The sequence below is a fragment of the Shewanella insulae genome (assembly GCF_009831655.1).
Classification (GTDB): Bacteria; Pseudomonadota; Gammaproteobacteria; order Enterobacterales; family Shewanellaceae; genus Shewanella; species Shewanella insulae.
The window spans coordinates 1-115,343 of sequence record NZ_WRPA01000012.1; the positions used below are offsets into that span (position 1 = coordinate 1).

The following is a 115,343-nucleotide window of genomic DNA, read 5'->3' on the forward strand; positions in this document are numbered from 1 at the left end:
AGTGCCAGTGCCAGTGACAGTGCCAGTGCCAGTGCCAGTGCCAGTGCCAGTGCCAGTGCCAGTGCCAGTGCCAGTGCCAGTGCCAGTGCCAGTGCCAGTGCCAGTGCCAGTGCCAGTGCCAGTGCCAGTACTAGTTCCTGTCAGCGAGACCTGAGGGTCGGTAGTGGGGCGGTCAGTTGTTGGGTGCTGAGTACTCGGCTGTGGTGGCTTGTGAGTGGGTGTCTCGCTGGTGGTCAGGGTCACCTGAAAGGCGGGCGGCTTGCCGCCTGAGATGAGGGCGTGGGCAAGAGGCGTCAGGTTTGGGGTCTGGGTTGTGCCTTTATCGAAGCCGCTAAATTCCTCTATGCCCGTGGTCTGTGGCGCGCGATGGGCTAACTTGTTTTGCACCTGTGCCGCATTTCCTTGTGCTTCTGGCGTTTGAGTTTCTTGTGCGAGGGTTTCTTGTGGCTGAGTCTCTTGAGACTGGCTTTCCTGAGACTGCGCCGATGACGCTATCTTATCGTCTAATTCTGTTGAGTCTGGTGTTAAGTCGCCCTGAGCCGTGGGGTCGAGATCTGCACTACTTGCCAGATCTGTGGTTAGCTCCTCTGGTACCTCGTCCGCGCTAGTTGCCGTGTGCCAAGGCTTATCTGCCACCAGATCTTGATTGAAGCGGCTCGCCGTCTTGCCATCGCGATACTCTTCGGCCTTGAGCTGCTCGACCGCCTTGTCCTGCGCTCTGGCGAGACGTTTCGCCTCGCGCTCACGTCGCTGAGCCTCTGTTAACTGCTCCGGCTCGCTCGCCAGCTGCGAATTGGTTTGCGGCTTAGCCTGCTGATTCCTAACCTGACTAGATTCGTCCTGAGGCTGCGTGTTGGGGCGCTTATCTTGGCTCATGGCGTTCTCCTAACGTTCACCAAAGGCTTCGGTCACATTGGTAAATACAGGCTTCCACAGGTATTGGAAGACTGTCTTGTCACCTGTCACTATGTCGGCTTCTCCCGTCATGCCAGGGATCAGCGCCAGCTTATCGGGTTGATCGCCGAAGTAGGGTTTGTCGATGGCTATCTGTACCTTGTAGAAGACGCCGCCTTTCTCGTCAGCATCCGTGCTGGGAGAGATCTTCTTCACCAGACCATCGATGGCGCCATAGCGGCTGTAGTCGAAGGCATCTATCTTGATGCGTGCCTTCTGCCCGACGGTGACGAAGCCTATGTCTCTGGGGGACAGCTTAGCCTCGAGCAGCGCCGTGGGCGTGGTGGGGACGATCACCGCCACTGTACCGCCGGGCTGGATCACGCTACCCGCCGAGTTGTTGGGGATAGATTGAATGATGCCATCCACCGGTGAGGTGACCCGGTTCTGCTGCACTAGGGAGTCAGAGGATTTGAGTCGGGCAAGAATGCCCAGCAGCTCGGCCTGGGCGTCGGTGCGTTTCTCACCCACCTCGTTGAAGAGGCTCGCCTCTTTCTGTGCCAGCTGTTTCTCTTGATTATCTATGTTGCGTTGCAGCACGCTGCGACGCCCCTCCAAGACTTTGAGTTCACGAATATAGGAATCAAGTTTTTGTTGCGATTCCAGCATCCTGAGCTTAGAAACCGCCTGCTGCTCCTTAACCGAGTTCATCATCTTGAGGGTTTGTTCTACCGAGCGTATCTGATCCTTGAGTGGGGTGATCTCCTGCTCGATGCTGGCCAGCTCAGCCTCAGACTTGGCCACGTCAGATTCGGACAGGGCGATGATCGCCTGCTTCTCCTGATTCATTCGTGCCAGTGCGTTGACGTGCTGAGCCACCAGGGCGGGGAAGCCTAGCTGATAGGCGTTGAAGTCGGGCTCGCGTTCTTCGAGGAAGGCGTTATATCTCTCTATCTTCAGCTCAAGGTTGGCCTGCTTGCTCTGTAGCTCCTCTTTCAGGGCCTGGCTGTCGGTGGCGACAAAGTTAGCTATCAGGTCACCCTTCTGGACTAGGTCTCCCTCGGCGACGGCGATCGATGCCAGGGTGCCGCCGGTCTGGCTCTGGATCACTTGCCTGTGGCCGAGTGGCACCACCTGGCCCTTGGCCTTGGCGATCTCCTCTATGTTGGTAAAGATAGACCAGATCAGCAGAATGAAGACGGCCGCGGCGATAAAGAAGGTGATGCGGCGAATGGCGCGCTTCTCGGCGGGCGCCTCGATGGCCTCGGTAAATTCGTGTTCAGGCCAGGAATGCTGAGTGAGTTGGCTGTCATTCATTTTGTGAGGCCTCCATGGTGGGGGTTGAGTCCTGGTTGGTTTCACTTTGTGTCACCACGCTGTCTTGGTTTGGCAGAGGGCCGGCGTAGACCACTGTGCCCTTGTCGAGGATCACCACCTTGTCCGCCTGCTGAATGAGCGAATGGTCATGTGTGGTGAATAGGATTGTGGTTTTGCCCTTGAGGTTTCTCAGGGTCTTGATAAAGGCCTGTCTGGCAAAAGGGTTTCGATTGGCTATCGGTTCATCCATCACCAGCAGGGGGGAGCCTTTCAACAGGGCTCTTGCCAGGCTGATATAGCTGCTCTCTACCGCAGAGAACATGCTGGTGCCGCGGGAGAAGAGGTTGGCATCTATGTTCTGTTTCAGCGCCTGCAGCAGCGAGGCGCCGCCGGCATCGGTAATAGCCTGCTTAAGCTCTTCGTCGCTGGCCTCTGGCTTGGCCAGGCGCAGGTTGTCCGCCAGGGTGCCGGGTAAGAGCTCGCTGTTGGTGGGGCTGTAGGCGGCCCACTGACGGAAGATCTCAGGGTCGAACTGCTTCAGGTTCTTGCCATTGACGGTGACGAAACCGGCCTGGGGCTCGATAACCCCTATGGTGGTGAGTAGCAGCGAGGTCTTGCCGCTACCGTTAGGGCCTATGATGGCCACCGTTTCGCCTGCTTCTATATCGAGTGTGACGCCTGAAAGTGCTGGCTCACTGTCGCCGCTGTATCTAAGGGTGACGTGTTTGAAGGAGAGCGTTGGTGCTTTGTTAAGGTCCGGTGAGTCGAGTCTGAGTTCATTGAACTCTGTTGTGACCGCCATGAAACGATCGAATTGGTCGATCGCTCCCTTGAGTAGTGTAAATTTTTGTCGCGAGGCGAAAGCCAGTTGCGCTGGCCCTGTGATCCGCCAGATCAACATGACGCAAGCGATCAGGGCCCCCGGGGTGATGCTCTGGTTGAGCACCAGGAAGATGCCGGTAAATACTGTGGCGAGGGCGGTAAACAGCCCCATGGCATGAGCCACCGCTGCGTTGAGTCCCGTGCGCTTGCTGTAGAGAAAGTTCTGCCGGCAATTTTCCCGGGCGCGGCGCATAAATTGCTCGTACCAGGCGCCGCTCTCGCCTGCACTCTTTAGTGGTAGCAGATGAGTCGAGAGTTCGTTGAGGCTGTTCTGATACTCGCCGCTGATGGTGGGTGCGGCGGCCTGGGTAAACCTGTCCAGCGCCTTCATCACCAGGTAGAAGATCAGCAACATGGCCAGCGGCACCAACACCAGAAAACCACTCAATAGAGTGATGGCGACCAGAGCGATGAGGGTAAAGGGCAGATCGATGAGGCCAGCGCCGCCAGGGCCAGCCACTAGACTGCGCACCTTCTCGGCGTTGCGCATCCGAGCTAGATGACTGGAGAGTCCTACACGCGAGAGTAGGCCAAGGGGCATACTCAGCAGACGATTGAAGGTGATGCCAGAAAGATCCCTGGCGAAACGATTGCTGACATTGGCCAAAGCCTGTGCTCTAAGCAGCCTACTGGCGACAAATATCCCCAGGGCTAGTGCAGCCCCTAGGGCGATGCTTGGCAGGATCTGCGGCGCCTGACCACCGATGACTCTGTCGTACACCGCCATGGTAAAGAGGGGGATGGCCAATCCGCCGAGACTGGAGAGCAGGCTCAGCCAGAAGATGGGGTGATACCAAGGCCTGAGCTTAGCGAGATGGGAGGCAAAGACGCTGCTGTTTCGGCTCTGGGCCGGTAGACTTTCCACCAGAAACACATGGCCGACGCTCGGCAGTTTGTCGAGTGCGAGCCATTGATTATCTTGGCTTAAGTATTGAAAACTGTGATTACTGCGCCGCGCTACCATAGGCTCGCCATCCTGTGGCAGCAAGATGAAGGGGTAGACGCTGTGGACCAGGAGGTTGGCGTCCAGGGCCTGCACCTTGATACCCACATGATGCTTCTTCAGCAGAATATAGGCTTCGAGGTGGGTGAGCCTGTCGTGGAGATCGCTCTTGCCGATGTTGCTGGCCTGCACGCTGAGGCCCAGCTGATGGAACAGGGCGATCAGTAGTGACTTGGGTAGGTGTATAGGATCCAGGGGCTGATTCATTAGCGCGCTCCTCCTTGATCTTGGCTGGCCAGCTCGCCGTGCTCGCCGAGTGCGATCTGCATATCGCTTAGCGTAGCGACCTCGTCAAAATAGGAGGCAATAACAACTGTCATCTGCCCGCGCCGCTCGGCTAACACCTGCAGCAGACGGCTCTGAGAGTCGGCATCTAGTGAAACCATGGGCTCGTCCAGCAACAGGATAGATGGGGATTGTGCCAGGGCTCGCACCAAGGCGATCAGCTTGATAGCCCCCTTGTTGAGCACCTGGTTTTCATTGCTGCCAACCTGGGTCTGATAACCTGCCGGCAGCTGCGCCAGGGTGGCCGATAGGCCGAGTTGGTCGGCGATCACCATGGCACTCGCCTCACGCTCGCGACGAAACAGCGTCATATTCTCTAAGATGGTACCGCTGAAGAGGCTGGCCCAGGGAGGGACGTAGCAGATAGACTGACGGTACTCGAAGCCGTCGTGATCCTGCTGCGGCACACCCGCGATGGCTATCTGCCCGCTATCTAGCTGGTGAAAGGCGCCTATGGTGCTCAGTAGCAGGCTGGCATGTGTCATGGGGTTGGAGGTAACGGTAGCGATGCTGCCTGCGGGTATGGTGAGGCTGATGTTGTCGAGCTGGGCGCTGGTCTTTTCGGCGCAGATACTCTCCAAACGGATAGGGCCTAGGGGCAGCTTTTCTTGATAGCGGGTCTGGCCGTTAAAGGTTTCCTGAGGCGTTGCGATCAAAGCATTGACCTGATCCATCGCCTCCTTGGCACTGACATATTTGGCCCTCAGGCTGCCGATGGCGCTTAAGGGAGCGACGGCGCGACCAGCCAGGATGGAACAGGCCGCCAAGCCACCTGTGGTCAGGTTACCGTTAAGTACCTCAAAACAGCCAATCATTACCAGGCACAGGGTGGTGGCCTGGGCGGTGCCCTGGATCAGTTCCTGAAGTTTCGCCGACAACCAGTCGACCTCCTCTTGCTGAGCCAGACGTTGATGATTGATCTTCTTATAGGCGTAGGTCATGCGGGACTCAAGCGCCATTGCCTTGGTGGTGGTGAGACCGGAGAGCACCAGCATCAACAGACGGGTACGTTCATCCTGACTCAGACTCAGTTCCTTGGTGGCGAGAGAGAGCTTCTGTCCGAGTTGCCATACTCTTATGCCAGCGATTAGCCAGACCAGTAGGGGGATAAATACCAGAGGTCCACCTATGTAGGCGACTAAAGCAAGGAAGATAACCACGAAAGGAAAATCCATCAGTGCGACGGCGGCTTGTCCAGAATAGATGTCGCGCATCGCCGCTATGCTGTGAATGCCGTGGGAGATCTTGCCTGTCCCTAAGTTTTCTATGTGATGATAATCGGCATTGAGCAGGCGTTTAACCACCCGGGTGATGGTGTGCAGTTCATAGTTGGCCGCCGAGGCGCCGAGTAGCCAGCTGCGGGCGTATCTGAGTATCAGCTCCAGCAGGATGGCGATGGCAACTCCAATTACAAGAACCGTTGCTGTACCATGCGCCTCGTTGGGCAGGATACGATCGTAGATCTGTAACATGGTGAAAGGCAGGGCGAGTGAAAGCAGATTGATAAACACAGAGGCCAGGAGCAGTTCGTTGAACGATTGATTCTGTGCGAGCAAACGAAAGGTTTTAACCATCTATGTTGTCCCTTGGAATAATTAGTGATTAAACAAGAGTGTAGTTCAAAGTTGCTATAACCAAAGCTAGCAGCTTGTTTTCATTTTAGATATAAGACAAATTTCTACTCTTGTTACTGTTTTTCTCTCAACTCAAGCCAACTTTTACCTTTGCTTAACAGGTGTACGTCGCGTTGATGCATTTAGGTTCACTTGGATGTAAATAAACTAACCCATCTAATACTTGGTTCCATTTTAGTTACCCGTGATTGAGTAAGGGTTCTACTTGCGTTGAAGTGGATTAGGAGATCTTATTCTCTATGGATAAGGTGAAATTAAGGTGAGGGCTAAAAAAAGAGGTCTGGCGAACCAGACCTCTTTGCTGCAGGGAGATGACGATGGGAAAACTATTTAGCGTGTTTAGGGCCTTTCTTGTTCTTCATTGGGTCGCCTTCGTAGCCTAAGGCTTGCCAATCTAAACGTTTGCCCTTGTTGTGGCAGTCGTTACACTTGAGCGCCTGATCTTTTGGCGAAACCATGTGGTTGATGCGCCACCACATCTCGGTTTCGGCAAAGCCATGCTCACCACTGTACTTGATGCCCTGTTTCGCTAAGCTTGCGTTGGCCTCCATGCCGAGTTTGGCGGCCTTATCCCAGTCGAATTCACTCCAGTAGCCACCCTTGCCATAGGTTTTGGCAGTGATAATGATGTTCTGTTTAGCATCATAGATCTGCTTGCCTCTATGCACCTTGAAGGGATAGATCTTGGCGGTCTTGTCTGTGATATCGCCCAGTGGCGCGGTGAGTTTTGTGACCTTAGTAGGATCCATCTTGTCACCTGCCATGTAGGCATCGGCCTTGCCGTTGTACCAGGCGTATTCTGGCTTAACCATCTTGCCCCACACGAAGCTGCCTTTCTTCTTCTGGAAGGTCTTCTTGCCGTTTTCATCCTTGGTTTCTGGTAGATCTTGTCCTGCGGTTGACCAGTCCCAACTCATCTTGGTGGGCTCGTTGCGGGCGAAGAAAGGTATGTGGCATGTCTGACAGGCGACGCTGGCCGTATGGGTGTTGAGGCGCTTGTTGGTGTGTGGCGCACCATCGTGGCAGTTTTCACAGCCGATATCGTTCTGTCCACCGGGCGAAACGCCCATGGCATTGCCGGTGATCTGGTGTTGCTCTGTGGTGTGACAGGTCTGGCACTGGAAGTCGTTACCGTCTGTGTCCATGTGTACGTCGGTGACCTTGTCGGGATAGGCCATGGAGGAATCGAGGTCCCCGTGCTTGACCGCGTCGCCGCCACCACCGTAGAAGTGGCAAGAGCCGCAGTTGTCACGCACCGGCATGCCAACATTTTGCGCCACGCGCTCCAGGTTGACCTTAGCCAGGGCCTCACCGGCGCCGGCAGGGTCTTTGATATAGGTGCCTGTGGTGTCGTGGCACACCAGGCAGTCGACCTTAGTCATGTCGCTGAAGTCGAAGTTGTTGTCTTTCCAGCCGTAGCCGGCGTGACAACTGGTACATCTGGGTTCGTTGCCTGAAATCGAGGTACAGAAGTTGTTGATAGCGTTCTTCTTACCGCGTTTTACCGTGCGGCCGGGGAGTTCCTGTTCCAGCTCCCAGGTCCAGTGGGACGACTTCATAAAGTCTTTGGCGTGATCTTCATGGCATTCGATGCACTGCTCGGTCACCTGAGAGCCTTGGGTAAAGGGGCCTTGAATGGCTTCCTTATGGGGGTTATCGGCGACGGCATTGAGGCTGGCCAGGCCGAAAACTCCGGCGGCAAACATCGCCGTGAGAGAAAGTGAGTGTTTCATGGTGCATTCCCTACCCCCGGCCGCAGCCGGGGGAGATATTTTAATTAGAAGTTGACGACGAGTGAGGCGTTGAGGTCATAGGCGGTATCGACCACAGGCAACATGGAGAAAGCAGAACCATTGATCACGTCATCCACTTTTTGCGGTGCGCCCACTGGAGTGCCACTGCCGGTATATTCGTAGTCGTAATAGAGACCGGCGAGCTTGATAAACATCCTAGGGTTGATATCAAACATATAGTAGGCTTCGGCGACATGACCGCGTGTGGCCAGCTTGCTGCCGACAGGGTCGTCCTGGGCCTGAGTAAATGGGGTCCAGTACTTGGAACCATAGTTGTATTCCAGACCGAACTTGCCGTATGGCGCGGGAACCTGAATACCCACATAGATACCGTAACCATCTTTGGTGTCGGCTTCGTCGGCGGCGCTAGGCATCATGATGATCTCGCTGCCGTCGGCGTTGAGTTGTGCCTCGAAGACCGCATCACTGAGCATGCCACCAAACATACCGGCGTTACCGTTGCCTTCGGCGCGGGTCCAGCCGAATGAGGCGAAGGCCTTGAAGTCTTCATCGCTCTCGTAGGCGTAGCCTATGCCACCCAGGTACATGTCGCCGATCACGCCGCTAGGCTGTACTCGGGTCTGGAAGTTGAAGTTGCTGAACTTCTGCATGTCTTGGTACATGGTCGGTGCGAAGATGCCGGCCAGCTGTGTCGGGAAGGCCATGGTGCCCTTGAAGCCGTCGTTGATATCTTTGGCGCCAAACAGGGTGATTTGCAGGAAGTGGTTGCCGTCGTTGATGGCATCTATGTTAAAGCCGCCCAGGTGGGTGTCTTTGGTGACGATATCGCCAAACATCTCACCGTTGCCCCACTGTGACTCGAAGCCCTGGCCATAACAGAAACGCACCACTTGACCGTCGATACCAGTGATCTCGCCCAGTTTGTAGCCCAGTGTCAGACCATCGAAGTTGAAGTTAACCAGATGGCCCGATGGCGTGCCGCCACGCATCTCATTTTCACGGTATTGGGTTGGTGGGCCATAGGTTGAAGGACGGCGACCGATAGATAGGTAGGTTTTTGAACCACCAATGTTTTTCCAGTCGAAGTAGGCGCGTTCTACGCGGAGCCAGTCACCGCTGGTGTTACCACTGTTGGTGCCATCCATGGTGAATGAACGCCAGGAATCGAACACCTGCACGCCGGTAGAGTCTCCCCAGTTTTTATACATACTGAGACGACCGGCGAAGTTGACGTTATCCCATACCTTGGCCTTGAGGTTTAGTCTCAGGCGTGTGGTGTAGAAGATGTCGTTGTTGATGTCCTGAGTGGTCTTGGGCGCCAAGACGTAGGGCATCACGCCTTGCAGCATACCACTCTGGAAGGCGGCGGCCAGATCCGGGTTGGCCTGCATCATCTGTCCCAAGGGGGAGGCGGGATCGTTGGGCATACCAAAGGCACCAGACATGGCTTTTGCACCAAAATCATTGAAGTCTACCTTGATTGCAGGGTTCCAGGTGACATTTTGGTAATGCAATGAATGGGCCTTGGTACGGAAATCGCCGGTGATTTGTATGCGGTCGAGGGCGGTGTGGCGCTCGTTCTTGTCGACGCGGCTGTTAATGTCATCGATCTCTTCGGTGAGATCGGCGAGTTGTTGTTTTAGTTCGGCAATTTTTTGCGCATCGCTATCACCGGCATAGGCGGAGCCTGAGATAGCCAGGGCGTTAGCGATCAGAATAGACAGTAGAGTACGCATGTGAATCTCTCCTTAGGCGCTCATCGGGAGCGGTGAATGAGCGCTTCGAATATGAAAGCTGTGGTTAACCGCATGTCTGTGGCTGATCTGAGTCGGCCGCATGGTCATAGAGGAACTGTTGGATGTCTAAACGATCCTTTTCAGAGAGATTCTCGAAGACTTCCGGTTTTACCTTATGCATGTCACGTTTGAAGTAACGATCCCATTGGCTCATGGTCTTGCTCATAGGCGTGAGTTCACCGGCGGTGTCGCCCTTGCTGTGGCAGGCTTTACACTCTTTTTTATAAAGGTGTTTCCCTTTCTTTGGGTTGCCACCGTCGACGGCGTAAACTTGTCCGCCTACTGAGAGGGTGAGGAGTAAGCATGTAGCTATTTTGGCGAGGTTTTTCATCATCATTTTCCTTAATCGCTACTCTGAGCGATTTATTAACATGAAACAAAATGCTTGTTTCTTGTTGGAAAATTTACCAAAAGGAGGTAGTTGTAAACTTGATGTTGATCACTTTCATGAAAAAAATCTAATTGATAAAAATATCATGGATAAAAATCTAATGAATGGTGCTCAATTTATTGAAATATAAGTGTTTAATTTTTTGTTTTTGTCATATTGTGATCTTGTTCTCGGGGTAAAAGTGCCTGAGTAGATCACATTTTATTATTTCAGGTCTATCTAAATAGGTATTTATGCTTGTTTTTGTATTGCAAAAAGGTCTGTTGTGCCAGGGAAGGCTGCTAACGAAATTGGCAGGTTTTTGTGTGAGTGGGAAGGGCGGCAAAATAATTTGAAAAAAAGTGGTTGATGGATATGCTTCGAACGCACTTTTTTGCCTACTTAGTCTATCTTTAAAGACGACTCGGGTAGATTCCTGAGTGAGAACAAAAATAATGAACGGGGTGAATGAGATGAAATACCTTAGCTTGGTCATCGCAGTATTCTTGTCTGGCAGTGCCTCTCTGGCGTCTGCCGCTTCTCTCTACAACGAGGCCCGCAGTGACGCCATGGGCGGAACCGGAGTCGCAGCCTCTAACCGTGAAGGGGCCGCCTTTATTAACCCCGCTCTGTTAGCCATTCATGCCCCTAAATATTCAGGCGGTGCCGTAATGCTGCCTGTATTGGGCGCCGAGGCATCGAATATCAATGAGCTTACCGATAAGTTTGACGCCCTGCAGGCCTCCTACGATGGCCTGGAGGCGGCCATTAATGCCAGTGATGTGGCGGGTATTAGCAGCTATCGTGACATGTTGGTTGCCGATCTTAAGTCCCTCGATGGCGAGAATGCCTATGGCAGCGTGGGACTAGGTTTTTCCGTCGTTTTACCCACAAAGCGTATGCCTATGTCGATTTTTTACAAGACCTATATCGATGCGGTGAGCGTGGCGGTGATCGAAGACAGTGACATAGACACCCTGACCAACCTTGATCCCAATAATCCGCCTCAGGTCACCGACCTGGATTCTCAGGGGGCCGTGGTTGCCGGTGCCATCTCAGATCTGGGGGTGGCCCTGAGCTTCCCCTTGTCGATAGTTAACATGCCTGTGGCCATAGGTATCTCGCCCAAGCTGCAGCGCATCGACACCTATAACTATGTGGTAAGTGCCAATAACTTCGATGCCGATGACTTCGACGATAGCAAGTATCGCAACGACGATACCGTAGTGAATCTGGATATCGGCGTGGCTATGCAGCCAATCGATGGCATGACTCTGGGGTTATCGGGGCGTAATCTGGTGAGTCAGAAGATAGATACGGTAGAGGCCCTGGGGCGGAAGTTTACCTATCGCGTCGAGGCCCTCTATACCTTAGGGGTGGCCTATGACTGGGATAACTTCAGTGTAACGACTGATGTGGATCTCAATAGCCATCAGCGTTTCGATGAGATAGGTGATACCCAGTATTGGCGTCTGGGTGGCGAGATGCGGGCGACCGATTGGCTGGCCCTACGTGTGGGATATCGTCACGATATGAAAGACACCAGCAGTAATCTCTATACCTTAGGTACAGGCTTTACCATAGGGCGCTCCTTTAATCTGGACCTGACGGGCCTAGTGGGCACAGATGACGCCGTAGGTGGCGTGATCCAGACCTCTTATCATTTCTAAGGGCATGTTTCTTGATGAATGCAAAGGCCGGCAGTGATGCCGGCCTTCTCTTTTTAGAACCTGTATTAGAGCAGGGAGCTTAAGGACTTGGCTGCCAGTAGGATGGCACTCAGGCTACAGAGCACCAGTGTCATGATACGGGTCTTGTTCTTGTCTATGCGTCCCACCAGACGGTTAGCCGTCAGGTAACCCAGCAGCACAGAGGGGAGCAGCAGCGCCGAGCAGTAGAAGTGGTGCAGGGTAAGCAGGCCGGTAAGCCCCAAGATCACCATGGCGATGGTGGAGCTGAAGATGAAGAAGGCCGACAGGGCGGCGCGAAACTGTTTGGCATCTTTGCCCGAAAGCAGTATGGCTAGCGGCGGCCCGCCGATGGCGGCGATGTTGCCGAAGATGCCCGAGATCACCCCGGCGATAAACAGGCTGCGACGGTTAACCACCAGGTTGAGCCTGAGCAGGCTCAGCAGTACGGCGATGGCAACGATAATGGCGATTGTCATGCCGAGTACGGCCTGGGGGGCGACCAGAAGCAGGCTGGCGCCGATTAAGCCGCCAGGGATGCGTCCCAGCAAGGCATATTGCAGTCCGTTGAACTCCAGGGCGCCACGCTCGCGTAACAGGGTCAGCAGGGCGATAGAGAAGCCCATCAGGATCACGGGTGCAGGCACCAGTGATGGCTCGATAAGGTAAAGCAGGGGCGCGGCGACTACCGCCATGCCAAAGCCGATCAGGCTCTGGGTGAGGGCGCCGATGAAGACGACAAGCGAGGCTAGCGCCAGGATTTGGGGATCGAGCACAAGTGCAGGCACTGCAATGTTCCAGGCTAAGGTTGAAAACTAAAGAGGGATCGCCAAGCGATCCCTCCGTCAATTCGTGTGTGAGTGGCTTACTCCATCTCTTCCCACTCTATGCCCATCTCTGTCATCAGGCGTTTGACTTCGGCGGGGATGCTATCAGGCTTGTCTTTAGACAGGTCATCGTCTTGGGGGAGTGGCTGGCCGGTATAGGCGTGCAGGAAGGCCTCGCACAACAGTTCGCTGTTCGTGGCGTGACGCAAGTTGTTGACCTGGCGTCGGGTGCGTTCATCGGTTAACACCTTAAGCACCTTAAGAGGAATAGAGACAGTGATCTTCTTTACCTGCTCATTCTTCTTACCATGTTCAGCATAGGGGCTGATATAATCGCCATTCCACTCAGTCATTGACTCACCTGTAAATTCTAAAATTCGGTGCAGATTTTAAACCCTTACAAATTACAGTCAAATTATTGCCTCGAATTTTTGCCAAATGCAAATAGATTTCTAAATGTTTGGACGTCTAAACGTCCAAAAGTTGTTGACGCTCACCAGCGGCTTAGGTACATTTAGACGTCCAGACATCTCTTTTGTCCGAGGTGCCTGCCCAGATTCGTATTGAGGAGTTGAAGATGACAGCGCGTAAACTAGCCACCGCCGCCGTAAGACGAGGCATAGAGTCAGACACCCAGCACGGTGCCGTGGTGCCGCCAATCTATCTGTCGACAAACTACTCGTTTGAAGGGCATCAGCAGCCGCGGGCATTCGATTACAGCCGCTCCGGCAACCCGACCCGCTCCATTCTCGGTGACGCGATTGCCGAGCTGGAACAAGGTGCTACCGGCGTGGTGACCTGTACCGGCATGGCGGCCATTACCCTGGTAACCAACCTGCTAGGGCCAGAGGATCTGCTGGTGGTGCCTCACGATTGCTATGGTGGCAGCTATCGACTCTTTACCAACCTGGCCAAGAAGGGCGCCTTCAAGCTCTTGGTGGTGGATCAAACCGATGAGGTCGCGTTGCAGCAGGCCCTGGCCCAGTCGCCTAAGATGGTGTGGCTGGAGACCCCCTCTAACCCACTGCTGCGTGTGGTCGATATTGAGGCCATAGCCCAGGTGAGCCACGAGGTGGGCGCCCAGGTGGTGGTGGATAACACCTTCCTCTCCCCGGTTTTACAACAGCCGCTACTGCTCGGCGCCGATATCGTGGTGCACTCGACCACCAAATATATCAACGGCCACAGCGATGTGGTGGGGGGCGCCGTGGTGGCTAAAGATCCAGAGGTGGGCGAGCTGCTGCACTGGTGGTCTAACACCCTCGGGCTGACGGGGTCGGCCTTCGACAGCTACCTGACCCTGAGAGGCCTGAGAACCCTGGCGGTGCGCATTCGTGAACACCAAGCCAACGCCCAGAAAGTATTGACACTGCTTTGTGACCACAAGGCGGTGGAAAAAGTGTATTATCCGGGGCTTGCCGAGCATCCTGGCCATGAAATTGCGGCCAGGCAGCAGAAGGGCTTCGGCGCTATGCTGAGTTTTGAATTAAAAGGTGGCGAATCGGCACTCGTTGCCTTCTTAGATGCGTTACAATACTTCTCGGTAGCCGAGAGTCTGGGCGGCGTAGAGAGTCTGGTGGCGGTGCCCGCGACCATGACTCACAGAGCCATGGACCCAGAGGCCCGTCGCGAGGCGGGCGTTAAAGATACCCTGATCCGTTTGTCAGTGGGCATAGAAGATGGCGAGGATCTGGTGGCAGATATTCTTGCGGGTTTAGAAGCGGCTATCGCGGTAAGTAGTTAAAGGGTTTGAGGAGCAGATAATGACACGATGTCATTTGCATAAGTTTGGTGGTTCTAGTTTAGCGGATGCAGATTGTTACCGCCGTGTCGCCCACATTTTACTGACCCATGGCCACAGCGATGATCTTATCGTGGTGTCGGCCGCGGGCAAGAGTACCAATTTCTTATATCGCCTGCTGGAGCTGTGCGACACAGATCAGCTGTGGCAGGAAGAGTTACAGGTGCTGGTGAGTTATCAGCAGAATCTGATCGAGCAGCTGCTCTCCAACGAGCAGGCCCGCAGCCTGAGAGAGCGGCTGGCCACCGACAAGTCGCAGCTGACCAGCCTACTGTCACTCGATGAACTTAACGATTATCAACGCAACCAGGTAGTAAGTTTCGGCGAGCGCTGGTCCTCCCGTCTGCTGGCGGCGCTGCTGCGCGAGTCTGGGGTGGCAGCTTTGGATGTGGATGCCCGCACCCTGTTAGTGGCCGACGAAGGTGCCGTGCCACAGATCCGCCTTAGCGAGTCGCGCCAGAAGGTAAAGGCCTTGCTTGAGGCACATCCCCAGGAGCGTCTGGTGATCACCGGCTTTATTTGCGCCAACGAGCAGGGCGACACCCTGCTGCTGGGTCGTAACGGCTCAGATTTTAGCGCCACTCTGCTGGCCAGCCTGGCGGATATCGAACGTGTTACCATCTGGACAGATGTGGAAGGGGTGTTTAACGCCGACCCAAACCGGATCAACGACGCTAAGTTGCTCAAGAGCATGTCGCTCACTGAGGCGAATCGCCTGGCGCATCTTGGCTCTCCCGTGCTGCATAACCGCACTCTGCAGCCACTTTTCGATACCGAAGTCAGCCTGGCGGTGCGTTCAAGCTACGCGCCCCACACAGATTTCACCCTTATCGCTCCTAAGAGCTCATCTGCCAGTGCCCCTGTGGTCACCAGCCTCTCCAGCGTCAGCCTGTTTAGCCTGACCGTCGAGGTCGAACTACCTCAGCTGCTGGCCTGTTTTGCCCAGGCGGGCCTGACGCCACTGGCCTACTGGTCACTGGCCCATGGCCGCGCCGAATTGGCCTTTACCCATGAGAATCAGAAGCAGGCTCAGGCCATCTTCGAGGCCAAGGGAAGTGAGCTGGGAATAGATGAGTTACAGCTTCGCGACGATCTCGGCCTGGTGGCTCTGGTGAGCGCCGATGCCAGCCTCTATCGTCGTGGCTTCTCGCGTCTTCTGAGCCGTGAGGCGCATCCTCTGTGTAACGATGGCCTGAGCCTGGTGACTCTGGTGCCTAAGGCCCAGGTGAACCTATTGACTCAGAAGGTACACAGACGTTGCGCCGGCCCGCGTAAGCGTATCGGTGTCCTGCTGCTGGGCATAGGCAACATAGGCGAAGCCTGGATCGATCTGTTCAAGCGTGCTCGCCCAGTGCTCAATAAGGAGCTGGAGGTCAGCGTCGAGTTGGTGGGACTGCTGAGTTCGAAGAAGGCGCTGCTGAGTGAGACAGATATCGATCTGAGTAGCTGGCAGCAGGCTTTCGAGGAGCGCGGCACCGGTTGGCAGTACACCCATTTGTTTGAGCAGTTGCAGGCGCTAAATTGTGATGAGTTGATCGCCCTGGATATCAGCGCCAGCGCCGATCTCACCCTGCAATACCCAGAGTTTTTTGCCCGCGGTATTCATATTGTCAGCGCCAACAAGCTGGCGGGTTCTGGGCCGCTGGCCTTCTATCAAGAATTGAAACAGCAGTTGGGCAATCGCCGTCTGTTCTGGCGTTATAACGCCAGCTGCGGCGCGGGTCTGCCGGTGCAACATGCATTGAACGATCTGCATAACAGCGGCGACAGCATAGAGGCGGTCGGCGGTATCTTTTCCGGCACTCTGTGTTGGCTGTTCGAGCACTATGATGCCAAGAAATCCTTTTCCCAGCTGGTACTTGAAGCTAAGGGGCTGGGGATCACCGAGCCGGATCCCCGCGACGATCTCTCCGGTCGGGACATGCAGCGCAAACTATTGATCTTGGCCCGTGAGATAGGTTACGACATAGAGCTGGACGATATCGAGCTGGAGTCTCTGGTGCCGACGCACCTGGCCGATATCCCGCTGGATGATTTTCTCACCCGCATGGCGGAGCTTGACGGCGAGATGTTACAGCAGTATCAGGCGGCGGCCGAGCAGAACAAGGTGCTCAGGTATGTGGCCTCGCTGGACTCAGAGCTGGGGCAACTCAAGGCCAAGGTGGGGATCCAGTGGGTGGATAGCAGCCATCCTTATGCCAACCTGACGCCGGGGGATAATGTCTTCGTGATCCGCAGCGATTTCTATCAGGACAATCCGCTGATCATCCGTGGTCCGGGTGCCGGGCGTGAGGTGACGGCTGCGGCGGTACAGTCGGATCTAGCGCAGATCTGCCGGGATCTCCTGCAAGAGTGATCTTATGGGCCGATGCGGCAGCTGCGTATCGGCCCAGCTTTTATCCCTTCCTCTCCTCTTTTTTTATTACCTTTTAGGGTGTTTCGACGGGTCAACTCGGTGAGATCGACTTCCCTGTACCTGCCGCTCGGCTTTGGGTCTATCTTATAAACAAATTGTTTTTTAATGAGTCAATTTTTGGGCTTGACATCACTCTGAGTTTCTCTAGTATATGGACATATAGACGTCCAAACGTCTAAAATGATTTTTGCTCTAGGTCTGAGGGAATTAAGATGGCTTTTCATCACGCACAACACGCCAATTCATTGAATCAAAGCTTGTCTGAGCTTAATGGTGATATCAATGTGTCATTTGAGTTTTTCCCACCGGCCACTCCCGAGATGGAAAACATTCTCTGGAATTCGATCAGACGCCTGGAGCCGCTGAATCCTAAGTTTGTCTCGGTAACCTATGGGGCCAACTCGGGCGTTCGCGATCGTACCCATGGGGTGATCGAGCGCATCCAGAAGGAGACAGATCTGGTGGCGGCGCCCCATCTGACCCTAGTCGATGCCAGCGATGAAGAGCTGGTAGAGCTGGCGAAGCACTACTGGAACTCGGGTATACGCGACATCGTCGCTCTGCGAGGCGATCTGCCTGCGGGAAGCCCTAAGCCGACCCGATTCGCCAACGACCTGGTGCGTCTGCTCAAGTCTGTGGCCGATTTCGATATCTCGGTGGCGGCCTATCCCGAGGTACACCCTGACGCGCCTAACGCTCAGGCGGATCTGATTAACCTTAAGAAGAAGATAGATGCTGGGGCTAACCGCGCCATCACCCAGTTCTTCTTCGATGTGGAGTCTTACCTGAGATTCAGAGACCGCTGCGTAGCCGCAGGGATCGATGTGGAGATAGTACCGGGCATCCTGCCTGTGACTAACTTTACTCAGCTCAAACGCTTCGCCGGCATGACCAATGTGTCTATCCCCAGCTGGCTGCATAAGCAGTTTGAGGGGCTTGACGATGATCCCTCGACTCGTCAGATGGTGGGGGCCAACGTGGCCATCGACATGGTCAAGGTGCTGTCTCGCGAAGGGGTGAAAGACTTCCACTTCTATACCCTGAACCGCGCCGAATTGACCTATGCCATCTGCCACACCCTTGGGGTAAGGCCCGGCAAGTAGTGTCCAGGCTATAGCCATAAATTCAAAGCCTCGCCCTAATCGGTGAGGCTTTTTGCTGCGATGGCCCTGAAGACGGTTTGGTTAGCCTGTTGACTCTTTTTAAACTTAATTCCTGTGCTAAGTTCTGACAACTGGCTGCATTATGCCTTCTCCTATTGTTCCACCCGAGACTGAGTGTTAACGTTACTAACTAATGTTCAGTTTCTATGGTTCTTATGCATACTAATGCGAGTCTTTGTCCCTTGTGCCAACAGCCTAATGACTGCGCCCTGGCGGCTCGGCGAGAGGGCGACACCTGTTGGTGTCATCACCAGGAATTTGTGCCCAAGGCGAAAATCCCCCAAGCCATAGCCCCAGACTCATGTATTTGTCAGGCCTGCGCCGAGGCCCTTAGGAAGGAGGCTGAACAGGGTATGAAGAGACTCGATTAATGATTTATTTAATGTTTAAGGATGAATATCAATGAAAAGTACCGGCATCATATTCTTGGGATTGATCACACTGGCGGGATGTAGCAATTTTAGTGTGCGAACGAATATTTCACCCGAGGAAGCGTTAAAGACCTCCAAGGTGGAAGAGTATAGTGTGGCCGAAATTAGTCGTTATAAGGCGGATTCTTTGGGGCGGGTGTCAACCTCTATGTGTCGCACTCGCTCCACTCAGCCCAAGCCGACCGAGTCATTACTGATTGGCAACCTCAAATATAAGGCACAGAAGCTGGGGGCCAACGGCATTGTTGTTATGGAGTGTGTCGATCATAAGATCAATAACGATTGTGCCGAATTTTTACGTTGTGATGCGTTGGCCTATCGCGTCGATTTCGACGCCCTATAAAGTAGAAAGAGGCGAAATCGCCTCTTTTTTTCTTAACGAGAACTCGGGTAGTAGTTAGGTCCCTCGAGTCTGAATGGAATAGTTTCTCTTCCCCAGTCAGATAACAATACGTCTCTCACACGTTCACCATCCCCCTCACTGCTACAAGCCCACATTTCGGCGCAGGTACGCCCTGCAATATTAGATCCTGTGCCCGATTTGGTGTCGGGACGGCTGTTGTTGAGACGAGCAATCTCGTCGTCGAAGTAACGGTTATAGTCGGGGGCGGTGACGGTAATAGTTTCCATCTCGCCCACGGGGGCATTGCTGCCCGGTTTTGTGTTTTTGTCCGCCTCAACCATGGCATATAACTTAGGCAAAGGTAAGGTTTTGGCCAACTCGGATTTTTTTAAGTTGGTTGCAAAGCTCTTGGCAGAGGTATTGTTTAGTTCGTAGGCCTTTGAAAGCCACTTGTCGGCTTCGGCTAAGTCTTGCTCTACTAAAGTTTCATTAAGGTAAACCTTGCCCAGTATCAAGGCGCTTGGCGAGAAATCAACCTTCATACTGCGCTTCAATAACGAGATGGCCTTGTCCACATCCTGATAGTCGGTATCTTGCAGGTACATCACAGCGGCTTTGTATTGCGCAGTAGTGTTGCCAAATTTGGCGGCGCGTCTAAACCACTTCAGAGCCTTCTTGGGGTTTTTCTCTGTGCCATAGCCAGCATAGTAGAGCTCACCCAGTGTTGCCATTGCCTCCGAATGACCTCGTTTGGTCAGTATGGTATAGGCCTTGAAGTACTCTTTGCATTCGGCAGAGCCACACTCGGGTAATCCCGATGCATAACTTGTCGATGTGATAGCCCAAAAGGCTAAGCCTACAGAGAGTGTTTTGATTATCCTTTTCATTATATAGTCCTATTTTGGGTGGTTGATGTGCTTCAACCCTTTAAGCATCAATTGGCTTAAAGTACAGCTTGTTGAGGCTGATATTATCTCAAATATTATCGAAAGCTGAGTGCTACCTTCCCCCAGTCAGACAGGAGGAAATCTCGTATGCGCTCGCCGTCCCCTTCGCTGCTGCAAGCCCACATTTCGGCGCAGGTTCGACCTGCTATGTTAGAGCCTGTGCCTTTTTCCGTATCGGGGCGAGAATTGTTTAGGCGCATGATTTCGTCGTTAAAAAATGCAGTAAAGTCCGGTGCCGTGACCGTGATGGTCTCCATCTCGCCGACGGGCGCATTGCTGCCGGGATTGCGCTTGGTATCTGCTTCGATAAGACCGTAAAGCTTTGGTAAGGTCAGTGTTTCTCCTTGGGGGGAGGTTTTTAGCTGTTTGGCAAATTTTTGTGCCTCCTGGTTGTTTAGTTCATAAGCCTTTGACAGCCAGTGATCGGCTTCGGCGAGATCCTGTTTGACGAGTTCATTGCCGAGATAGATTTTGCCTAATACGAAGGTGCTTGGAGAGAAGTTTATCTTGCTACTGCGTTTGAGCAGGGTGATACCTTTGTCAATATCTTGGTGTTCGCCATCTTGAAGGTACATGATCCCTGCCTTGTATTGCGCCGTGGTATTGCCAAATTTAGCCGCGCGCCTGAACCACTTGAATGCCTTGTCTTGATTTTTCTTAGTGCCATAACCTGCATAGTAGAGTTCCCCCAGAGTTGCCATGGCGTCAGAATGGCCTCGCTTGGTTAAAATAGTATAGGCCTTGAAATATTCCTGGCATTCTGCGGTATCGCATTCGGGTAATCCGGCTGCATAGCCTTGAGAGGTGATCGCTAGTAGACTCAGTCCAACTGAGAGTGCTTTGAGTGTCTTATTCATCATCTTGTCCTTTGATGGTGGTGATAAAGTTCAACTCTTTTAGCCTCAGAGAGGCTATAAGTATGACTCGTTGAAATGAAAATTACCTAACATTTAACGCCAATGCGATATTGCCCCAGTCTGATAGCTGTAGGTCACGAATGCGCTCACTGTCTCCCTCGCTGCTGCAGGCCCAAATATCTAGGCAGGTTCGCCCGGCGATGCTGGAGCCTGTCCCTTTTGCCGTGTCGGGACGACTCTGATTAAGTAGTGCGATCTCTTCGTCGAAGTAGGCGGCATAATCTGGCGCTTCAACCAGAATAACCTCCATCTCTTCCATCGTAGATTTACTGTCTTTGGCGACGGGTTTTTCGGCATCGACAAGCGCAAAGAGCTGAGGCAGGGGAAGGGAGTGTGTGTCGGGGGAGATTCTAAGGCTCTTGGCAAGCTTCATTGCCTCTAAGTTATTGAGCTTATAAGCTTGGGAAAGCCACTTGTCTGATTCGGCGAGATCGCTCGGGACTAATTTGTCTTGCAGGTAGATTTTACCTAATGCCAGAGCGCTGGGAGAGAAAGCAGCCTTAGCACTGCGTTTTAGTAAGGTAATTCCCTTGTCGATATCTTGGTGCGCAGATGCTTGCAGGTACATGATACCCGCCTTGTATTGCGCCGTGGTGTGACCAAACTTAGCGGCGCGTCTAAACCACTTAAAAGCCTTGTCTTGATCTTTTTGCGTGCCGTATCCAGAGTAGTAGAGTTCACCAAGTGTCGCCATGGCACTGGAATGACCGCGATTAGTCAGGATAGTATAGGCGTCAAAATAGGCCTCACACTCTGTTGATTTACACGGGGCTAACTGAGTTGCATAACTAAGAGGGGCTATCGCGACCAAAGCTGCTGCTAACAAAAGCTTATTCACGATTCGCTGCATGCCAATGTCCTTTTGTTAAATGTTAATAACTATTACTATCAGTAACTAACAGAGAGTGCCATAGTACTAAAGTGCTAATATTAGGCGGTGTTAAATATCGTGCTGGTTTGAATATGAGTCGAATTGTTTGCGACTATTTTAGTGTGCGCATTTAAGGTATAGGCCACTAGATTTGTTAGGAGTCATTGATCGAGTCAGGAGTCAGCAAAAGGGGCTAGTGGAAGCAAATGATGGATAAGCTAGATGTGGTCGTTATTGGCGCCGGTGTGGTCGGGCTTGCGGTGGCAGCTAGACTGAGTCGGCGCCTGGGGCAAGTGTTGCTAATCGATCGCGCCGAGACCATAGGCACGGGGATCAGCGGCCGTAATAGCGAGGTGATCCACGCCGGGATCTACTATCCGACGGGGAGCCTCAAGGCGCGACTGTGCGTAGAAGGCAAGCAGCAACTTTATGCCTATTGTCGCCGCAGGGGAGTCGCAATGAACCCGCTGGGTAAGCTGATTGTGGCGACTCAAGCCGAGCAACAGGCGCAGCTCGATGCCTTGCTTATTAAGGGCAGGGCTAATGGAGTAGATGATCTTGCTCCGCTCAGCAGTCGGCAGCTGCAGACGCTCGAACCGGAACTGTCAGCGGCAGCCGGGCTACTTTCACCCTCTACCGGTATCATCGACAGTCATGGCCTGATGTTGAGCCTGCTTGCCGAGGCGGAGGAGCAAGGCGTCATATTCTGCCCCCTTACCGAGTTCATCTCCGCTCACGGCCACGGCGATGGCTTTAGATTGGAGCTCAATCAGCAGGGTGAGCGGATGACAATCGATACGCACTATCTGATCAACAGTGCCGGCTTATATGCCAGTCAGGTAGCCGGTCGCATCGAGGGACTGGCCAAATCTATCATCCCTAGTCTTCATTGGTGTAAGGGACATTACTTTGCCTATCAGGGCAAGAGTCCATTTACACATCTCATCTATCCCGTACCCGAACCAGGACTGAAAGGCTTAGGGATCCATGCCACCCTAGATCTCGGCGGCCAGCTTAAGTTTGGCCCGGATACTCAATACCTGGCGCCTGATTCCCAGGAAAGCTATGAGGTTAACGATACGCTGCGCCAGGGCTTCTTCGAGGCTATATCTCGTTATTATCCCAACCTTGATATCGACCGTTTGGTTCCGGCCTACGCTGGGATTCGTCCTAAGCTGCAGGGGCCCGATGACAACGAGGTGGCTGACTTTTTGATTCAAGGGGAGGCGGAGCATGGCATGCATGGCTTGGTGAATCTGCTTGGTATCGAATCCCCCGGACTAACGGCGAGCCTGGCCATCGCCAAGGAGGTTTCTAGGCGGTTGGAAACACTATGAAGCTATAAAAAAAGGAGCCAATGGGCTCCTTTTTATAAGATTGCGCGCTTATTGCGCGAGAGACAGGGTGTTAGCCGTTGTCTCTGTTGCCCTTGCGGTGAGACTTGCGCTCACCTGCAGGCTTGCGACGACGTGGTGCACGGTTGTCATCGCTGGCGTTGACCATTTCACTGCCCGCTTCGCGAATGTTTAACGGCTTGCCACATACGCGCACCTTCTTCAGGTGCTGCAGGACATCCTTTGGCATGCCGTCAGGCAGATCGATTGAGGTGAGCTGATCGAACAGCTGGATCTGACCTATGTAACGGCTGTCGATGTTGGCCTCGTTGGCGACGGCGCCGACGATATTACCTACACCCACACCATGGTCACGGCCCACGTCTAGCACGTAACGGCACATCTTAACGTCTGGATGATCCTTCAGGCTATCGGCCTTACCCAGGTTGGTTGGGGTCGGGCGGGAATCACGACGTCCACGAGGGCTACGCTCGCCACGATCACGCGAGTTGCGCTCGTCACGATTGTCGCGCTGGCGTTCTTGAATCGGCGGCAGCTGCAGTGGACGCTCCTTCTGCACCATGTTCAATAGCGCAGCGGCGAGGGCCTCGGTATCCACTTCCAGCTGCTGACACAGCTGGGCAACGGCGCCATGCATGAAGTCTAGCGACTCATTGTTGATGGTGTTAGACACCTGCTCACCCAGACGAGACAGACGACGCTCGGTCACGGTCTCTGGGCTAGGTACGTTCATCGGCGAGATACGGCTCTTGGTGGCACGCTCGATGGTACGCAGCATGCGCATCTCTCTGTGGGTGACGAACAAGATTGCCATACCGGTACGACCGGCGCGGCCAGTACGACCGATACGGTGTACATAGGCTTCTGTGTCGTAGGGAATATCGAAGTTGATCACGTGACCGATACGCTCTACGTCCAGACCACGGGCGGCAACGTCCGTGGCGATCAGGATATCCAGCTTGCCACGCTTGAGTTGATCGACGGCGCGTTCACGGGCCTGTTGGTTCATGTCGCCATGCAGTGGCGAAGAGGCATAGCCGCGGGCTTCCAGCTTCTCGGCCAGTTCGACACAGGAGTTACGGGTACGTACGAAGATGATGATACCTTCGGTGTTTTCTACCTCTAGTACGCGCACCAATGCCTCGAGTTTGTTGTGCTGAGACACCTGCACGAAACGCTGCTCGATAGACTCAACCGTGGTATGGCTGGCGGCGATGCTGATGTGTACCGGCGTTTGCAGGTACTTGTTGGCGACGCGCTTGATCTGTTCAGGCATGGTGGCAGAGAACAGGGCCAGTTGACGTTCCTGTGGGGTGTGCTCCAGGATCCACTCGATGTCGTCAATGAAGCCCATCTTGAGCATTTCATCGGCCTCATCGAGCACCATGGCATTGAGTGTCTCTAGCTTCAGGGTGCCACGACGCATGTGGTCCATCACACGACCCGGTGTACCCACGACAATCTGAGGGCCACGACGCAGGGCGTTAAGCTGTTGATGCATGCTCTGACCGCCATAGATAGGCAGTACGTGCAGGCCTTTCATAAATTTAGAATAACTACCGAAGGCTTCGGCAACCTGTACCGCCAGTTCGCGGGTAGGTGCCAGCACCAGAATTTGTGGCACGTTGCGGTTAGGATCGATAGCGTTGAGCAGGGGCAGGGCGAAGGCACCGGTTTTACCCGTACCGGTTTGCGCCTGGCCAAGAATATCTTTACCCTCCATTAGGGGGTCGATACTGGCGGCCTGGATCGGCGTAGGTTTTTCATAACCTAGCTCGTCGAGAGCACGCAACAAAGGCTCGGACAGGCCGAGTTCGCGGAAAGTTTTTTCACTGGATGACATGGGTTGTAGCCTTGTGGTGTAACTAAAGTGCAGAGACTGCACCAAAAGATGTAAAAGACAGAAAATCAACCCCGTGTCGACTTCCCGCACCGAAAACGAATCAGTAAGCCGATTATTATAACAGTAAGTCAGATATCTTTCCACCACCTGGCATAATTTTCGCAGTAAACTCGGGTGTCGTTAATTTAACCATTTGGTTAACAGTGAGTTACATTTTTCAAAAATACAAAAATCCCTGTGTTTTGTATTAGTTATTCAAGAGATAAGTGTCCATTATTAACAGTTTATAGGCGGTTTCCGTAACAGCGGCCAGAAAGTTAACATCTATCTTACTCGCCTCGTCACTGGGCTGGTGGTAATCCTTGTGGGGCGGTACGCCGAAGTAGAGCCAGGGGATGCCTGCCTGATGAAAAGGATAATGATCTGAGGCTCTTAACCAATCGACCCTCTGTATCGTCTTGCCTGCCTCCGGGGGATGATTGGCGCGAATGCAGAGGTTGACACTTTGTTCCAGCTGGGCCTTGATCTGCTCGAATTGGTCGAAACCACGGCGTCCCTCCAGGTAAATGCGGCTGTTACGCGGCGGGCGCCCTATCATGTCTAGGTTGATCATAAGTGTTATTTGACTGGACTTGAGTGCGGCATCTGGCGCCATCAGGCCGTCGACGAAGGCCTTGGAACCATAGAGACCAGGTTCTTCGGCGTCGGTGGCGATAAACATCAGGTTGGCGTCTCTCGCCTGATTCGCGCTATGGGCGGCGATCTCAAGCAGGCCGGCGATGCCCGAGGCGTTGTCGTCGGCGCCGTGATAGAGCTTGTAGCCCCGCTTGCCCAGGTGATCATAGTGGGCGACTACCAGACGCCAGCGATCGATGGGTTTGCTTGCCGGTAATATGCCGATGACATTGGTGCCCTGGCGGGTGCCGAACTGATAGTCGTACTCAAAGTCGTGATCGAAACGGCCCAGCCAGGGGCTGAGGCCCGCTTGCTGCATTTGGCCGGCGATGTAATCTCGGGCCTGGGCGGCGCCTTCTGTGCCAGTCTTGCGCCCGGCGAACTGGTCGCTGCTGAGGGTCTCTACGTGATTGAGGAGTCGTGATTTATCGCTCCAGGTGAGGCGGAAATCTTCGCTGCAACGCCTATCATTCGGCCCCTGGGCACAGCCCAATAGTCCTAGTACGAGCAGGCCCAGGGCGAACAGGCCCAGCTTAAGTAGACTTAGCAGTGGTGCGAGGCCTAGATAGCGCTTATGGGTTGGGGCGAAGGGCGTTCTCAATGACGGCAATCCTTGGGGGAAAACTCCTAAGCTACCCCTGTTTGTCCGGGAAGGAAACAAAAAAGCCAGCCTGTCGAGGCTGGCTTATTAAGGCCCTTAGCTTGAGTTAGCCTTTTAATCGCGGTTTGAGCTAGCTCTTTAGCAGCGGCTTGAGGAAGCGCGCCGTGTGGGAGCCTGGATGCTTGGCAACCTGCTCAGGTGTGCCACTGACCAGTATGGTGCCGCCGCCTGAGCCGCCCTCTGGGCCGAGGTCGACGATCCAGTCAGCCGTCTTGATCACATCCAGGTTGTGCTCGATGACCACTATGGTGTTGCCATGTGCCTTGAGGCGATGCAGCACATCCAGCAGCAGCTGAATATCGGCGAAATGCAGACCCGTAGTCGGTTCATCCAGAATATAGAGGGTCTTGCCGGTATCGCGCTTCGACAGCTCCTTGGCCAACTTGACCCGCTGGGCCTCACCGCCCGATAGGGTGGTAGCGCTCTGACCCAGGCCGATATAGGAGAGACCGACCTCCATCAGGGTCTGCAGCTTGCGGGCGATGGCCGGTACGGCATCGAAGAACTCACGTGCCTCCTCGACCGTCATCTCGAGCACCTCGTGGATGTTCTTACCCTTGTAGCGCACTTCCAGGGTCTCGCGGTTATAGCGCTTGCTCTTACAGCTGTCACAAGGCACGTACACATCCGGCAGGAAGTGCATCTCTACCTTGATCAGGCCGTCGCCCTGACAGGCCTCACAGCGTCCACCCTTGACGTTGAAGGAGAAACGCCCCGGCTTATAGCCACGGGTCCTCGCCTCCTGGGTGGCGGCAAACAGCTCGCGGATAGGGGTAAAGATCCCCGTATAGGTAGCCGGGTTGGAACGCGGCGTGCGGCCGATGGGGCTCTGGTCGATATCCACCACCTTGTCGCAATGTTCCATGCCGGTGACTTTCTGGTAAGGCGCGGGTTCATCGACCGTGGCGCCGTTGAGCTGGCGATGGGCGATCTTGTAGAAGGTGTCGTTGATTAGGGTCGACTTGCCAGAGCCTGATACCCCGGTGACACAGGTAAACAGGCCGACGGGAATGGTGAGATCGACATGCTTCAGGTTGTTGCCCGAGGCACCATAAAGTTCAATCACCTTGTTGGCATCGTACTGCGCGCGCTTCTCGCTGATCTGGATCTGCTTCTTACCCGAGATATATTGGCCTGTGACCGACTCGTCGCAGGCGACGATATCCTTAAGCGGGCCATCGCAGATCACCTGACCGCCATGCACTCCGGCGCCCGGACCGATATCGATAATATGATCCGCCATGCGGATGGCATCTTCGTCGTGTTCGACCACGATAACCGTGTTTCCGAGATCCCTCAGGTGGATCAGAGTGTTAAGCAGGCGTTCGTTGTCTCTCTGGTGTAGGCCGATGGAGGGCTCATCCAGCACATACATGACGCCGACTAGGCCGGCGCCTATCTGGCTGGCCAGACGGATGCGCTGGGCCTCGCCGCCGGACAGGGTATCGGCCGAGCGCGACAGGCTCAGGTAGTTGAGGCCGACGTTCACCAGGAAGCCGAGGCGATCGCGTACCTCCTTGAGGATCTTCTCGGCGATCTGTGCCCGTTGGCCGCTGAGATGCAGCTGCTCGAAGTACTCCATCGCCTCGCCGATAGACCACTCTGTGAGTTTCGGCAGGTTGAGATCTTCGATAAACACATGGCGGGCCTCTTCGCGCAGGCGCGAGCCGCCGCAGCTACTACAGGCCTGGGTGTTGATATATTTGGCCAGTTCTTCGCGCACGGCGTTGGATTCGGTCTCGCGGTAGCGTCTGTCCATGTTGTTGAGGATCCCTTCGAAGGGGTGGTTGCGTACCACCACGTCGCCGCGATCGTTGATGTATTTGAACGCTATGCTCTCTTTGCCCGAGCCGTGCAGGACTATGTTACGGATCTTGGCGCTCAGCTTCTCAAACGGCGCCTCGACGTCGAACTTATAGTGCTCCGCCAGCGAGGTGAGCATCTGGAAATAGTAGAAGTTGCGTCTGTCCCAGCCGCGGATGGCACCGCCGGCCAGCGAGAGTTCTGTGTTGGTGATCACCCTGTCGGCATCGAAAAACTGCTGCACGCCCAGGCCATCACAGGTGGGGCAGGCGCCGGCGGGATTGTTGAAGGAGAAGATGCGCGGCTCCAGCTCAGCCATGGAGTAGCCACAGTGAGTACAGGCAAAGTTAGCCGAGAACAACAGCTCTTCGCTGTCGCCATCCATGGAGGCGACGGTGGCGATACCGCCAGAGAGTTCCAGCGCGGTCTCGAAGGATTCCGCCAGACGCTGCTGCAGATCGTCACGCACCTTGAAGCGATCCACCACCACCTCAATGGTGTGTTTCACATGCAGCTCAAGGGCCGGGGGATCGGACAGGTCGCACACCTCACCGTCGATACGGGCGCGGATAAAGCCCTGGGCCGCCAAGCTATCCAGCAACTTGACGTGCTCGCCCTTACGGTCGTTGATCACAGGCGCCAGCAGCATCTGTCGGCTGCCCTCTGGCAGGGTGAGCACCTTGTCGACCATCTGGCTGACGGTCTGCGCCGCCAGCGGTTGGTTGTGGGTCGGGCATCTCGGCTCACCGACACGGGCAAATAGCAGACGCAGGTAATCGTAGATCTCTGTGATGGTGCCCACGGTCGAGCGCGGGTTGTGAGAGGTCGATTTCTGTTCGATCGAGATCGCCGGACTCAGGCCCTCGATATGATCCACATCTGGCTTCTCCATCAGGCTGAGGAACTGGCGCGCATAAGCCGACAAGGATTCGACATAACGACGCTGACCCTCGGCGTAGAGGGTGTCGAAGGCGAGTGAGGATTTTCCTGAACCCGACAGGCCAGTGATCACGATAAGCTTATCTCTGGGGATCGTCAGGTTGATGTTTTTGAGATTGTGGGTGCGGGCGCCACGAACTTCAATCTTGTCCATCTGTCTCTCTGGTTGTGCCGAAAAAGAGACTGATTATCGCATAAAAATTGAGTCAGGTCATAGAAAAGCCCGGCGTGTGATCTGGCCATAGGGGGAGGTTAATTACGCATTTTGCTCGCATCTTCAACTTTTCTTTTTGAGCTATTTCCGCGCTTCGTGATAAACTGCGCGACTTATTTATGAATACAGATCAGGGCGAACAATGGCCAATAATGGACTGTCTAAGACTGAGAAAAGAGTCGCGTTTTCACTAGCCAGTGTATTTGGGCTACGCATGATGGGCTTGTTTATGATCATGCCTGTCTTTGCGTTGTACGGACAACACCTGGAGGGGTTCTCTCCCCTGTGGGTGGGGATAGCCATCGGGGCCTACGGCCTAACCCAGGCCATCTTGCAGATCCCTATGGGGATCCTATCGGACAGATATGGCCGCAAGCCTATCATTCTTATCGGCCTGGCCCTGTTTGCGCTAGGTAGCCTGCTGGCCGCCTCGGCCGACTCTATCTATGGGGTCGTCGCCGGACGTGCCCTACAGGGGATGGGGGCGATTGCCGCCGCCGTACTGGCCCTGGCCGCCGACCTGACCCGGGACGAGCAGCGCACTAAGGTGATGGCCATCATAGGCATGTGCATCGGCTTCTCCTTCGCACTCTCTCTGCTGGTGGGCCCAATTGTGGCCGAGTATCTCGGTCTGTCTGGCCTGTTTGCCATGACCGCGGGCCTCGCACTGCTGGGGATGGTGATAGTGCAGCTTTTGGTACCAAACCCTATAGGTCAGGCACCCAAGGGTGATACCGTTGCCGCGCCTGCTAAGCTCAAGGCGATGCTCACCGATCCACAGCTGTTTCGCCTGGATGCGGGTATCTTCATCCTGCATCTGGTGTTAACCGCCGTGTTTGTTGCGCTGCCGCTGGATCTGGTAGATGCGGGTCTGGCGAAAGAGAAACACTGGATGCTCTATTTCCCGGCCTTTGTGGGGGCCTTCTTCCTCATGGTGCCGCTGATCATTATAGGGGTGAAGAAGAAAAACACTAAGGCGACTTTTCAGATTGCGCTGCTTATCATGATCGCCGCTCTGGGCGCCATGGCGTTGTTTGCCAATAGCCTGATAGTGCTGAGTGTCGCCGTGGTGCTCTTCTTTACCGGTTTCAACTATCTCGAGGCATCCCTGCCAAGTCTGATCGCTAAGTTCTGCCCCGTGGGCGACAAGGGCTCGGCCATGGGGGTCTATTCCACCAGTCAGTTCCTCGGCGCCTTCTGTGGCGGTCTGCTGGGTGGTGGTGCTTATCAGCTGCTGGGTGCGGCGGGTGTCTTTACGGTGGCGCTCGGTCTGATGTGTCTCTGGCTATTGCTGACATTCGGTATGCAAAATCCGGTTTTATTAAAGAGTTATACCCTGGAAGCCGAAGTCGAAGGCAAGGAACAGGCCCGCGCCATGGCGACAGAGCTGTCGCAGCTGCCCGGCGTGGCCGAGGCGATCGTGGTGCTCGAGGAGAAGGTCGCTTATTTGAAAGTTGATGAGCATTTCGATTTGAGACAGGCGCGAGCTGTGTTAGGCTCTTCCAATTAACAGATCCACGGCCGAGTGTGGCCGGGTATCTGTACCTAATTTAGATTTATAAGATTATCGCAGGAGATTTCAATGGCCAGTCGTGGTGTCAATAAGGTAATTTTGGTCGGTAACTTGGGGAGAGATCCCGAGGTTCGTTACATGCCAAACGGCAACGCCGTAGCCAACTTTACAGTGGCGACCAGTGAGTCTTGGAAAGACCAGCAAGGTCAGATGCAAGAACGTACAGAATGGCACAACATTGTAATGTACCGTCGTCTTGCGGAGATCGCCGGTGAGTACCTGAAGAAGGGCTCGAAGGTGTATCTGGAAGGTAAGTTGCAGACCAGCAAGTGGCAGGATCAGCAGACGGGACAAGATCGCTACAAGACAGAGATCAACGTCAACGAGATGCAGATGCTAGACAGCCGTGGCCAAGGCGGTCAGGGTGGTCAGCAGGGTTATGGTGCGCAGCAGCAAAACCAGAACCAGTACACACCTCAGCAATCTGCTCCAGCACAGCGTCAGCAACAGCCTCAGCAATCTGGCGTAGCCCCACAGGGTGGTTATGGTGCCCAGCAACAGGCTGCACCACAGCAGCAAGGTTATGGCGCTCAGCCGCAGCAGGCCCCAGCCTATGCGCCTAAGCCACAGGCGGCGCCGCAACAGCCAGCGCCACAGCAGTCGCCGCAGCAGCGTCCAGCACCTCAGCCACAGCAGAACTTCACACCGGATCTGGATGACGGTTGGGACGACGATATCCCCTTCTAGGCGGATCGCGAACCCCAGAAACGCTAACCTTAGTGTTAAAACCCTGCCTTGGCAGGGTTTTTCTTTTCTTAGGCTCTATTACGCCTTCACTCTGCTTCTCGAGAGTCAGTCGAACCTCCTAGGGGAGTGTTCATTTGTTGCCATGCGGTGTAAAATGCGCGCCCAGCCCGTCAAAGGGCGACTGCTAAACTTGGGTTACCCTTTTTATGTCATCTGCCACTATGCCAACTGCTATTAATCGCACCTTCTCCATTGCCCCCATGCTCGATTGGACCGACAGGCACTATCGTTATTTCGCACGCCTGATGTCTTCCGAGTTGCTGCTCTATACCGAGATGGTAACGACCGGGGCGATCATCCATGGTAAGGGCGATTATCTGGCTTATAACCAGGAGGAGCATCCGCTGGCGCTGCAGCTAGGGGGTTCCAATCCAGAGGACCTGGCTAAGTGTGCCAAGTTGGCGGAGGAGCGTGGCTATGATGAGGTTAACCTCAATGTGGGCTGCCCGTCGGATCGCGTGCAGAATGGCCGTTTCGGTGCCTGTTTGATGGCCGAGCCTGATCTGGTAGCCCAGTGTGTGGCGGCGATGAATCGGGTGGTGGATATCCCGGTAACGGTGAAGACCCGTATCGGCATCGATGAGCAGGACAGCTACGAGTTTCTCACCGAGTTTGTCGACAAGGTGAGTGCGGCTGGCTGCGACACCTTTATTATTCATGCCCGTAAGGCCTGGTTGCAGGGGCTGAGTCCCAAGGAGAACCGCGAGATCCCCGAGCTCGACTATGACAGAGTATATCGACTCAAGCGGGACTACCCTCAGCTGAGCATCTCCATCAATGGTGGGGTCAAGACACTAGAAGAATGCGGCGAACATCTTAAACAGCTAGACGGCGTCATGGTGGGCCGCGAGGCCTATCAGAATCCTTACTTGTTGGCTCAGGTGGATCAGCAGCTGTGCGGTCAGGATAAGTCTGTGCTGAGTAGAGATGCCGTTTTGGAGAATATGATTCCCTATATAGAGAAACATCTAGTGTCCGGTGGCCGCCTGAATCATATTACCCGTCACATAACAGGTTTGTACCAGGGAGAGGCGGGGTCGCGTGCCTGGCGTCGTTATCTGAGTGAGAATGCTCACAAGCCCGGCGCCGGTATCGAGGTGGTGCATGAGGCTAGAGCCAGCATGGAGCTCAAATAAAAACCTCGTATAAACAAAGTATTGAATAAGCTTCTTGCTGAGAGCCGCTGATATCACAGCGGCTTTTTTTGTCTAAATTTTAAACTTTTTACTAAAGGTGGTGAAAATTACCAGCCTGTAGTGAAACTCACTATCTTCTTATCCTGCCGCCTCAGCCCTAATGAGTGTCTTAACGGTATGAAATTTTATAAATTCATATTTATCATGTAGTTACATTGTTTTTATAAAGTTGGCACACCCCTTGTATTGTCATAGATGTCATAAACGAAATGGAAAGGAAGACATCATGAACAAGTTAACTAAAGTATCGCTAATCGCCTCTCTACTGGTCGGTGCCAGCTTCTCTGCCTCGGCAGATGATTTTATCCCAACGGACATCACGGCCAAGCTGGAGCGCAACCTGGCGACTCAGATGCAGGAGATGATGGTGACGGCTCAGCAAGAACTGACACTTTCACTGCAGACACAGCTGTCTGAGTCACTGTTTGATACTAACCTTAAGCTGGCAGAAACGGCGGTAAAAACCGAAGAAGCGCCGATGAAGAGCGCAATGGTTAAGGAATAAGTTCTGGTTAAGTAATCACTCTGGTTAAGGAATACCATTGGTTAGGGAATCATTATGACTTATCTGTTTGAGTTGGCAGCACTGTTACTGCTCCCTGTTTTGAGCTTCGCGCTCTGCGCAACCTTAGTCTGTACCCTGAAATGGCATAAGGTGTTATAGCCGGGGCTCACGATTTTGTTGATAGTGAAGGACAAGTATTATGAATATCGATGATCTGGTAAGAAGGTTAAAAAATCCCCGCAGCATGGTGTGTGGCGTGGCGGCGATGACGGCAGATAAATTTGCCTGGTCTTGCCTATGGACTCGTGTCGTATGGGCGGTAGCAGCCTTTATGAATCCGGCCTTCGTCTTGTTAGTTTACTTTGTGTTGGCACTGGTTCTGCCGAAATGGAAACCTGGTTACTAGCCGATAGGGAATAAGAGCGTGAAGGGACGTACGACTTTAAAAAAAGCGCTGGATATCTTGCTAGCCCTAGGGGTCATCCTCTTAGTTTCGGCAGTCCTGTTGACCCTAGGTCATTATTTTGAAGCGCGTTGGTTTTATATCAGCCTGGAGTCTCCCCAGTGGATAGACATCGGGTTGTGGAGTACGGCGCTGGTCAGTGCCCTACTATTGATTTTGTTGCTCTGGCTTACCCTGGCCTTTAGTTTTATCGCTTTGGTCACCGCTTTTTGCGTGTTGAGCGCCATCGCCATGTTGTTCGCCGGCTTTTCGTTGTTTTGGCCGTTAATTCTGTTATTGCTGGCAGCCTGGGGCGTAGGCCAAGCTAGCCGGGTCGACTAGCCGGGCCCAACGGTTATCTGCTCAGAAAGGCGTTAAATTGTGCCTTGGCCTCGTCGCTTTGCAGGCGATCTGCAAATTCTTCTAATTCTCTTAGCATCTGTTCCCTAATGAGTGCGTTATCGCCGCGTATCAAGCGGCGGCTGGCCCTGAGTGCCTGAGGTGGCTTCTTCGCCAGCTTGATGCTTTGGGTCAGGGCATGACTCATCAACTCATCGCCTGGCAGCAGATCATTGATAAGCCCAATAGCGAGGGCACTTTGAGCATCGAAGGCCTCACCGAGCAGCAGCAGTTCGCTGGCCTTGGCCTGGCCTACCAGTCGGGGAAGCAGTAGGCTGGCACCGGCCTCAGGCACCAGTGCCAGATTGACGAAGGGGAGTTGAAACTTGGCCGTGTTGTCGGCGTATACCAGGTCGCAATGTAGTAGTAGGGTAGTGCCTATGCCGACGGCCGGGCCGCTGACCGCAGCAACCAAAGGTTTAGTCAGATCCAGCAGGCTGAACAGAAACTTGAATGCCGGATGATCTGGCCCTAAGTCACTATTTTTTAAAAAGTCAGCAACATCGTTGCCCGAGGTGAAACAATCGCCTTCACCTTTGAGGAGAAAGGCGTTAATTCCGTTGTCTGACTCCCCTTGGATAAGGTATTCTGTGAGCTGAGTATACATCTCAAGGTTAAGCGCATTACGTTTTTCGGGGCGATTGATCGTGATGATGCGTACGCCCTGCTCATCCTGAAATTGAATGTTACTCATGGGTCAATAATCCTTATATGGCAAATGGGGTTAAAAAGGAGTTTAAGGCATTGAAACAGATTTTCAAACACGCGTTTAATTTTGTCCTGCTATCATGCACTTCATTTTCCGTATTGGCAAACGTCATGTTTGTCGATGGCTATGTCAGGGCCATGCCGCCGAGCGTGCCCAATAGTGCCGCCTATTTCACCCTGATGAACCACGGGCCTGAGGTCGAGCTTGTCGGCGTCGAGACCGAGGTAGCCGCCGAGGCGCAGCTGCATACCCTGGTGGAAGAAGAGGGCGTAGTGAAGATGCGCCAATTACCCAAATTTACCCTGGCCAGCCACGCGAACCTCGAGCTCATGCCCTCGGGTAAGCATGTGATGCTGCTGGGATTAAAAAAACCGCTGACGGAAGGACAGGAAGTGGTGTTAAGGCTAAAGTTTAGCGATGGCAGCGAGCAACAGGTGACGCTGCCAGTCAGCAAGCAAGCGATAGCGACACAAGATGATGGCGAGCACCATCATCACCATTAATGGAGTAAGAGTATGCAGGTAACATGGAAACGGGTCAGCCTGGCGGCCGCCGTCTTATTTTTGATTGGCTACATCATCAGCGTATGGTGGAGCATAGAGCCAGACAGCATAGAGCCCTATCAGCTCAATAACGAGACGGGCCATAAGATAGTGGGCTACGCGACCACAACCTCTTTGATTTTGACCATGGAAACCCTTCTCGACAAGAATGGTGGCTGGTTGTCGAACGATGTGATGCCGCCTTCGTTGTTTATGGACAACATGCCGGCCTTCGAGTTTGGTGCCATCGAACAGGCGCGGGATCTGGCGCTGATCATGCGCAAGGAATTTAGCCGTTCCCAATCGCAGTCGACTGCCGACAAAGATCTGCTGGCGGCCCACTCTAAGTTGAATATCGAACATACCAGCTGGTTAGTACCGAGCGCCGAGGGCGAGTATCGTGACGCCATCAAGCTGCTGAAGCTCTATCGTGCTCGCATCGCCGATACCAATAACCCTGATGCCCAGTTCTATGCCCGCGCCGACAACCTTAACGAGTGGTTGAAAGAGGTGCAGAAGCGCTTAGGCAGCATGTCTCAGCGCCTGTCTGCCAGTGTCGGTCAGGAGCGCATCAACACAGATCTGGCCGGTGACACCGAGGCCAGCCAGTCCACACCTAACTTAGCCAGCCAGGAGATCAAGACCAGCTGGTGGCAGATCGACGATGTCTTCTATGAAACCCGTGGCGCCACCTGGGCACTGCTGAACTTCATGAAGGCTATTGAGGTAGATTTTGCCGACGTATTGAAGAAGAAAAATGCTGAGGTCAGCTTGCAGCAGATCATTCGTGAACTGGAAGAGACGCAGCAGCCTGTGTGGAGCCCAATCGTGTTGAACGGTTCTGGGTTTGGCATAGTGGCCAACCACTCGCTGGTGATGGCCAATTATATTTCCCGCGCCAATGCCGCGGTGATCGATTTAACTAACTTATTGACTCAAGGCTAATTAGATGAAAAAAACACTACTTGCATGTGCTCTGCTCGGGTCTTTGGCAGCGACGTCTGCACAGGCGGCTACCGTAGTTGGCTTTAAGGTGGGCGGCGACTACTGGAACGCCGACACCGAGGGCACCTTTGCTCAGAAGGGCCAGGCTCAACAGGAGTTTGATTACAGCTCTTCATCTCAGGGGAGTATCTGGGTCGCCATCGAGCATCCGATTCCTTTAGTGCCTAACTTGAAGATCCGCGAAAACCGTCTGGATGCCGACGGCAAGGCGACCCTGACCGGTGACTGGGCATTCGGCGATCGTGTATTTAACGACGACGTGACCACGGCAAGCAACCTGAGCAATACCGATTTCGTGCTCTATTACGAGCTGCTGGACAACGACATCGTTGCACTGGATCTTGGCGCCGCCTATAAGAAGATGCATGGATCTTTCCGCGTACATCAGATCTCGCCATCTGGTGTGGTAGGAGCCTACGCACAGAAAGATCTTAGCGACGGTGTCGTCATGGCTTATGCCAATGCCGAGGTGGGTATTCCTGGCCTGGGGCTATACGGCTTTGCCGATGTGATGCAGGGCATAGACGAGAGCAGCGTCTATGATTACCAGTTGGGTCTGGGTTGGCAGTTTGATGGCGTGGCGTTAGATACCAAACTACGTGTCGGCTACCGTGACTTTAATTTCGACGTCAACAATTTCGATGGTGTGACCGCCAACATGCAGTTCAAAGGCTACTTTGCCGGCGTTGAGCTGGTCTTCTAAGGTTAGCCTTCTAACTCGCTAATTGCAGATAAAAAAACCGCCAAGTTGGCGGTTTTTTTATGGTTGAAGACTGACGTCTTACTGACTGACTTCAGGTGCCTTCAGGCCATTGTTGATGGCGATAACATCATCTTCACTCAGTGTGCCTGTAGCCTGTTTCAACGCCAGAATAGAGTTGATATAGCCGTAACGGGCATTAGAGAGCTGACGCTTAGAGTCATACAGGTCACGGGTACGGTTGAGTACGTCAACGATAGTACGGGTACCCACTTCGAAACCTGCCTGGGTTGCTTTCAGTGCGCTCTCAGAAGAGACCACAGATTGCTCATAGGCGCGGATAGAGCTGATTGAGGCACCAACGTTGTTGAAGTTGTTGCGCACATCTTTAACTACCTTGCGGTAGGTCTGTTCCATCTTCTCGCTTGCTTCAACGTATTGATACTGAGCCTGGTTAACCTTAGAGCTGACCTTAAAGCCTTCGAAGATAGGCACACTCAGTTTCAGGCCCACGTTGGCGTTGTCGTAATCGTTCAGATCACCTGCCTGATTCTTCTGTTCCAAGTTGGTGGTGTAACCTGCGTTCAGGCTCAGAGATGGCATGTGACCCGCTTTATAGAGCGAGATAGTCTGCTGCGCTATATCTTTACCGATACGCGTGGTTAGCAGATCCACACTGCTGTTTTCGGCCATCTTCAACCAATCCGTTGGCTTGGCTGGGCTTGGCGGTACCGCGGTGAAACGTGTGGTATCCAGTATGTCGATAGACTTGTGGTCTATGCCGGTGATCTCTCTTAGGGCTTCGTAGCTGTTTATCAGCTGATTTTCCGCCAAAATTTCCGATGCACGGGCCAAGTCGTATTGGGCTTGGGCTTCGTGTACGTCGGTGATGGCGGTCAGGCCCACGGCAAAACGCTGCTTGGTCTGCTCGAGCTGACGCTCGATGGCGCGTTTTTCCGCACCCTTGAATTCGTAGTTATCTTTCGCGGCTAAGACGTCAAAGTAGGCGCCTGTTACGCGAATGATGAGTGACTGAAGTGTCGAGGCATAGGCTGCATCGGCCTGTGAAGCCGCCAGCTCAGCAAGGTCGAGTCCAACCCAGGCGCTGTGATCATAGATCACCTGATTGAGTGACACTCCCGCGTCGAGTCCGCTGTTGTACACGCTATCATCAACATTCGTCCAGCGCTTTCCATAGCCGACGCTAGCGCTGATGGTAGGTAGCAAGGGAGCGCGGTTCTCTTCGATCTGCTCGTAGAGGCGGTCGCGCTGCGCTTGTGCCTGGAGCGCAATTGGATCATTGGTAAGGGCCTGCTGATATATCTGCAGTAGATCGTCGGCATGCACGGCAGAAGTCGTTGCCGCGAGAGTCAACGCTGCACATAAGGTGCGGATCTTAAATTTCATTAGCTGTCCTTTTTTAGACATAAATACTCCGAGGTGGAGCCATTTACTTAATAAAGTTAAGTGATGCTTCAGCGCAATTCATTTGCGCGAAGCGGTTTGCGCTTCCCGACGCTTCCCGATACATCTAAACTTATTAAGGTTAAGATATTAAGAAATTAACCATTTTTAAGTCAACAAGGAAGTGTAACAGTTTTTAACGGTAAATCTGCATTTTTTAGTGGTCTACATGATATATTGAGAGCCCTTGGGGATAAGCAACTACTAACTGAGTCGCGGGATGGGTAATGAGTCAGAAATTCACCAAAGATGATGTACAGATGCTGGGAAAAAGAACCCTGTTTCAGGGTTTTTTTCGTATGGAAGAGTACAGATTCAAACATAGGCTGTTTGCCGGTGGCTGGAGTCCGGAGGTGGTGCGTGAGGTGTTCGAGCGCGGCCACGCCGTGGTCGTGCTGCCCTATGATCCCGTGAGTGACAAGGTGGTGCTGATTGAGCAGATACGCATTCCCGTCGTGGAGTCTGCATCCACTCCCTGGTTGCTGGAGCTGGTGGCCGGCATGATAGAAGAGGGGGAGAGCGCCGAACAGGTGGCTCACCGCGAACTGCTTGAGGAGTCGGGCTTGGTGGCCAGCGAGATGCACTACATTAGTCAGTATTTTTCCAGTCCTGGCGGTACCAGCGAACGATTCGACTTCTACTGGGCCAGGGTCGATGCCAGTCAGGCCGATGGCTTGCATGGGTTAGATGATGAGCATGAGGATATCAAGGTGCACGTGATGCCGCGTGAGGCCGCCTATCAGTTGCTGCAAGACGGTACCATCAACAACGCCTCGACCGTGATCGGCCTACAGTGGTTGCAGCTTAATTATCAGAGCCTGAGGTCGGTCAAGTGAGCCTGTCGTTAAACAAGAGAAAGCCCGACTACCAGGCGAACGTGAGTCGTTTTCTCGCTTTGTGTAGTCGTAACTACTTCAATATTCTACGTTGGCTGCCCGCCGGTTATACGCAGGGAAAGTCCTGGCAGGTCGAGGGCGACTTCGGTTGTCTTAAGGTCAAGTTGCTGGAAAACACCCAATATACTCAATTAATTGAGATCTCCCGCCCGCTGAAAATTGCGCAATACGTTGATACACCTAAGGTTGTGGTGCGTGTTTACCATGACGCTAAATTAGCAGAAGTGTTAACTAGTCGACAGATTTATCGATTAAGACCGGTATATGATTATCCAAATATACGTATGTACCATAGAGACGAAAAGTATCAGGTAAATGCTTTTCTTGAAGAGTTACTCAAGATTGACAACCATGCCCGCATCATTTGTCAGTCCGAATCTTAGGGTTTTAATGTGCTAAAAGAGGCTATCTCTTATTCCATCGATCCAGATGAGAGCGTTAAGCTGGTCCAGGTGACGGATCCTCATCTTTTTGCCGATCCCGAGGCGCAACTGCTGGGTGTAAATACCGCACATAGCTTGGATGCTGTGTTGAACACCATTAAGGCCGTTGAGTATCCGGCGCATCTCTTGTTGGCAACCGGTGACATTAGCCAAGATTATTCCAATCAGTCTTATCATAACTTCGTCGCCGCCATTGAGAAGCTAAAGCTTCCCTGTCATTACCTGCCGGGCAATCATGACGATCCGCGTATCATGCACCTGCACATGCAGGGCCCCAGGGTCTATGGCGATAGGCGTATCTTGGCTGGCAAGTGGCAGATCATCATGTTGGACTCCACCGTCAGGGGCAAACCTGGCGGGCATATGGCCGACGGCGAGATGGAGCTCATCGAGGCTGCGGTGGCGGCTCATCCCGAGCTGCATACCCTGTTGGTGATGCATCACAATCCGATCCTGGTGGATTGCAAATGGTTGGATCAACACTGCATGGACAATGGCGAGGCGTTTCTCGATAGAGTCACTGCCATGCCTCAGATTAAGGGCCTGTTGTGGGGCCATGTGCACCAGAGCCTAGATCAGATGTATCAAGGCAAGACTGGCCTGGTAAAGTTGATGGCGACGCCCTCTACCTGCATCCAGTTTAAGCCCAAGTCTCCCTATTTTGCCCTCGATGCGCAGCAGCCAGGTTATCGTCTGCTGGAGCTAAAGCCAGACGGTAGCATCCTAGCCAACGTCTATCGGGTGCCCGGCAACAAGTTCTCGCCGGATCACGAATCGAGCGGCTACTAAGCGGCAAAACCCTTTTTAGAGTTGAGTCGATGCGTGTAAGACGTTGGGGTTAATATTTGGTTAATCGCCGCGCCGGTGTTAGCATCTTGATGCCCGATACTCGGCCCTAGATGTGTGGCGCAAAGCCAATCTGCCCGGTAAGCCGCTGTTTAGGGAGCAAATCGCCGTTTTATCAATCGCTGCCGAGGAAATATGCTGCTCTATATTCATGGATTTAATAGCTCACCGCACTCAGATAAAGGTGTGGTCACAGCCCGATATATTGCCAAGCATTTTCCCGATATCAATTTCGTTCAACCTCAACTCCCCGCCACGCCCAAGGCGGCCATGGTGCTGCTGACGGACCTTGTCGAACAGGCGCTGGCTCGCGGCGAAAGCCTCAGCTTTATCGGCTCTTCCCTTGGCGGCTATTTTGCGAGTTATCTGGTGGAGCGCTATGGCGGTCGGGCAGTGCCGGTCAATCCGGCGGTGAAACCCTTCGAGCTGTTTGATGAGTTTCTCGGTCCCCAGTACAATCCCTACACAGAAGAAGACTATCAGATTTTACCCGAGCACAAGCTGGAGGTGGCTAAGTACGATACGCCCGCCATCTCACATCCCGATCGATTCTTGGTGTTGCTGCAGTCTGGGGATGAGGTGCTTGATTATCGCCAAGCCGTGAATAAATACCAGTGTTGTCAGATGCTCATTGAGGCGGGGGGCGATCACAGCTTCGTCGGCTATGAGCAGCAGATGCAAGGGATCTGCGAATTTCTGTTTCTTGACAAATAGACATGTAGGGCCGCAACATGGCCTGAATAACAATATATTGTGTGTGCTATGACTAACCAATACACTTCAGATGCAATTGAAGTCCTCAATGGACTCGACCCGGTAAAACGTCGCCCCGGTATGTATACCGATACCACACGTCCAAACCACTTGGGACAAGAGGTGATCGATAACAGTGTCGACGAGGCCCTCGCGGGACACGCGACCAAGATAGACGTGGTGTTGCACAAGGACAATTCGCTCGAGGTGATCGACGATGGCCGTGGCATGCCGGTGGACATTCACCCCGAAGAGGGGATTCCTGGGGTCGAGCTGATCCTTACCAAACTGCATGCCGGCGGCAAGTTCTCTAACAATAACTATCAGTTTTCCGGTGGTCTGCACGGGGTGGGTATCTCGGTGGTGAACGCCCTCTCTAATCGTGTCGAGATCACGGTTAGACGCGGTGGTCAGGTCTATGAGATGGCCTTCGAGCATGGCGACAAGGTTGAGGACCTGACGGTTACCGGTACCTGTGGTCGACGCAACACGGGGACGCGGGTACATTTCTGGCCAACCGCCAGCTATTTCGACTCGGTTAACTTCTCCATTCCCAAGCTTATCTATCTGCTAAGAGCCAAGGCGGTACTCTGCCCTGGACTGCGCATCAAGTTTAACAATAAGCAGACGGGGGATGTCGAGGAGTGGTGCTATGAGAGTGGCCTGACCGACTATCTCAAGTCGTCGGCTAATGGCGTTGTGACCCTGCCACAGGAGCCTTTTATCGGCAGCATGAAGGGTAATACCGAGGCGGTGGATTGGGCTATTACCTGGCTGCCCGATGGGGGCGACGCCCTCAACGAGAGTTATGTCAACCTAATCCCGACACCGCTGGGCGGTACCCATGTGAATGGCTTCCGCCAGGGACTGCTGGAGTCGATGCGCGAATTCTGTGAGTTTCGCAATCTGATCCCTAGGGGGATCAAGCTCTCTCCCGAGGATATCTGGGATCGCAGCAGCTTCATCCTGTCGATCAAGATGCAAGATCCTCAGTTTGCCGGACAGACCAAAGAGAAGCTCTCCAGCCGTCAGAGTGCGGCGTTCGTCTCGGGCATCGTCAGAGACGCCTTCAGCCTCTGGCTCAATACCCATACGGACCAGGCCGAGGCCCTTGCCGAGATGTGTATCAGCAACGCCCAGAAACGTCTGAAGGCGGCTAAGAAGGTGGCGCGCAAGAAGGTGACCTCGGGTCCTGCGCTGCCGGGTAAGCTGACCGACTGTAGTGGCCAGGACCCTATGCGCGGCGAGCTCTTCCTGGTGGAGGGTGACTCGGCGGGCGGCAGTGCCAAGCAGGCGAGGGATCGTGAGTTTCAGGCGATCATGCCGCTTAGGGGGAAGATCCTCAATACCTGGGAGGTGGATGCCTCACAGGTGCTGGCATCCCAGGAGGTGCACGATATCTCTGTGGCCATCGGCTGCGACCCCGACAGCAACGATATTTCAGAGCTGAGATACGGTAAGATCTGTATCCTGGCGGATGCGGACTCGGATGGTCTACATATCGCGACCTTGCTGTGCGCCCTGTTCATGAAGCACTACAAGGTGCTGGTGGAGAAGGGACACATCTATGTCGCCATGCCGCCGCTGTTTAGGGTGGATGTGGGTAAAGAGGTATTCTACGCCCTAGATGAAGATGAGAAGCAGGGAATCTTAGATCGTATCAGCGCCGAGAAGAAGAAGGGTAAGGTGCAGGTGACCCGATTCAAGGGATTGGGTGAGATGAACCCTTTGCAGCTTAGGGAGACCACCATGGATCCCAATACCCGAAGGCTGGTACAGTTAACCATAGACGATACCGAGGATACCTTGGCTATCATGGATATGTTGCTGGCCAAGAAGCGTTCTGGCGATCGTAAGACCTGGCTTGAAACCAAAGGCGACTTAGCCCAGCTATAGCTATGTCATTAAAATAAAAAAGAAATCGTTAGACAAGCTTAATATAATGCAGAATAAAAGAGTTAGTTGTTATTTTCTGAATGCGGTTTTTGCCATGATGGCAACTGGCATGACGCTGACGGCGCGCGCCGAACAGCCCATCATGATCACAGTCACCAAGGGATTTGGCCTCTCGCTGTATGCCTCGGATCTCGGTGATGCCAAGCAGATGGCGCTGGGTGATGAAGGCACCCTGTTTGTTGGCTCCTACAAGTCTGGCACCATACAGGCGCTAGTGGACAGCAACGCCGACGGTCGTGTGGACAAGCGTTATGTAGTCGCCAAGGGGCTGGAGTATCCAGAGGCGATCGCCTTTCACGAGGGAGATCTCTATGTCGCCGAAGAGGATCGTATCTTACGCTTCGTGGATATAGAGAATCGTCTGCGACGCCCAGGACGGGGCAAAGAGGTTTATGATCGTCTGCCGGGCAAGACCAACAAGAGCCGCCGTGCCATGCGTTTTGGCCCTGACGGCCGTCTCTATGTCGCCATCGGCGCCCCCTGTAACGTCTGCGAGGCCCATGCACCCTTTGGTAGCATCATCGCCATAGATCTCGCGAGCGGTAGCAGCGAGCAGATTGCCACCGGCATACGTAATGTCACCGGCTTCGATTGGGCGCCCACAGACAACAAGCTGTGGTTTGCCGATCTGGGACGCGACTGGATGGGTGACAGGTTGCCGCCGGACGAGATCAACCGTGTCGATATCGTCGGCGCTCACTACGGCTTTCCCTATATTCACGCCAGCAGTGTGCTGGAACCCGCCTACGAGAAGCCCAAGGGCCTCAAGGTCACCACGCCCGTCTTCGAGTTGCCTGCCCACGTGGCGCCCATGGGGCTTGAGTTCTATCGGGGCGAGGAGTTCCCGGAGAAGTATCGTGGCCAGCTATTCGTGGCCGAGAACGGCTCCTGGAACCGTTCCAGCAAGATCGGCTATCAGGTCACCATGTTGACCCTGGAAGATGACAATATCAGCAAGCGCCAGACGGTGGTGAGCTTTCTCGATGGAGAATTCCCCGTCGCCAGGCCCTATGACTTAATCATGGCGCCCGATGGGGCCATGTATATCTCAGACGATCTGAAAGGCAATGTGTATCGTCTGTTTTATAAAGAGAACACGAGCGAAGAGAGTGAAGCGAGTGAACAATAGGATCCTAATCAATGAGTGATGCGATAGACTTAAGCCTCGATGGCGTCGAACAGATGCCCTTGAGACGTTTCACCGAAGAGGCGTATCTGAACTACTCCATGTACGTCATCATGGATCGCGCCCTACCACATATCGGCGACGGCCTGAAGCCGGTGCAGCGCCGTATCGTCTACGCCATGAGCGAACTCGGCCTGTCGGCACAATCTAAGCACAAGAAGTCGGCGAGAACCGTGGGTGATGTGCTGGGTAAGTATCACCCCCATGGTGACAGTGCCTGTTACGAGGCCATGGTCTTGATGGCGCAGCCCTTCTCCTACCGCTATCCGCTGGTTGACGGTCAGGGAAACTGGGGGGCACCGGACGATCCTAAGTCATTCGCGGCCATGCGTTATACCGAGGCGCGCCTGTCTAAATTCTCCGAGGTGCTGCTGACCGAGCTGGGTCAGGGCACGGTCGATTGGGGGGTCAACTTCGACGGCACGCTTAAAGAGCCCATGGTGTTGCCCGCTCGTCTGCCACATATTCTGCTAAACGGCATCACTGGTATCGCGGTGGGGATGGCGACCGACGTGCCGCCGCACAATGCCCGCGAACTGGTGGATGCCTGTGTCGAGTTGCTCGACAATCCCAAGGCGGATCTGGAAAGGCTGATGGAGCTGGTGCCTGGCCCGGATTATCCTACCGAGGCGGAGATCATCAGCCCAAGAAGCGAGATCGCCAAGATCTATGAGACGGGTCGAGGCTCCATTAAGACTCGTGCCGTTTACACCGTAGAGTCCGGTGAGATAGTGATTTCCGCGCTACCCCATCAGGCCAGTGGCGGCAAGATCCTCGAGCAGATCGCCGCCCAGATGCAGGCCAAGAAGCTGCCTATGGTAGCCGACTTGCGTGACGAATCGGATCATGAGAGTCCGGTGCGTATCGTTATCGTGCCGCGCTCTAATCGTGTGGATTGCGATCAGCTGATGGCGCACCTGTTTGCCACCACAGATCTCGAGAAGAACTTCCGCGTTAACCTCAACGTGCTTGGGCTTAACGGTCGTCCTCAGGTCAAGGGGCTGAAACAGCTGCTGACCGAGTGGCTGGAGTTCAGGTTGACCACGGTCAGACGCCGTTTAGAGCACAGATTAGATAAGGTACTGGCAAGGCTACATATTCTGGATGCCTTGATGATTGCCTTCCTCAACATCGATGAGGTGATCGAGATCATTCGCTACCACGATGATCCCAAAGCCGAGCTGATGGCGCGCTTTAAGCTGACCGACGAGCAGGCCAACGCGATTCTAGACCTTAAGCTGCGCCACCTGGCGAAGCTGGAAGAGTTTAAGATCAAGACAGAGCAGAGCGAGCTCGAGGCGGAGCGCGAGAAGCTTCAGCTGCTGCTCAGCTCAGATCGCCGCATGAAGACGCTGATCAAGAAAGAGCTTAAGCAAGACGCCGAAACCTATGGTGATGATCGCCGCTCACCGCTTATCGAGCGTAGCGAGTCCCGTGCTCTGTCCGAGCAGGAGCTGGTGCCGGCCGAGTCGGTTACCGTCGTACTGTCGGAGAAGGGCTGGGTGCGATGCGCCAAGGGCCATGATATCGACCCAACGGCACTCTCTTACAAGTCGGGTGACGGCTTCCTCTGCGCCGCCTCGGGTAAGAGTAATAACGCCACCGTCTTTATCGGCTCGACGGGACGTGCCTTCGCGACCGATACCCATACCCTGCCATCGGCCAGGAGTCAGGGTGAACCTGTGACCACCCGCTTCCAGTTGTCGCCGGGTGAGTTTATGGCCCACGCGCTGCTAGGAGAAGATGGACAATGCTTCCTGTTGGCCTCGGATGCTGGCTATGGCTTTATCGGCGACTACAAGGATATGGTGTCTCGCAACAAGGCGGGTAAGGCGCTGCTCAGCCTACCCGCCAATGCCCAGGTGCTGCCGCCGAAACGCGTGGACAAGAGTCGTAGTGAGTCTATCTTAGCGATCACCAACGAGGGCCGCATGCTGCTCTTCTCCGTCGATGCGCTGCCACAGCTGGCCAAGGGCAAGGGCAACAAGATCATCGGTATCGCCAGCGATAGGGCCAAGAGCCGCGAAGAGCTGCTGGTGCATCTGCATGTGGTGCCCCAGGATACAGCTGTTACCCTGTGGGCGGGTAAGCGCAAGCTTACCCTCAAGCCGAGCGATCTCGAGCACTACCGTGGTGAGCGTGGTCGTCGTGGCGCCAAGCTGCCTCGCGGCCTGCAACGTGTGGATAAGGTGGAACTTGGCGAGGATGAGACTAGTCTCTAGTCGGCTTCCAGACGTAAAATCCAGACATAAAAAAAGCTGCCCTAGGGCAGCTTTTTTTATGTCTGATTGAAGCTGGCTTTAAGCCACCTCGTAGAAGTTGGGAATGACATCGAGGCGGGCCTGGATGATCTCGGTCGCCATCTTGCTACATTTACCGCATTGATTACCAACACCCAGACGACGCTTAACATCGGAAAGAGACATATCTCCTTGATCGACGGCTTCTTTTATTTGTTTGTCGGTAATGGCATGGCAAAGGCAAACATACATACAGGTGGCTCCCCTACTTCAGATGCATGTAATTATAAATGAAAACGATTCTCACTGCTAATAACTCCTGGTTATAGATTGTGCATCATGGTGCCTAAGCGGGGAATTAAAAATTGTGAGCTATCCCACTAAATACGGGGGCTCTAGCCGATTTGCGCCTCGGATTTGACCTCGTTTTACTGGCTTTTGACTGGTGTCGATTTTAGGCTGGAGGCAGGGCAAGTGCGCCCGACAGATTCATTTGCCGCTAAGGGGATGGCTCATTTGAGGGCTTGGGGGGGGAGTCCTTTATTGCTCAGGCGGAACGCTATTCGAGGTAAGTCAGGCTCCAATGGGGCGTTATGTTAATAGCCGCGTTCGAAGTTGACCCTGTGACTCAGCGTCTCCCCCTTGATGAACTTGTGATAGTTGTTGGCGAAGATCTCTACCACCTGCTCGGGGAAACTCGGGGCGGCGATATGGGGCGTGATGATGACATTCTCCAGCGACCAGATGGGATGCTCCGGAGGCAGGGGCTCCTGGTTAAATACATCCAAGATGGCGTTCTGTTGTGGATGGTGCAATAACTGGGTGTAGAGGGCGTCGAGATCCAACACGTCGCCGCGTCCCAGGTTAAAGAAGATCGCCTCTGGCTTCATCATGGCGAGCAGTTCTTGGTTGAGGGCGCCCTGGGTTTGTGGCGTGCTGGGCAGGATGGCCGCTATGGCATCGGCCTTGCCGATATGGTGGGGTAGGTTTGCCAGGGTGTCGACGCAGTCGAAACCTTTGGTCGGCTTGGCGCTGCGGTTTATGCCTGTGACCCGCATGCCGAAGTGTTTGGCAGTCTGTGCCAGATGCTTGGCGATATTACCTGTGCCTAACAGCAATAGCTCTTGGCCCTGTAGGGTACGAAAGTTACTTGGGCGCCAGATCTTCTCCGCCTGCTGGGATTGATACTGTTTGTGCTGGCGTTGGTGGGCCAGCAGGTAGCCAAACAGGTATTCGCTCATCAGGGGGCCGAAGATCCCTCTAACATTGGTAAGCTGATAGTCGCGGCGCAGTCTGGGTTTAACCAGGAGATCCACGCCGGCATAGGTAGACTGCAGCCACTTGAGCTGTTTGGCGTGGCCCACCAAGGGGGCGGCCAATGGCGGTTCGGCCAGCCAGATGTCGGCTTCGAGGATACTCTGGGGATCGTCACCTAGCAGTGTTAGGTGCGGCAGGTGGCAGGAGCCGAGCAGGCTGCGGTATTTATCGTTATCGCTGGTCAGCAGCAGTAGCTTGTGTTCCATGGTGAGTCCTTGTGGCTGTTCTTATTTTTGTATGAGACCCAGAAAATGGCTGGTTTATTTTTGTGGCGAATTTTTTCATTCGCACTTAGTCATTATAGACGCTCCCTTTTAGCCTAGTACTAAAGTAGGATCTAGTACTAAAGGGGGGGCTAGTTCTACAGTTACAAAAAATGGCTAAGGTGTCCACAGCTAGGGCGAACTTTGCTTATTTGTTGGGCGTTATGGCGTGAGTAGGCACTCGCTGACCCTAACGGGTCAGCAGGAGTTGGTGGACGCAGTCGGCGCTAACATCGGGGAAATTACTGAAGATGCCATCGACGCCCATCTGCGATAGATAGTGGATATCGTCGCGATTATCTACGGTATAGACAAACACCTTGGCGCCGCGGGCGTGAGCGTCTTGTACCAGCTCACGGGTGACGAAGTTGACGCTCAGGTGCAATGAGAAGGCCTGGAGCCGGGTGACTATGGCGGCCATGTCTTCAGGCACGCCCTCAATAAGCGGTGCGAGCATGGCGTCTGGAAAGGCTTGTCTCAGGGCAAAGAGGAAGCCGTGATGGAATGAGGAGATCAGCAGCTGATCGGCACGGTAGTTGAGCTTCTCGAGGATCTCGGGGTAGAGGGCCATGAAAGGGCCGAGGGAGTTGAGGCCTTTGAGTTCTATGTTGATCAGGGCGTCGAAGGGCTGCAGGTATTCCAGCAGTTCCCAGAGTTTAGGAATGGGCTCGCCATCCACGGTAACGCGGGCCAGATACTCCTGGGTAACAGCCTCGATAAGGCCTGTGCCTGTGCTCTTGCCGTCGAGACGCCTGTCGTGAAACACATAGAGTTCGCCCTCGACGCTGTGGACGTCTATCTCGACGGCGTTACAGCCCAGGGCGACCGATTTCTTGATGGCGGCCAGGGTATTTTCGGCGCCATAGCCGCTGGCTCCACGATGAGCATAGACACGCATTAGCTTCTAATTAACCCCTGAGTCTCTTTGTTCTGACCACTAATATGCACCTCGAGTTGCGGATAGGCCAGCTCCAGATGATTTTCTCTCAGTTTCTTGCTGACCTGCTTGTGCAGCTTGTGTCGCAGCGGCCAGCGGGTGTTCATATCCTTGGCGTAGGCGCGGATCTCATAATCCTGGGTATGCTGACCAAATCCGGCAAACCAGACCTCAGGCTCTGGGGTGGTCAGGGCATCGTCACACTCCTTGACCGCCTGATACAAGGCTGCCTCGACCCGTGCGGGATCCGAGTCCCTGGCGACAGAGACATAGACGATCACCCTAGTGATGGGGTCTGACAGCGACCAGTTGATCAGCTGCTCGGTAATGAAGGCCTTGTTGGGCACGATTATCTCTTTTCTGTCCCAATCGACGATAGTGGTGGCGCGGATCTGGATCTTACTTACCGTGCCGGTCAGCTCGCGAATGGTGACGGTATCGCCGATACGCACCGGCTTCTCGAACAGTATGATCAGGCCTGAGATGAAGTTGGCGAAGATCTCCTGCAGGCCGAAGCCCAGACCCACCGAGAGCGCCGCAACCAGCCATTGCAGCTTAGACCACTCCATTCCCAGAGTCGAAAAGCCGCTGAGCATGCCGAAGAAGACCACCAGGTAGCGGCTTACCGTGGTGATGGCGAAGCCCGTGCCCTGTGACAGATCCAGCCGCTGCAGAATCATCAGCTCCAGCAGGCCCGGCAGGTTGGTGGCGATCATCAGCGAGAAGCCGACGATGATTAGCCCAAGCAGCAAGGACTTGAGGGTGATGGGGATCTGCTGGGCGATGCCATCGACCGTGCTCGAGCTGGTCCAAAGGGTAATGCCGTCCAAGAAGGAGAAGATGGCGCTATGGGTCTGGGTCCAGAGACCGATCAGGCTGATCAGGAAGGCCAGCGTCAGCAGAGAGCGCACCAGCCCCAGAGATTGACTGGAGATGGTTTCCAGATCCACCACAGGCTCTTCATAGGTGTCGGGCGGCTCGTTGCTATTCGGGTCGTCTTCTTTCTCCCGCTGGGCCAAGATCTCGGCGCGCTTGGCCTTGGCGCGGTTAAAGGCGATCCGCCGGCGCTCGATCAGCATCCAGCGTTTAATCAGCTGATACAGCAGCATAAAACTTAAGGATAGGATCAATGACAGCTGTAGCTGCAGCAGCATCTGATAGGCGGTGAAGTAGTAGCCCCTGAAGGCCAGCACGGCGCAGGTCGGCGGCAGTAGGATGAGTATCGACCACAGCAGCTTCTGCAGCAGTCGCTTGTTCTTATCGTCCTGATGATAGTGATGCTCCTGCTTAGATAGGCTCAGCATGTCACGGTAGAACCAGAACAGCATGAGGGCCAACAGGATGAAGGCGCCGCGCCCCAGGCTGTTGCGCACCAGTGAGGCCTCTAGCACCTCGGTAAAGCCTATGATGCCGACGATTGGCATGGCTAATATGGTCAGGGTGCGCAGACGTTGCTGTCCGGCGCGTATGCTTGGCTTGTCGCCCTTGAAATGGCCGATCAGCAGGCCCTTGTCCAGCGCCAGCAGGTAGGTGAGGCGATAGAGCTGATACAGCATGCCTATGGCCAGTATACCCATGCCCACCGAGGAGACCAGGTTGTGGCTGCTTAAGTAGAAGATTAGGCCACCGCTGATCAGCGGCAATGGCTTGATGCTGCTGTAGAGTAGAGAGCCAACCAGGGTATTGAAACTATAGATAAATTTATCTTGTGTGACGTTACCCACATAGGTGACGTTCTTCGCCAGCAACTGGGTAAACTTGGGGGTGAGCAGATCCTGCATCACCAGGCAGAGCACCATGAGAATCACCCACCAGGACCAGAGGGTACTGTGCTCGCTCAAGGAGTCGTGCACCTGATGCCAAGGGGCCTGGGTCAGCAGCCATTGGGTGCTCTGGTACAGATCGCTCAGCCAATAGCCGTCTATGCTGTTGGCGTTGGCGACCCAAAATAGATGCTCGTTGAGTGTGGTCTTAAGGGTCTGATATTGCTGCCCCAGCTGTTCATACAAGAGCCTAAGTTCGGCCAACTCGCCAAGGTAGATATCATAGTTTTCCAGTAACTGACGCTGTAGCTCCTTCTGGGCGGAGGCCAGCTTGTCCTGTAGCTGGGTGAGTTCCTCCGCGCCTCCGAGCAGTGGATGCAGGGCCTGATCTTGCTCTATCTGGTAGCGGGCCAGGCGGGCATTGGCGATCTCATTGCTGATCTTGTCCTGGCTCGGCGGCTTGGGCAGCGAGTAGAGGATACGCAAGAAACGCTCGCCGAAGGCAGAGTTGAGCTTTACCAGGGCGATCTGTTGCTGAATGTTGGTGATCTGTTTGGCCTGGAACTGGTATTGGGTCTCGGCCTGCTCCTGCAGGGTCATCACATTGGTGACCTCATGGGTCAGTTGTTTAAGCTGCTCGCCGTAGGCCTGATTCTGCTCGTTCAGCTTGATGGTAATGGCATCGTCTGTGATGGAGGTTTCTATCTGACTGGCGGCGATGGTGGCCGCCGTCGCCTTATGACGCTGCTCGGCGATGGCGCTGTTGAGCCGCTCGATCAGGGCCTCTTGCTGCACCAGCTGGCTGCGCACCAGCGCCAGTTGCTGCTGAGTTAGGGCGATCTGTTTCTGGCTGCTGGCCAGCTCCGACTCGAGCGTCGATAGCGTCTGTACATAGACCCGCCGCTGCATCTCGCTCAGGGGGAGGTTATCGTCGCTGGTGGCTTGCTTGTGTTTGACCAAGCTCAGGTTGGCCTGGCTGATCAGACTGGGTAGCTGGCGTTGGCGTTTGATCGACTCGTTGACCTGGGTGGCCAGGTTGGCCTCTGTCTCTTTGAGTTCCGACAGCCTCAGGTAGGAGAGTGAAGCCTGCTGGCTTAAATCCTGGTTGGGATTGTATTCCAGCGGCAGCGTGGCTTCCTTGAGCTGCTGTGTCAGCGCCTGTTTCTGGCTCTGGTACTGGTGAATGATGGCGTCGAAGCTGGATTGCAGTGCCTGCTGCTCGGTGAGCTGCTGTTCCAGCAGACTAAGCTGTTCGGCGGTACTCTTGCTGGTGACCTGGGGCTCCTGTCCTAAGCCCAGGCGTTTGTTGAGGTTCAGGGGCGAATTCGCGGCGCCTGAGAAAGAGATTAGACAGAGAATAATCAGTAATATACGAGACATAAGCCGCTTGGTTAACACCAGGATCAATGGACGCTTATATATTACCAAGTTAGTTTGAAAATGATATCTATGAATTGGTTAATTTGAACCGTGTGGCGTTTAGTTTGCCGGCGACGAAAATGCCTTAGGAGCCGGTCTTTTGGGCGCGGTTGGCTCTATGGCTCTTCTGGGTCTCATAGACGGCGGTAAAGACCACCAAGGCGCCGCCTATAACGGTCTTCAAGGCGAGTCCCTCGCTCAGGATCAACAGGGCTAACAGGGCACCATAAAGGGGTTGCAGGCAGGAAACCAGGCTCACCGTCTTGGCACTGAGCTGGCGTAGCGCCGAGGTAAACAGGGCGTGGGGCGCGGCGGTAAAGACTATGCCTAACAGGATCACCAACCACCAGACGTTGGTTTGGATGGCGCTTGGGTCGACCTCGAGCCAGGGTAGCAGGAAGAGGGCGCTGACCCCTGTCTGGTAATACATGGCCTGGGCGCCGCTGTAGCTGGCAAAGTAACGTTTGTGCAGCAGGTTTCTGGCGGTGAACAGGGCCGCAGACAGCACGCCTATGATGATTCCCAGGGTGACATCATTGCCAATGTTAGCCTCTGGGATCAGCAGGCTGACGCCGAGCAGGACACAGATGCCACTGATGATGTCCGCCAGCTCCAGGCGTTTGCCGGTAAAGAAAGGCTCCACCAGGACTGTCATCACAGGGTAGGTGAAGAAGGCGATCATGCCTATGGCCACCGACGACAGTTGCATGGCGGCAAAGTAGGTGACCCAGTGCAGGCTGACGATAATGCCGAGCCCCAGGGCGATGCCGTAGTCTTTGCTGCGATTTAGTCTGAGGTGCTTGCCGCTGACCTTGACCAAGAGGGCAAGGGCGAGGGCGGCGATGCAGCAGCGAAGTGCCGTGATATCCAGGGCGCTGAGAGGAATAAGCTTGGAGAAAAGGGCCGTCCCCCCAAATAGGAGTACGGCCAGATGCAGTTCGATTAAGCCAGAGCGTTCGCTGCTACTTGTGTTCAAGGTTTCCTCTAATCGATTTTGGCAAAGGCCTGACCCATGCGGGTAACGGCCTTAGGCTCGACACCATCGGCAAAGTGTTCCAGGGCGTCTTTGGCAAATAGCATGACCACAGTGCTGCCTAGCTTGAAGCGTCCCATCTCCTCGCCCTTCTCCAGGGTGATAGCTTCTGGGCCCTCGGTCGGGTAGTCCCAGGTGAAGACCTTCTTGCCTGTCGGCGGCGTGACTGTGCCTGCCCACACGGTTTCTATGCTGGCCACGATAGTGGCGCCAACCAAGACCATGGCCATGGGGCCGATTTCGGTTTCGAAGATGGCCACGACGCGCTCGTTACGGGCAAACAGGCCGGGCACATTCGCCGCCGTTAGTGGATTAACCGAAAACAGCTCGCCAGGCACATAGGTCATCTTAGACAGGGTGCCTTTAATCGGCATGTGAATTCTATGGTAATCCTTAGGTGCCAGATAGATGGTGGCAAAGTCGCCGCCTTCGAAGCGTTTGGCATCATCGGCCTGATCGCCTAAAAGGGCAAGTGACGAATATTCATGTCCCTTGGCTTGAAAGATGCGACCTTCTTTGATCGGCCCGCATTGGCTGACCGCGCCATCGACCGGATGAACGATATAGTCGTCATCGTCACACAGGGGGCGGATGCCGGGTTTCAGGGCGCGGGTGAAGAACTGGTTGAAGCTGGCGTAGGCTTCTGGCGCACTGTCGGCGGCCTCGCTCATGTCTATCTTATACTGCGTGATAAACCACTTAATTACGCTTGTCGTTACCGCGCCGAGTTCGGCGGCTGCCAGTTTACCCACGAGTCGTGAGAGCAGGTGTTTCGGCATTATGTATTGCAAGGCAATCTTCAATTTGTCCACTGTCTGTTTTCCTTCAAATCCAGTTTGTCTGTTCTTAATTTAGTTAGTCGTTATCGTTTTTGAAATGGCGGGCGTGGCGCTGCTCGTCCAGGCTGTCGATAATTCTGTGGTAGTTCTGGTACCTGTCCTGGGCGATCTTGCCTTCCTCGAAGGCTTGAGTGATGGCGCAGCCTGGGTCATTCTTGTGTTTGCAGTCTCTAAACTTGCAGGTACCCAGGTAATCCCTGAATTCGACGAAGCACCAGCCGACACGCTCGGCAGGCAGGTGCCACAGGGCGAATTCACGTACGCCGGGTGAGTCTACCAGATCGCCGCCGCTCGGGAAGTGCAGTAACTTGGCCGTGGTAGTGGTGTGTTGGCCAAGACCCGAGGTCTCGGACACATCGCCGGTGATGAGCTCGGCTTCCGGTAATAGGGCGTTGATTAAAGATGACTTACCCACGCCTGACTGACCGACAAATACGCTAACCTTATCTTTAAGCAGGGTCTTGATCGCCTCGACCCCTTCACCAGACTTACTGCTGACCCTATATACCTGATAACCGATGGCTTGGTAGCGCTCCAGTGCGGCCTCAACGGCCGGGGCCTCTTCGTTGCTGAGCAGATCTATCTTGTTGAGTATGATGACCGGTGCTATGCCTGTGTCTTCGGCGGCTACCAGGTAGCGGTCGATGATCTGTGTGGTAAAGCTAGGCACCACTGAAGAGACGATGAGGATCTGATCGATGTTGGCGGCGATGATCTTGATGCCGTCGTAGAGATCCGGTCGTGACAGGGAGGAGTGTCTCGGGTGGACGGCCTCGACCACGCCGGCTATGGTGGCAGTGGTTTCGGTGGCCTGGCGCATGATCACCTTATCGCCGGTAACCAGGCTTTGAATATTTCGGCGAATGTTACAGCGAACCAGTTCACCGCTTTTCGTTTCGACATCAGCGTGTTGGCCGAAGCGAGAGATGACGGTGCCCTGTTGTTCTGGCCCCAGTGAGCTATCCTGTAACTCAATGGTCGTCTCTTTTGCGTCTTTGCGCTGCAGCCTTTTCTCATGATTGGCGCGCATGCGGCGGCGTTGGCCTTGGCTTAGGGGTTTCTTTTTACTCACAGTGTCGTCATCGTCAAAATAAGGTTATTTTGTGTCTTCTAAAAAAGCAGTATGATACACGGTCTTAAATAAAAAAGCCTGAATTTAGGCAAACACGCATTGATAAGGCAGATATATGGCTGCAGATGAAACGAATCTGATCTGGGTTGATCTGGAGATGACGGGACTAGAGCCCGAGGTTGACAGAATCATTGAGATAGCAACGATTGTGACCGACAAGGAACTAAACATCTTGGCGGAAGGGCCTGTGATTGCCATCCATCAGAGTGAAGATGTGCTTGCGGCGATGGACGACTGGAACCAGAAGCATCACGGCGAGTCGGGCCTGATCGACAGAGTCAGGGCGAGTGACTTCAGCGAGCAAGATGCCATTGAGCAGACGATTGCATTCTTATCTGAGCATGTACCGGCCGGTGTTTCGCCGATGTGCGGTAACAGCATAGGCCAAGACAGACGTTTCATGAATCGTTACATGCGGCCCCTGGAAGATTATTTCCACTACCGCAACATAGATGTCAGCTCAGTCAAGGAGTTAGTGCGTCGCTGGAAGCCTGAGGTGATGAACGGTTTCAAGAAGCAGGGCACCCATCAGGCGTTGGTTGATATTCAGGAGTCGATCGCCGAACTCCAATATTATCGTGAGAAAGTATTTAAAATTTGACCAAACGGTAGAAAATTTTAAATTAGGGGGTTGCAGAGGGGCGAAATTCTCCTATAATGCGGCCTCAACTTTTTACTGGCGTGTTCGCTGGTAGAGATTGAAATGCGACATTAGCTCAGTTGATAAAAGGTAAGACGATACCTTTGTTGATGATGACAGCTAAGGTAGCACGAAAAATTTATGCGACATTAGCTCAGTTGGTAGAGCGATACCTTGCCAAGGTATAGGTCATCGGTTCGAACCCGATATGTCGCTCCAAATTACAAAAGTTTGGCTACACCAATATCCAGACTCACAGATTTTGCGACATTAGCTCAGTTGGTAGAGCGATACCTTGCCAAGGTATAGGTCATCGGTTCGAACCCGATATGTCGCTCCAAATTTATGCGACATTAGCTCAGTTGGTAGAGCGATACCTTGCCAAGGTATAGGTCATCGGTTCGAACCCGATATGTCGCTCCAAAATTTATGCGACATTCGCTCAGTTGACTCTTTGTATAGAGCAAAAGGGCGATACCTTGCCAAGGTATAGGTAATCGGTTGTTTATTTCGAACCCAATATGTCGTTCCAAAATTTATGCGACATTAGCTCAGTTGGTAGAGCGATACCTTGCCAAGGTATAGGTCATCGGTTCGAACCCGATATGTCGCTCCAAATTTTTCCTCATCAGTTTCCTGTATCAGTTATTTTTTATCCTGCCGATTGAATGTATCGCTTCTCTGCGACATTAGCTCAGTTGACTCTTTATATAGAGCAAAAGGGCGATACCTTGCCAAGGTATAGGTCATCGGTTGTTTGTTTCGACCGATATGTCGCTCCAAATTTTCCCTCGACAGTTTCAGTTGCTAGCCCCCCTTCGTTCATCCTGCTAGTCATCAAATTACTTCACCTCGATGTCACAAATTCGGTGCATGGTTTCCTGTCATGGTGAATTTTTATTCATTCTTGTACGGCTAATTTAGTGGATGGTCGAGGAGCGGGTTGGTAGATAAAGCCCTTAAGCTAGCGATTGTTGGCCCTCTATCGGCGTAAGGATCACAAAATTCCTATTTGCGTGATGTGAGATAAAATTCTTTAAGCTTGTCTAATGTAGTGACTTCAGAAGTGCGCAAACTATGACATTGTTCAAAAAAAACAGCGCTAAATACTCCCATAATGAAATCAAATCAGTATTAACGCCTAAAACTTGGCATCGATTGGAGAAGGAAAGATGAGATTTCAACAACTTAATGAACAGTTGGCATATGTCTCTAAGTGTCGCTTGGAAATGGCCCGTTTGTATGCGCGTTTGCACAGTGCGGTAGATTCGTCTCGCGTGAAGTTGATGCTGGAGTATTTGCAACAACATGAGAAAGAGGTGTCTCAGAAGATCGATGATTATATCGAAGAGGCACCAAATCGTCTGCTTGAACTCTGGTACAACGATATTGTGTTCGAAGATTTCATCAAGCGCTGCCAAGATGTGATTCCTGCGGCCAACATGAACGAAGACGATCTGCTGGAACTGCATCTGGATCTCGACAATCGCCTGATCGGTCTGTTCGAGAAGACGGCGGAATCCTCTGTGCCGGGTGATGTGAAGAATGCCCTAAACGATCTGGTGCGTGTCGAGAAGATCCAGCAGCAGCGTCTAGTGCACAGCAGCCTGAGAATGGAAGACATCTAACCCGGTTGCATTTGACCCGAGTTCATTTAACCCGTGTTTTCTTAGTTTAAGTTATCTGGTTGTGTCGGGAATAAGACTTAATAAAAAGGCGCCTAAGGCGCCTTTTCTTATTCACATTCTTACTATTGTAGTTTCGATTCTATAGCTTACTATTTTTAATCGACTTTTCTCAAATTATCATTGTCTTTAAATCGAGGCTATAACGGCCGATATGGCTATATTTAGCTATGCAGCTTCAGCAATTTGACTGACTTCTTTGTTTTATTTTCTGAGTTGGACGAAATTACAGCTTATCTCTTGGTTGGCAAATAGGCTTCTGAGCTGGTGTATTTATTGTGCCAGATCAAACTAACTTCATTCTCTGGTGTTTGAGCGGAATCTATTGGCGATTAAAAGTTCAAATATCGAATATGCTTAGGCATAGGGTGACTCGCCCGAGTGATGAGATTTGTTAAGGAGACTCCAGATGTTGTTTAGTGACGGGCAGCTGCCATCGGCCTTATATACGGCGCAGATGATTCGCGACGCCGAAACGCGCTTGATCGCGTCCGGTGATTCTAACCTTTGTCAGTTGATCGACAGCGCAGGACAGTCGGCCTTCGAGCTGCTGCAACGAGAGAGCAAGCTCAATAGTAAAATTTTGGTGTTGGCGGGCTATGGTAACAATGGTGCCGACGCCTATATCTGCGCGACCTTGCTGCTCGAATCGGGTTGTGACGTCGCCCTCTATGCCGTGGAGCGCGCCGAGCCAGGTGAGGGGATCAGCTATGCCAAGGCGGCCTTTCTGGCGGCGGGCGGTCATCAGTTGTCAGATTATCAAGAGGCGCTCAAGGAGGCCGAAGTCGTCGTCGACGGTCTGTTAGGCACTGGAGTTAAGGGGGAGCTGCGTGCGCCTTTTGCCGAGATGATCACAACCCTCAACAGCTATAGCCACTGGGTTTTATCCTTAGATGTGCCGTCGGGTATCGATGTGGATACAGGTGCGGGTCAGTTAGCGGTCAAGGCCGATGTGACTCTGACCTTTGGCGCACCGAAACAGGGGCTAATCACGGGAAAGGCCAGGGACTGTGTAGGGCGTCTCTGGTTTGCCGACATTGGCCTGCAGGATTATCTGCCGGAATCCAAGGTGCTTAACATTGCTCATAGGCAGACAGACCTGGGATTGCCTGCCAGGGCACAGAACAGTCACAAGGGGGCCTGCGGTAAGGTGACCGTTATCGGTGGAGATATCGGCATGGCGGGGGCGCCGCGACTGGCCGCAGAAAGTTGCCTGCGGGCGGGAGCCGGCCTGGTGGCAGTGATCTCAAGACCCGAGCATCTGACCGTGGTCAATTCGGGCAGACCGGAAATCATGTTCTGGGGCTGCGAGTTGGTGGATATGGAGGTGTACCAACGTTTGGGGTGGGCCGACATTCTGCTAATCGGTCCTGGGCTGGGGAAACGTGACTGGGGCTACAACCTGCTTAAGGCGACGGGTCTTAGCGACAAGCCCTGTGTCATGGATGCCGATGCACTTAACTTGCTGGCGCTCGAGCCGTCGCGTCAGAGCAACTGGGTATTGACTCCCCATAGCGGCGAGGCCGCTAGATTATTGGGGATCAGTATTGCCGAGGTGGAGGCAGATCGCTTCGCCGCCGTCTATGCCTTACAGGCCAAATATGGTGGTGTGGTGGTGCTTAAGGGTGCTGGAACCCTGATTTATGATGGCAAGGTGTGCCATGTGGCGCCTGTGGGGAATCCTGGGCTCGCCAGTGGTGGCAGCGGCGACGTGTTAGGCGGCATCATTGCCGCTTTGATGGCTCAGGGCATGCCTAAGATGGATGCGGCCAGCGCCGGGGTGGTGGTTCACGGTGCAGCGGCGGATCTGGCTGCGAAAGATGGCGAGCGAGGCATGCTGGCCTGCGATTTATTTGGCCACATACGCGCCCTGGTCGATAAGATATAGTTTCAGCATTAAAATACAGTAATGTTTGTTTAGATAAACGCCGGTTTGGGTTAAAGTATCTGGCTCAAAAAAGGATTGTCCTTGATTAGCGATAGATACGATGACATCAGTAAAAGTTTATCTTGAAAATGAAGCAGAAACCGTTAGCTTAGGCCAAAGGCTAGCCAGTGCGATAAAGCCGCCATTGACCCTCTATCTGAGTGGAGAGCTGGGGGCGGGAAAAACGACCTTTAGTCGGGGCCTCATTCAGAGCCTGGGACATAAGGGGGCGGTGAAGAGTCCGACCTATACGCTGGTTGAGCCTTATGAGCTAGGTGATATTGATGTGTATCATTTTGATCTTTATAGATTAAGCGATCCAGAAGAGCTCGAGTTTATGGGGATTAGAGACTACTTTACCGACTCGAGCCTATGCATTGTCGAGTGGCCGGATAAGGGAGTAGGCCTCTTGCCCGAGGCGGATCTGGCGATCCATATTCAATATCATCAACAGGGCCGAGAGGTCATGCTGACGGCGCACTCGAGCGCCGGAGAGATTTTGTTAGATAGTTTACATAATAATGATAAGAACTGAATCACTAATAAAACGCCTATTATTGATAGCTTTACTATGTATTCCTTCCATGGCCTATAGTGCAAATAAACTGGAAGGGGTACGTATATGGGCGGCGCCAGAGTCGACGCGGGTGGTGTTTGATCTGCGCGAGCCGCCAAAATATTCCCATTTCACCCTCACCAGCCCCTACCGCCTGGTGGTGGATCTAACGACCACGGCGACTGGGCTCAATCTGAGTAAGATACAGAACAACAGCAAGTTGGTTAAGCGGGTGCGTATCAGCAAGCCGCCGAAGAAGGGGACTCTGAGACTGGTGATCGACCTGGTGAAGCCCGCTAAGGCTAACCTCTTCGCCTTGTCGCCCACGGCGCCCTATGGCAATCGTCTGGTGGTGGATCTCGAAGGGGGAAATCAGAGTCCTAAGAAGGTAAAGGTAGAGCCAGAGCAGGCGCTTAGAGACATCATAGTGGCCATCGACGCTGGCCATGGCGGCGACGATCCCGGCTCTATTGGTCCTTCCGGCACCTATGAGAAGAAGGTAGCGCTGCAGATTGCCAAGAAGGTGGAGGCCAAGATCAATGCCACGCCAGGCATGCGCGCCATCATGACACGTTCCGGTGACTATTTCGTCAATCTGAATAAACGCTCCGAGATCGCCCGTAACAGCAAGGCCGATCTCTTGGTGTCTATTCACGCCGATGCCTTTACCTCGCCCCAGCCTAGAGGCGCCTCGGTTTGGGTGCTATCGATGCGCCGGGCCAACAGTGAGATCGGTCGCTGGTTAGAGCAGAAGGAGAAGCATTCTGAGCTGCTGGGCGGTGCCGGTGAGATCATCCAGAACGCGGATAACGAACAGTATCTGGCCATGACCCTGCTGGACATGTCGATGGACAGATCCATGGCGATCAGCCATAACATCGCCGGCGACGTGCTGTCGAATCTGGGTAAGGTCACACGTCTGCATAAACATAAGCCGGAGGCTGCCAGCCTGGCGGTGCTTAAGTCGCCGGATATTCCTTCTATCCTGGTGGAAACGGGTTTTATCTCTAATCATAGAGAAGAGCGGTTATTGAACCAGCGGGATCACCAGAACAATATCGCCAAAGCCGTCCATAAGGGGGTGGTGCGCTATTTCGAGAATAATCCACCGGCGCACACCTTGATGGCCAGCAAACGAGGTATCAAGCATAAGGTAGTGGCCGGCGAATCATTGTCTGTGATCGCCCACCGTTATCAGGTCTCGGTCGCCAGCATCAAGAAGGCCAATAAGCTCAAGTCCAACACCGTCTACATTGGACAGAAGCTGATCATTCCCCGGGCCTAAGGAGCCAAGATGACCATTAGAATTTTGCCTCCTCAACTGGCTAACCAAATAGCCGCCGGGGAGGTGGTCGAGCGCCCCGCCTCGGTGATCAAGGAGCTGGTGGAGAACAGTCTGGATGCTGGTGCGACCCGGGTCGATATCGAGATCGACAAGGGTGGCAGCAAGCTGATTAAGATCACCGACAATGGCTCAGGCATCCCTAAGGAGGAACTGAGTCTTGCCCTGTCCCGTCATGCCACCTCTAAGCTGGCCTCGCTAGACGATCTCGATGCCATCCTAAGCTTTGGTTTTCGCGGTGAGGCACTGGCCAGTATCAGTTCGGTATCCCGCCTGACGTTGACTTCCCGCACCCAGGAGCAGAGCGAAGCCTGGCAGGCCTATGCCGAAGGCTCCGAGATGGCGGTCAGGGTGATCCCTGCGGCGCATCCTGTGGGCTCAACCGTCGAGGCGGCGGATCTCTTCTTCAATACGCCAGCCAGACGCCGCTTCTTAAAGAGTGATAAGACAGAATTTACCCATATCGATGAGTGGCTTAAGCGTATAGCCTTAGTGCGCCGTGACATTCACTTTACCCTCAAGCACAACGGTAAACAGGTGCGTAACTACCGCCCGGCCAAGACTGAGGCTCAGTATCTACTGCGCCTGGGGCAGGTTGGCGGTAAGGCCTTTGCCGACAGTGCACTCAGGGTAGATTGTGAGCATAACGGCCTGAGCCTCAGCGGCTATATTCAGTCGCCACTTAGCGGTTTGGCGGTAGGCGATACCCAATATTTTTATGTTAATGGCCGCCTGGTGCGCGACCGCCTGGTCAATCATGCTGTGCGTCAGGCATTTGCCCAGCAGCTGCAGGGGGAGCAGGTCGCCTTCGTTCTCATGTTGAACCTGGATCCTCATCAGGTGGATGTCAACGTGCACCCGGCCAAGCATGAGGTGCGCTTCCACGAGAGCCGTTATGTCCATGACTTTATCCTGCAGGCGCTGGAATCAGCGCTGCGAGAGTCCAGCGAGTTAGCCTTCGACGGCGTCCCGGCTGCACAGGGAGCTAGTGAGGAGGCCTCTGGCTCCTATATTCGTCCGCTACAGCCTCAGCAAAGTGATTCTGAAAGTAATCAGATTGCCTATAGCGAGACGGAAGAGCATGGAAAAAGACTCGCAAATGAACACCCAGCCTATGGCGAGCACCAAGCTGGTCGCCAAGCAGGTGGACAGAGAGTGCAAGAGGCACAGATGAGCAGCTACGGCGGTAGTCAGTTTGCCGGGCGTGGGCGCAACTATGCTAGCGCCGAGTTGCCCAGTCAGGCGGTGGTCGATAGTTATGCCCAGCTGATGACCACGCCTGGCGTGACGGGTCAGGGAAATCAGCCGCGCGGCAATCATCTTCCCCCTATGCCACAGGTCCTCGATGGTCGATATTGGCTCTTGGTCAGGGGAAGCGAGCTTGCTTTGTTGAGCCTTTGCTGTACGGCGCGTGAGCTAAACCGTCGCGAGATTGAAGCCAAGTTGGATGCGGGACTGGTTGGGCAGCCACTCTTGATGCCCGTATCGGTCAAGGTGGATGAAGATTGGCAACAAACCCTGGCCGAGAGAGAGCTTTTAATCAGAAAATTGGGCTTAGAGCTAACTATTCGTCTCGGCCAGTTGATAATTAAAAAAGTGCCCCCATATCTAAGGCAGAGTCAGCTGGCGAGTGTGATCCCCGAGTTGCTTCAGTGGATACGCTTCGAAGAGCCATCCAGCGATGCGCTGGTTAACTGGTTGGTAAACCAGTCGGGCGAGCAATTTAATTCGGCGAGTCGGCTATGGGATGAGCTCATGGGGCTTCCCGAGTCGCAGCTGCAAGAAATTTTATCTATGGCCAAGGTGATGCCTTGGCAAGAGTGGTTAGGTGAGCAAACGAGTGAATAGCGAGAGTCAGCCGACAATTATTACCCTGATGGGGCCGACGGCGTCGGGCAAGACGGCCCTTGCGATGGCGTTGGCCGAGCAGCATAACTGCGAGATCATCTCGGTCGACTCGGCGCTCATCTATAGAGGAATGGATATTGGCAGCGCAAAACCGACTCAGGAAGAGCTGAGTCGTGCGCCCCATCGTTTGATCGATATTCGCGATCCCAGCGAGAGCTATTCCGCGGCAGATTTTCGCAGCGATGCCATCAAGCATATCGAAGCGATCTTAGCCGCGGGCAAGACTCCCTTGTTAGTCGGCGGCACCATGCTCTATTTCAAGGCGCTGCTAGAGGGGCTGTCACCATTGCCATCGGCGGATGAGGCGATTCGGGCCGAGATAGCCAAAGAGGTTGAAACCAAGGGCTGGCAGGCATTGCATGATGAACTGCGACGCGTGGATCCTGTATCGGCAGAGCGGATCCATCCTAACGACCCTCAGCGTTTGTCACGGGCCCTGGAGGTATATCGCATTAGCGGTAAGAGTCTGACAGAGTTAACTCAGGTGAAGGCCGATGCCTTACCCTATAAGGTGGTGCAGTTTGGTATCGCACCGAAAGATCGCAAAGTGCTACACCTTGCTATAGCAGAAAGATTCAAATTAATGTTAAATCAAGGTTTCATCGAAGAGGTGCAGCGGCTCAAGGCGCGAGCGGATCTGCACTTAGACCTACCTTCGATGAGATGTGTCGGATATCGCCAGGTGTGGCAGTATCTCGATGGGGAATTTGACTATGATACTATGGTCGAAAAATCCATAGTTGCGACTAGGCAATTGGCCAAGCGTCAATTAACATGGTTGCGAGGCTGGGCTGACCTAAATTGGCTGGAGAGTGGGGATGAATCTAATCTGGCGCGACTATTAGAACATTGTCGCTAGCTAATTCATTCACTCTATATAATACTAAAACCAAACCAGAAATTGATGCTGTATTAGGTTTTAATTAATTTTAATAAAAAGGAAATTACATAATGGCAAAGGGGCAATCTTTACAAGACCCATTTTTGAACGCATTACGACGTGAACGCGTTCCAGTATCTATCTACCTAGTTAACGGTATTAAACTTCAAGGACAGGTCGAGTCATTCGATCAGTTTGTTATTTTATTGAAGAACACTGTCAGCCAGATGGTTTATAAGCATGCTATCTCTACCGTTGTGCCTGCGCGTCCATTTAATGTGAGCAACCATCACAATACGCCAAACCAGGCTTCTGGTTATAATGCACAACATGACGATAGCGCTGAGTAATTTCCTGAGGAGTTCGATTTTTGTTTGAACGCTATGAGGCGGGAGAAGCTGCAGTACTTGTCCATATCGACTTTTCAGATGAAGACAGTAGGGAAGATATTACCGAACTTCGTTTATTGGTCGAGTCGGCAGGCGCTGAAACCGTTGGCGTGATCACGGGAAGTCGTCGTTCTCCAGATAGAAAGTATTTTGTTGGTACAGGTAAAGCGGAAGAGCTGGCAGCCATGGTTGCCGCCACTGACGCGAATGTGGTGATTTTTAACCACGCCTTGAGTCCTGCACAAGAGCGTAATCTTGAGCTGATCTGTCAGTGTCGGGTGTTAGACCGTACGACGCTGATTTTGGATATTTTTGCTCAGCGCGCCAGGACCTATGAGGGCAAGTTGCAGGTGGAGCTAGCGCAATTGCGCCACATGTCGACACGCCTGATTCGTGGTTGGACTCACCTTGAACGGCAAAAAGGTGGTATCGGCCTGCGGGGACCGGGGGAAACCCAGTTGGAAACCGATAGACGTTTGCTGCGTGGTCGTATCAAAACCATCAATAAACGGTTGGAAAAGGTTGATAAACAGCGTGAACAGAGTCGCCGGGCGAGACAGCGAAGCGAACTCGCGACCGTGTCCTTGGTGGGGTACACCAACGCCGGTAAATCAACCCTGTTTAATGCACTGACCGTGTCTGAGGTCTATGCCGCAGACCAGTTGTTTGCGACACTCGATCCGACCCTGCGTAAGTTAGACTTACAAGACGGTTCGGTCATTTTGGCCGATACGGTCGGTTTCATCAGACACCTTCCCCATGATCTCGTGGCCGCGTTTAAGGCCACCCTACAGGAAACTCGCGAAGCGGATCTCCTGTTGCATGTGGTCGACAGTGCCGATGAAAACATGGGCGACAATTTTGAACAGGTACAGTTAGTACTCAAAGAGATTGGCGCCGAAGAGATTCCACAGTTGATTGTCTGTAACAAGATAGATCTGCTGGAGGATGTGGGACCTAAGATCGACTATGATAGCGATGGGGTTCCTACGCGTGTTTGGGTTTCGGCTCAGCAGCGTCTAGGCTTGGACTTGCTCGAAAAGGCCATCAACCAGCTGGTTGGACGGGCCATATTGGAGCTAACCTTGCGAATTCCGGCAACGGCCGGACATTATCTTGGTCAGTTTTATCGACTGGATGTGATACAGCAGAAAGAGTATGACGATCTGGGGAACTGTATCTTATCTGTACGTTTATTGGAGGCCGATTGGCACCGATTAGCGAAACAGAGCCAAGGGGAGTTGGAAACCTTTATTGTTGAAAGCGCAGCAATAGAGTAGTTTTTAGTAATCTCGTTTATTTCATACACCTATGGAGTGCTAAATGGCTTGGAACGAGCCCGGTAACAAGGGTCAAGACCCTTGGGGAAACAAGAACGGCAATGACAAGGGGCCGCCAGATCTCGACGAAGTATTTAAGAATATTTCTAAGCGTTTTGGGGGTAAAGGTAACGGCGCTGGCGGTGGATTTAGTGCGCTTGGTTTTATCATTGTATTAGGCATCGCCGTTGTCGTATGGGGACTCTCAGGTTTCTATACGGTGAAAGAAGCCGAAAAGGGTGTGGCGCTACGCTTTGGCAAGTATATTGGTGAAGTCGAGCCGGGCCTGCAGTGGAAGGCGACCTTCATCGATGAAGTCTTCCCGGTGAACGTGAGTAACGTTCGATCAATTCCTGCCTCGGGCAGCATGCTCACCGCAGACGAGAACGTCGTGTTGGTGGAGCTGGATGTACAGTATATTGTGGTCGACCCTTATCGCTACCTGTTTAGCGCGGTCGATGCTAATTCGAGCCTGCGTGAGGCGACCGATAGCGCCCTGCGTTATGTGGTTGGCCATAACAGGATGGACGATATCCTGACTACGGGACGCGATCAGATCCGTCGTGACACCTGGGAAGAAGTGGAGCGTATCATCAAGCCTTATAACCTGGGCATTGAGATCCGCGACGTGAACTTCTTGCCGGCACGTCCACCTGAAGAGGTGAAAGACGCCTTCGATGACGCCATTGCCGCACAGGAAGATGAGCAGCGCTTCATTCGTGAAGCCGAGGCTTATTCTCGCGAGATCGAGCCAAAGGCTCGTGGTACGGTGCAGCGCATGGAGCAACAGGCGAACGCCTATAAAGAGCGTGAGGTCTTAGAGGCGCGCGGTAAGGTGGCTCGCTTCGAGAAGCTATTGCCTGAATATAAGGCCGCGCCGGAAGTGACCCGTAATCGTCTCTACATCGATGCCATGTCTAAGGTCTTATCGGGTACCAACAAGGTGCTGGTGGATTCGAAGGCGGGCAACAACATGATGTATCTGCCATTGGATAAGTTAATGGAGCAGCGTCCACAGACTAAGACGAGCAAGCCTGTCGAGGTGGACACGGTCAATGACTCAGTGAACAGCATAGTAAATAGTGTTGGCATGCCGTTAGATGGAAGGCCTTCTCGTAGCGACCGTACTCGCCAGGGGAGAAACTAATCATGGGTAGATTATCTGTTATTATTGCGGCCATCTTGGTCGCCATGGGTCTATCGTCCCTGATGGTGGTCAACGAGGGTGAACGCGCTATCGTGTCGCGCTTTGGTAAGATCATCAAAGACGAGGGCGTGACGCGCATCTATAAGCCGGGTCTGCATATCAAGTTGCCGGTGATCGATAAGATCAAGTATCTCGATTCTCGCATCCAGACAATGGATGGCGCGGCGGACCGTTTCGTTACCTCAGAGAAGAAAGACCTTATGGTCGACTCTTATGTGAAGTGGCGTATCAAAGATCACGAGAAGTATTATCTTGCGACCAACGGTGGTAACAAGGTCCAGGCCGAATCGCTACTCCAGCGTAAGATCAATAACGATCTACGCACCGAGTTTGGTCGCCGTACCATTAAGGATATCGTTTCGGGTAGCCGCGACGAGCTGCAACAAGATGCGCTCAGAAACGCTTCTGACAGCGCGCAGGATCTGGGGATCGAGGTGGTCGACGTGCGCGTCAAGCAGATCAACCTGCCGGCCAACGTGAGCTCAAGCATCTACCAGCGTATGCGCGCCGAGCGTACCGCTGTGGCTAAGGAGCATCGCGCTCAGGGTAAGGAACAGTCTGAAATCATTCGCGCCAAGACAGATGCCAGCGTGACCATTCAGATCGCCGAAGCCGAGCGTAAGGCGTTGCAGGTACGTGGTGAGGGCGATGCCATCGCCGCAAAGATCTACGCCGATGCCTATAAGAAAGACCCTGAGTTCTTCTCTTTCCTGCGTAGCCTAGAGGCTTACCAGGCGAGTTTTGGTAATGGTTCTAACGTTATGGTGCTCGAGCCAGAAGGCGACTTTTTTAAGTATATGAAGGACGCTAACGCTAAATAGTTCTCATTGAGGATTATTGAGATTAAAGCCCGACGAGTTCGGGCTTTTTTATCGCTTACTTCTGCAAGTTACTAATTTAGTTTTGATTGTTATTCTCGTTTACCATTTTATCAGGTAAAATCCTGACAGTTTTAAGCCGCTCTTGCTGCCCATTTTCTTCTAGAATGAGCAATTTCCTAACATAGTTAACTTTGTGCTTTGTTTTACTATGATCTGCTTCTAATTTTTGGCTATAATGAGCCCCGCCTCAAATTTGATTTTTGCGCTTTGGGGTAAAACCCCAAATTCAAAAATTTTTAAAACAAAAATTCCAACACTCTCTGGAGATAAGTGGATGAGCAATGCGCCAGTCGATACCGGACGTCGCAGATTCCTGACCGCAGCAACCGCCGTAGTGGGTGGTGCTGGTGCCGTCGCTGTAGCGGTTCCTTTTATAAAGTCGTGGAATCCGAGTGCCAAAGCGAAAGCTGCAGGTGCGCCGGTAGAAGTAAATATTAGTAAGTTAGAACCGGGTCAGCTGATCCGTGTTGAATGGCGTGGAAAACCTGTATGGGTTGTCCGCCGCACTGAAGAGATCTTAAAGGGTCTTGCTACTCACGATAATCAGTTACGCGATCCTGCGTCTAACGAAGAGCAACAGCCTGCCTACGCGCAGAACGCCGTTCGCTCAATCAAGCCTGAGTTCTTTATTGCCGTTGGTCTGTGCACGCACTTAGGTTGTTCTCCAACGTATCTGCCTGATACATTCGGTGAACAGGTTGAAGGCGTCGCCTCTGGTTTCTTCTGCCCATGTCATGGTTCTAAGTTTGATATGGCAGGTCGTGTATTCCAGGGGGTTCCAGCGCCGTTGAACCTAGTTGTTCCACCTCATCAATACATTGATGACGGCAACGTGATCATCGGTGTCGACCAGGGGGCTGCATAATGGTTAAGAATATTATCGATTGGATTGATGCGCGCATCCCTATGACGGCGACCTACAACCGTCATGTAGGTCAATATGCGACGCCGACCAACTTCAACTTCTGGTACTTCTTTGGCTCTCTGGCCATGCTGGTGCTGGTTAACCAGCTGCTAACCGGTATCTGGTTGACCATGAACTATGTACCAACCGCAGAAGGTGCCTTCGCCTCCATCGAATACATCATGCGTGATGTCGAGTATGGCTGGCTGCTGCGTTACATGCACTCAACCGGTGCATCTGCCTTCTTTGTGGTGGTTTATCTGCACATGTTCCGTGGCCTGCTCTACGGTTCTTATCAGAAGCCACGTGAGTTGCTGTGGCTGTTCGGTATGCTGATCTTCCTCGTACTGATGGCTGAAGCTTTCATGGGTTACCTGCTTCCTTGGGGACAGATGTCTTACTGGGGCGCACAGGTAATTATCTCTCTGTTTGGTGCTATCCCTGTTATCGGTGACGACCTGACACTATGGATTCGTGGTGACTTCGTTGTTTCTGGTGCGACGCTGAACCGCTTCTTCGCTCTGCACGTTATCGCGCTGCCGTTGGTGCTTGTGGTACTGGTGTTCCTTCACCTGATCGCCCTGCACGAAGTGGGCTCTAACAACCCAGACGGTATCGAGATCAAGAAGAACAAAGATGAGAATGGCTGGCCGAAAGACGGTATTCCATTCCACCCTTACTACACAGTGAAAGATATCATGGGCGTTGCTGGCTTCCTGATCGTCTTCTGCTACGTATTGTTCTTCATGCCAGAAGGCGGTGGATACTTCCTCGAGAAGCCTAACTTCGAAGCGGCTAACCCGATGAAGACACCTGAGCATATTGCACCAGTTTGGTACTTCACACCTTTCTACGCCATCCTACGTGCGATTCCTGACAAGCTGTTAGGGGTTGTGGGTATGGGTCTAGCGATTGCCGTACTCTTCGTTCTACCTTGGTTAGATCGTTGTAAGGTGAAGTCAATCCGCTACCGTAGCATGATTCATAAGCTGAATATTGGTCAGTTTGCCGTATCTTTCGTTATCTTAGGCTACCTGGGTGCCGTACCTGCGACGCCAACGCTGACAATTGCTGCGCGTATCTTCACTCTGACATACTTCGGTTTCTTCTTAGCGCTGTGGCTATACAGTAAGAATGAGAAAACTAAGCCTGTACCAGAGAGGTTGACCCACTAATGAAAAAATTACTGATTGCATTAGTTACATTAGTACCATCTCTTGCGTTTGCTGCAGGTGGTGCCCATGTTCATCTAGAAAGTGCTAACGTCGACCTGAAAGACAAAGAGTCGCTGCAACGTGGTCTGGATAGCTTCCAGCACTACTGTTCAGGTTGTCACAGCACTCAGTACCAGCGTTATAACCGTGTTGCCGAAGACCTGGGTATCTCAGTTGACGATATGCGTAACAAGTATATGTTCAACGCCGATGCCAAAGTGGGCGACCTGATGGAAAATGCTATTCCTGAAGTCGACGCGGCCAAGTGGTTCGGTGCTGCGCCACCGGATCTGACCCTGGTTGCACGTGTACGTGGCGAAGACTGGATCTACACCTATCTGAAGAGTTTCTACCAAGATGAGACTCGTCCATTTGGTGTAAACAACACTGTCTTCCCGTCGGTGGCTATGCCGCACGTACTGCAAGAGCTGCAAGGCCTACAGGTTAAGCAAGAAGACGGTAGCTTGGTTGCTACTGGCGGAAAGCTGACTGCCGAAGAATATGATCAAGTCGTTCGTGACATCACAGGCTTCCTGGTTTACTCAGGCGAGCCGGTCAAACTTGAGCGTGAAAGCTTAGGTTGGTGGGTAATGGGCTTCCTGTTTATTTTCTTTATTGTGGCCTACCTCTTGAAGAAAGAGTACTGGAAAGATGTACACTAACCCCCGTTAGAGGTTAGAATATATTATCCGCATATTATAAACGGGGGGCTTTGCCCCTCGTTTGTTTTTGCTTTTTTAGCTTTCATATTTAAATCTTGGAGGGTATCAATGGCTGTTGCTGCCAATAAACGCTCAATCATGACCCTGTTTTCAGGCGCCGACGATCTCTATAGCCATCAAGTCCGTATCGTCTTGGCGGAAAAGGGAGTGACTGTCGATGTTCTGCAGGTGGATCCTAGCGATATGCCTGAAGATCTTATTGAGCTAAACCCATATAACACAGTGCCAACCTTGGTCGATCGTGAGTTGGTGCTTTATAACTCTCGCATCATCATGGAATACCTGGATGAGCGTTTCCCGCATCCTCCTCTGATGCCTGTCTATCCCGTTTCTCGTGGTCAGACACGTCTGATGATGCACCGTATCGAAAACGACTGGTACACACTAGTCGATCGTATCCGCAAGGGTGACCGTGCCGATGAGGCCCGTAAAGAACTGCAAGAGAGCCTAACCGCTATTGCACCTATCTTTAACGAGATGCCGTACTTCATGGCAGAAGAGTTCGGCCTGGCCGACTGTTACCTGGGCCCACTGCTGTGGCGCCTGCCTGTATTGGGCATCGAGCTGGACAGCCGCACCGCCAAGGAAGTCAAAGCCTACATGACACGTCTATTCGATCGTGAGTCATTTAAGGCATCTTTGACCGAGGCCGAGCGCGAAATGCGCATGGGTATCTAAGATGAAACCTATGACCCCTAACCGTCCTTACCTGTTACAGGCCTATTACGACTGGCTCATGGATAACGAGCTGACCCCTCATGTGGTGGTCGATGCTTACGTGCCCGGTACCCAAGTACCGCAGCAGTATGTGAAAGATGGACAGATAGTGCTTAATATTACCGCCAGTGCAGTGGGTAATTTGCAGATAGGTCATGACTTCATCGAGTTTAATGCCCGCTTCGGTGGTGTACCGCAGCAAGTGGTACTGCCTATGGCCTCGATTGTTGCCATCTACGCCAGAGAAAATGGCGCTGGAACCGTGTTCGATCAGGAAGAAGCCTATCAACCCGAGGCCGATGCTCGCGACTTGGGCCTCTCTGTGGTCGATGAGACCAAGAAGGAAGAGCAGCCTTCTGAACAGGCCTCGACCGATGAAGAGAAGCCGAAACGCCGTGGTCATCTCACCCTGGTGAAATAGCGACGCAAACTAGCAAAAAACCAGCTTAGGCTGGTTTTTTTGTGCCCGAGAGAAGGTTAACTAAGACGAGGGCGGAGCGAGAGGCAAGCCCCAGGCGTCAGCTGAATGGATGATCCTGCCTGGACTCTGTGTTAGCATCTGCGCCAGAAAAATGCGGTACAACTCACACGAGCACTCTATCCATGATCCTGATGATCGACAATTACGACTCCTTTACCTTTAACCTGGTGCAGTATTTTCAGCAGCTGGGGGAGGAGATTGTCGTCAGGCGCAACGATGAGCTTAGCCTTGCCGATATCCAGGCCTTGGCACCCAGCAGGCTAGTGATCTCACCCGGTCCCTGTTCGCCCAACGAGGCCGGCATCTCCCTTGAAGTAATTAAGACTTTTGCCGGTAAGCTACCCATATTGGGGGTCTGTCTCGGCCATCAGGCGATCGCCCAGGTCTTCGGCGCTCAGGTGGTGCGCGCCAAGCGGGTGATGCATGGCAAGACAAGTGCCATCGGCCATACGGGCCAAGGCCTTTTTGCCGGACTGAATCGGCCTCTCACCGTCACCCGTTATCATTCCCTCTTGGTCGAGCAGCTGCCCAAGGATTTTACCCTGGATGCCTGGTTCGACGACCCGGTTCACGGCCGCGAGATCATGGCCATGAGTCGGCCAGAACTTGGCTTGTTCGGCGTGCAGTTTCATCCCGAATCTATCCTGACCGAACAGGGGCTCGAGCTGCTGGCAAACTTCGTCAAGCAGAGCATTCCTTCCAGCAATTAAAAGGGGACTAGAGTCCTGCGCCGTGAGTGACAATGGTTAATTGTTAGGAAGGTGCTAATAAATCCAGTGCGTGCTCCGCGAGTACTGACAGCCTCTAGATGCGCGGCGCAGTTTGAAGTTAATGGCCCTAGTCCTTAGCGAGAACTGCAACAAAGCAGATAGAGCTGTCAGCCTCGCCCTGAGGGGCTTTCGAGCAGTCACGATTTATTTTGGTATTCAGCTTTGAAAGGCAACCAGCCTTCCTTTATCTGAATACCTCGAACTCGCTTCTGCTCATAAGCCAGAGTGCTACGTGGACTTGTTCGCATCTTTCTTAGCTCAATTCTTTTTCAAACTGTTACAAGTTTTATCCCGTCCAACTCCTCGTCCCACCCCCATTTTGTGATATAAAAGGCAACAAAATAACAAGGCTGGGGCCTTTGCCTCGGCGACATAAATAAAAAGGAAGGACGATGACGGGCGCGTTTCGTGGATTTGGTCTCAGCATTTTGACCCTCACCATCTTGGGGGGCTGTGCAGCCACCCCTGCAAGCGATACTCAGCAGACGCAGACTACTCAGGCAAGCACTCAGGTGGCGTTAGCCACGCCGCCGAAGGTAGAGCAGCCGCTGACCCTCAAGCAGATCATGGCCAACCCTGACTGGATGGGGATCTTGGCCAAGGGTGAGTATTGGAGCGACGACAGCCAGTCTGTCTATTTTGCCCGTCAGGCCCACCAATCGCCGCTGCTGGACTATTATCAACAGCCACTGGCCTCGGGTGAGGCCAGTAAGCTAGCACTCGATGCCCTGCATCAGGCGGATCAGCAGTATGGCGTGCTGGACGAGGCGCGTACCCGTAAGGCCTATATCTATCAAGGAAACCTGTTCGTCAAAGATTTGCTCAGCGGCAAGGTGTCGCAGCTAACGCGTCAAAACACTAAGGTGGATGGCGTGCGCTTTCTTGCCAATGGCGATATCGCCTACTGGCAAGGGCAGCAGGTGTTCCGTATTCATGGCGACAGCGGCCTGTATGAACAGATCGCCAACATCAAGATGGCCAAAGAGCCTAAAGGGGTCGAGGCGCCTAGCAGCTATATCGCCAAGCAACAGCATAGATTGATTCAATATGTCGCCCTCAAACAGAATCAGGCGAAAGAGAAAGAGCAATATCAGGCGGAGCTGGTCAAGCAAGATCCTACCATGACGGCCAAGACCTGGTACCTGGGCGAGGAGGAGTCTGTCTCTCAAATGAGCCTGTCGCCGGACGGCCGCTACTTACTATTGTCATTGGTGGACAAGAACTATAGCTGGCGCGCCGAGCACGACATCATGCCTAACTATCTGGGTAGCCAGGGGTATGTGGATGCCGTTCCTGCCAGGGCGCGTGTCGCCGAAGATAAGTATCCCGGCGAGCGCCTGGTATTGCTGGATCTCGAGCGGCATGAGAAACGCGATATCACCATCGAAGGACTAACGGGCTTCGATGAAGACGTGCTGGCCTCGGTGAAGGCAGAAAATGCCAAGGCCCAGGGTGAGAGCTATAAGAGCGAGAAGGCGCCGCGTAGGGTGCAGCTGATGCAGGACTGGGCCTGGACCCAGAGTGCTATGCAGTGGCAGGCCAAGGACAATAAGGTCGCCATCATGCTCGAGGCGGTGGACAACAAAGACAGATGGATTGCCACCCTAAACCTCAAGTCGGGCTCACTCAACACAGAGCACAGACTGCATGACGATGCCTGGGTGAACTATAACTTCAACCAGTTCGGCTGGTTGCCACAGAGCGATACTCTCTATTACCTCTCGGAAGAGACGGGCTATTCGCACCTCTATCTCAAGGCAAGCGGCGCCAAGCCACAGCCCCTGACCCAGGGTAAGTATGTAGTTAGCGACATCACCCTAGGCCCCAAGGCAGAGTATATCTACTACAAGGCCAACAAAGACCATCCTGGTATCGACAATGTCTACCGCGTCAAACTCGCCGATGGTCAGAGCGAGCAACTCACCCAGTGGGACGGTCAGCTGGATTACAGCCTGAGCCCAGATGGCAGCAAGCTGCTACTCAAGGCCTCTCGTCGCACTCAGCCGAGTGAGCTCTATGTGCAGGCGATAGGTGGTGAGCTCAAGCAGTTAACTCATTACACCTCAGATGCCTTCAAGCAATATGCTTGGCAGGCCCCAGAGGTAGTTAAGGTGCCGTCTACCCATGGCGCCGGCGATGTCTATGCCAGAGTCTATCTACCACAGGGGTATGATAAGGCCCGTGCCGACAAATATCCTGCGGTGATCTTCAACCATGGCGCCGGCTATCTGCAAAATGCCCACTATGGTTTCTCAGGCTACTTCCGCGAGTTCATGTTCCACAACTTGCTGACCCAGCAGGGTTATGTGGTGATGGATATGGACTACCGTGGCTCTAAAGGCTATGGCCGCGACTGGCGCACGGCGATCTATCGCAACATGGGTCATCCAGAGGTGGAAGATCTCAAAGACGGCGTCAGCTGGATGGTGGCCAATACCCATGTGGACGCTAAGCGTGTCGGCACCTATGGCGGCTCTTATGGTGGCTTCCTCACCTTCATGGCGTTGTTTACCGAGCCAGAGCTATTCCAGGCCGGTGCAGCGCTGCGTCCGGTAAGCGATTGGGCCCACTATAACGCGCCATACACCTCTAACATTCTCAACACGCCGGATGTGGACGCTATCGCCTATGAGCGCAGCTCGCCCATCGAGCATGCCCAGGGGCTGCAGAAGCCGCTGTTGGTGATGAGTGGCGTGCTGGACGATAACGTCTTCTTCCAGGACAGTGTGCGTCTGGTACAGCGCCTGATCGAACTGGAGAAGCCGATGTTTGAGACGGCCATTTATCCGGTGGAGCCACACGGCTTCCGTCAGCCATCGAGCTGGCTAGATGAATACCGCCGCATCTTCAAGTTGTTCGAGCAAGAGCTTAAATAACCGACCAGGGCCTCATTCGAGGCCCTTTTTATTGCTAAGGGATCTGCCAAGTGCGTGATTTGGTGTAATATAAGCCTAACGCGCTCAATTAGCTGAGGAGAACAGCTTAGGTGGCAAAGTCCATTGCCGGTGGTGTCCGTCCGGGCATCATCATAGATATCGAACACAGGCTTCTGAAACAGCTTATAGTGGGTAAGCAGAAGGCCGCTGCCTCCATGTTTGATGACTTAGACCGTGAACTGGAGAATGATGCCAATAAGCTCGCCATCGAACGCGACGCCGTATTCGAGCGCCTCTCCAAGCAGATCCAGGCTCGCCAGGTATACGAGGCGGTCTCCAAGCAGCTTATCACTACGGTCAACACTACCTTAGACAATCAGCTGGCGTCTCCGGAGCTCCTGATACAACAAGCCGGGATTAATCAGAATCAGATGTTGGTACTTGAGCTGCTGCAACAGAAGAACCTGGATCTGAGCAGGTTGCGCCTGCTCATCGCCGATCTGCCCTGGCTGGCGCGGGATCTCACCAACATGGTCAACAGCCCCTCATTTCGTCACAAGCGCCAGCAGCGATCGGACGTGAAGGTGACCGAGATAAAGTTGGTGCTCAACTTTATCGGTGTCGAGAACCTCAGGCTGCTGATCCCCTATTATTGTCTGCGAAACTGGTTGCCAACCGGGCATGCCAACTTGCTGTGGACCACGCGTAAGCTGTGGCGTTACGCTATGGTTACCGGCATCGCCGCCAAGGCCCTGGCGCAGTTAAATGAGCAGGATATGGCCACGGCTTATACCAGTAGTTTGCTCTATCAGCTGGGGGTCTCAGTGGTATTGAAAAATGGCGCCAAGGTCTACGAGAGTATTTGGGGAAACTGGCTCAGGGAGGCCAGTGGTAGTCGCGATAAGGAGCTGCATGATGCCGTGCTGGCTACCGAGTTTCCCGCCGAGGATATCTACCAACAGGTGCTGCAACACGCTCATACCCTCAATTGGCGCCTGCCTGAGTTGTTGGACTTTGCTGCTAGTGGCCTGACCCAGACCCAGAAGGAGCTGGATACCTGCCTTAGCTACAGCGAGTTGTCGAGTGAGGCCGCCCTGGTGGCCCGTGCTAGCTGTTATGCCAAGGTCATGATGCTGGAAGAGATGCGGTTGATCTCGCCAAAAGAGAAGCAGATGATGTTCGATTATTATCAGCTCTCTGAGCAAGAGAAGATCCGCCTCAAGGGGCAAAATTACCGTAAGCTAGACCTCTATTAGGCTTCTAGTAGCCCTCTGTGCGTAAAGCTTGGACGCTTCCAAGGGGCAAAAACCTTGTTTAAGAGTGGTGCCTTGCTCTTAGTCTTGCTTATCTATCTCATTGATAATAAATGGATGTTTACCTTGCATATCGTATCTGGCAGGTCGCTAGTGTTTCTCTAATGAAGAGTGGAAACGGCGGTGTACAAAAGGGCAGTGAGAATGAACTGTTTTGCTAATGGTTTTTAGTGTTATTTGCTGTGGAAATGTTTTACTATCCACGCCACGTCAAAATATGACTATATATTCATAAAAATCACATTATTAGTTGAGTTTTGGGTCGATAAACTTTTTTCTGACTAATTATGCTCAAGCCTAGGTTATAAACGCTTGTATAACCTTTAAGCTCAAATCTTTATGCATTTGTTATGCACATGCTAAGAAGGCTCGACCGTCAGAACTGGTATTTTGATCACGTTTTCGCTATTAATGTCCCCCTAGATAACAAAATAACCGTTACCGAAAGGCGTCGCTTTTCGGAGAAAGACGGGTACGACAGGCGATTGAAGCCTTCGGCAACATTGAAAGGATGAGTAGAATGAGCGTAAACCAAAAGCTAACCCGAGCCCAGTTTGATGAAGTAATGGTGCCTAATTATGCACCTTCGGCTGTGATCCCTGTCCGTGGTGAGGGTAGCCGTGTTTGGGACCAGGAAGGCAAAGAGTTTGTCGACTTCGCCGGCGGTATCGCGGTGAACTGTCTAGGTCATTGTCATCCGGCGCTGGTTGGCGCCTTGAAAGAGCAGGGTGAGAAGATCTGGCACCTGGCCAACGTGATGACCAACGAGCCGGCATTGGCACTGGCCACTAAGCTGGTTGAAGCCACCTTCGCCGAGAAGGTTTATTTTGCTAACTCTGGTGCAGAAGCCAACGAAGCGGCCCTTAAGCTGGCCCGTCGTTATGCTCAGGATAAGTTTGGCCCAGAGAAAGATCAGATCATCGCCTTCGATAAGGCGTTCCATGGCCGCACCTTCTTTACCGTGAGCGTAGGTGGCCAGGCCGCCTACTCAGATGGCTTCGGTCCTAAGCCAGAGTCTATTACTCACCTGCCATTCAACGACATTGCGGCGCTGGAAGCCGAAGTGTCTGACAAGACCTGTGCCATCATGCTCGAGCCACTACAGGGCGAAGGCGGCATCATAGACGCCGATCCTGAATTCCTGCACGCGGTACGCGCCCTGGCAGACAAGCACAATGCCTTAGTTGTCTTCGACGAAGTTCAGACAGGCGTTGGTCGTCTGGGTGAGCTATACGCCTACATGCGCACCGAAGTAACCCCGGATATCCTCACCACAGCTAAGGCGCTGGGTGGCGGCTTCCCGATCGCGGCTATGCTGACAACCACAGAGATCGCCTCTCACCTTAAGATTGGTACCCATGGTTCTACCTACGGCGGTAACCCACTGGCATGTGCAATCGGTAACGCGGTACTGGACGTAGTGAACACGCCAGAGGTACTTGAGGGCGTTAAACGTCGCGAGCAGCTGCTACGTGACGGTCTGAATCAGATCAACGAAAAGTACAATGTATTCACCGAGGTTCGCGGTCAAGGCCTGCTGCTGGGTGCCGTGCTCAACGAACAGTACCAGGGTCGTGCAAAAGATTTCTTGGTTGCCGGTATCGGCGAAGGCCTGATGAGCCTGGTTGCCGGTCCTAATGTGATCCGCTTTACTCCTTCTCTTGTTATTCCTGAGGCCGACATCGCCGAGGGTCTTGCTCGTTTCGAACGCGCAGTAGCCAAGGTTGTTGCTGGCTAAGTGACGGCATGAGCGCGGCGTAACAGCCGCGCTTTTTGTCTGAGAGAAAACCTTGAACCTCAAGCCCGGCATGTGGGTCTTAATTGTTAAGGCTGTTTGCGTTTGAGTGACAAGGACAAGTGAGGAGACCCAAAGATGTTAATTATCCGCCCCATACGATCGAGCGATTACGATGCCTTGTATCAGATCGCCGTCGAGTCAGGTCATGGATTCACGTCTTTACCCGTCAATGAAGAGTTATTAAGAAATAAGATTGCCCGTGTCGAGGCCTCGTTCGTCAAAGAGATCGATAAGCCCTTCGACGAAGGCTATCTTATGGTGCTGGAAGACACAGAGACTGGCGAAGTGGTCGGTACCTGTGGGCTCGAGGCTGCGGTCGGCATGGTCGATGCCTTTTACCACTACCGTCTGGGTACAGAGGTCTACCACTCAGAGCAGATCGACGTGCGTAACGAGGTGGAAACCCTGACTCTGTGCCACGATTACACGGGCGCCGCCGAGCTATGCACCCTGTTTTTGCGTGACACCTATCGTAAGAACAACAACGGACGCATGCTGTCTCGCAGTCGTTTCCTTTTCCTGGCACAGCACGCCGAACGCTTCGGCGACACAGTGATCGCCGAGATGCGCGGCGAGAGCGACGCCGAGGGCAACTCGCCTTTCTACGGCTGGCTGCAGAAGAACTTCCTCGGCATAGACTTTGTGCAGGCCGACTACCTGTCGGGCCTGGGCCAGAAGGCCTTCATGGCCGAGATGATGCCGAAGAACAGTGTCTATGTCTGCCTGCTGCCCGAAGAGGCGCAGAAGGTGATTGGCGAGGTGCACACCAATACCCGTCCGGCACTCAACCTGCTGCAGGCTGAGGGCTTTAGATGCCGCGGCTATGTTGATATCTTCGACGGCGGACCAACGGTCGAATGTAATCTTAACGACATTCGTTCGGTGAAAGAGAGTCGCCTGCTGACGGTCAAGGTGGGCGAGATGCCAGCCTCGAGCAGCAGCTATATTATCTCAAATACTTTGTTAGCGGGTTACCGTGCTACCTCGGCCAACTTGATGGTCAGCGATGAAACCGACGAGGTGATCCTGTCACCCGAGCTTGCCGGTGCGTTGCTGGTGGCAGAAGGTGAACAGATCCGTGTCTTGGCAATGTAGGAATTTATGATGAGTCAATTTATTAACGGCCAGTGGGTTGCCGGTCTGGGACACAATGTAGTCTCGAAGAACCCCGCAAATCAAGAAGTTATCTGGGAAAGCAAGACGGCGACCCCGGAGCAGGTTAACACAGCAGTCGATGCGGCACGCGCCGCCCAGTTCGACTGGTTCATGCTGGGCTTCGACGCCCGCCTGGCGATTGTCGAGGCCTATCGCGACCAGCTCGAGGCTCACAAGGGTGATATCGCCGAGGTGATCGCTCAGGAAACCGGTAAACCACAGTGGGAAACCGCGACCGAAGCGGGCGCCATGATCGGCAAGATCGGCCTGTCGGTGGCTGCCTACCACAAGCGTACCGGCACCTCTGAGAACGATACTCCAGCCGGTCGCGCCGTGCTGCGTCACAAGCCACACGGCGTGGTGGCGGTATTTGGTCCTTACAACTTCCCGGGCCATCTGCCTAACGGTCATATCGTTCCTGCGCTACTGGCGGGTAATACTGTGGTATTCAAGCCATCTGAACTCACCCCTAAGACGGCCGAGCTGATGCTCAAGCTGTGGGAGAAGGCCGGTCTGCCGGCTGGCGTGATCAACCTGGTTCAAGGCGAAGTGGAAACCGGCAAGGCGCTGGCGTCCCATCCGCAGATCGACGGCCTGTTCTTCACAGGTAGCTCACGTACGGGTCATATCCTGCACCAGCAATACGCGGGTCATCCGGGTAAGATCCTGGCGCTGGAGATGGGCGGCAACAACCCACTGATCATCAAGGGCGTTAAAGACACTCAGGCCGCTGTACACGATATCATTCAGTCGGCCTATATCTCATCGGGTCAACGCTGCACCTGTGCTCGTCGTCTCTATGTTGAGAAGGGCGCCGAGGGCGATGCCCTGCTGGCTAAGCTGGCCGAGGCGGTCAAGCAGATCAAGGTGGGCCCTTGGAACGCACAGCCACAGCCATTCATGGGTTCTATGATCTCTGAGGCGGCGGCCAAGGGGATGGTGGAAGCTCAGCGTAACCTGATCAACCTGGGCGGTACGCCGCTGGTTGAGCTTAAGCATCTTGAAGCCGGTACTGGCCTTGTGTCTCCGGGTCTTATCGATGTGACTCAGGTAATCGAGCTGCCAGACGAAGAATACTTCGGCCCACTACTGCAGGTGGTGCGCTACACAGACTTCGACGAGGCGATAGCGCTGGCGAACAACACCCGCTACGGTCTCTCTGCCGGTATCCTGGCGGACAGTCGCGAAGACTACGACTACTTCCTGGCGCGTATCCGTGCGGGTATCGTCAACTGGAACAAGCAGATCACCGGCGCATCAGGTTCGGCACCATTTGGTGGCGTTGGCGCCTCGGGTAACCACAGGGCGAGCGCCTTCTATGCCGCCGACTACTGTGCCTACCCGGTCGCTTCGGTCGAGGCCGATGCCCTGGCCATGCCAGCCAGTCTGAGTCCGGGTCTGACCCTTTAGTAAACAAGCATGGGAGTGGGCGTCTTGCCCGCTCCCATTTTTATAGGCGTACACGAAAATTCTCGTTGTACTTATATCGTGAAAACAAACAGACCGGCGCGATAACGACCGGTAACACGATGATGTTAAGGAAGAAATTGATGCATACCGATGTAAACCAGCTATTTGCCGCCCTATGGGACGATTATGTTGAAATGACCCCCTCAGCCGCCAAGGTACACCAGCTACTGGCCAAGGGTGAGACCATCATCAACGATCATATCGCCCTACGTACCTTCAACATTGCCAAGGTGAACCTGAGCGTTCTGGCGAAGCATTTCGAGTCCCTGGGCTATGTGGCCTGTGGCGATTACGACTTCGAAGCCAAGAAGCTTAAGGCCAAGCACTTCGAGCACCCGGATCCGACCCAGCCTAAGGTGTTTATCTCTGAGCTGATGGTCGAAGCCTTCAGCCCTGAGCTGCAAGCCATAGTCCACGGTTTGGTGGAGCAGGTGGATGAGGCCGCGACCACGGCGGATAACTTCCTCTACTCGGGCCGCCACTGGGATCTGGATTACGCGACCTACGAGCAGCTGCTGGCCGAGAGCGAGTACGCGGCATGGGTGGCGGCGTTCGGTTACCGCGCTAACCACTTTACCGTGTCGATCAACCACCTGCCTGGATACAACACCATACTCGAGGTGAATGACACCCTGAAGCAGGGTGACTTCGTGCTGAACAGTGTCGGCGGCGAGGTGAAGGGGTCTGCCGATGTGTTGCTCGAGCAGTCATCGACCATGGCCGATAAGGTCAATGTGGCCTTTAAAGACGTCCAGAAGACGATTCCAAGCTGTTTCTATGAGTTTGCCTTGCGCTATCCTAAGGCGGACGGTGAGCTGTATACAGGCTTCGTGGCAGCCTCTGCGGACAAGATCTTCGAGAGCACCAACAACGCGGGTTAATCTCGGGGTGAGTCTCAACAGTCAAAAGCCGATGCACTGCATCGGCTTTTTTGTGGGATGATGGCGATGTTTTAACTCGGTCTCGAAAGCTATCCCTTAAAGCCAAGGGTGATCTTCAGTCCGCCCAGCTGCTGGCCATGCTCGAAGTCTAGGCTTATCTCATACTGCTCGGTAATATCCTTGACGATGGAGAGTCCCAGGCCGTGGCCCATGATCGCCTCATCCAGGCGCTTGCCCCTCTGGGTCAACTGGCTGAGGGCCTCATCGGCGACCCCGGGGCCATCATCTTCTATGGTCAGCAGGAGCTGCTCATCTATCTGCTTGGTAGAAACCGCCACCTTGCTGTTAGCCCACTTGAAGGCGTTATCCAATAGGTTACCTATCAGCTCCATGCCATCTTCGCGGTGAATAGGCAGGCGGCTTAAGCCCTCGTCCAGGTTAAACTGGCAGGCGATCGCCTTGTGGCCGTGCACCTTGGTGAGGGTTTGGGCCAAGTCCAGCAGATCTTTGGGGAGCTGCATCTGGGCCGCGGGTAGCATGTCACCGGTGATCCGCGCCGCCGCCAGCTTGCGCTCTATCATCTTGTGGATTTGATCGAGCTGGCTCTGCATGGCGCTGGCGGCCTCGGGATCTTTGAGCCCCAGCACCTCCACCTGCTGCTGCATCACCGCCAGCGGCGTCTTCAGGCCATGACTGAGGTTGCCCAGGTTGTTGCGGCTGCGTTCCATCTGCTTGCTCGAGTATTGCAACAGCTCGTTATAGGTCTGGGCCAGTGGCGCAAGCTCGGGCGGGATCTTGCCGGTATCCAGCGCGGTGATCTCCCCCTCTCTGAGCTTCATCAGCGCCCGCTGCATATCGTTGATCGGCTTGAAAGATTGCCGCAGCAGAATGAAGATCCCCGCCACCATGGTGAGCAGCATGGCCAGGTTGACCGATAGCTTAGTGCCATAGACCTGGGTGAACACCTGGCGGCCGATGCTGAGATCCTGAGCCACGGTCAGGGTCGCCTGTACCTTGGCGTCGGCGCTGCTTAATCCTATGGAGAGCAGCTGGATATCGTGATTCTGTGGCCCCTTGGTCTGCCACACCCGGGTCTGGCCCTTGGAGAGGGGCTCTATCTCCAGACGCTGATCCCACAGGGAGCGGGATCTGAGCTCGATATCCTTGAGGTTGAGTTGGTAATAGCGCCCAGAATAGACGGGCTTATAGAAGTTAGACACCTGGTTAGGGTCAATGCTGATGTCGCCGTTGTCGAACTGAATAGCCAGCAACACCTGCTCTAAATCTTCTTCGAGGCGGTCGATGATGGAGTCATGAAATGCCTGACGCAACATGGACTCGAAGATGACGATCGCCACGAAGGTGGAGATAATGACTAAGGCCGACAGCCAGAGGCTGAGCTTAGTGCGGATCGATATCATGGCTTGAGGCCGTGGAAGATATAGCCCTGTCCCCTGCGGGTCTCGATGGCCTTCTTACCCAGCTTCTTGCGTAGGTGGGTCACATAGACCTCCACCACGTTACTCTCTTTCTCGTCATCAAATTGGTACAGCTTGTCGGTCAACTGCGCCTTGGAGAGCAGTTTCTTGGGAGACATGAGGAAGATCTTCAGCAGGCGAAACTCCATGGCGGTGAGTTCAAAATGCTGATCGCCGACGGTGACACTCTGCTGACCCTCATCTAAGGTCACGCCTTCGAAGCTCAGCTCCTTGGTGGGGCTGTTGGTCTTGCCGTGGGCACGGTTGATCAAGGCATGAATACGCGCCAGCAGCTCCTGGCTGTGGAAGGGTTTGCCCAGATAATCGTCGGCACCGGCGTTGAATCCTTCTACCTTCTCGTGCCATTGGCTGCGGGCAGTGAGCATGATCACCGGCGTGTCTATTCCCTGATTACGCCAGGTCTCCAGCAGCTGTAGGCCGTTGCCGTCAGGCAGGCCGATATCCAGGATGACACAATCATAATGGGTTTCTTTGATCAGGTAGTCGGCTTCGGCCGCTCTGTCGGTGACATCTGTAACATAGCCGGCCTGTTTCAGCTGTTTGGCAAGTTCATCGACCAGTAGGGTGTTGTCTTCAACCAGCAGCAATTTCATCGTTTCTCTCTACCTTAGCGCAGCAGGCGCTTCTGTCTACATGGAGGCGGCCGAGTCGGATCGACCTGAATTGATAATACACTTTTTCGCCCTAAGCGGATATTTCGGTGCTAGTTTTTGCGGGGGATGCAGCTCTGAGGCAGGGGCTTGTTAGTGCTGTGACGGCCCGTGGTGGCATCGATATCCAGGGAGATTAGCTCACCATTTGCCGATTTGATCTGTAGATCGTAGCGCCAGTGGCCCTGGGCATGAAACAGGTGGGCATCTACCAGTTTACCATCGCAGTAGGCCTGTACCTGGTTAAGGGTGAGATCGAGTGAGAGGATCTTGCCTTCGCTGACCAGCTCTTTGGCCTGGTTGTGTTCCAGTTCGATAACGGCGGTCGCAGCCGGACTGAGCAGTGAGCAGACACTAAGCAGGAAGGTGCTGGTAACGGCGGTCGGTTTCACTGAGGCTGTCCTAAAAAAATGGCCTGACTAAGGAGTCAGGCCACTTTAACTAAGATCTATTAAATCTAACTTAATGTTAGCTTAGCGGGTACCGTAAACCACGATAGTCTTGCCGTGTGCTTGGATCAGGTTCTGCTCTTCCAGCATCTTGAGGATACGGCCCACGGTTTCACGAGAACAACCCACGATCTGACCAATCTCTTGGCGGGTGATCTTGATCTGCATGCCGTCTGGGTGTGTCATGGCATCTGGTTGCTTAGCCAGGTGCAGCAGTGTCTGTGCGATGCGACCGGCAACGTCAAGGAAGGCAAGGTCGCCCACTTTCTGGCTGGTGCTCTGCAGACGATAAGCCATCTGAGATGACAGCTTCATCAGGATCTCAGGGTTAACCTGGATCAGCTGCTTAAATTTCTTGTAAGAAATCTCGGCGATTTCACAGGCTTGCTTGGCGCGAACCCAAGCCGTACGCTCGGCCTGCTCTTCAAACAGACCCAGTTCGCCGATGAAGTCACCTTGGTTCAGGTAAGAGAGGATCATCTCTTTGCCTTCTTCATCTTTAATCAAGACGGCAACAGAACCCTTCACTATGTAGTACAGGGTGTCAGAGTCTTCACCTGCATGGATCAGAGTGCTTTTGGCTGGATATTTATGAATGTGACAGTGTGATAAAAACCATTCCAACGTTGGATCAGGTTTAGGCTTACCAATCAGAGCCATGCCTATGTTCCTCGACTGATTAATGTAAATACAAGAATATGCTAAATAAGCAGATTACGTCAATTAGGCCCAAAAAACCTCGTCAGAGATCAAATTATGGCAATAAGTATGCAGCCAATAACCTAATTTACTTTGCTGTCAATAGTGGGAGTTTATTTTGATACATTAGTAATATATGTCAACTAATACCGTAATCAGGCCAATTTATTTGGCCGACAATGCTGCACATATCACATCTGCCTTAGGGCTCGTTACCCGGACAGGAAATAAAACCGACGTTTTTCATGCAGTAAAACACGGTTTTTACTCGACTTGGCGGGGGAATTATTGATAGTGTTACTCTCTGCGTCGGCGAATTTTACTCGGGCCGGGGCAGCTCAAAGTTGTGACTATTTCCTGTCGCCTCCATAGGTGATGCGAACTGGTGAAGGAGAGTCTTGAATCGTGACAAAGCATATTTGGAAATTGGCCGCCGGCCTGCTAGCCCTGTTTGCCGTGCAGCAGCAAGCCCTGGCGTTCTCTGTGCCCGCCACCGATGCGGCGGCGCCTGCCAGCAAGTTGGCCCATATTCAGTTAAAAGCCAGCCAGGGTGAGGCTGAGGCGCAATTTCTTCTCGGTTTGATGTATCTCTCGGGCCGTTTCGTTAGCCCGGATCCTCAACTGGGGGCCAGCTGGGTTGAGCGCGCCGCCGAGACAGGCCACAAGAAGGCGGCCCAGACCATAGCGGATCTTGCCTTCGACGGTAAGATCATCCCTCGTGACCTGGCCCTGGCCGAGCGTTGGTATCTGAGCCTGGCCAAGGAAAATGACAAGTGGGCCCAGTTCCGTTTAGGCTTCATCTATGCCGCCGGCGGTAACGGCGTGGCACGCAATTGCGGTAAGGCGGTCGATAACTTCATGGCGGTGGGCGATGAGATCTCCCTTGGCAATGTGGTGTGGATCCTCTCTACCTGTCCCGAGGCCAAGTACCGTGACGGCGGTAAGGCCCTGGCCATAGGCAAGGGGCTGGTCGAGGCCAACAAGCAAGATCCGACCAACCTGGATAACCTGGCAGCAGCCTATGCCGAAATAGGCGACTACAGCGCGGCGGTGGATCTGCAGCAGCAGGCGATCAAGGCGCTCAAGCAAACCGCCGAGTTCGGTAAGTCAGACGAATTTGAATTAAGGCTGGAAAACTACCGCCAACAGAAACCATATCGTGAAGTGGTTCCCCTGTCCCAGTAGGGGACTTATTCGTATCAATGAAGACGTCGACTCGGGTCGGCGTTTTTTATGCCTGAAAGCTTTAGGCTAGAAAAATTTAGGTTTGAAATCTTTAGACCTGAAATCTTTAAGCTTGAAAATGTTAGGACGGTAACGCTGGGAGATTAATGCAAAGTGGCGTGCATGAGCAGGTGTCGGAACGCTAGCATACTCGAGGAAGCAAACAGATCAAGATGGGGGAATTCACTCCCAAGAGTATACTAACTATCAGTCTTTCGCCTGAAATCCCGATAGCCAGCATTCTATGTGAGCAGACTTAAATAAAGCTTAAGTGAAACAATCTCTTTCTGAAGCAAGTGCAAGCGATTAAAAATTATTCGCTATCCAGATCCAGCAGGTGCTGACGCTTCTCAAGTAGGTCCCTAATCAGCGGTGTGAGGATCAACTCCATCGCCAGTGACATCTTGCCGCCGGGCACTACCAGGGTGTTGATGCGTGACATGAAGGAACCGTCGATCATCTTCAGATAATAGGGGAAGTCGACATTCTTGATGCCGCGAAAACGGATCACCACGAAGCTCTCATCCAGGCTGGGGATGGTCTTGGCGCTGAAGGGGTTAGAGGTGTCTACCGTAGGGACCCGCTGGAAGTTGATATGGGTGCGGGAGAACTGCGGCGTCATATGGTTGATATAGTCTTCCATGCTGCGCACGATAGAGCCCATCACCTTCTCGCGGCTGTGGCCTCTGTCTGAGGTATCGCGGATGATCTTCTGGATCCACTCCAAGTTAACTATGGGCACCATGCCGATCAGCAGATCCACGTGCTGGGCCACGTCGCAGTCGTCGGTGACCACGCCGCCATGCAGGCCCTCGTAATAGAGCATATCCGTGTTTTCCGGCAGCGGTCGCCACTGGGTAAAGGTGCCCGGCATCTGGTTGAAGGGCACCGCCTCGTCGAAGGTGTGCAGGTAGGATCGCGTCTCGCCCTGGCCGGTGGCGCTATAGTCGCTAAAGCACTGCTCCAGCTTGGCAAAATCGTTGGCCTCTGGGCCGAAATAGCTGATGTTGCGATTCTCGTTCTGCGCCTGGCGGATCTTCAGCTCCATCTCGGGACGCGTGTAATGGTGAAAGCTGTCACCCTCGATCATCGCGGCATTGATCCCCAACTGACGGAAGATATGGCTAAATGCTGTCGTGGTTGTCGTGGTGCCTGCTCCAGAGGAGCCTGTCACGGCAATAATGGGGTGTTTGGCTGACATTCTTTTACCTAAATAGCGCTAAGCTGATGCCTGATAACAGGCATTTGTGAATCAATAGTTATACGGCACGGATAACCTAAAGGTCAACAGGACCTGTCATCTTGTCCCTGTTGTGTCAGGGTCTCTTGTTTATGGCGAATGGCGATAGATTCATCCTCTTCGCTGTATTCGACCACGAGTTCGTTGCGGGCCAAAGCCTGACGGCATTGTGCAATGGCGCGGGCCAAGGCCTGGTCATCCAGGCTGGCGAAACTGCCATCCTCGGTCTGAGTGAAGAGAAACTCCTTGATCAGATTATCCAGGGTCTCACTCGGCAGCTGCAGCAGGGATTGATAGGGGATCAGCATGGTTAGGCCTCCAGCAGAAAATGAAGGATACGCTGCTCCAGATAATATCTGGGCTTGAGGGGATGGCCGCCGTCGATAAAGCCGACGTGACCGCCCTGTTGATGCAGCTCATAGGTGACCTGGGGCGAGAGGGTCTCCCGAGTCGGGATCACCTCATCTGTCATGAAGGGGTCGTCCTTGGCATGAATCACCAGGGTCGGCTTAGCCACCTGGCTCAGGTAGGGCAGGCCACTGGCGCGTCGGTAATAGTCTTCGACGCCATCGAATCCGTGTAGCGGCGCCGTGACCCTGTCGTCGAACAGATGAAAGGTGGTCAGACTCTCCACCTCGGCCATGGTCACCGGCATCTGGGCGCTCAGCTCTGGCAGGGCCAGCTTATCGCGCACCTTCTGCTGCAGCTGCTTGATCAGATGGCTCTGGTAGATCTTGGAGAAGCCGTGTCTGAGCCGTTTGGCGCAGGCGCCCAGCTGTAGCGGCGCCGAGATCACCACGGCGCGATCCACCAGGCTGTCACTGCCATGTTCGCCCATATATTTGGTCAGCACATTGCCCCCCAGGCTGTAGCCCACCGCCAATAGCGGCGAGTCTGGATAGTCCTTGCGTAACTGGCTCAGGGTGGTGTGCAGGTCCTGGGTATCGCCGCTGTGATAGCTGCGGGCGAGGCGATTGGTCACCCCAGAGCAGCTGCGATGATGATGCACCAGGGCGCTGACCTTATGCTCGCCCAGCAGAGTGAGTAGACGCCTGGCATAGTGAGAGTCGGCGCTGCCTTCCAGCCCGTGCACCAACACGACTATGGGTTCACCGCACGCGGGTTTAGTCAGCCAGTCGAGATCGATAAAGTCGCCGTCATCCAACTCCAGGCGCTGACGAGTCAGGGCTGGCCTGTCCACCTTGGTTAGCACCGGCAGTATGGTTTGCACATGGGGATTTCTTGCCCACCAGGGGGGCGTGAAGGTACGCTGGGTCATAAATCGCTGTTGCCGAAGATTAAAACATGTGTTTAATTGTTAGTTATCCGGCTAGTGTAACATAGATTCAAGTAGCTCCTTGTCGTCAAAGGACGACCCATGGAGTATCGCTAATCATAAAGCACAGGGAATAAGATGAACCGACGCACCTTTTTGACCACGGCCCTCGTGGGGACCGGCGCCCTGGCATTGGGGGTGAACCTGTATCACCCGCCGCAGGTGAGGGTAAGCGCATCCCTGGATCAGTCCCATCGCCTGCTATTTAGCCTGCTGGTGCCCGTGTTTCTCGACGGCGCCTTGCCCCATACCCAGTCGCTGCGCGTGGCGGCACAAAACCGCACCTTAGATGCCATAGTGGCGACCATGGATCTACTGCCCGATGAGTCCCGCGAAGAACTCGAGCAGTTATTGGAGCTGCTCGAGTCGCGCCTAGGCCTGTTACTGCTCACCGGCAACATGACCCCCCTGTTAATGCGTCAACCCCAGGAGCTGGTGGCCATGTTGGAAGCCTGGCGAAGCAGCTTTCTCGACCTTATGGTCACCGCCTATCAGGGGCTGCGGGAGTTGGTGCTGGCCAGCTACTACAGCAGTCCCGAGCACTGGTCACGATTAAATTATGAGAAGCCGCGGTTGTTTAATTGAACGTTTAGGCGGCAGAAAAGCTGGGCGATTAGCCCCAGATTGATAAACATAACCCCGAGAACGGGGCAAAGGAGCGCCATTGGCCATCGAAGATCCCATAGTGACCGGCCTTGCAAATGGCTGGAAGCATATAGATGCCAGTCAACTGACCCAAGACCAAACCCTTGAGGCCGATGTGGTGATCGTCGGCAGTGGCGCTGGTGGCGGTGTGGCGGCCGAGATCATGGCCGAGGCGGGCCTGTCTGTGATTATCGTCGAAGGCGGGCCGCTGAAATCCTCCGAGAGCTTCAACATGGAGGAGCGACGCGCCTATCCCAACCTGTATCAGCAGGCCGCGTCCATGAAGACCAAGGACAAGGCGATCGGCATCTTTCAGGGACGGGCCGTCGGCGGCTCAACCACCATCAACTGGACCACCTCGATCCGCACGCCGGAAAATGCCCTGGCGTTCTGGGCCAAGCACAAGTCGGTCGAAGGCCTCTCCAAGGAGGCGTTGACGCCCTGGTTCGAGAAGATGGAGCAGCGGCTGAGTATTACAGAGTGGCCCTTCGAGCCCAACCGCAACAACATGGCGCTCAAGCAGGGCTGCGAGGCTTTGGGCTGGGACTATACCGTCATCAAGCGTAACGTGGCCGGTTGCTGGAACACTGGCTACTGCGGCATGGGCTGCCCGGTCAACGCCAAGCAGTCTATGCTGGTCACCACCATACCCACGGCGCTGGAGCGTGGCGCGACCCTGGTGAGCCGCGCCAAGGTGAGCAAGATAGAACACCATAACGACAGGGTGTACGCACTCAAGGCCCAGGCATTAACCGAATCGCTGCGCCCCAGCGGCGTGCAGCTGATGTTAAAGGCCAAACACTATATTCTCAGCGCTGGCGCCATCCACACGCCGGCCCTGATGATGCGCTCCCGCCTGCCGGATCCGCAAAAGCTGCTGGGCAAGCGCACCTTTTTGCACCCGACCGTGCTCAGCGGCGCCCTGTTTAACGACGCCATCAATGGCCATAGCGGCGCGCCTCAGTCTATCTATTCGGATCAGTTTGTCTGGCAAGACGGCGCCGACGGCGAGCTGGGCTATAAGCTGGAGGTGCCGCCCATCCATCCCGTGTTGATCGCATCGAAATCCCTGGGATACGGCCAGAGTCACGCCGAGCTGATGGCACAGTTTAATCAGTTACAGGTGACCATAGCCCTGATGCGAGATGGCTATCATGCCGATAGTCCGGGTGGCCAGGTACAGCTGACAGATAAGGGTTATACCCTGGATTATCCGCTGACCGACGCCTTCTGGCGGGCCGCGCGCCGCGCATTCGCCAGCATGGCCGAGTTACAGTTTGCCGCCGGGGCGCAGAAGGTGCTGCCCATGAGTGAGGGCATGCCCTATTTGCCGAGCTGGCAGGCGGCCAAGGAGGCTATCGCAGAGATGACCCTGGCCCCCTTCAAGACTGTGGTGGCCTCGGCTCACGTGATGGGCGGTTGTCCGCTGGGCGAAGATAAGCGTATGGCCATGGTGGATAGCCGGGGCCGCAGCCACTATCTGGAGAATCTGTCTGTGATGGACGGCTCGCTGTTTCCCACCAGTCTCGGGGCCAACCCTCAGCTCTCCATCTACGGTATCACAGCCCGCAACGCCAGCCTGCTGGCCGAAGAGCTAGGCGGCGCTTAAATCGCAGAGTTGAGGCCTTAGGCCTGGCGGGTCAATGTCTGCGCCAGCTGGTGGTACTTGTCTATCTCTATCTGAAACAGGCCGAGATAGCGGGGCAGGTTAGCCTGGCCCTGCTCGCTGGGGAGTTGTCTGAGCTGGCGCAGTATCATCCCCTGGGACTTGCGCTCCAGCATGAGTTCCACCTCTAGCATCTGGCGATACTCGGCCTCGGCCAGGTTGTGTTTGCTGAGCTTTCTCAGCCTGCGGTAGGGCTTGAGCACCTTCTGTTCCCAGGTCTCGACCTGCTCGCTCAGCTGCCGCCAATCTTGATCGCTCAGGTAGTAGTGCTGCTCGTCGAGCCACTGGGCCAGCAGCAGGAGATTGACGTTGAGCCCGTAGTCATCTTGCAGCTTGAGGTAGAGCAGCTGCCCCTTCTCGTAGAGGCTGTCGCAGGTCTGCCACAGGCTGGCGTCAAAATGATTTACATGGCTCATATTTCATCCTTGTATTGCTTAGGTATCCCTTAGGTAGTGGGCGAGCTAGAGGGTTAGCCAAGATAGTTAGCTCTGCAGCTTGGCCTCTTGCTCTATCGCCTCTATGTTCTCTTGCAACTCGAGCCACTCCATCTCGCTCTCTTCAAGCTGTTGGGTATGCTGGGTGCGCTCGGCCAGGATCTGGGTGAGTTTGGCCTTGTTGTCGGCCTCATACAGGCTGGTGTCGGCCAGCAGGTTTTCCAGCTCGGCCAGCTTGTCGCTGCAATCTTGTTGGATCTTCTCCAGTTTGGCCTGGGATTTTTTCAGCGGCGACAGCTTTTGTCTCAGCTCTGCCTCCAGCCGCTTCTGCAGCTTCTTGTCCTGGGCCGGTGTCGCATCATCCAGGGCAGCCGGTTTGTTGGCCTCCTTGGCGGCTTCCAGCAGCCACTGATGATAGTCGTCCAGATCGCCGTCGAAGCTCTTCACCTCGCCGCCATCTACCAGGTAGTAGTCGCTACAACTCAGGCGCAGCAAGTGTCTATCGTGGGAGACTATGATCATGGCACCCTCGAAGGATTGCAGTGCCATGGTCAGGGCGTGACGCATCTCGAGATCCAGGTGGTTGGTGGGCTCATCGAGGAGCAGCAGGTTAGGGCGCTGCCATACCAGCAGTGCCAGCACCAGACGTGCTTTCTCGCCGCCGGAGAAGGGGCGCACCGGTGACAGGGCCATGTCGCCATTAAAGCCGTAGCCACCGAGGAAGTCTCTCAGCTCCTGTTCCCTGTGGTTTGGGGCGAGACGCGTCAGGTGTTGTAGCGGCGACTCATCCAGGCGCAGAAACTCCAGCTGATGCTGGGCGAAGTAGCCGATATTGAGACCAGGGTTTGGCTCATACAGGCCGCTCATGGGCTTGAGCTGTTCGGCCAACAGCTTGATCAGGGTCGACTTACCCGCGCCGTTACGACCGAGCAGGCCGATGCGGGCACCGGGCACCAGGTTCAGATGGACATGGTTGAGGATCGCCTTGTCGCCATAGCCGACCGACACCTGCTCCATCTTCACCAGCGGGTTGGGCAGGGCCTCGGGGGCGCGAAACGCCATATGGAAGGGGCTGTCGGCCTTCGACGGCAGCAGCTCTGTCATTCTCTCTAACGCCTTGAGGCGGCTCTGGGCCTGCTTGGCCTTGCTGGCCTTGTAGCGGAAACGGTCGACGAAAGATTGCATGTGGGCACGCTCTTTCTGCTGACGCTCAAAGGCCACCTGTTGCTGGGCCATACGCTCGGCGCGGATCCGTTCGAACGCCGTGTAGTTGCCCTTGTAGTAGTTGAGCTTATGGTGCTCGACATGCACTATCTCGTCGACGATGGCGTCGATAAAGTCTCTGTCGTGACTGATGAGGATCAGTGTGCCCTGATAGGCCTTGATCCAGCCCTCCAGCCAGTACATGGTATCCAAGTCGAGGTGGTTGGTGGGTTCGTCCAGCAGCAGGAGTTCGGAGCGGCACAGCAGCGCCTGGGCCAGGTTGAGACGCATGCGCCATCCCCCCGAGAAGCTCTTCACCGGGTTTTGCTGCTCGGCCTCACTAAAGCCCAGTCCGGCCAACAGGCTGGCGGCGCGGGCACGGATGCTGTAGCCGCCGATGGCGTCTATCTTGCCGTGGAGCAGGGCGATCTGGTGGCCGTTGTCTTCCAGCTGCGCCTTGTGCAGCGCCTCTTCCAGCTCGCGGTATTCGCGGTCGCCGTCGATCACATATTCCAGCGCGCTCACCTCAAGTGCCGGGGTCTCCTGGGCGACGGTGGCGATCTGCCAGCCCGTGGGCACGCTGATCTCGCCCTTATCCAGGCTGAGGTGTCCCATGATCAACGCAAGCAGAGACGACTTGCCCGTGCCGTTGGCACCCACCAGGCCCACCTTGTGGCCGGGGTAGACAGTCAGAGAGGCTTCATCCAATAGGGTCTTGGAGCCGCGAATAAGTTGCGCTTGGGTAATGGTGATCATTGAGGTCGACTTGATGCATAGCTAAGGATTGATAGGCTTGGGATGATAGCCCAGTTGGGGGGCCGCTTGCCACTCTTTAGCCGGGACATTTTGAATCCGATAGGGTGTTTTGCCGTGCCTTGTGGCAAAATGTCCCCATCGACAGAGTTTTTATCCCAACAGGTTGAGTCAAGCGTGAGTAGAGTAAGAGTCAAGAAGCGTTTCGTTGCCGGTGCCAAGTGCCCCAAGTGTCATGCCCAGGACAGCATAGTGCTGTTTAAGGACCAGGGGGTCGAGACGGTGGAGTGCGTCGAGTGTGACTACCGTGAGCAACAGGCCGAGGCGGAGGTGGCCAAGCAGGCCACCGGCGACGTAATAGGTGTGTTTAAACCCTAACGCTTTTAGGCGTGAAAGCCTAGTCGCGAAAAACCTAGTCGTGAAAAACTTAATCGCGAAAACCCTGCTGTAGAAACAGGTGGCGCGTCTGATTGAAACGCGCCTCATCGGCGAGGATGAAGTCGATTGCCAGCTGGGCGTTTTCCTGCCTGAACTTCTCCGTCTTGGCGATCTCATATTCGTTCATTACGATATTCATCGCCTCCACAGTCCATTCACATTCCCCCTGGCCTATGCTGACCTCGTCGGGATCATAGTGGGTCACCATCCAGTCCTGTAACTCTTCGTTGCCTATCTTGCCCTGCTGCCAGGCGGTGAGCCGGTCGATGAGTTGCTGTTTGCTGATGTTGGCTTGGGTCATAGTCTTATTTTGCTGCGGAATTTGCCCGCTAGCATAGCGATAATCTTTGATAATTGCGATGCGCGTCAGAGGTTAATCCTCACCGTGAGCTTCTGGCAATGGGCCGACCTGTGGCGGGCATTGTGGAAAAATTGATCCTTATCATGACGCTAAGGTTGCGTCTGGGCGCGGCTCGGGGTAGTTTGAGGTGTTTTTTTGCCTGGAAGACTAAAAATGAATAATAACTCTAAGTCCACAGAGGCGCCGCGCTTCCCCAGAATCTTCTGGATCGCCAACGGTGTCGAGCTGCTCGAACGAGCGGCCTATTACGGGGTGTTCATCGTTATCACCCTCTATCTGTCACGTATTCTCGGTTTTAGCGACGTCGAAGCCGCCTGGCTGGCAGGCTCCTTCTCGGCCGGTCTCTATTTTCTGCCGACTTTCAGTGGCGCCCTGGCCGATAAGATAGGCTTTCGCGGCGCCCTGCTACTGGCGTTTGGCCTGTTAACCATAGGCTATGCCTCCCTGGCGATATTCCCTGCGCTGATCGAATCTCAGGGGCTGGTGGAATATGGCAAGGAGACCATATATCACGGCCTGAAGGAGGCGGATATCCGCTGGGCGATCGTGCCTATCCTGGTCGTCATCATGATAGGTGGCTCCTTCATCAAGGCGGTGATCACCGGCACTGTGGCGCTGTCTACGACCACAGAGACCCGTGCCAAGGGCTTCTCTATCTTCTACATGATGGTCAATATCGGTGCCTTCTCGGGTAAGACAGTGGTGAAACCGCTGCGCGAATCCATGGGCGACCTGGGCCTGATCAACCTTAACTACTTCGCCGCCACCATGACGCTGATCGCCTTCTTCAGTATCTTCCTGTTCTTCAAGAGCACGGAAGAGAATCGCTCCGGCAAGAGCTTAGGCGAGATCTGGCAGGCGCTGCTCAAGGTACTGTCTAATGGCCGCCTGATCACACTTATCCTGATCATCACAGGCTTCTGGATGGTGCAGCATCAGTTGTACGCCACCATGCCTAAGTATGTGCTGCGCATGGCGGGTGAGGGCTCGTCGCCTTCATGGTACGCCAACGTCAACCCGCTGGTGGTCTTCCTCTGCGTTAGCTTTGTCACAGGTTTGATGGCCAAGCGCAGCGCGCTGACCTCTATGACTGTGGGGATGTTTATCATGCCGGTATCGGCCCTGCTGATGGCCTCGGGCAACATGTTTGTCGGCAGCGAGACCATCTTGGGCATGCACCCCATCGCCGCCATGATGATCATAGGTATCGTATTCCAAGGTCTGGCCGAGTGTTTCATCTCGCCGCGCTTCCTGGAGTATTTCTCGCTACAGGCACCTAAGGGTGAAGAGGGGCTCTATTTGGGCTTCTCGCACCTACATTCCTTTATCAGCTCATTGCTGGGCTTCGGTCTGTCGGGTTACCTGCTGGAAGCTTACTGTCCGGATCCGCGTGTGTATAACGACCACGCCGCCTGGGTCGAAGCCTCGGCACATGCTCACTATATCTGGTATGTGTTTGCCGGTATCGCCAGCGTGTCGGCGGTATCGCTCATCATCTATGGCGCCGTGATCAAGCGTATCGATGCCAAGAATGATACCGACGCCGAACTGGCTACCGCTTAACTGATAGGCTCAGCTTTGATTGGCTAGAGCTAATTAGCTAAAGCTTGGTTAAACCTTGATTGGTTAAACCCTGAATGCCGTCGCGATCACTCGCGGCGGCTTTTGTTTTATTCCCCGGCTAATTGGCGCAATACCGCCTGATTGCTGCTATAATCGCCGCCATATTCATGGGCGCTCATGAGTCATTCATCGGCCGCTGCCATCACATAGCTTTATTTGTGCCTGATCTAACTAAGTTTTTCTCGGCACATCATTAGGAAATTACCGTGAGTCAATCTGACGCTACTACGCCAAGCGGGGCTTTTGACAGCCTGTTGCTTAAACCCGCTTTGCTCGATACCCTGAAATCTATCGGCTTTCACCAGATGACGCCGATTCAGGCCCAGAGCCTGCCCGCCATTCTCAATGGGGGCGATGTGATCGGTCAGGGCAAGACAGGCTCGGGCAAGACGGCCGCATTCGGCCTCGGGCTGCTCAACAAGCTGAACGTGAAGCGTTTTCGCATCCAGTCATTGGTGCTTTGTCCTACCCGTGAGCTGGCGGATCAGGTGGCGGCGGAGCTGCGCACCCTGGCGCGCGGCATACATAACATCAAGATCCTCACCCTGTGCGGTGGCGTGCCCATGGGGCCGCAGATAGGCTCGCTGGAACACGGCGCCCACATTATCGTCGGCACACCGGGTCGTATCATAGATCACCTGGACAGAGGCCGTTTGGATCTCGACAACGTTGATACGCTGGTGCTGGATGAGGCGGACCGCATGCTGGAGATGGGGTTTCAGCGTGAGCTTGATGCCATCATGCAAGAGGTACCCCGCGAGCGTCAGACTCTGCTGTTTAGCGCCACCTTCCCGGAGCAGATCCAGAGCCTCAGCGAGCAGTTTATGATCGATCCCCTCATGGTGAAGGTCGAGGCTCACCACGATGGTGAGACAATTGAGCAGCACTTTTACGAGTGCGGCAATAATAATGATCGCATGAGGGCGCTGCAGCTTCTGCTGCTTAAGCATCAGCCCGAGAGCGCCGTGGTCTTCTGTAACACCAAGCGTGAGACCAAGGACGTGGCGGCCAAGCTGACTAATGCGGGCTTCAGCGTGGTGGCCCTGCATGGGGATCTGGAGCAGCGGGATCGCGACCAGATGTTGCTCAAGTTTGCCAACAAGAGTGCCAGCGTCATGGTGGCCACCGACGTGGCGGCCCGCGGCCTAGATATCGACGCCCTGGACATGGTGGTCAACTACCACATGGCCTACGATACCGAGGTACATATTCACCGCATCGGTCGTACCGGCCGCGCCGGTAGCAAGGGCGCCGCCCATACCCTCTTTAACCACGAAGATGGCTACAAATTATCCCTGCTGGCAGATGCTCTTGGCCGCGAGATAGACGGCGAGGCGCTGCCCGGTGAAGCCCTGCTGGACACCATGCCGCCGCAACCCAGAATGGTCACCATACAGATCGACGGCGGTAAGAAGCAGAAGGTGCGTCCCGGGGATATTCTCGGCTGTCTTACCGGTGAAAATGGCATCGAGGGTAGTGAAGTGGGCAAGATCAAGATCACCGACTTTCGCTCCTACGTGGCGGTGGATCGCAAGGTGCTGCGCAAGGCGCTCAACAAGATTGTGAAAGGTAAGCTCAAGGGTAAGAGTTATCGGGCGTGGGAGTTAAGGTAAGGGTTCACGCTATGCTAGCGTGGTAATTGGAAAGGGAGCTGACTGAGGTTAGCTCCTTTTTTGTTGTCTGGGGTTTGGTGGGGGGGGGAGTTTGAGTAGCGTTTGGCAGCATGTTTAGTTGTTGAGAGAGTTTGAAGGTCGACCCTTCATTGAAACTTATTGCCTGCCGCAGGCTTTATGTGCAGATACGCCTGTGACACGCTGTGCGCCATCCCTGGCCGCTCTGCGGTTTCATCTGACCTACATGGATGTAGGGAATGCCGAAAATGTCGGGAACATTTTTTTGCCATGAAACCGAAGGTCACTGGCGTATCTAACGTCTCTTCGATTTGGCCGTGTTTGGTATTCTTGCTTTGTTTTTGTGAGGCCTTAACCATTTTACTTAAAATTGTTGCCCTCTCTATATTTAATCGGAAGCACAATAGATCTCGTTAAATAGTGTCCCATTTTTTAGATGTAGTCACTTTTCTCCTAACAATGAATAATCGGTTGTTTCTATATATTTCAGTTGGTTACATTTTTCAACGTGTTGGGCGGTAAAGGTTTACATATTTGGTATTATTTGCTAGTAAGTATTATTTAAAAATGAGAAGTTACCATGATGAAAGAGGCTCTTAGATATTTATCTATCATCCTTGGAGCAATAAGTGTTGTTAGTTTTACACAGAGATTTTTTGATATTGGTTTGTTTGAAACTGTTGAGGTTCTAGTTGAGTACTACCGAAATATAGCGCATATAGTTTTCGCAGTTCCTTTTGATACCTTAGGTATCAAAATTCCTGCCTCATTAATAGATCTGTGGACGTTATCCTTTGTAGGTGCATCAGCCTACGTGGCAGTTCCAAATATTGAGGATTCACGCTTCTTCCGAGTACGACCGAACTTGGCAAACTATAAGTACTGGAAGGTTGCATTTTTATTTGTAATGGGGATGAGTGGTTTAGGTATAGCTGTATTGATAAGCTCTTTATATCCAAATACATATGTTGATGGATTTCACGAAGAACCGCTAGATTTGATGAAAGAGGCAGCAAAAAAGGTTTTCTATATTTTGGGCGCAGCGGTAATATTTTTTGTCCTAAATGCGTTTGCACCCAGTGCGTAAAATTGCATAACAAGGTGCTAAGTTTGATGCCTAGCGGCTCAACTTAGCTCGGTGCTATATTTCAAGGTGGAAGAAAAATAATGAAGGACTATCAACCTGAACTATATGGATTTCTTTTAGCCATTGGGTTGCTTAATTTGTGGTATTTGACAGGTGTTGCAATCGAGGAGTCTGTGCTGCCAAAGAATTATGATTTTGTGATTAAGTTCTTTACAGTCGGTGTTGGTGGATTTGCTGGTGCTTATTCAGCGTTTAAACTAAAAAGTTATCAAGACCGACTATCCGAAGAACAAAGGAGGGTTTCAGCGCTTAATTGGGCATTATTTATCCTAATTCGTAAGTATAATGCCATTGAAAACATGAAGGCCAGTATGGATAAATACGAACGTCCTTTTGACCGAGCCTTTTCTCTACCTGCAATGGTTCCTGCACCATATGATGAGTTGAAGATTGAGGTCAACGAATTATCATTCTTGGTAGATTTTGATAAGGCCAACTTTCTTATGGAACTTTCATTAGAGCAAGATCGATTTAGGCAAGCAATGCGAGCTATTGAGATACGAAATGAATTCTATGTTGGAGAAATACAACCAGCATTGAGTCATTACGCATTGAACGGTCGTCCTTTACCTCTAGCAGAGTTTCAAGAAAAACTTGGGGAAAGATTGTTCGAGGGAGCCATTAATGGTGCTGAAAATATGTACGAACATGTATATAAGACAAGTGACACACTGGATAAAATGATTCAATCATTCCGAGAGGTGGCAAAGGAACTGTACCCAGGAAAGAAGTTTGTTGGCTGGATTAAGAAAACGTAATAAGGAATTAAAGTTTACCCGGAAGTAGTCGGGATAGGAATATGCCGCCTCTTTTTTAGCGTTAATCTTTGTTTGATGGTGCTAGTCACACAATTAACGCTAAATCGAAGAGATGATAGATATCGGTGTAGGTGCGGCTGACGCTACGATTTCAGCGCCGAAAATGTTCCCGACATTTTCGGCATTCCCTACATCCATGTAGGTCAGATTATTTCGTAGAGCCCACAGGGAAGTGCTAGTGGCCTGCCAAAATGAGCCCCCCGCCGGTGATAAGTACACCATGACGTCATGGCTCGACATTCCCAGTTGTATTCGCCCTACCGGGTTAAGAAAACGTATGAAGCTGGATGTGACTGGCAGCAGTCAGGGTTAATCTTAGTAAGGTCATTTTACGTAAGGTTATTTTGCCTTGCCGGGCGTTTTAGTATAGATTCCGCCCTCGTTAATTTATTGGTATGTAAGAAAAAATGAATAAAGACGCCGTTGTCGCAGGTCAGGCGATCTACTCCAAGAGTGTGCTCGCCATCTATGATCTCTGGGTGCTGGGATTTTCCAATCACTATCTGTGGAAGTGTCCTACAAAGCTGATCGCCGAGCAGTTTGCCGCCTTGACCTCGGCCAATCACCTGGATGTCGGCGTCGGCACGGGTTACTACCTCAAGCATCATCTGCCGGAGCATACCCGGCGCATCGCCCTGATGGATCTTAATGAGAACAGCCTGGCATCGGCCTCCGCCGTGGTGCGTAATCTCTCCCCTGAGATCTATTGCCGCAACGTCCTGGCGCCGCTTGAGCTAACATGCGATGGCTTCAATTCGGTCAGCGTGAACTATCTGCTGCACTGCCTGCCGGGCACCATGACAGAGAAATGCGAGCTCTTCTCTCATCTCGAATCTGTGATGAAGCCGGGCGCCGTGCTGTTTGGCAGCACAATTCTAGGCACAGGCATCACGCCCAATGCCTTCGCGGCCAGGCTGATGGCTGTCTACAACAAGAAGGGGATCTTCTGTAATCAGGCTGACGATATCGATTCCCTGACCCAAGCGCTAAGCGCCAGGTTCGATCGGGTCAACATCAGGCAGGTGGGCTGCGTCGCCCTGTTTAGCGCCGTGAAGCGCTAGAGGTCGTTTCTTTCTAAACCCGCCTCAGCCTTCACTGCGGCTCTGGCGGTATCTGGGGAGGTCATCGGCAATCTTGAGCCAGTCTGGCTGATTGTCCGTGTAGATATGGTATCTGGGGACGACGGCGTTGGCATCGTCCAGGCTGGCGATGCTTAAGGTGTAGTAATCTGGGCAGTCGGTACTGCGATAGCTGATGCTGGTACCACACTGCTCGCAAAAGCCGCGGCGTATGGTGTCAGATGAGGCGTACTCCTTGGGCGCCCCCTGTAACCAAGTGACCTGGTCGGCCTTAAAATCCATCCAGCAGGCAGCCATGGCGCCCGTGCTTTTCTGGCACTGGTGGCAGTGGCAGTAATCGCTGTCAAAAGGCGCGGCCGACACCTTGTAACGCAGCGCACCGCACAGGCAGCCGCCTTGTAATTGTGTTGTAGGTTTCATCTGTATTGCCGCCTAACTTTAGAATTCATCCTTAAGCTCGATACGTTAACGCTAACTGTGAGTCTTTAGTTTCGAGGGTAGACCTCGAGAATAGGAAACTTGTGTTCGCCAAAGGCCAAGGTAATCGAGAGTATCTCGTTCGCTGAAAATCTTCTTTTAAAGATGTGAGGCGTTAATCTCTCACCATTGGCAAACAGTGCCATTAGCTGGTTCTGGTTTAACGTACGTTGGCCGGATGCTAAGTTTTCAACGGTTATAACCGCCCAGCGTTCACCTGCTTCATTACTCATCAGCACGCTATTGAGCACCTTAAAATCACTGATATCAGGTTGAATGTTATTTTCGTTGGGAAATGAGGATTGGAAGCTACCGGAGACGCTGCGATCGACGGTTAACACATCGTCGACCGCCATTGCCATGCCTGAACATAACAGGCCGATTGTGAGCATAATGAATTTCAACATAGTGTCCTCTATTATTGTCTTTTTTGATTCAGTTGTTTTAGGAATATTGTGTTATTTGACCTCGAGATCGAAGACAACCGTTATGGAGGCGGAGAAGCTAATGGTGGCTTGTAAATATCGCCCTGGAGTTAAATTGTCGGGATCAATTCTGGAACCTGTTACCGAGATACGTTCGACGTTACTGTATGCACTATATCCGTATCGGCTAGAGTCGCTGCTTGAATTGATGCTGTAAATTTTTCCTAATTCAGCGCCGAAGGCGTTGGCTAATGAGGCGGCTTTAGTTTTTGCATCTTCAACGGCTATAACAGTTGCTTGTTCTTTGTATTCTTGTGATCGCATAGATAAGAGTTCTATATCTTCGATTTCATTAATACCGACGCCGAGAGTGAAGTCGATAAATCCGTTCATTTGTTGCAGATCATTAAGGGTAACTTTTAATGTTCGAGTCGCAACATAGCCTGCGATAACCTCTGAACCTTCGTCGGTATAGTTCACATGAGGCTCCGTGAGTAGATTAGAGGCTGAGATCTTGTCCTCGCTAACATTGAAATCGTCTAAGCCTTTAAGCAGTGCGTTGACCCGTTGATCAACTTCTTTCTTGGCGGTGAGGGCATCTTTTTGGATGCTCTTCACTTCAAAGGTGATTCTTGCCATATCAGGTTTAGTGACAATTTGCCCTGACCCATGTGCCACAATATGTCGGTGGTCGGGAAGGCCAGAATTGGCCAGAGTGAAAACAGGCAGAAGATACAAGAGTGCGAAGGCGATGTATTTCATCGTAAAAGTCCATTTAAAAAGCGGAACGTAATTGTGTTCTTCACTCATTGATGAGTAGACCAATGAGTTAATAATCCCGATAAAGAATTACAATACAGGGATTTAACCTAAAATGTAAATGTTAGGTGTGGACTTTCGATAGAGGCTAGGTGCTTAAGTTGAGATGGGTCTAAATAAAACTGGGGCTCAAATGCTTCTGGCCCCAGAAGGCTCTTCAATTAGTGGCTTGTTGGCGCGCTCTGGCTCGAACGGCGACGTCTGCGGCGACGGGCGGGGGCATTGCCGTCCCTATGCTCCGACTTGCCTTGGCCCGCGCCTTTACCTTGAGCATTGCCCTGAGTTTGCCCCTGGTTTTGACCTCTAGTCTGCTTCGGCTGTTGGCCTTCGCTAGCGGCCTTGTTAATGCCAGAGCTTGCGCCAGAGCCTGAGCGGCGGCGACGCTGACCTTGATTCTGCTCTGCCTTGTTACCTTGGCTTCCTTTATTGCCTTGCTCGCCACGAGTATCACGAGCGGGCTTAGGGTTACGTGGTCCCTTGTGCTGGCCATGGCGCTTAGGCTTCAGGTTGGTTTCTGGCAGGGTGTGGGTCGGCTCGAACCCTTCTACCTCGGTGCGGGGCAACAGCTTGCCGATCAGGCGCTCGATATCCGCCAGCAGCTTGGCCTCTTCACTGCTAACCAGGGAGATCGCCTTGCCGTCGGCGCCGGCGCGACCGGTACGGCCGATGCGGTGCACATAATCTTCGGGTACGTTGGGCAGGTCGAAGTTGACCACTTGAGGCAGCTGGTCGATATCCAGGCCGCGGGCGGCGATATCTGTGGCCACGAGCACGCGGACGTCGCCCGACTTGAAGTTGGCCAGCGCCTTGGTACGGGCGCCCTGGCTCTTGTTACCGTGGATAGCTGCGGCGGTGATCCCCTTACCGTCCAGGGTCTTGGCCAGACGGTTGGCACCATGTTTGGTACGGCTAAATACCAATACCTGTTGCCAGTTGTTCTGTTTGATGAGGGCGATGAGGGCCGCCGACTTCTTACTCTTATCCACGGGGCAGATAAGCTGCTGTACCGTGTTAGCCGTGGTATTACGTGGTGTAACCGAGATCTCCACCGGATTGTTAACCAGCCCCTTGGCCAGGGTGCGGATCTCATCGGAGAAGGTGGCCGAAAACATCAGGTTTTGACGCTTGCTCGGTAAGATAGCCAGGATCTTCTTGATGTCGTGAATAAAGCCCATATCCAGCATGCGGTCGGCCTCATCCAGAACTAATACCTCCAGCTGATTGAAGCTAAGGGCATCTTGCTGATAGAGATCCAGCAGACGACCAGGCGTGGCCACCAGGATATCGACGCCGCGCTTAAGTTGACTGATCTGCGGGCTTATGCCGACACCGCCAAACACCACGGCGCTGCGTAATGGTAGATTTTTACCATAGGTGGTAACGCTTTCGGCGATCTGCGCCGCCAGTTCGCGGGTAGGGGTGAGCACCAGGGCGCGTACCTGTTTGCTGCGGGCACGTGGTCCCTTACTCAGTAGCTCGAGTAGCGGCAGGGTAAAGCCTGCGGTCTTGCCTGTCCCGGTTTGAGCCGCGGCCATCACATCCTTGCCAGACAAGACTGCGGGTATTGCCTGGGCCTGAATGGGGGACGGCGTCAGATAACCTTTTTCGGTTACGGCGTTTAAAATGGGGGCGGATAAACCTAGGGAGGTAAAACTCATAGATGGGTCTCTTGGGCTACAAAGGGCAGCAAAATACGGGGCCAAGTGCACTGGCGGGCGTGCAGCTTACAGTAAGCCGAGCTAAAGTGCTATTTAATTCGCCTGCTCTACACAGGCTTAGGGCGGGGTTTGGTGTTAGGTTTTATGGTCGCTAGCGCCTGGTTCAAGGGATCTTTTTTAGCAAATTGTGCGCGCTAATGATTGAGTTTTATCCAGAGGAGACTACAATAGCCGCCTTTCTGACGACAGTGGCGTATTAAGCCGCTGTTTCCCTCAATGAGCGGCAAGTTTGCACTCGAAGATCGAATTAGGAAATAAACATGGCACAAAACAAGAAATACGGTCTTCGCGTGAGCGAAGCCGAAGGCAGCTGGACCGCCGAAGTCACTCGTCGTATGACGGCGCGCAAGACAGTTGTAACTAAGGCGCAAACTGGCTTTGCCAGCGAAGCCGAGGCGACAGCCTGGGGCGAAGAGACCCTCAAGGGCATAGTCGACAACCTGATGCTGCGTAACGAACGCCGCGCCAAGCAGCGCGTAGAGCGTAACGAGGCCGCAGCCGCCAAAGAAGCCGCCGCCGAGAAATGGCGCGCCGAGCGTGACGCCGCCGGTGATAGCGAGCTGGATGACGACTTGTTCGACGAAGACGACGAGTAATCGCTCGCACAAAATATGCGAAGAACCATAAAAAAGCCCAGCATCTGCTGGGCTTTTTGCGTTTGTGGAGATGAGGTTAGTGGATATTAGCTAATGTAGCTCTGACCCGCGTAGATCACGAAGTGTCTCAGGGCCAGCACCCCGGTGAGGCTGCAGCAGGCCACGGCAATCATCACGCCCTTGCTGTGGCGGGTCTGTGATGGCATCAGCATGGTGAGCAGCGGGATGGCGAAACCTATGCCGACCACACCGACCCAAAACACACTTGCCCAGACACCCGTGGTGATCGATGCCAGCGCCGCCGCGGCCGCACCGCCCTTGAAGTAGAGGGCGCAGAACAGCATGAACAGGAACATGATCTCGCTCAGCATCACGGGCAGTTCCAGGCCATGCATCTTGCCCAGATTCGCATCATGGGGGTGAATGTTAAACATCAGCAGCGCGCCAACGGCGTTGGCCGCCGCCCCGGCTGACAGGCCAGACACCAGGAAGAGCGCCGGTAGCACAGCCGTGTTCAGCAGTGGGTAGGCGTTCATCGCCGAGATGAGGAAGCCTGTGTAAGCCCCCACGCCTATGGCCAATACAAACAGCACGACTTCGATTGCCTTTCTCATCGGTAGCAGCGCATCGGCTAGCGGCACCAGGAAGCCCAGCTGCCACTGACTCAGCTCGTCTCTCAGAACTATCAGTGAATAGGCGATGCCTATAGGCGAGTAGAGCAGCAGCGCCAGCACCCCGATAGACATGACAGAGCTGAAGTTGTAGTTGACCAGGATCAGCCAGAAATCAAATGGCTTGGTCAAGTCAAACACCAGGCAGGCCAGGCCTATGATGATCGCCAGCGGACTGATGATAGCCGCCGCCTTGAGAATGGCGCTCTCTAGCGCCTTCTCCTTGCTGTACCAGCGTAGACCTATGCCGATCAGAATCGAGCCTGCCGAGAGGCCGGCCATAAACAGGTAGACTGCGATTACCCAGTTCCAGGTGACTGGATCATATTGCGCCATATCGCCCCAGGTATTGTTCATGACTGTATCCCCCCGCGTTTAGTTGGAATGCGATAGACCCTGGGCTTAGTCCCCAGGTGGGTCTTCTCCTGATAGGTCGCTTTGGTGTTGATGAGTTTGGCCACCTCGCTGCTCGGATCGTTGGCATCGCCAAAGGTCAGCGCATCGGTTGGGCACACAGTGACACAGGCGGGCAGTTCGCCCCGTGCCAGACGGGTGTCCTTACAGAAGTTACACTTGTCGGCCGCCTTGGTTTCCGGGTTGATGAAGCGCACCTTGTAGGGGCAGGCCGCCACACAGTACATACAGCCGACGCACTTGTCTTCCTTGATGGAGACCAGGCCATCTTCGCCCACATAGGCAGCGCCTGTGGGGCACACGGTAACGCAGGGCGCGTTTTCACATTGCTGACAGGAGACACGGTTATATTTAAAGTGCAGGTGCGGGGCATCGCCGAACGGGCCTTCGACCCGCACTTGCAGACGGGTAACTCCCTCGGGAGTACCGTTTTCGCTGCGACAGGCGACGCTACAGGCCTGACAGCCGATGCAGCGATTCTCGTCGTGCACCATTACATATCTTTTACTCATACTGGACTCCTATTAGATCTTCGCTAGCGTGATGCCAGTAGTGTGGATATTCATGCCGCAGACGGGTGCGGTCGCATTGGGCAGCAGGTTGCCGCAGTGAACGCCCTTGCCGGTCGCTCTGGCGAGCTCTTTGTTTTTCGAGCCAAAGCCCATGTAGGCGAACACCGTATCCTGGCGAATACCTGGGGTGACCAGTGCGGTACCCTCTTCGCTACCTACGCTGCTGGTGAGGCGGATCTTATCGCCGCTGGAAATGCCTAAGCGTCCTGCGGTAACTGGGTGGATCCACACGCCGTTATCAGACATCAGGTTGGCCAGCATAGGCACGTTGTGGGTGGCACCATTGGTGTGCACCGCGACCTTGCCCTGGATAAAGTAGAGCTCGTTGTCCTGTTTGAGTTTGACCTCGCGGTACTTGATCACCCCGCGACCGGCGGCCATCTTCTCCACCTTGTCCGAGCTAAGCTCAATCTTGCCGCTTGGGGTCTTGAAGCTCATGGCGCTGGCATAGGTGCCGTCGTCATCTGTGGGCTTGGCATTGGGGTATTGCTTAACGAATGCCGCCACCATAGAGGGTTCGCGCAGCATCAGCGGCTTGCCGTAGCTGACATAGCCTTTTTGCTTGATCTCGTCATAGCGAGCCATATCGCGATCCAGCTGCAGCAGCTGCAAACTCTCCATGTTTTCCCATGGGAAGTATTGCTCCAGGCCCATCTCGTGGCCTAATTCTTTGAAGATCTGCCAGCTTGGCTTGGTGTCGCCTATGGTCTCGACCACACGTTGGCGCACATAGTAGGCTGGGTTCTTGCCCGACTTGTCGGCGATCTCTTCGTCCCGCTCCAGATAGGTGGACTCGGGTAAGATGATGTCGGCGTAGGCGGCGGTCTCGCTGATGTAGACGTCGCAGCTGACCACAAAATCCAGCTTCTTCAGGGTCTCTACCACCAAGGCTCTGTCTGTCATGGTTTGCATCGGATTGGTGCGGCTCATCACCCAGGCCCTAAGCTGATAGGGTTTGGCTTCTAAGGTGGCATCGAGAATGGTTTGATAGATACCGCCAGATGACCACATCATGGCGTACTGCTCATCTACCTGATCGATACGCTTGGCCTGCGGCTTAGGCATGCCTTCGACACCGGGTTTACCTAGACCAGGAGCGACCTTGTCACCGGCAAACTTGTTGTAAGTTTTAGCCTTCTTACCCAGGTAGAGGCCGCCCTTGCGCTCAATGTTGCCGATTAAGATGTTGGCGGCAAACAGGGCGCGGCGCATCTCAAACTCTTCTGGGGTGAAGGTGGCGCGGTGACCAAAGTCCACTACGGCATGGGGCGCCTTGGCGGCAAACTCATGGGCGATACGGCGAATGTCCTTGGCGGGCACGTCGCTGATCCCCTCGGCCCATTCTGGGGTGTAGGCTTTGACTTCCTTGGCGAAGGCATCGAACCCTTCAACATGGCGCTCGATAAAGGCTTTGTCGTAAAGGTTGTCGTAGATCAGCACATGGCACAGGGCCAGCGCGACTGTGACATCCGTACCCGGACGTATGGCAAACCATTCGTCGGCCTTGTCGGCGACCACGGAGAAGCGTGGTTCGAATACCACTAACTTGGCGCCTTTATCCATCTGGGCCTTCATCATGCCGCGAGTCTCGGACATGTTGATCCCTTCATAGAGATTGTGGCCGAAGTTGATGATGTACTTGGAGTTACTTAGGTCGCGCTTCACCTTAGTGCCAAACATCGCCTTGGCGGCAATCACATAACCACCCGGGCAGGTAGTGGCATGGGTAAAGGTATTAGGTGAGCCGAAGGCCTTACCCAGATGGAACAGGTGTCCCGACAGAGAGCCGGACTTGGAGGAGAAGGCCACGGCCTCTGGGCCATGATCTTGCTTAATTTGATTGAGCTTCTGGGCGATCGTCTTATAGGCCTCTTGCCAGCTGATCTCTTCCCATTTGCCTTCACCGCGTTCGCCCACCCGGCGTAGCGGTTTGACGATACGCTGCGGATCATACAGCAGGCTGTGACCGGCGCCGCCTCGGGCGCAGACTTTACCGCCAAAAGATTTGGCTGCCTTATTACCGCTAATAAATACATTCTTGTCATCGACGACCCGTGCCGAGATGGGACAACGCGTCGAACACATTTCACAGATACTGGCGACTTCCTTGCCCACACCCTGTAGGGGTTTCTGCTCCAGCGCAGCTAAAGAACCGGGTAATAATGTCGCTAGCGCACAGCTTGCACCCCCTGCGCCGGCGCTCTTAATAAACGTTCGTCTATCAAGCTCTATCATGGTTTCCTCCTTCATCTGCCTGAGCAGGTGAAATCACACACTGTTATTGGTTTTTGTTCCCTCCCGCAGGAGGTCTGAGGCCATTGTTATCCCATATGAAATACAGGGGTATTGTGGTAAACCACATAGGCTGAGGTGGCGTGATCTGGCGCAACGATTTTTAGCGCGAATGTAAAAAAAGTGTGATCTTCGCTCTCGCTTAGAGGCAAGGAGGTGGGGGAACCGCTGGGTGATAAAGGCCAGGGATAACAGCCAGGCTGAGCCGAGTGAAAAGTCAGAAAGTGTATCTTAAGTGTCAGATTTGGCTGTATTTTGCCAGTTCGGCCAGGTTGTGTACCTTGAGCTTTTTCATCACGTTAGATCTGTGCACTTCTATGGTGCGCAGCGATAAATAGAGTGCCTCGGAAAGTTGCTTGTTGGTTTTACCTTGAATCAACAGTTCCAGAACTTGATGTTCACGCTCGCTGAGGGTGGCCAGGTTTTGACTCAGCTGTAGCGCCTCGAAGGCCTTCTGGCTGTGGAGCATGCTCTTGTCGATGGCGGCCGCCAAGGCCTGACCCGAGACAGGTTTTTGGAAGAAGTCGCAGGCGCCCTGGCGAAAGGCGTTGACCGCCATGGGCAGGTCACCATGGCCGGTGAGAAAGATGATCCCAAGTGGGCTTTGCTGGTCCAGGAGTTCCTGTTGCAGCGCCTGACCGCTAATTGCTGGCATGCGGCTGTCGAGGATGACGCAGCCTGGCTGGCTCAGATCCACCTCTTTAAGAAAGTGCAGGCCAGAGACGAAGGTGGTCATCTCATAGCCGAACTGGCGCAGCATGAAGCTGAGGGAATCGAGGACGGCTTCGTCATCGTCCACCAGATAGAGGGGCAGGGGCTGCGGCATAGGTTGAGACATAGGTTGAGGCATAGATTGCGGCATAGCTTAAGTGGGTCGTTAGCCTTGTATTATACCTAGCCTAGCGCCTCTGCTTTTGGCTGGCAAAAGGGGCATTTGGGCCTTTGAGACAGATCACTAAATGATAATTTTCTGATGGAGTCACGAGGGGATGTTTGCACCGCCTCACATCAAACTGCCCCTTTCTTGCCTAGAGTAGTAGGTTCAATAAAGTGACTGGGCGAGCGATGAAAGGGCGATTGGGTTATTGGTTGAGATCTTGTCTGCGGGCGGGATGGCTAAATCTCTGTATATCTGGCCTGTTTGCGTCAAGCCTGTTGCTGTTTAGCCAGCTAGCCCTTGCCGCGACGCCCGAAACAAGTACCGACGACCTTATTCATTTCAGGGTCGGGGTGCTGGCTAATCACGGGGTGCAGAAGGGGATAGAGCGCTGGCAGCCCATGATGGAGTATCTGTCTCAGGAGGTGCCGGGTACGCATTTCGAGGTGGTTCCGGTGGATTTCGACGAGATGAGCCGCCAGCTGCTGGCCCACGAGCTACAGTTTATCGTCACCAACCCGGGGCAATACTTTAACCTCAGCAGTAACTTCCCCCTCTCCTGGCTGGCGACCATGAAGAGCCATATGCATGGCGGCGCCACCTTTGCCATCGGCTCTACCATCATCGTGCGCGCCGACAGCCAGATCTACACCCTCAAGGATCTCGAAGGCAAACACCTGGTGGCCAGCGATCCCCAGGCCTTGGGGGGCTATCAGGCCGCCATCGGCCTGCTGCATAAGATGGGCTATAACCCGGAGAACTACTTCGGCTCGCTGCGCTTCCTGGGCTTTCCCCTGGAGCCCATCGTCTATCAGGTGCGCGACGGCACGGTGGATGCGGCCATCACGCCCTTCTGCACCCTGGAGGAGATGATTCAGGACGGCCTGGTGAAGAAGGAAGACTTCAGGGTGATCCACCCCACCATGCCGGCGGGCTATGAGTGCCTGGTGAGCACTCAGCTCTACCCCAACTGGTCCTTTGCCGCCGCCGATACCGTGCCGCCAGCCATCACCCAGAAGATCACCCAGGCCCTCTATGCACTGGGGCCGGACCATCCCGCCGCCGTTCAGGCCAAGACCCTGGGTTGGACGGCGCCCATCAGCCAGCTCAAGGTGATCAAGCTGTTTAAGGAGCTGCAACTCAAGGCGCCACCGCCGCCGCTGCACTACACGGTGCTCAAATGGATGGAGAAGAACAAGGAGTGGGGCCTGGCGCTGCTGTTGCTGTTTCTGGTGTCCACCGTCTATCACCTCTGGCTGGAGTATAAGTTCAGGCAGAAGAGCGATTTTCTGATCGACACAGAGCGTCAGCTCAAGGATAAGGCGCTGCAGGTGGAGCGGATGAAGAGTGCGGCTATTCTCGGCGAGATAGGCTCGGGCCTGGCCCATGAGCTGAATCAGCCCATCGCCGCCATCACTCAATACAGCGAGGGGGGCATGATGCAGCTCAACAGCCGCGGCGATGCCGACTCAGATCTGTATGAGCTGCTGGCCAAGATCAATGCCCAGTCTGCCCGGGCCGGCGCCGTGGTGCACCGCATCCGTGGCTTGCTCAAACGGCGTAAATCCCAATATGAAGCCCTCTCCTTAGACGAAGTGGTCACCAACACACTAGCGCTATTTCGCCGCGAGTTTCAGCAGCAGGGCATCGTCCTCACCCAGGAGGTGCGGGGTGAACCCTACAGCCTGTTTGGCGACGGCGTCGGCCTGAGTCAGGTGCTGGTGAATCTGATCAAGAACAGCCTGGACGCCATGGCCGAGATGAAACCCGACAGGGAGAAGCGACTGCTGCTGACCCTTGAATATGGCGCCCAGCAGGCGACCCTCAAGCTGGTGGACAATGGCCCAGGCCTCAAGGGCAAGGCGCAGGATCTCATGGCCTCCTTCTACTCCACCAAGGACGACGGCCTGGGACTAGGTCTGGCCATCTGTTGCGACGTGATCCGCCAGCACAAGGGGCAGTTCACCATAGATAACTGTGCCGATCATGCCGACCTTCCCTGGCGGGAGGGATGCGTGGTGAGTTTGAGTTTGCCAAGAAACTCGGGGGCTTGTTAGCGGGGAAGTTAGCCGGTTTGGGCTAATCGGCAAATTAGCCTTGTTACCGTTGATTACATTAGTTGTAGTTTGAGTTTAGTTACTTAGTTGTAGCGTTAACCTGAGCTGTTACCTAACGCCTGCCCGGCGGGGGAATGTGCAAGCACTCTTTTGGCACGCTGTGAATATCCCTATACGCTTCACGGCGGCGTCCATGCCGCCGAGAGCCAAAAGCGCGCTTACACCCGTATCTAAACGTCTCTTCGATTTGGCGGTATTGGGTGCGAGTAGCGTTTGGTGGCATGCTTACTTGTTGAGTGAGTTTGAAGGCCTAGTTGGGTCAAGGAGAGTTGATCACCATCTAGTAATGATTTAGTGGCAACCATAAGAGAATTAAGACGTTTTTTGTGGATGGAAGCGCATTGATTGCTAAGAGAGTCATGTAGTATCGTAATGTCACGCATGGTGTTGTTCTAGTTTGTTTTTGGCGAAATTGATTAGATCAAACAGCACCATGCGTGTCTACTAATTGATTGTAAAAGGAATTATCTGGGGATTCCCTAGATAACGGCGTTAGCTCTCATCACAAAAACTCAACATTGTAGAAAATATGAACATTGAAAAAGAAAAGGAACGGTTATCACAGCAAAAAATGCTTGATTCCATTCTTCATGAGCCAAAACCAACAGAAATGTTGACGGTCTATTTCTCTGACTATGGAAGTGGAGATCATAATTATGGGATCTACTGTGCTCTAGTTCCAATAGACCAAAAGGAAGAAGTTCTCTCAAGTTATACGTGGGATTTGAGCATTGGCTCAGGAATACCCGGTTCCTGCGTTTATTATGATGAAGGTGTAGAGACTCCCGAATATCACAGGTTTGGTAGTGATAATGGTGTTGAGCCTCTCGTTATTTGTAGAGAATTTCATGGCTTTAAAGATGACTATAAGGAAGTCTGTGAAGAGTTCCGGTTGTTTCATAATCTATATCATGATCATATCAACAACAGATATATAAAAATTGATGATGACGGTAATGAAGCAATAATTATTGAAATAAAATCAAACCACATACAGATCAGAACAAAAGAGCTGAAACAATTTCTTGCCATTAAGGAAATGTATTTATCAATACAATTTGACTGTAGAGAACACTCTCTACTTTCAGAAGATGAATTATCTCTTGATGGCAAAGAATCATCCGAAGAAAGTGAATTTCATATATGGACACTTGCATATGGTGATTTTGGTGGCATTAGTGAGCATCAAGCTTTTTCTAGAATGCTGGGTAAAAAACTAATTAAACCGTTTCCTAAATCAAAAAGTGGCTTATATGGATTCACAAAAGAAGAGCCAAAGAAATACGTCGACTTCATCATAGACTCAGATGAAGTAGGAGATGATGTTTCATATAGCTCAAACCCTGACTTGCTTGCTAACTTTTTTGGTGCAAACCCAGAAGCACCAAATTATCTGACACCTGTTCATTTTAAAAAAGAGGTATTGGATAAATACTATGGAAAACCAAGCAAATATGCTGTTAGTGATTCTAATCTTAGCTGCGCGAGCTTGTGGGGACTACAAATAGATAATCACCATGACGGCAAGGTGTGTGTTTGGCTGGGGGATTTGGGTAGAGACCTTCCCTATGAGGAACAACTACATTGGAGATCATACAATATTGCACCATCTGGAGGTGTAAGCGAAACTTATTATAAGCGTCAAATAATGGCACAATTTACTGACTCTGATCGCTTAGAGCATGTATTCAAATCCAAGTACTCCGAGTTACAAAAAGTTAGCACAGAAAAATTAGGATGGAACCTATTGCTCCCTCTAAATGATGAAGATATTCATCACTTTGAGTGTCTAAGGATTCCATCAACAAACGAGCAGCGTGATTTTGATGATCTGGTTCTTGGCCTTACCAAAGTTCTCATAGACTCTTTAAATGAGAAGCAATTGAACAAATTCATTGAAAAAGAGTTGAGAGGAGGCATAAAAGGTGGGATATCTCGTTTAGAAGCCGTCTTTAAAAATAACTGCATAGAAGAGTATGAAAATCATATTCAGTTTTTGCGTATGCTTCAAAACTTGCGCTCCAGCAGCTCAGCTCATAGAAAAGGCAGTAACTACAAAAAAATTGCTACCGAGTTTGAAATCGGAAGCAAAGATTTGATTTCTGTTTTTGGGGGAATACTAGCAAAGTCAGTAGATCTTCTGGATTATTTCATAGGGGTATGTTCCTCTGCAGAATTACAAAAAAGCTAACAGGTGCGTGCAGGTGAGGCCTTCGGAGCATCTGTCGCAAGCGTTATCTCATAGAAATTTTTATCCGAAACTGACAGGTTAGAGTTAAGGCTTTAACTCGAAAATGTCCAAAAATGTTTTAGAGCTAGGCTGTCCAGTAACGTTAAATCGAAGAGGCGTTGGATACCTGGTGTAGATACGCCGGTGAGCTTCCGAAACAGGGATGTTTCGGCAGAGCCTAAAGGGATTTATTTATGGCGTCTCACAGGCGTATCTGCACAACCCCCGCCGGGCAGGCGTTAGATCGCCATGAAGGTGCGACCTTCAGTTACCTATCCAATATCAATACGGCTTAGTCGCTTCATTCCATCACTCGAAAACGGGTTGAAATTCCCCTAGGATTGGCAACAACCTACCAATAAAACTCAACCTTCCATCAAACTCGATAAAAACTGAGTTCCCAGTTTTTTTGATCTAGCTCAATTTTTGTGAGCCTACTAACAATTCCCCACCCGCTGGTTTATTCCTGTGCGTGAGCCTGCGATACTCTTGCCATCGAACTTAGTGTCCCTGCCTGATAACGCGCGGAGCTCAATGGATAAGACCCTCGAAAAAGTCCTCGGCCGCTGGCTTAAGCAGCAAAAATCGGCCTGTGGCGCCTACCTCAATCTGACCGTGTTGTTTGGTGTGCTTACCGGCTTCGCCCTGGTGGCCCAGGCCTATCTGCTGGCGACCATGCTCCATGGCTTGATCATCGAAAACCAGCCCCGTGAGGCCTTTACCGGCGAATTCATCGCCCTGATTGGTGTGATAGTGCTGCGCTCAGCGCTGGCCTATGGCCGTGAGCGCATCAGTTTCAAGGCGGGGATGTTGCTGCGTAGCCGTATTCGTCAGACTGTACTGGATAAGCTGGTGGAGCTGGGGCCTGTGTTTATCAAGGGGCGTCCGGCGGGGAGCTGGGCCAGCATAGTGCTGGAGCAGGTGGAAGACCTTCACGATTTCTATGCTAAATACCTGCCGCAGATGATGCTGGCGGGTTTCATTCCCCTGACCATATTGGCCGTGGTGTTTCCCATCAACTGGGCGGCGGGCATCATTCTGCTGGCCACCGCGCCGTTGATCCCCCTGTTT

At 53.5% G+C, this 115,343-nt stretch carries 102 protein-coding genes, 6 tRNA genes and 1 pseudogene (1 of these 109 running past the window's edge); 66 read left to right on the top strand and 43 right to left on the bottom strand.

The features are described 5' to 3' along the window. The 7 genes from GNT65_RS20555 to GNT65_RS13425 all read right to left on the bottom strand — a co-directional run. Positions 1 to 876 (bottom strand): hypothetical protein (locus GNT65_RS20555; protein WP_219822472.1); only part of this gene is annotated, 876 nt, incomplete at its 3' end. Positions 877 to 885: 9 nt separating this feature from the next. After that, positions 886 to 2,211, bottom strand: coding sequence for an HlyD family type I secretion periplasmic adaptor subunit (locus GNT65_RS13400; protein WP_160797020.1), 1,326 nt, complete (start codon positions 2,209 to 2,211; stop codon positions 886 to 888). Beyond that, on the bottom strand, positions 2,204 to 4,303 hold the full coding sequence (locus tag GNT65_RS13405) for a peptidase domain-containing ABC transporter (RefSeq protein ID WP_160797022.1): 2,100 nt from the start codon (positions 4,301 to 4,303) through the stop codon (positions 2,204 to 2,206). Before GNT65_RS13405 ends, GNT65_RS13400 begins: the two co-directional genes overlap by 8 nt. Continuing rightward, the gene (locus GNT65_RS13410) at positions 4,303 to 5,955 is read right to left on the bottom strand and encodes an ABC transporter transmembrane domain-containing protein (RefSeq protein ID WP_160797024.1); all 1,653 of its coding nucleotides are present in this window, start codon (positions 5,953 to 5,955) and stop codon (positions 4,303 to 4,305) included. The genes GNT65_RS13405 and GNT65_RS13410 overlap by 1 nt, the downstream gene beginning before the upstream one ends. A gap of 386 nt (positions 5,956 to 6,341) precedes the next feature. Continuing rightward, entirely contained in the window at positions 6,342 to 7,748 is a 1,407-nt protein-coding gene (locus GNT65_RS13415) for a tetrathionate reductase family octaheme c-type cytochrome (protein ID WP_181006291.1), read from the bottom strand. A gap of 44 nt (positions 7,749 to 7,792) precedes the next feature. Continuing rightward, entirely contained in the window at positions 7,793 to 9,505 is a 1,713-nt protein-coding gene (locus tag GNT65_RS13420; RefSeq protein ID WP_160797026.1) for a DUF3373 domain-containing protein, read from the bottom strand. 64 nt (positions 9,506 to 9,569) lie between these two features. Next, complete coding sequence (locus tag GNT65_RS13425; RefSeq protein WP_160797028.1) at positions 9,570 to 9,899, bottom strand: cytochrome c family protein; 330 nt, start codon at positions 9,897 to 9,899, stop codon at positions 9,570 to 9,572. 37 nt (positions 9,900 to 9,936) lie between these two features. On the opposite strand from GNT65_RS13425, the gene GNT65_RS13430 reads away from it, so the two are divergent. Together GNT65_RS13430 and GNT65_RS13435 are read left to right on the top strand one after the other, a co-directional pair. Further along, complete coding sequence (locus GNT65_RS13430) at positions 9,937 to 10,086, top strand: hypothetical protein (RefSeq protein ID WP_160797030.1); 150 nt, start codon at positions 9,937 to 9,939, stop codon at positions 10,084 to 10,086. Positions 10,087 to 10,408: 322 nt separating this feature from the next. Beyond that, a complete protein-coding gene (locus tag GNT65_RS13435) occupies positions 10,409 to 11,605 on the top strand; it encodes a conjugal transfer protein TraF (protein ID WP_160797032.1) in 1,197 nt (398 codons plus the stop codon). 65 nt (positions 11,606 to 11,670) lie between these two features. Here GNT65_RS13435 and GNT65_RS13440 read toward each other — a convergent pair whose 3' ends face one another. Together GNT65_RS13440 and metJ are read right to left on the bottom strand one after the other, a co-directional pair. Beyond that, positions 11,671 to 12,411, bottom strand: coding sequence for a sulfite exporter TauE/SafE family protein (locus tag GNT65_RS13440; protein ID WP_338091782.1), 741 nt, complete (start codon positions 12,409 to 12,411; stop codon positions 11,671 to 11,673). A 77-nt stretch (positions 12,412 to 12,488) separates the two neighbouring features. After that, complete coding sequence (gene metJ / locus GNT65_RS13445; protein WP_011864325.1) at positions 12,489 to 12,803, bottom strand: met regulon transcriptional regulator MetJ; 315 nt, start codon at positions 12,801 to 12,803, stop codon at positions 12,489 to 12,491. A 224-nt stretch (positions 12,804 to 13,027) separates the two neighbouring features. Here metJ and metB point away from each other — a divergent pair, with 224 nt between their 5' ends. The 5 genes from metB (at position 13,028) to GNT65_RS13470 (ending at position 18,604) form a co-directional block, all read left to right on the top strand. Then, positions 13,028 to 14,194 carry a cystathionine gamma-synthase gene (gene metB, locus GNT65_RS13450; protein WP_160797034.1) on the top strand — a complete coding sequence of 389 codons (1,167 nt, stop codon included), beginning with the start codon at positions 13,028 to 13,030 and terminating at the stop codon, positions 14,192 to 14,194. Positions 14,195 to 14,213: 19 nt separating this feature from the next. After that, on the top strand, positions 14,214 to 16,607 hold the full coding sequence (locus GNT65_RS13455; RefSeq protein WP_160797036.1) for a bifunctional aspartate kinase/homoserine dehydrogenase II: 2,394 nt from the start codon (positions 14,214 to 14,216) through the stop codon (positions 16,605 to 16,607). A 272-nt stretch (positions 16,608 to 16,879) separates the two neighbouring features. Beyond that, on the top strand, positions 16,880 to 17,770 hold the full coding sequence (metF, locus tag GNT65_RS13460; RefSeq protein WP_160797038.1) for a methylenetetrahydrofolate reductase: 891 nt from the start codon (positions 16,880 to 16,882) through the stop codon (positions 17,768 to 17,770). Between the two features lie 215 nt (positions 17,771 to 17,985). Continuing rightward, a complete protein-coding gene (locus GNT65_RS13465; protein ID WP_239880366.1) occupies positions 17,986 to 18,201 on the top strand; it encodes a cysteine-rich CWC family protein in 216 nt (71 codons plus the stop codon). 31 nt (positions 18,202 to 18,232) lie between these two features. Further along, entirely contained in the window at positions 18,233 to 18,604 is a 372-nt protein-coding gene (locus GNT65_RS13470) for a hypothetical protein (RefSeq protein WP_160797042.1), read from the top strand. 32 nt (positions 18,605 to 18,636) lie between these two features. Here GNT65_RS13470 and GNT65_RS13475 read toward each other — a convergent pair whose 3' ends face one another. From GNT65_RS13475 to GNT65_RS13485, 3 genes are all read right to left on the bottom strand, one after another. Next, positions 18,637 to 19,491: a tetratricopeptide repeat protein gene (locus GNT65_RS13475; protein WP_160797044.1), complete on the bottom strand. Its 855-nt coding sequence runs from the start codon at positions 19,489 to 19,491 to the stop codon at positions 18,637 to 18,639. A gap of 95 nt (positions 19,492 to 19,586) precedes the next feature. Continuing rightward, positions 19,587 to 20,408 (bottom strand): tetratricopeptide repeat protein, encoded by an 822-nt coding sequence (locus GNT65_RS13480; protein WP_244952184.1) that lies wholly within the window; start codon positions 20,406 to 20,408, stop codon positions 19,587 to 19,589. An 82-nt stretch (positions 20,409 to 20,490) separates the two neighbouring features. After that, complete coding sequence (locus tag GNT65_RS13485; protein WP_160797048.1) at positions 20,491 to 21,318, bottom strand: tetratricopeptide repeat protein; 828 nt, start codon at positions 21,316 to 21,318, stop codon at positions 20,491 to 20,493. Positions 21,319 to 21,548: 230 nt separating this feature from the next. On the opposite strand from GNT65_RS13485, the gene GNT65_RS13490 reads away from it, so the two are divergent. After that, positions 21,549 to 22,676, top strand: a complete 1,128-nt coding sequence (locus tag GNT65_RS13490; RefSeq protein ID WP_160797050.1) for an NAD(P)/FAD-dependent oxidoreductase — start codon at positions 21,549 to 21,551, stop codon at positions 22,674 to 22,676. A 70-nt stretch (positions 22,677 to 22,746) separates the two neighbouring features. On the opposite strand, the gene GNT65_RS13495 is transcribed toward GNT65_RS13490, so the two are convergent. From GNT65_RS13495 to uvrA, 3 genes are all read right to left on the bottom strand, one after another. Continuing rightward, entirely contained in the window at positions 22,747 to 24,537 is a 1,791-nt protein-coding gene (locus GNT65_RS13495) for a DEAD/DEAH box helicase (RefSeq protein ID WP_160797052.1), read from the bottom strand. A gap of 247 nt (positions 24,538 to 24,784) precedes the next feature. After that, positions 24,785 to 25,813 carry a M20/M25/M40 family metallo-hydrolase gene (locus GNT65_RS13500; RefSeq protein ID WP_160797054.1) on the bottom strand — a complete coding sequence of 343 codons (1,029 nt, stop codon included), beginning with the start codon at positions 25,811 to 25,813 and terminating at the stop codon, positions 24,785 to 24,787. A 130-nt stretch (positions 25,814 to 25,943) separates the two neighbouring features. Then, positions 25,944 to 28,769 carry an excinuclease ABC subunit UvrA gene (gene uvrA, locus GNT65_RS13505; RefSeq protein WP_160797056.1) on the bottom strand — a complete coding sequence of 942 codons (2,826 nt, stop codon included), beginning with the start codon at positions 28,767 to 28,769 and terminating at the stop codon, positions 25,944 to 25,946. A gap of 202 nt (positions 28,770 to 28,971) precedes the next feature. Between uvrA and GNT65_RS13510 the strand changes: the two genes are divergently transcribed. The 6 genes from GNT65_RS13510 to GNT65_RS13535 all read left to right on the top strand — a co-directional run bounded on the left by GNT65_RS13510 (position 28,972) and on the right by GNT65_RS13535 (position 33,634). Beyond that, positions 28,972 to 30,339 carry an MFS transporter gene (locus tag GNT65_RS13510; RefSeq protein ID WP_160797058.1) on the top strand — a complete coding sequence of 456 codons (1,368 nt, stop codon included), beginning with the start codon at positions 28,972 to 28,974 and terminating at the stop codon, positions 30,337 to 30,339. A 72-nt stretch (positions 30,340 to 30,411) separates the two neighbouring features. Further along, a complete protein-coding gene (locus GNT65_RS13515; protein WP_160797060.1) occupies positions 30,412 to 31,089 on the top strand; it encodes a single-stranded DNA-binding protein in 678 nt (225 codons plus the stop codon). A gap of 206 nt (positions 31,090 to 31,295) precedes the next feature. Beyond that, positions 31,296 to 32,285 (top strand): tRNA dihydrouridine(20/20a) synthase DusA, encoded by a 990-nt coding sequence (dusA, locus tag GNT65_RS13520; RefSeq protein WP_160797062.1) that lies wholly within the window; start codon positions 31,296 to 31,298, stop codon positions 32,283 to 32,285. A 286-nt stretch (positions 32,286 to 32,571) separates the two neighbouring features. Further along, on the top strand, positions 32,572 to 32,850 hold the full coding sequence (locus GNT65_RS13525; RefSeq protein WP_160797064.1) for a hypothetical protein: 279 nt from the start codon (positions 32,572 to 32,574) through the stop codon (positions 32,848 to 32,850). Between the two features lie 199 nt (positions 32,851 to 33,049). Then, positions 33,050 to 33,256 carry a PspC domain-containing protein gene (locus GNT65_RS13530; protein WP_011864344.1) on the top strand — a complete coding sequence of 69 codons (207 nt, stop codon included), beginning with the start codon at positions 33,050 to 33,052 and terminating at the stop codon, positions 33,254 to 33,256. An 18-nt stretch (positions 33,257 to 33,274) separates the two neighbouring features. Continuing rightward, positions 33,275 to 33,634, top strand: coding sequence for a hypothetical protein (locus GNT65_RS13535; protein ID WP_160797066.1), 360 nt, complete (start codon positions 33,275 to 33,277; stop codon positions 33,632 to 33,634). Positions 33,635 to 33,647: 13 nt separating this feature from the next. On the opposite strand, the gene GNT65_RS13540 is transcribed toward GNT65_RS13535, so the two are convergent. Further along, positions 33,648 to 34,385: an enoyl-CoA hydratase gene (locus GNT65_RS13540; protein ID WP_160797068.1), complete on the bottom strand. Its 738-nt coding sequence runs from the start codon at positions 34,383 to 34,385 to the stop codon at positions 33,648 to 33,650. 17 nt (positions 34,386 to 34,402) lie between these two features. Between GNT65_RS13540 and GNT65_RS13545 the strand changes: the two genes are divergently transcribed. Genes GNT65_RS13545 through GNT65_RS13555 form a run of 3 tightly spaced genes read left to right on the top strand, consistent with a single transcriptional unit; the run spans position 34,403 to position 36,650 of the window. Continuing rightward, positions 34,403 to 34,903, top strand: coding sequence for a copper chaperone PCu(A)C (locus GNT65_RS13545; RefSeq protein WP_160797070.1), 501 nt, complete (start codon positions 34,403 to 34,405; stop codon positions 34,901 to 34,903). A 12-nt stretch (positions 34,904 to 34,915) separates the two neighbouring features. Next, entirely contained in the window at positions 34,916 to 35,887 is a 972-nt protein-coding gene (locus tag GNT65_RS13550; RefSeq protein WP_160797072.1) for a DUF2333 family protein, read from the top strand. 4 nt (positions 35,888 to 35,891) lie between these two features. Then, positions 35,892 to 36,650, top strand: a complete 759-nt coding sequence (locus GNT65_RS13555; RefSeq protein ID WP_160797074.1) for a TIGR04219 family outer membrane beta-barrel protein — start codon at positions 35,892 to 35,894, stop codon at positions 36,648 to 36,650. A 78-nt stretch (positions 36,651 to 36,728) separates the two neighbouring features. Here the strand turns inward: GNT65_RS13555 and tolC are convergent, their stop codons facing one another. Then, a complete protein-coding gene (tolC, locus tag GNT65_RS13560; RefSeq protein ID WP_160797076.1) occupies positions 36,729 to 38,054 on the bottom strand; it encodes an outer membrane channel protein TolC in 1,326 nt (441 codons plus the stop codon). Between the two features lie 284 nt (positions 38,055 to 38,338). Here tolC and nudF point away from each other — a divergent pair, with 284 nt between their 5' ends. The 7 genes from nudF to parC all read left to right on the top strand — a co-directional run bounded on the left by nudF (position 38,339) and on the right by parC (position 46,413). Continuing rightward, positions 38,339 to 38,947 (top strand): ADP-ribose diphosphatase, encoded by a 609-nt coding sequence (gene nudF, locus GNT65_RS13565; RefSeq protein ID WP_160797078.1) that lies wholly within the window; start codon positions 38,339 to 38,341, stop codon positions 38,945 to 38,947. Then, positions 38,944 to 39,390 carry a DUF1249 domain-containing protein gene (locus tag GNT65_RS13570; protein ID WP_160797080.1) on the top strand — a complete coding sequence of 149 codons (447 nt, stop codon included), beginning with the start codon at positions 38,944 to 38,946 and terminating at the stop codon, positions 39,388 to 39,390. Before nudF ends, GNT65_RS13570 begins: the two co-directional genes overlap by 4 nt. A gap of 9 nt (positions 39,391 to 39,399) precedes the next feature. Beyond that, positions 39,400 to 40,239 (top strand): 3',5'-cyclic-AMP phosphodiesterase, encoded by an 840-nt coding sequence (gene cpdA, locus GNT65_RS13575; protein WP_160797082.1) that lies wholly within the window; start codon positions 39,400 to 39,402, stop codon positions 40,237 to 40,239. A 192-nt stretch (positions 40,240 to 40,431) separates the two neighbouring features. Then, entirely contained in the window at positions 40,432 to 41,010 is a 579-nt protein-coding gene (locus tag GNT65_RS13580) for a YqiA/YcfP family alpha/beta fold hydrolase (protein WP_160797084.1), read from the top strand. A gap of 48 nt (positions 41,011 to 41,058) precedes the next feature. Next, positions 41,059 to 42,945, top strand: coding sequence for a DNA topoisomerase IV subunit B (gene parE / locus GNT65_RS13585; protein WP_160797086.1), 1,887 nt, complete (start codon positions 41,059 to 41,061; stop codon positions 42,943 to 42,945). Between the two features lie 94 nt (positions 42,946 to 43,039). Beyond that, positions 43,040 to 44,134 (top strand): PQQ-dependent sugar dehydrogenase, encoded by a 1,095-nt coding sequence (locus GNT65_RS13590; protein WP_244952185.1) that lies wholly within the window; start codon positions 43,040 to 43,042, stop codon positions 44,132 to 44,134. A gap of 11 nt (positions 44,135 to 44,145) precedes the next feature. Then, on the top strand, positions 44,146 to 46,413 hold the full coding sequence (parC, locus tag GNT65_RS13595; protein WP_160797090.1) for a DNA topoisomerase IV subunit A: 2,268 nt from the start codon (positions 44,146 to 44,148) through the stop codon (positions 46,411 to 46,413). A gap of 78 nt (positions 46,414 to 46,491) precedes the next feature. Here the strand turns inward: parC and GNT65_RS13600 are convergent, their stop codons facing one another. From GNT65_RS13600 to rsgA, 7 genes are all read right to left on the bottom strand, one after another. Next, on the bottom strand, positions 46,492 to 46,683 hold the full coding sequence (locus GNT65_RS13600; RefSeq protein ID WP_160797092.1) for a bacterioferritin-associated ferredoxin: 192 nt from the start codon (positions 46,681 to 46,683) through the stop codon (positions 46,492 to 46,494). A 344-nt stretch (positions 46,684 to 47,027) separates the two neighbouring features. Further along, complete coding sequence (locus tag GNT65_RS13605) at positions 47,028 to 47,954, bottom strand: D-2-hydroxyacid dehydrogenase (protein WP_160797094.1); 927 nt, start codon at positions 47,952 to 47,954, stop codon at positions 47,028 to 47,030. 247 nt (positions 47,955 to 48,201) lie between these two features. Continuing rightward, entirely contained in the window at positions 48,202 to 48,909 is a 708-nt protein-coding gene (locus tag GNT65_RS13610) for a glycerophosphodiester phosphodiesterase (RefSeq protein ID WP_160797096.1), read from the bottom strand. Next, positions 48,909 to 52,091, bottom strand: coding sequence for a mechanosensitive ion channel domain-containing protein (locus GNT65_RS13615; protein ID WP_160797098.1), 3,183 nt, complete (start codon positions 52,089 to 52,091; stop codon positions 48,909 to 48,911). The genes GNT65_RS13610 and GNT65_RS13615 overlap by 1 nt, the downstream gene beginning before the upstream one ends. Before the next feature lie 124 nt (positions 52,092 to 52,215). After that, positions 52,216 to 53,106 carry a DMT family transporter gene (locus GNT65_RS13620; RefSeq protein ID WP_160797100.1) on the bottom strand — a complete coding sequence of 297 codons (891 nt, stop codon included), beginning with the start codon at positions 53,104 to 53,106 and terminating at the stop codon, positions 52,216 to 52,218. Positions 53,107 to 53,114: 8 nt separating this feature from the next. Continuing rightward, positions 53,115 to 53,975, bottom strand: a complete 861-nt coding sequence (gene asd, locus GNT65_RS13625; RefSeq protein ID WP_160797102.1) for an archaetidylserine decarboxylase — start codon at positions 53,973 to 53,975, stop codon at positions 53,115 to 53,117. Between the two features lie 43 nt (positions 53,976 to 54,018). After that, on the bottom strand, positions 54,019 to 55,074 hold the full coding sequence (gene rsgA, locus GNT65_RS13630; RefSeq protein WP_160797104.1) for a small ribosomal subunit biogenesis GTPase RsgA: 1,056 nt from the start codon (positions 55,072 to 55,074) through the stop codon (positions 54,019 to 54,021). Positions 55,075 to 55,189: 115 nt separating this feature from the next. Here rsgA and orn point away from each other — a divergent pair, with 115 nt between their 5' ends. From orn to GNT65_RS13775, 29 genes are all read left to right on the top strand, one after another. After that, positions 55,190 to 55,735 carry an oligoribonuclease gene (gene orn, locus GNT65_RS13635; protein ID WP_160797106.1) on the top strand — a complete coding sequence of 182 codons (546 nt, stop codon included), beginning with the start codon at positions 55,190 to 55,192 and terminating at the stop codon, positions 55,733 to 55,735. A gap of 182 nt (positions 55,736 to 55,917) precedes the next feature. Continuing rightward, positions 55,918 to 55,993: transfer RNA gene (locus GNT65_RS13640), tRNA-Gly, on the top strand. A 45-nt stretch (positions 55,994 to 56,038) separates the two neighbouring features. Beyond that, a tRNA-Gly gene (locus tag GNT65_RS13645) sits at positions 56,039 to 56,114 on the top strand. Positions 56,115 to 56,121: 7 nt separating this feature from the next. Then, positions 56,122 to 56,197, top strand: a tRNA-Gly gene (locus GNT65_RS13650). A gap of 8 nt (positions 56,198 to 56,205) precedes the next feature. Then, positions 56,206 to 56,306: transfer RNA gene (locus GNT65_RS13655), tRNA-Gly, on the top strand. Between the two features lie 8 nt (positions 56,307 to 56,314). Beyond that, a tRNA-Gly gene (locus GNT65_RS13660) sits at positions 56,315 to 56,390 on the top strand. Positions 56,391 to 56,457: 67 nt separating this feature from the next. After that, a tRNA-Gly gene (locus GNT65_RS13665) sits at positions 56,458 to 56,556 on the top strand. A 390-nt stretch (positions 56,557 to 56,946) separates the two neighbouring features. Then, positions 56,947 to 57,402 (top strand): hypothetical protein, encoded by a 456-nt coding sequence (locus GNT65_RS13670; RefSeq protein ID WP_160797108.1) that lies wholly within the window; start codon positions 56,947 to 56,949, stop codon positions 57,400 to 57,402. A gap of 466 nt (positions 57,403 to 57,868) precedes the next feature. Continuing rightward, a complete protein-coding gene (locus GNT65_RS13675; RefSeq protein WP_160797110.1) occupies positions 57,869 to 59,347 on the top strand; it encodes an NAD(P)H-hydrate dehydratase in 1,479 nt (492 codons plus the stop codon). A 100-nt stretch (positions 59,348 to 59,447) separates the two neighbouring features. After that, positions 59,448 to 59,921, top strand: a complete 474-nt coding sequence (tsaE, locus tag GNT65_RS13680; RefSeq protein WP_160797112.1) for a tRNA (adenosine(37)-N6)-threonylcarbamoyltransferase complex ATPase subunit type 1 TsaE — start codon at positions 59,448 to 59,450, stop codon at positions 59,919 to 59,921. Then, complete coding sequence (locus GNT65_RS13685) at positions 59,908 to 61,227, top strand: N-acetylmuramoyl-L-alanine amidase (protein WP_160797114.1); 1,320 nt, start codon at positions 59,908 to 59,910, stop codon at positions 61,225 to 61,227. Before tsaE ends, GNT65_RS13685 begins: the two co-directional genes overlap by 14 nt. 9 nt (positions 61,228 to 61,236) lie before the next feature. Beyond that, complete coding sequence (gene mutL, locus GNT65_RS13690) at positions 61,237 to 63,132, top strand: DNA mismatch repair endonuclease MutL (protein ID WP_160797116.1); 1,896 nt, start codon at positions 61,237 to 61,239, stop codon at positions 63,130 to 63,132. Continuing rightward, entirely contained in the window at positions 63,125 to 64,051 is a 927-nt protein-coding gene (gene miaA, locus GNT65_RS13695; protein WP_160797279.1) for a tRNA (adenosine(37)-N6)-dimethylallyltransferase MiaA, read from the top strand. The genes mutL and miaA overlap by 8 nt, the downstream gene beginning before the upstream one ends. 92 nt (positions 64,052 to 64,143) lie before the next feature. Then, positions 64,144 to 64,422, top strand: coding sequence for an RNA chaperone Hfq (gene hfq / locus GNT65_RS13700; protein WP_160797118.1), 279 nt, complete (start codon positions 64,144 to 64,146; stop codon positions 64,420 to 64,422). A 20-nt stretch (positions 64,423 to 64,442) separates the two neighbouring features. Further along, entirely contained in the window at positions 64,443 to 65,741 is a 1,299-nt protein-coding gene (hflX, locus tag GNT65_RS13705; protein ID WP_160797120.1) for a ribosome rescue GTPase HflX, read from the top strand. A 43-nt stretch (positions 65,742 to 65,784) separates the two neighbouring features. Then, a complete protein-coding gene (hflK, locus tag GNT65_RS13710; protein ID WP_160797122.1) occupies positions 65,785 to 66,927 on the top strand; it encodes an FtsH protease activity modulator HflK in 1,143 nt (380 codons plus the stop codon). Positions 66,928 to 66,929: 2 nt separating this feature from the next. Continuing rightward, positions 66,930 to 67,808 carry a protease modulator HflC gene (gene hflC / locus GNT65_RS13715; RefSeq protein WP_160797124.1) on the top strand — a complete coding sequence of 293 codons (879 nt, stop codon included), beginning with the start codon at positions 66,930 to 66,932 and terminating at the stop codon, positions 67,806 to 67,808. A gap of 334 nt (positions 67,809 to 68,142) precedes the next feature. Then, complete coding sequence (gene petA / locus GNT65_RS13720) at positions 68,143 to 68,733, top strand: ubiquinol-cytochrome c reductase iron-sulfur subunit (RefSeq protein ID WP_160797281.1); 591 nt, start codon at positions 68,143 to 68,145, stop codon at positions 68,731 to 68,733. Then, positions 68,733 to 69,947: a cytochrome b gene (locus tag GNT65_RS13725; RefSeq protein ID WP_160797126.1), complete on the top strand. Its 1,215-nt coding sequence runs from the start codon at positions 68,733 to 68,735 to the stop codon at positions 69,945 to 69,947. Before petA ends, GNT65_RS13725 begins: the two co-directional genes overlap by 1 nt. After that, entirely contained in the window at positions 69,947 to 70,648 is a 702-nt protein-coding gene (locus GNT65_RS13730; protein ID WP_160797128.1) for a cytochrome c1, read from the top strand. The genes GNT65_RS13725 and GNT65_RS13730 overlap by 1 nt, the downstream gene beginning before the upstream one ends. A gap of 108 nt (positions 70,649 to 70,756) precedes the next feature. Then, positions 70,757 to 71,386, top strand: a complete 630-nt coding sequence (gene sspA / locus GNT65_RS13735; protein ID WP_160797130.1) for a stringent starvation protein SspA — start codon at positions 70,757 to 70,759, stop codon at positions 71,384 to 71,386. A 1-nt stretch (position 71,387) separates the two neighbouring features. Continuing rightward, complete coding sequence (locus tag GNT65_RS13740; protein WP_160797132.1) at positions 71,388 to 71,846, top strand: ClpXP protease specificity-enhancing factor; 459 nt, start codon at positions 71,388 to 71,390, stop codon at positions 71,844 to 71,846. Between the two features lie 182 nt (positions 71,847 to 72,028). After that, complete coding sequence (locus GNT65_RS13745) at positions 72,029 to 72,616, top strand: aminodeoxychorismate/anthranilate synthase component II (RefSeq protein WP_160797134.1); 588 nt, start codon at positions 72,029 to 72,031, stop codon at positions 72,614 to 72,616. 452 nt (positions 72,617 to 73,068) lie between these two features. Further along, positions 73,069 to 75,552, top strand: coding sequence for a S9 family peptidase (locus GNT65_RS13750; protein WP_160797136.1), 2,484 nt, complete (start codon positions 73,069 to 73,071; stop codon positions 75,550 to 75,552). A gap of 110 nt (positions 75,553 to 75,662) precedes the next feature. After that, positions 75,663 to 76,808: an HDOD domain-containing protein gene (locus tag GNT65_RS13755; protein ID WP_160797138.1), complete on the top strand. Its 1,146-nt coding sequence runs from the start codon at positions 75,663 to 75,665 to the stop codon at positions 76,806 to 76,808. A 577-nt stretch (positions 76,809 to 77,385) separates the two neighbouring features. After that, on the top strand, positions 77,386 to 78,603 hold the full coding sequence (locus GNT65_RS13760) for an aspartate aminotransferase family protein (protein ID WP_160797140.1): 1,218 nt from the start codon (positions 77,386 to 77,388) through the stop codon (positions 78,601 to 78,603). Between the two features lie 135 nt (positions 78,604 to 78,738). Then, positions 78,739 to 79,758, top strand: coding sequence for an arginine N-succinyltransferase (gene astA, locus GNT65_RS13765; protein ID WP_160797142.1), 1,020 nt, complete (start codon positions 78,739 to 78,741; stop codon positions 79,756 to 79,758). Positions 79,759 to 79,767: 9 nt separating this feature from the next. Continuing rightward, positions 79,768 to 81,228: a succinylglutamate-semialdehyde dehydrogenase gene (gene astD, locus GNT65_RS13770; RefSeq protein ID WP_160797144.1), complete on the top strand. Its 1,461-nt coding sequence runs from the start codon at positions 79,768 to 79,770 to the stop codon at positions 81,226 to 81,228. A gap of 140 nt (positions 81,229 to 81,368) precedes the next feature. Next, positions 81,369 to 82,169, top strand: a complete 801-nt coding sequence (locus GNT65_RS13775; protein ID WP_160797146.1) for a DUF1338 domain-containing protein — start codon at positions 81,369 to 81,371, stop codon at positions 82,167 to 82,169. Between the two features lie 89 nt (positions 82,170 to 82,258). Here GNT65_RS13775 and GNT65_RS13780 read toward each other — a convergent pair whose 3' ends face one another. From GNT65_RS13780 to crp, 4 genes are all read right to left on the bottom strand, one after another. Next, positions 82,259 to 83,590: an ATP-binding protein gene (locus tag GNT65_RS13780; protein WP_160797147.1), complete on the bottom strand. Its 1,332-nt coding sequence runs from the start codon at positions 83,588 to 83,590 to the stop codon at positions 82,259 to 82,261. Further along, complete coding sequence (locus GNT65_RS13785) at positions 83,587 to 84,261, bottom strand: response regulator (protein WP_160797149.1); 675 nt, start codon at positions 84,259 to 84,261, stop codon at positions 83,587 to 83,589. Before GNT65_RS13785 ends, GNT65_RS13780 begins: the two co-directional genes overlap by 4 nt. A gap of 110 nt (positions 84,262 to 84,371) precedes the next feature. After that, positions 84,372 to 84,710, bottom strand: coding sequence for a hypothetical protein (locus tag GNT65_RS13790; protein WP_160797151.1), 339 nt, complete (start codon positions 84,708 to 84,710; stop codon positions 84,372 to 84,374). An 81-nt stretch (positions 84,711 to 84,791) separates the two neighbouring features. Further along, entirely contained in the window at positions 84,792 to 85,427 is a 636-nt protein-coding gene (gene crp / locus GNT65_RS13795) for a cAMP-activated global transcriptional regulator CRP (RefSeq protein ID WP_011864391.1), read from the bottom strand. A gap of 444 nt (positions 85,428 to 85,871) precedes the next feature. Here crp and GNT65_RS13800 point away from each other — a divergent pair, with 444 nt between their 5' ends. Beyond that, entirely contained in the window at positions 85,872 to 86,651 is a 780-nt protein-coding gene (locus tag GNT65_RS13800; protein WP_160797153.1) for a tetratricopeptide repeat protein, read from the top strand. Positions 86,652 to 87,003: 352 nt separating this feature from the next. On the opposite strand, the gene GNT65_RS13805 is transcribed toward GNT65_RS13800, so the two are convergent. The 3 genes from GNT65_RS13805 to GNT65_RS13815 form a co-directional block, all read right to left on the bottom strand. Then, positions 87,004 to 87,891, bottom strand: coding sequence for a phosphoribulokinase (locus GNT65_RS13805; RefSeq protein WP_041508385.1), 888 nt, complete (start codon positions 87,889 to 87,891; stop codon positions 87,004 to 87,006). Positions 87,892 to 87,974: 83 nt separating this feature from the next. Continuing rightward, complete coding sequence (locus tag GNT65_RS13810) at positions 87,975 to 88,238, bottom strand: YheU family protein (RefSeq protein ID WP_160797155.1); 264 nt, start codon at positions 88,236 to 88,238, stop codon at positions 87,975 to 87,977. Between the two features lie 2 nt (positions 88,239 to 88,240). Then, positions 88,241 to 89,209 carry a hydrolase gene (locus tag GNT65_RS13815; protein ID WP_160797157.1) on the bottom strand — a complete coding sequence of 323 codons (969 nt, stop codon included), beginning with the start codon at positions 89,207 to 89,209 and terminating at the stop codon, positions 88,241 to 88,243. A gap of 135 nt (positions 89,210 to 89,344) precedes the next feature. On the opposite strand from GNT65_RS13815, the gene GNT65_RS13820 reads away from it, so the two are divergent. Further along, positions 89,345 to 89,851, top strand: coding sequence for a twin-arginine translocation signal domain-containing protein (locus GNT65_RS13820; RefSeq protein ID WP_160797159.1), 507 nt, complete (start codon positions 89,345 to 89,347; stop codon positions 89,849 to 89,851). 79 nt (positions 89,852 to 89,930) lie between these two features. Further along, entirely contained in the window at positions 89,931 to 91,520 is a 1,590-nt protein-coding gene (locus tag GNT65_RS13825) for a GMC family oxidoreductase (protein ID WP_160797161.1), read from the top strand. Positions 91,521 to 91,537: 17 nt separating this feature from the next. Here GNT65_RS13825 and GNT65_RS13830 read toward each other — a convergent pair whose 3' ends face one another. Together GNT65_RS13830 and GNT65_RS13835 are read right to left on the bottom strand one after the other, a co-directional pair. Beyond that, on the bottom strand, positions 91,538 to 91,993 hold the full coding sequence (locus GNT65_RS13830) for a TIGR02444 family protein (protein WP_160797163.1): 456 nt from the start codon (positions 91,991 to 91,993) through the stop codon (positions 91,538 to 91,540). A 66-nt stretch (positions 91,994 to 92,059) separates the two neighbouring features. Continuing rightward, positions 92,060 to 93,970 carry an ABC transporter ATP-binding protein gene (locus tag GNT65_RS13835; protein ID WP_160797165.1) on the bottom strand — a complete coding sequence of 637 codons (1,911 nt, stop codon included), beginning with the start codon at positions 93,968 to 93,970 and terminating at the stop codon, positions 92,060 to 92,062. A gap of 174 nt (positions 93,971 to 94,144) precedes the next feature. Between GNT65_RS13835 and GNT65_RS13840 the strand changes: the two genes are divergently transcribed. Continuing rightward, positions 94,145 to 94,345 carry a YheV family putative zinc ribbon protein gene (locus GNT65_RS13840; RefSeq protein ID WP_160797167.1) on the top strand — a complete coding sequence of 67 codons (201 nt, stop codon included), beginning with the start codon at positions 94,145 to 94,147 and terminating at the stop codon, positions 94,343 to 94,345. 49 nt (positions 94,346 to 94,394) lie between these two features. Here the strand turns inward: GNT65_RS13840 and GNT65_RS13845 are convergent, their stop codons facing one another. Further along, complete coding sequence (locus GNT65_RS13845) at positions 94,395 to 94,706, bottom strand: hypothetical protein (protein ID WP_160797169.1); 312 nt, start codon at positions 94,704 to 94,706, stop codon at positions 94,395 to 94,397. A gap of 213 nt (positions 94,707 to 94,919) precedes the next feature. Between GNT65_RS13845 and GNT65_RS13850 the strand changes: the two genes are divergently transcribed. The 5 genes from GNT65_RS13850 to GNT65_RS13870 all read left to right on the top strand — a co-directional run bounded on the left by GNT65_RS13850 (position 94,920) and on the right by GNT65_RS13870 (position 101,046). After that, on the top strand, positions 94,920 to 96,329 hold the full coding sequence (locus GNT65_RS13850; RefSeq protein ID WP_160797171.1) for an MFS transporter: 1,410 nt from the start codon (positions 94,920 to 94,922) through the stop codon (positions 96,327 to 96,329). 266 nt (positions 96,330 to 96,595) lie between these two features. Continuing rightward, positions 96,596 to 98,002, top strand: coding sequence for an ATP-dependent RNA helicase DbpA (gene dbpA, locus GNT65_RS13855; RefSeq protein WP_160797173.1), 1,407 nt, complete (start codon positions 96,596 to 96,598; stop codon positions 98,000 to 98,002). A 598-nt stretch (positions 98,003 to 98,600) separates the two neighbouring features. Then, positions 98,601 to 99,107: a hypothetical protein gene (locus tag GNT65_RS13860; RefSeq protein ID WP_160797175.1), complete on the top strand. Its 507-nt coding sequence runs from the start codon at positions 98,601 to 98,603 to the stop codon at positions 99,105 to 99,107. An 80-nt stretch (positions 99,108 to 99,187) separates the two neighbouring features. Continuing rightward, complete coding sequence (locus tag GNT65_RS13865; protein ID WP_160797177.1) at positions 99,188 to 99,925, top strand: hypothetical protein; 738 nt, start codon at positions 99,188 to 99,190, stop codon at positions 99,923 to 99,925. 467 nt (positions 99,926 to 100,392) lie between these two features. Further along, positions 100,393 to 101,046, top strand: a complete 654-nt coding sequence (locus GNT65_RS13870) for a methyltransferase domain-containing protein (RefSeq protein WP_160797179.1) — start codon at positions 100,393 to 100,395, stop codon at positions 101,044 to 101,046. A gap of 24 nt (positions 101,047 to 101,070) precedes the next feature. On the opposite strand, the gene GNT65_RS13875 is transcribed toward GNT65_RS13870, so the two are convergent. From GNT65_RS13875 to GNT65_RS13890, 4 genes are all read right to left on the bottom strand, one after another. Next, the gene (locus GNT65_RS13875; protein ID WP_160797180.1) at positions 101,071 to 101,484 is read right to left on the bottom strand and encodes a GFA family protein; all 414 of its coding nucleotides are present in this window, start codon (positions 101,482 to 101,484) and stop codon (positions 101,071 to 101,073) included. A gap of 65 nt (positions 101,485 to 101,549) precedes the next feature. Then, the gene (locus GNT65_RS13880) at positions 101,550 to 101,948 is read right to left on the bottom strand and encodes a hypothetical protein (protein WP_160797181.1); all 399 of its coding nucleotides are present in this window, start codon (positions 101,946 to 101,948) and stop codon (positions 101,550 to 101,552) included. Between the two features lie 51 nt (positions 101,949 to 101,999). After that, on the bottom strand, positions 102,000 to 102,728 hold the full coding sequence (locus GNT65_RS13885) for an SIMPL domain-containing protein (RefSeq protein ID WP_160797182.1): 729 nt from the start codon (positions 102,726 to 102,728) through the stop codon (positions 102,000 to 102,002). Between the two features lie 218 nt (positions 102,729 to 102,946). Beyond that, on the bottom strand, positions 102,947 to 104,443 hold the full coding sequence (locus GNT65_RS13890; protein ID WP_160797183.1) for a DEAD/DEAH box helicase: 1,497 nt from the start codon (positions 104,441 to 104,443) through the stop codon (positions 102,947 to 102,949). A 320-nt stretch (positions 104,444 to 104,763) separates the two neighbouring features. On the opposite strand from GNT65_RS13890, the gene GNT65_RS13895 reads away from it, so the two are divergent. Continuing rightward, positions 104,764 to 105,099, top strand: a complete 336-nt coding sequence (locus GNT65_RS13895; RefSeq protein WP_160797184.1) for a DUF3622 domain-containing protein — start codon at positions 104,764 to 104,766, stop codon at positions 105,097 to 105,099. An 86-nt stretch (positions 105,100 to 105,185) separates the two neighbouring features. On the opposite strand, the gene nrfD is transcribed toward GNT65_RS13895, so the two are convergent. From nrfD to GNT65_RS13915, 4 genes are all read right to left on the bottom strand, one after another. Continuing rightward, positions 105,186 to 106,127, bottom strand: a complete 942-nt coding sequence (gene nrfD, locus GNT65_RS13900) for an NrfD/PsrC family molybdoenzyme membrane anchor subunit (RefSeq protein WP_160797185.1) — start codon at positions 106,125 to 106,127, stop codon at positions 105,186 to 105,188. Continuing rightward, positions 106,124 to 106,696 (bottom strand): 4Fe-4S dicluster domain-containing protein, encoded by a 573-nt coding sequence (locus tag GNT65_RS13905; RefSeq protein WP_041508400.1) that lies wholly within the window; start codon positions 106,694 to 106,696, stop codon positions 106,124 to 106,126. Before GNT65_RS13905 ends, nrfD begins: the two co-directional genes overlap by 4 nt. 12 nt (positions 106,697 to 106,708) lie before the next feature. After that, complete coding sequence (gene phsA, locus GNT65_RS13910) at positions 106,709 to 108,991, bottom strand: thiosulfate reductase PhsA (RefSeq protein ID WP_160797186.1); 2,283 nt, start codon at positions 108,989 to 108,991, stop codon at positions 106,709 to 106,711. Between the two features lie 295 nt (positions 108,992 to 109,286). Continuing rightward, positions 109,287 to 109,874: a response regulator transcription factor gene (locus tag GNT65_RS13915; RefSeq protein ID WP_160797283.1), complete on the bottom strand. Its 588-nt coding sequence runs from the start codon at positions 109,872 to 109,874 to the stop codon at positions 109,287 to 109,289. Between the two features lie 239 nt (positions 109,875 to 110,113). On the opposite strand from GNT65_RS13915, the gene GNT65_RS13920 reads away from it, so the two are divergent. Next, positions 110,114 to 111,982 (top strand): sensor histidine kinase, encoded by a 1,869-nt coding sequence (locus GNT65_RS13920; protein ID WP_244952186.1) that lies wholly within the window; start codon positions 110,114 to 110,116, stop codon positions 111,980 to 111,982. 269 nt (positions 111,983 to 112,251) lie between these two features. Here GNT65_RS13920 and GNT65_RS13925 read toward each other — a convergent pair. Continuing rightward, positions 112,252 to 112,425, bottom strand: a pseudogene (locus tag GNT65_RS13925) (IS4 family transposase); the annotation flags it as partial. 146 nt (positions 112,426 to 112,571) lie between these two features. Here GNT65_RS13925 and GNT65_RS13930 point away from each other — a divergent pair. Then, positions 112,572 to 114,233, top strand: coding sequence for a hypothetical protein (locus GNT65_RS13930; RefSeq protein ID WP_160797187.1), 1,662 nt, complete (start codon positions 112,572 to 112,574; stop codon positions 114,231 to 114,233). 573 nt (positions 114,234 to 114,806) lie between these two features. After that, a protein-coding gene (gene cydD / locus GNT65_RS13935; RefSeq protein ID WP_160797188.1) for a heme ABC transporter permease/ATP-binding protein CydD crosses the window boundary here: on the top strand, positions 114,807 to 115,343 show its start. The gene runs 1,227 nt beyond the window's last position; the window shows 537 of its 1,764 coding nt (coding positions 1-537); it begins with the start codon at positions 114,807 to 114,809; the stop codon falls past the right edge of the window.

Bases quoted from the DNA above. Each gene is read 5' to 3' on its own strand.
- astD (WP_160797144.1), top strand. From the start codon at position 79,768: ATGAGTCAATTTATTAACGGCCAGTGGGTTGCCGGTCTGGGACACAAT.
- GNT65_RS13525 (WP_160797064.1), top strand. From the start codon at position 32,572: ATGAACAAGTTAACTAAAGTATCGCTAATCGCCTCTCTACTGGTCGGT.
- GNT65_RS13745 (WP_160797134.1), top strand. From the start codon at position 72,029: ATGATCCTGATGATCGACAATTACGACTCCTTTACCTTTAACCTGGTG.
- GNT65_RS13465 (WP_239880366.1), top strand. From the start codon at position 17,986: ATGCATACTAATGCGAGTCTTTGTCCCTTGTGCCAACAGCCTAATGAC.
- GNT65_RS13730 (WP_160797128.1), top strand. From the start codon at position 69,947: ATGAAAAAATTACTGATTGCATTAGTTACATTAGTACCATCTCTTGCG.
- GNT65_RS13850 (WP_160797171.1), top strand. From the start codon at position 94,920: ATGAATAATAACTCTAAGTCCACAGAGGCGCCGCGCTTCCCCAGAATC.
- metB (WP_160797034.1), top strand. From the start codon at position 13,028: ATGACAGCGCGTAAACTAGCCACCGCCGCCGTAAGACGAGGCATAGAG.
- GNT65_RS13490 (WP_160797050.1), top strand. From the start codon at position 21,549: ATGGATAAGCTAGATGTGGTCGTTATTGGCGCCGGTGTGGTCGGGCTT.
- metF (WP_160797038.1), top strand. From the start codon at position 16,880: ATGGCTTTTCATCACGCACAACACGCCAATTCATTGAATCAAAGCTTG.
- GNT65_RS13495 (WP_160797052.1), bottom strand. From the start codon at position 24,537: ATGTCATCCAGTGAAAAAACTTTCCGCGAACTCGGCCTGTCCGAGCCT.
- GNT65_RS13470 (WP_160797042.1), top strand. From the start codon at position 18,233: ATGAAAAGTACCGGCATCATATTCTTGGGATTGATCACACTGGCGGGA.
- GNT65_RS13820 (WP_160797159.1), top strand. From the start codon at position 89,345: ATGAACCGACGCACCTTTTTGACCACGGCCCTCGTGGGGACCGGCGCC.
- GNT65_RS13540 (WP_160797068.1), bottom strand. From the start codon at position 34,385: ATGAGTAACATTCAATTTCAGGATGAGCAGGGCGTACGCATCATCACG.
- GNT65_RS13420 (WP_160797026.1), bottom strand. From the start codon at position 9,505: ATGCGTACTCTACTGTCTATTCTGATCGCTAACGCCCTGGCTATCTCA.
- metJ (WP_011864325.1), bottom strand. From the start codon at position 12,803: ATGACTGAGTGGAATGGCGATTATATCAGCCCCTATGCTGAACATGGT.
- GNT65_RS13580 (WP_160797084.1), top strand. From the start codon at position 40,432: ATGCTGCTCTATATTCATGGATTTAATAGCTCACCGCACTCAGATAAA.
- GNT65_RS13400 (WP_160797020.1), bottom strand. From the start codon at position 2,211: ATGAATGACAGCCAACTCACTCAGCATTCCTGGCCTGAACACGAATTT.
- GNT65_RS13590 (WP_244952185.1), top strand. From the start codon at position 43,040: ATGATGGCAACTGGCATGACGCTGACGGCGCGCGCCGAACAGCCCATC.
- GNT65_RS13780 (WP_160797147.1), bottom strand. From the start codon at position 83,590: ATGATATCGATCCGCACTAAGCTCAGCCTCTGGCTGTCGGCCTTAGTC.
- hflK (WP_160797122.1), top strand. From the start codon at position 65,785: ATGGCTTGGAACGAGCCCGGTAACAAGGGTCAAGACCCTTGGGGAAAC.
- GNT65_RS13425 (WP_160797028.1), bottom strand. From the start codon at position 9,899: ATGATGAAAAACCTCGCCAAAATAGCTACATGCTTACTCCTCACCCTC.
- GNT65_RS13615 (WP_160797098.1), bottom strand. From the start codon at position 52,091: ATGTCTCGTATATTACTGATTATTCTCTGTCTAATCTCTTTCTCAGGC.
- GNT65_RS13415 (WP_181006291.1), bottom strand. From the start codon at position 7,748: ATGAAACACTCACTTTCTCTCACGGCGATGTTTGCCGCCGGAGTTTTC.
- GNT65_RS13785 (WP_160797149.1), bottom strand. From the start codon at position 84,261: ATGAAATTGCTGCTGGTTGAAGACAACACCCTACTGGTCGATGAACTT.
- GNT65_RS13515 (WP_160797060.1), top strand. From the start codon at position 30,412: ATGGCCAGTCGTGGTGTCAATAAGGTAATTTTGGTCGGTAACTTGGGG.
- GNT65_RS13510 (WP_160797058.1), top strand. From the start codon at position 28,972: ATGGCCAATAATGGACTGTCTAAGACTGAGAAAAGAGTCGCGTTTTCA.
- astA (WP_160797142.1), top strand. From the start codon at position 78,739: ATGTTAATTATCCGCCCCATACGATCGAGCGATTACGATGCCTTGTAT.
- GNT65_RS13920 (WP_244952186.1), top strand. From the start codon at position 110,114: ATGAAAGGGCGATTGGGTTATTGGTTGAGATCTTGTCTGCGGGCGGGA.
- GNT65_RS13895 (WP_160797184.1), top strand. From the start codon at position 104,764: ATGGCACAAAACAAGAAATACGGTCTTCGCGTGAGCGAAGCCGAAGGC.
- orn (WP_160797106.1), top strand. From the start codon at position 55,190: ATGGCTGCAGATGAAACGAATCTGATCTGGGTTGATCTGGAGATGACG.
- GNT65_RS13775 (WP_160797146.1), top strand. From the start codon at position 81,369: ATGCATACCGATGTAAACCAGCTATTTGCCGCCCTATGGGACGATTAT.
- GNT65_RS13485 (WP_160797048.1), bottom strand. From the start codon at position 21,318: ATGCAGCGAATCGTGAATAAGCTTTTGTTAGCAGCAGCTTTGGTCGCG.
- GNT65_RS13480 (WP_244952184.1), bottom strand. From the start codon at position 20,408: ATGAATAAGACACTCAAAGCACTCTCAGTTGGACTGAGTCTACTAGCG.
- mutL (WP_160797116.1), top strand. From the start codon at position 61,237: ATGACCATTAGAATTTTGCCTCCTCAACTGGCTAACCAAATAGCCGCC.
- GNT65_RS13835 (WP_160797165.1), bottom strand. From the start codon at position 93,970: ATGATCACCATTACCCAAGCGCAACTTATTCGCGGCTCCAAGACCCTA.
- GNT65_RS13760 (WP_160797140.1), top strand. From the start codon at position 77,386: ATGAGCGTAAACCAAAAGCTAACCCGAGCCCAGTTTGATGAAGTAATG.
- GNT65_RS13555 (WP_160797074.1), top strand. From the start codon at position 35,892: ATGAAAAAAACACTACTTGCATGTGCTCTGCTCGGGTCTTTGGCAGCG.
- GNT65_RS13435 (WP_160797032.1), top strand. From the start codon at position 10,409: ATGAAATACCTTAGCTTGGTCATCGCAGTATTCTTGTCTGGCAGTGCC.
- GNT65_RS13740 (WP_160797132.1), top strand. From the start codon at position 71,388: ATGAAACCTATGACCCCTAACCGTCCTTACCTGTTACAGGCCTATTAC.
- GNT65_RS13890 (WP_160797183.1), bottom strand. From the start codon at position 104,443: ATGAGTTTTACCTCCCTAGGTTTATCCGCCCCCATTTTAAACGCCGTA.
- GNT65_RS13810 (WP_160797155.1), bottom strand. From the start codon at position 88,238: ATGCTGATCCCCTATCAATCCCTGCTGCAGCTGCCGAGTGAGACCCTG.
- phsA (WP_160797186.1), bottom strand. From the start codon at position 108,991: ATGATAGAGCTTGATAGACGAACGTTTATTAAGAGCGCCGGCGCAGGG.
- GNT65_RS13860 (WP_160797175.1), top strand. From the start codon at position 98,601: ATGATGAAAGAGGCTCTTAGATATTTATCTATCATCCTTGGAGCAATA.
- nudF (WP_160797078.1), top strand. From the start codon at position 38,339: ATGAGTCAGAAATTCACCAAAGATGATGTACAGATGCTGGGAAAAAGA.
- GNT65_RS13610 (WP_160797096.1), bottom strand. From the start codon at position 48,909: ATGCGTGTCTATGCTCATCGTGGAGCCAGCGGCTATGGCGCCGAAAAT.
- GNT65_RS13605 (WP_160797094.1), bottom strand. From the start codon at position 47,954: ATGGAACACAAGCTACTGCTGCTGACCAGCGATAACGATAAATACCGC.
- uvrA (WP_160797056.1), bottom strand. From the start codon at position 28,769: ATGGACAAGATTGAAGTTCGTGGCGCCCGCACCCACAATCTCAAAAAC.
- GNT65_RS13815 (WP_160797157.1), bottom strand. From the start codon at position 89,209: ATGACCCAGCGTACCTTCACGCCCCCCTGGTGGGCAAGAAATCCCCAT.
- GNT65_RS13545 (WP_160797070.1), top strand. From the start codon at position 34,403: ATGGCAAATGGGGTTAAAAAGGAGTTTAAGGCATTGAAACAGATTTTC.
- parC (WP_160797090.1), top strand. From the start codon at position 44,146: ATGAGTGATGCGATAGACTTAAGCCTCGATGGCGTCGAACAGATGCCC.
- GNT65_RS13475 (WP_160797044.1), bottom strand. From the start codon at position 19,491: ATGAAAAGGATAATCAAAACACTCTCTGTAGGCTTAGCCTTTTGGGCT.
- crp (WP_011864391.1), bottom strand. From the start codon at position 85,427: ATGGCTCTGATTGGTAAGCCTAAACCTGATCCAACGTTGGAATGGTTT.
- GNT65_RS13410 (WP_160797024.1), bottom strand. From the start codon at position 5,955: ATGGTTAAAACCTTTCGTTTGCTCGCACAGAATCAATCGTTCAACGAA.
- GNT65_RS13870 (WP_160797179.1), top strand. From the start codon at position 100,393: ATGAATAAAGACGCCGTTGTCGCAGGTCAGGCGATCTACTCCAAGAGT.
- sspA (WP_160797130.1), top strand. From the start codon at position 70,757: ATGGCTGTTGCTGCCAATAAACGCTCAATCATGACCCTGTTTTCAGGC.
- nrfD (WP_160797185.1), bottom strand. From the start codon at position 106,127: ATGAACAATACCTGGGGCGATATGGCGCAATATGATCCAGTCACCTGG.
- GNT65_RS13455 (WP_160797036.1), top strand. From the start codon at position 14,214: ATGACACGATGTCATTTGCATAAGTTTGGTGGTTCTAGTTTAGCGGAT.
- GNT65_RS13915 (WP_160797283.1), bottom strand. From the start codon at position 109,874: ATGCCGCAGCCCCTGCCCCTCTATCTGGTGGACGATGACGAAGCCGTC.
- GNT65_RS13550 (WP_160797072.1), top strand. From the start codon at position 34,916: ATGCAGGTAACATGGAAACGGGTCAGCCTGGCGGCCGCCGTCTTATTT.
- GNT65_RS13875 (WP_160797180.1), bottom strand. From the start codon at position 101,484: ATGAAACCTACAACACAATTACAAGGCGGCTGCCTGTGCGGTGCGCTG.
- GNT65_RS13930 (WP_160797187.1), top strand. From the start codon at position 112,572: ATGAACATTGAAAAAGAAAAGGAACGGTTATCACAGCAAAAAATGCTT.
- GNT65_RS13905 (WP_041508400.1), bottom strand. From the start codon at position 106,696: ATGAGTAAAAGATATGTAATGGTGCACGACGAGAATCGCTGCATCGGC.
- tolC (WP_160797076.1), bottom strand. From the start codon at position 38,054: ATGAAATTTAAGATCCGCACCTTATGTGCAGCGTTGACTCTCGCGGCA.
- GNT65_RS13725 (WP_160797126.1), top strand. From the start codon at position 68,733: ATGGTTAAGAATATTATCGATTGGATTGATGCGCGCATCCCTATGACG.
- GNT65_RS13405 (WP_160797022.1), bottom strand. From the start codon at position 4,303: ATGAATCAGCCCCTGGATCCTATACACCTACCCAAGTCACTACTGATC.
- GNT65_RS13670 (WP_160797108.1), top strand. From the start codon at position 56,947: ATGAGATTTCAACAACTTAATGAACAGTTGGCATATGTCTCTAAGTGT.
- GNT65_RS13685 (WP_160797114.1), top strand. From the start codon at position 59,908: ATGATAAGAACTGAATCACTAATAAAACGCCTATTATTGATAGCTTTA.
- GNT65_RS13805 (WP_041508385.1), bottom strand. From the start codon at position 87,891: ATGTCAGCCAAACACCCCATTATTGCCGTGACAGGCTCCTCTGGAGCA.
- tsaE (WP_160797112.1), top strand. From the start codon at position 59,448: ATGACATCAGTAAAAGTTTATCTTGAAAATGAAGCAGAAACCGTTAGC.
- GNT65_RS13600 (WP_160797092.1), bottom strand. From the start codon at position 46,683: ATGTATGTTTGCCTTTGCCATGCCATTACCGACAAACAAATAAAAGAA.
- GNT65_RS13750 (WP_160797136.1), top strand. From the start codon at position 73,069: ATGACGGGCGCGTTTCGTGGATTTGGTCTCAGCATTTTGACCCTCACC.
- GNT65_RS13530 (WP_011864344.1), top strand. From the start codon at position 33,050: ATGAATATCGATGATCTGGTAAGAAGGTTAAAAAATCCCCGCAGCATG.
- dusA (WP_160797062.1), top strand. From the start codon at position 31,296: ATGTCATCTGCCACTATGCCAACTGCTATTAATCGCACCTTCTCCATT.
- GNT65_RS13885 (WP_160797182.1), bottom strand. From the start codon at position 102,728: ATGAAATACATCGCCTTCGCACTCTTGTATCTTCTGCCTGTTTTCACT.
- GNT65_RS13830 (WP_160797163.1), bottom strand. From the start codon at position 91,993: ATGAGCCATGTAAATCATTTTGACGCCAGCCTGTGGCAGACCTGCGAC.
- GNT65_RS13880 (WP_160797181.1), bottom strand. From the start codon at position 101,948: ATGTTGAAATTCATTATGCTCACAATCGGCCTGTTATGTTCAGGCATG.
- GNT65_RS13430 (WP_160797030.1), top strand. From the start codon at position 9,937: ATGAAACAAAATGCTTGTTTCTTGTTGGAAAATTTACCAAAAGGAGGT.
- parE (WP_160797086.1), top strand. From the start codon at position 41,059: ATGACTAACCAATACACTTCAGATGCAATTGAAGTCCTCAATGGACTC.
- GNT65_RS13675 (WP_160797110.1), top strand. From the start codon at position 57,869: ATGTTGTTTAGTGACGGGCAGCTGCCATCGGCCTTATATACGGCGCAG.
- hflC (WP_160797124.1), top strand. From the start codon at position 66,930: ATGGGTAGATTATCTGTTATTATTGCGGCCATCTTGGTCGCCATGGGT.
- hfq (WP_160797118.1), top strand. From the start codon at position 64,144: ATGGCAAAGGGGCAATCTTTACAAGACCCATTTTTGAACGCATTACGA.
- petA (WP_160797281.1), top strand. From the start codon at position 68,143: ATGAGCAATGCGCCAGTCGATACCGGACGTCGCAGATTCCTGACCGCA.
- GNT65_RS13865 (WP_160797177.1), top strand. From the start codon at position 99,188: ATGAAGGACTATCAACCTGAACTATATGGATTTCTTTTAGCCATTGGG.
- GNT65_RS13845 (WP_160797169.1), bottom strand. From the start codon at position 94,706: ATGACCCAAGCCAACATCAGCAAACAGCAACTCATCGACCGGCTCACC.